The following is a 112,742-nucleotide window of genomic DNA, read 5'->3' as shown; positions in this document are numbered from 1 at the left end:
GAGCACCGGTTGCTGGGCCATGCCGACGAGGCGATGTACCTGTCCAAGAAAAGCGGCGGCAACCAGGTGCGGGTGGCTTCACCCCGGGATGGGCTGGTGCCTTGACGCTGGTTGCCGCACCGCCAGCCTGCTGAGCAGACCCGCCGCGCCCTCTCTCTTTTACTTCCACCCAAACCCTTTATTCCAAACGTTCCACGCCATGCTCTACAACGCGCTCCAGCTCGCCCATGTCCTGTCCATCATCGTGTGGATCGGTGGCATGGTGTTTGCCCATTTCTTTTTGCGCCCCGCAGCGCAGTCGCTGGAGCCTCCGCAGCGTGTGCGGCTCATGCACGATGTGCTGCAGCGCTTTTTCGCCGCCGTGGGGGTGGCCGTGCTGGTGGTGCTGGGCAGCGGGCTGTGGATGATCGGCCGCGTGGCGAAACAAACGGTGCAGGCCGGTGGCAGCTTTGCCATGCCACTGGACTGGACCATCATGGCCACGCTGGGCCTGGCGATGATGGTCATCTTCGGGCACATCCGGTTTGCGCTGTTCCGACGCCTGCAGCGGGCGGTGGCTGCATCGGACTGGCCCGCCGGCGGCAAGGCCCTGGGCAGCATCCGCAGCTGGGTGGGCGTGAATCTGGCCCTGGGCGTGGTGATCGTGGTGGTCACGCTGCTCGTCTAACGGTGGGCGCCCACCAGCGACCTGTTGGCCACCACACGCCCTGCGCTGTACCCCATTGATGAAACGCATTGCCTGGATCTCTTGTGCGGCCCTGGCCGTGTGCCTGCTCACCGCAGGCGCGGCCAGCTGGTGGGCGCAGCACCGCGTTGACAGTGCCCTGGCACAGACGGCACAACTGCAGCGCCAAGTGACCGAACTCAACAATGCGCTGCTGGGCTATACCCGCTACACCAGCTACCTCACCGCAGGCAAACAGACGCTGGCCGAGCAGATGAAGCTGCTCGCCGCCACCGTGGTCCGCGAAGAAGGAGCCACGCAGATCATCGAAAAATCGGTGCTGGGCATCGCATCCACCGGTGTAGTAGCCATCACCTACACCGCCGAATACGCCTTCGGCTTTGACCTGCGCCCCGAAAGCTACGAGCTGCACGCCACCAACGGCGGCATCGAGGTGCACATCCACCGCCCCGCGCTGGTGGCCGCACCAGCCGTTACCAACCTGCAGCACCGCATCCTCTCGGGCGGGCTGCTGACCGACAACAAGGGCGCTGTCATCAAGCTGAGCCAGGAGGCCGCCAAACGCGCTCGCCAGCAGGGCGAGGCCATGGCGTCCGATCCGGCCGTGCTGGCGCTGTGCGAAAAAAGCCTGACCGAGTTTCTGTACGGTTTTCTGACCAAACAGCCCGGCGTGAAGCAGGTGCCGCGCATCCGCGTGGTCTACAAACCGTCGGCGTAGGGGCCTGCTCCTACCCCAATTCCCCACCCATGGGGCTGACCCTCATGGTCCTGAGTGCATTGCGGCCGGGCGCCACAGAGCGTACCACCGCACGTACCATGGTGGACAAGGAGTTCTGACTTTGTTCCGTTTTTTCGAAAGCCGCCTTCCCCCCTATCCCCCCGCCGAACCTCACCTGCCCCCCAAAGACTTCATGGCCTTTGTGTGGGATGGCACCCGTGGCCTGCGTGGCTATGTAGCAGCCATGGCAGGCCTGTCTGCGGCCATCGCCATCTATGAAGCGCTGTTGTTTGCGGTGCTCGGCCATGTGGTGGACTGGATCTCCATCACGGCCCCGGGTGCGCTCTGGGCCGAGCGCAAAGGAGAGTTGATGGGCATCACCGCCCTGCTCCTGGCCTCGGTGCTGCTGGTGGCCGTGCAGACCAGCATCAAGCACCAGGTGCTGGCCATCAACTTCCCACTGCGCTTGCGCTGGAACTTTCACCGCCTGATGCTGGGCCAGAGCATGGCGTTCTACGCGGACGAGTTTGCGGGCCGCATCACCACCAAGATCATGCAGACGGCCCTTGCCGTGCGCGACATGATCTTCACGACCACCGACGTGGTGATCGGCATGGGCATCTACCTTGTCACCATCCTCGTGTTGCTGGCCGGGTTCGACGCGCGGCTGCTGGCGCCTTTTGCCGCGTGGATGGTGGCCTATGGCCTGGCCTGCTGGTACTTTGTGCCGCGCCTGGGCAAGGTGGGCAAGGCGCAGGCTGATGCGCGCTCGGTGATGACCGGGCGCATTACCGACGCGTACACCAACATCGCCACCGTCAAGCTGTTCTCGCACACGCGGCGCGAGTCTGAATTTGCGCGTGCCGCCATGGACGCGTTCAAGCTCACGGGCTATGCCCAGATGCGCCTGGTGAGCCGGTTCGAGATCGTGAACCACATCCTGGTGGTGGCCATGATCCTCAGCGCCTGCGGCACCGCGCTGTGGCTGTGGTCGGCGGGCGAAGTCGGTGCCGGTGCCGTGGCCGCCGTCACCGCCATGACCCTGCGCGTGTCGGGCCACGCCCACTGGGTGATGTGGGAGATGACCACCCTGTTCGAGAGCGTGGGCACCATCCAGGATGGCATCAACACGCTGACCAAACCCCGCACCGTGGTGGACGCGCCCGACGCTAAACCACTCGTTGTGACGCAGGGCGAAGTGCATTTTGAGGACATGACCTTTGCCTACGGTAGCGGCCCCGGGGCCCGCCCGGTCATCGACCGGCTCAACCTGACCATCCGCCCCGGGGAGAAAATCGGCCTGATTGGCCGCTCGGGCGCGGGCAAGTCCACGCTGGTCAACCTGCTGCTGCGCTTTCATGACGTGCAGTCGGGCCGCATCCTGATCGACGGGCAGGACATCGCCCATGTCACGCAGGACAGCCTGCGCCGCAACATCGGCATGGTCACGCAAGACACCTCGCTGCTGCACCGCTCCATGCGCGACAACATCCTGTATGGCCGCCCCGACGCCAGCGAGGCCGACCTGCACCAGGCGGCCGAGCGCGCCGAGGCGGCGGATTTCATCGCCACGCTCACCGACCTGCAGGGGCGCACAGGCTACGAGGCACATGTGGGCGAGCGCGGCGTCAAGCTCTCGGGCGGCCAGCGCCAGCGCGTGGCCATTGCACGCGTGATGCTCAAGGACGCGCCCATCCTGCTGCTGGACGAAGCCACCAGCGCGCTCGACTCCGAGGTGGAAGCCGCCATCCAGCAAAGCCTGGACGGCCTGATGCAGGGCAAGACGGTGATTGCCATTGCGCACCGCCTGTCCACCATTGCCGCCATGGACCGCCTCATCGTGATGGACGCAGGCCGCATCGTCGAAGAAGGCACCCACGCGCAGCTGCTGGGCCAGGGCGGCGTGTATGCGCGGCTGTGGGGGCACCAGAGCGGCGGGTTCCTGGGCGAATCGGAAGAAGACTGAGTCGGCGAGCAAGGTTACGAGCCACATGGGCGACACGCTGTCGCGCACGCGGCTGTGCGGCGGGTGTGTTGTCCCTACGGTGGCGGGTTTCAACCACTGGATGGAATCGCACCAATGATCAAAGTCACCGCCCTGTACCGCTGGCGCGAAGGCGCCACCTTCAATCACGACTACTACCACGGTGAACACATGCGAATTGCCCGCGCGGCACTGCAGCCACTGGGCCTGCTGCGGCTGGAGAGCGACCGCGTGCTCTACCCTGGCGATCCTCGCCCGGGCCAGGCGGTGGCGCTAACCAACGCGTTCTTCAGCGACCTGAAGCAGGCGCAGACGGCTGCCAAGCAGACGGCAGCGGCGCTGATGGCCGATGTGCCCAACTACACCAACATCGAGCCCGAGTCGTACTTGGCGCAACTGAACGAACACAGCTTGACCACGGCGGAGTAGCGCCCCTCCCGCAGCGTGCTGCGGGCTGTAGAATTTCAATCAAATTGGCCTCTAGCGCTCATTCATAAAGCGCCATTAGCTATATAAATAATAGCAATCTACAAATCCGCAGCCCATCCAGCCCGTCCGCCATGATCCCCGAAACGCCTTTGCCACCCACCCCGCTGCACATGCCTGTGCCCACCGGCGATCAGCTCAAGGCCGCCCGCACTGCCTCCGGGCTGAGCCAGGCCCAGGCGGCCGAACTCATGGGCTACCCGCTGCAGACCGGCAGCCGGGGCGGCGTGCAGTCGCGCACCTGGCAGGCGCTGGAGAGCATGAGCGACGAGCGCAACATGCAGGGGCCGGTGTTTGCGATGTTTCTGCTGCTGACGGGGCAGCACCCCGATTTCCACTTGGAACGCAACAAGCGACCAGACAGCGCGCACGGCCCAGAAGCGGCGGACGGCAAGGAAACTGCCTCCTCCAAATAGTCGCCCCGCCGCGCAGGGGGCGTCCCCCTCCCGCGCAGCGAGAGAGGGGGAAGGCGCGAAGCGACTCAGGGGGCGCCCCCCTTCTTCAATCTACCTTGATGTTTGCCGCCTTGATCACCTGGGCCCACTTCTCCACCTCGGCCTTCTGGAAAGCGGCGATCTGCGTGGTGTTGAGGTCGGCGGGCTCCATGCCAAAGCCCTTCAGGCGGGTCTGCATGTCGGGCTGGGCCAGGATCTTGCGGATCTCGTCATGCAGGCGCGTAACCACGGGCGTGGGCGTGCCAGCCGGCACAAAGATGGCCTGCCAGGACTGCACCTGGAAGTCCTTGAGTTCTGCCACGCCGGACTCGGCCACGGTGGGCACGTCGGGCATGGAGGCCAGGCGCTGGGGTGAGGTGACGGCAATGGCGCGCAGCTTGCCGCTCTGGATGTGCGGCGCGGCCACCACCGTGGTGTCAAACATCATGTCCACCTGGCCGCTGATCACATCCTGGATGGCCGGGCCGCTGCCTTTGTAGGGGATGTGGGTGAACTTCACGCCCGACTTGTACGCCAGCAACTCCACGGCCAAATGCTGCGAGCTGCCTGTGCCGGCCGAGGCCGACGACAGGCCGCCTTGCTTGCCCTTCGCCCCCGCCAGCACGTCCTTGAGGGTTTTGTAAGGGCTGTTGGCCGCCACCACCAGCACGACCGGGTTGGTGCCGATCAGCGTGACGGGGCTGAAGGACTTGATGGGGTCGTAGCCCAGCTTGGGGTAGAGGCTCACGTTGATGGCGTGCGAGCTGACGGTGCCGCCCAGCAGGGTGTAGCCATCGGGCGCAGAGCGCGCAGCAGCTTCAGAGCCGATGCTGCCCGCCGCGCCGCCCTTGTTCTCCACCACCACCGTGGTGCCAAGGGCAGTACCCAGTTGCTGGCCAATCAGCCGCGCCAGCGTGTCGGTGGTGCCACCTGCAGCAAACGGCACCATGTAGGTGATGGGCTTGCCGGTGGGCCAGGTGCCCTGGGCTGTGGCGGGCAGACTGACAAGGGTGCTGAAGGCTGCGGCCGCCAGGGCGGCGGTGTGGATGAGGGTTCTGCGTTGCATGGTGATGTCTCCTGGGTGTTTTGTGGATGGTGAACGGAACGGCGATAGAAAAACGGAGCGCAAAAAAGCCGGTGCGGCTGGCGCGTGCAATGCAATGGACGCTCAGGGCAGATCGACGATCTCGACCCAATTGGGGTTCTTGCCCACCGGCACCCGCGTGGGCGTGCCGGGGATGCCGGTGGCGGGGTCGATGGGGTGTAGCGCCAGGTGGTGCGACTCCTGCCCTGCCGCGATCAGAAAGCGGCCTGAAGAATCCACCGCAAAACCGCGCGGTGATTTCTCGGTGGGCACCTGGCCCAGCGGCTGGAGCTGGCCGGTGGCGGCATCCACGCGGAAGCTGCTGAGCGTGCTGGAGGTGCGCTCGGACGCATACAGCGTGCGGCCGTCGGGCGACAGGTGAATGTCGGCGGCCCAGGGCTTGCCTTTAAAACCTGCGGGCAGTGCCGTGGTGCGCTGCACCGGGCGCAGCGTGCCGCGCTCCTTGTCGTAGGCCATCACATGCACGGCGGCATCCAGCTCGTTCAGCACATACATGGTGCGCTGGGCGGTATCCCACACAAAGTGGCGCGGGCCGGATTTTTCGGGAGCAACCTGCGTGAGCGCGGGTTCATGGGCGGTGAGCCGGCCGCTCTCGGCATCAAAACGCCAGGCCGAAAGGTTGTCGCCCCCCAGGCTGGTGGCAAACACATGGCGGTTGGCCGCATCGGCGTGGATGGCGTGCGCCTGGGGCGCCGTGGGGATGAGCTGCTGCACCGCGCCCACCGCCCCATCCTTGCCAATGCTGTTGACCGTGATCTTGTGGCCGGGGTACGAGGCCGCAAACAGCCAGCGGCCCGTGGCATCGGTGGCGATGTTGGCCATGCTGTCGGCCAGCGGGGCCTCGCCCAGCTTGCGCAGCTTGCCGCTGGCCGGGTCGATGGCCAGGCTCACCACCCGGAACGGCTGCGAGCGCAGGGCCACATACAGCACCTTCTTGTCCGGGCTCACGGCCATCGGCATGGCGGTGCCGCCCAGCGGCACGGTGTCTACCGGCTTGAGCGTGGCAGTGTTGCGGTCCAGTTCCAGCACCGAGACATCCTGGCTGTCCGCGTTGGCGACATACACCCAGGTTGCCGCCCAGGCGCCGGGGGTGGACAGCGTGGCAACGGCTGCCAGTGCCAGTTGTGCCACCCGGGTGCGTGTGCGTGGTGTAGAGGTCATTGCCGTCTCCCGAAGGGGTCTGCGCGGTAGCAGGGCCTGGACCGCGGGTTGTGTGGGTGGATGGTCATCTGCCGGGCTGTGTGCTGAGGCACCCAGCTGTTGGCGGAGCGGTTGGGTTTTGTCATACGTTATATGTTGTCGTACAACAATATCAGCATTGTCACCACAAGCCTGTCTTACACACGCAGGGATTACCCGAATTTCGACGAACAATCTGCAAGGATTCCCCACCTGCCTGGCAGAGGAGGAATGCGGTCAGGAAAGAGCTAGTGAAAACCCTCAATCCGCCCTAAGGCCACCCAAAATTCTCACGGCATGTATTGCCATTTTGCAATCTTGGTTGTACGATGACTAACAACATCACTCAGGAGACATTCCATGACCCTGCGCCGTAGAGCCGCCCTTTTCGCCTGCATCGCCACCCTGGCAGCGGCCTCCGCCACCGCACAAAGCGCAGACTGGCCTGCAAAAACCCTGCGCATCGTGGTGCCCTACCCGCCCGGCGGCAGCTCGGACATCATTGCCCGCTCCATCAGCCAGGCGATGTCCGAGGCGCTCAAGCAGTCCGTCATCGTGGAGAACAAACCCGGCGCCAACGGCAACCTGGGCGCCGACTTTGTGGCCAAGGCCGAGCCCGATGGCTACACCATGCTGCTGTGCGACGTGGGCGCGCTGGCCATCAGCCCTTCGGTCTATACCAAGCTGTCGTTTGACCCCTCCAAAGACCTGCGTGGCGTGACCATGCTGGCCTACTCGCCCCACCTGCTGGTGGTGCACCCCTCGGTACCGGTCAGCAACCTCAAGGAACTGGTGGCGTACTCGAAGAAGAACGACCTGAACTTCGCCGTCACCGCTACCGGCAGCGCCCCCCACGTCGCTGGCGTGGCGCTGGAACGCGCCGCCGGTGCGCGCTGGCAATACATCCCCTACAAGGGCGGCGTCACTGCCATCCAGGACACCGTGGCCGGGCAGACGCAGATCCTGATGAACGGCATGCTCGCCACCCTGCCCCACGTGCAAAACGGCAAGCTCAAGGTGCTGGGCGTCTCCAAGGCCACGCGCATGCCGCTGATCGGCGACGTGCCCACCATTGCCGAGCAGGGCGTGCCCGGTTTCGAATCCGGCACCTGGCAAGGCATTCTGGTCCCGCGTGGCACGCCGGAAGCCGTCGTGCAGAAGCTCAACAAGGCGCTGATCACCGCCATTCGTGCGCCCGAGATCCGTTCGCGCCTGGCCGGCCAGGGCGCCGAGGTGGTCACCATGACCCCTGCCGAACAAGACCAGTTCTTCGCCAAGGAGCGCGCCCGCTGGGCCACTGTGGTGAAGGCCGCCAACATCAAGCTCGACTAAGAAGGTGTCAGCGAACCCCTCATGCCCGCTCATCCCGCCAAAACACGCCCACTCGTCGTTGCAAATGCTCGCCATAGCCCGCGTATAGCTGCGCTTTGCGCCTAGACCGGCCGCGTTTTGGCAGCCTGCTCGGACATGCAGTATTCACTCACACCTTCTCCCTCGCCTTCCCATTTCCAACTACCGCCCAGCACTGACATGACTCCCCAAGAACTCAAAACCATCATGGGCTCCGGCCTGCTGTCGTTCCCGATCACGGACTTTGACGAGCAGGGCGAATTCCGCCCCAAGACCTATATCGAGCGCCTGGAATGGCTGGCCCCCTACGGCGCCAGCGCGCTGTTTGCCGCCGGTGGCACGGGCGAGTATTTCTCGCTGTCGGGCCCCGAGTACGGCCAGGTCATCAAGACCGCAGTGGATACCTGCCGTGGCAAGGTGCCCATCATTGCCGGTGCCGGTGGCCCCACCCGCACGGCGATTGCCCATGCGCAAGAGGCCGAGCGCCTGGGCGCCCACGGCATCCTGCTCTTGCCGCACTACCTGACCGAAGCGGGACAGGAAGGCTTGATCGCCCATGTGGAGCAGGTCTGCAAGAGCGTGAAGTTCGGCGTGATCGTCTACAACCGCGACCGCACCAAACTCACGGCCGAGTCCCTGGCCATCCTGGCCGACCGCTGCCCGAACCTGGTGGGCTTCAAGGACGGCGTGGGCAACATCGAGGTGATGTCCTCCATCTACATGAAGATGGGCGATCGCTTTTCGTACCTGGGCGGTCTGCCCACGGCCGAGGTGTATGCGGCGGCCTACAAGGCGCTGGGCACACCGGTGTATTCGTCGGCGGTGTTCAACTTCATCCCCAGGACGGCGATGGAGTTCTACAAGGCCGTGGCCAGCGACGACACGGCCACCCAGCACCGCCTGCTCAAGTCCTTCTTCATGCCCTACCTGGCCATCCGCAACCGCGTGGAAGGCTATGGCGTCTCCATCATCAAGGCGGGTGCCCGCATCGTGGGCCACGACGGCGGGCCGGTGCGCGCGCCGCTGACAGACTTGAAGCCCAGCGAGATGGAAGAGCTCAAGGCGCTGATCGACAGGCTCGGCCCGCAGTAAGTGTGGCCTGACGGATGCCTCCAAGGGCCTGGTTCTCCAGGCCCTTTTTTCAGCGATTCCACACACCACGCGCCTGGCCGTGCACGGGCGTGTGGTGCCAACGCGGCACGCCAACACACAACACCATCAGGAGACAGACAACATGCTCAAGACCCTCATCCTCGCCGCAGCCAGCGCCCTGGCCCTTGTCACACTGAGCGGCTGCGCCAGCCACGCGACCACCGCCGCGGCGCCCCCTGCACCGGCCGCTTCCGAGCAGGCTGTGGCCGCCGCTGCCGAACGCCTGCGCTTGGCCATGATCGATCCCACGCCCGCTGCGCTGACTGCCCTCGTGGCCGACGACCTGAGCTATGGCCACTCGGGCGGCCGCGTGGACACCAAGGACAGCTTCATTGGCGATCTGGTGGCGGGCAAGTCTGACTTCGTGACCATCACCATCACCGACCAGACCATCAAGGTGGTGGGCAACTCTGCCATCGTGCGCCACACCCTCACGGCCGACACCAACGACTCGGGCAAGCCCGGCAAGGTGCAGATCAAGATCCTGGGCGTGTGGCAACAGCAAGGCGGCCAGTGGAAGCTGCTGGCCCGCCAGGCCGTGCGTGTAGCGGCATGATGTAGCCCGCAGGGCCGCCACGCGCGGCCCTTGTTTTTATTCCGGCGCCCCCCGAAACCCTTCACAGCCCCATGACAGCTACCTCCCAGCCCCGCATCCTGCAAATCGGCCGCCTGCCCTTGCCCGCCCTCGAAACCGAACTGGCCACGCGCTACAGCGTGGCCTGCCTAGCCGACCAGGCCGACCCGCAGGGCTTTCTGGCGGCGCACGGCGCGGAGTTTTCGGGCGTGGTCACCACTGCGTCCATCGGGCTCCAGGGCGAGGTGATCGCAGCACTGCCCCATCTGCAGGTCATCAGCAGCTTTGGCGTGGGCTTTGACGCGCTCGACATCGGCGCCGCCACTGCCCGGGGTGTGCAGGTGGGCTACACGCCCGGCGTGCTCAACGACTGTGTGGCCGACATGGCGTTTGCGCTGATGCTGGACGTGTCGCGCGGCACTGCCGCAAGCGACCGGTTTGTGCGCCAGGGCCAATGGCCCAAGGCTCGGTTTGCGCTGGGCACGCGGGTGTCGGGCAAACGCCTGGGCATTGTGGGCATGGGCCGCATCGGCCAAGCCGTGGCCGAGCGCGCGGCGGGCTTCCGCATGGAGGTGGGCTACCACAATCGCCGCCCGGCCGAGGGCTGCGCGCAACACTACTTCGAGTCGCTGACCACCCTCGCGCAATGGGCCGACTACCTGGTGCTGACGGTGGCGGGCGGCGCGGGCACGCGCCACCTGGTCAACCGCGATGTGCTCGACGCCCTGGGCCCGCAGGGCTACCTCATCAACGTGGCGCGTGGCAGCGTGGTGGATGAGGCGGCGCTCATCGACGCCCTGGCCGAGCGCCGCATCGCCGGTGCGGGCCTGGACGTGTTCGACAACGAACCCCATGTGCCCGCCGCCCTGATGGCGCTGGACAACGTGGTGCTCACCCCCCACACCGCCAGTGCCACGCACGAAACCCGCCGTGCGATGGCGGACCTGGTGCTGGAGAACCTGCAGTCGTTCTACGCCACCGGGGCGGTGCGTGTGCCCGTGCCAGGCACGGAGGTCGGCTGATCTTTGTTTTTTGGAGCTTTTTTGGCCCTCTGCGCGCGCCCACCTTGCCCTATTAGCTATTTAATCTATAGCAAATTACTCATTACCCAGGCGCCCCAGCCCCCCTTCTCCAGAGCCTCACACCCGCCCCGCAAACACCTCCGGCCCCAGGCGGGGCTTGCGCGCCTTGCGCTCGAACAGCCACATGCCATACAGCGGCAGTGCCTCGGCCAGTTGCAGCGGCACCACGTGCTCTGCCGCAGCCCCCAGCAGCGCGGGGTGTGGCAGCACAGCCAGCAGGTCAGAGCCCACCACCAGATTCAGCAGGCTGGCAAAGTCCGGGCAGCGCACGGCCATGCGCGGCGCGGGCATGCGCCGCACGCGGTGCGCCTCGGTCAGCACGTCCACCGGGCCGCTCACGCTCGGGCCCACACAGCCCCAGGCGGCGCCTTGCAAATCGGCCAGCGACCGGGCCTGCGCCAGCGGGTGGCGCCGCCGTGCATAAATTTGCGGCTGCAGCTCGTACAAGCGCCACTGCACCACATCCGGGTGGGCAAACTGGCGCGGCCGGGGCGCAATCACGGCGTCGAAGCTGCCATGCAGCAGGCCCGTCAGCAGGCTCCCCTCGTCGGTGGTGGTCATCTCCAGTGAACGCTGGGGCTGCGGCAGGCACCATGCCTCATACAGCAGCGGCCCACAGACCAGCGCGGCGGACGCCGTGAGCCCCACGCGCAACCGATTGCGGTCCACAGCGGCCCGGCGGGCCTGCGGCAAGGCGTCGATGCGCTGGGCCAGCGGCGCGCCTTCGGCCACCACTCGCCGGGCCAGGTCGGTCGGCACATAACGGCGCCCATCCCGCACCAGCAGGGGCGTGTCGAACTGCGCCTGCAGCGCCTTCATGCCCTGGCTGATGGCGGGCTGCGACACCCCACAGGCCTGCGCCGCGCGCGCAAACGAGCCTTGGTCGATGACAGCTTGGAGGTAGTGCAAGTAGCGCGGATACATAAGCAGCTTTTATGTATGAGGCGCCATTGTCTCTTGTCGCAGCCGCCGGGCGGGGCGAAGCTCTGGGCTTCTTTCTTCACCACGCTCCTGCCCATGACCACGCCACTCGACACCGTCCGCACCTACCTCGCCCACCTGCACGCCAGCCACACCGACGGGCTGATCGGCTGCTTTGAAGACGATGGCGTGGTGCACTCGCCGTTTCTGGGCACCATGCGCGCGAGCGACTTTTTCAAGAAGCTGGCCCAGGCTTCCAGCGGCAGCGTGATCACCGTGCTGGATCTGTTCGTGTCCGCCCAGCCAGACAACGGCGGCGCCGTGCGGGTCGCCGCCTACTTCCGCTACGACTGGACCTTGAACGATGGGCGCGAAGTGACGTTCACCTGCGTGGATGTGTTCACGTTCGACGCGGGCAGCACGCGGATCCGCGACATGAACATCGTCTACGACACCCACCCACTGCGCGAGGAAGTAGGCGACAAGTACGCGCCTGATCCGGTCACAACAACTCCACGCCCTTGAGCGTGACAAAACTGGTCTCGCGCGTCACCTGCACAAAGTCCTGCAGATACGGCTTGGCCGACAGGCTGGGCAGGCAGGCGGCGTGCAGCTCGCCGCGCAGGCCTTTGTCGCCAATCGGTCTGGCAGTCACGTATCCCCGGTCCAGATAGCTCTGCACCGCCCACAGCGGCAGCGCCGCCACGCCCCGCCCGCTGGCCACCAGCTGCAGCATGGCTACCGTCAGCTCGGTGGTGCGGCGCGGGGGGCGCACGCCGGCGGGCTCCAGCACCTGGCGGATCAGGTCCAGCATTTCGTCGGGCACGGGGTACGTGATGATGGTCTGGTCGGCAAAGTCCTGCGCCACCAGGTGCGGCTTGGCCACCAGCGGGTGCGTGTTGGCCAGCAGCGCGCGGATTTCGAAGCCAAACAGCGCGTGGTAGTCCACGCCCGCCTCGTCGGTATCGACCTCCGACACGATGGCCACATCGGCCCGGCCCTGGTGCAGCAGGCCCACGGGGTCGGCATGAAAGCCGCTCACGATGTCCAGCTCCACCTCAGGCCAGCGGGTGCGAAACGCATCCATGGCGGGCATCAGCCAGTCAAAACAGGTGTGGCATTCCACCGCAATGCGCATCTGTCCGCCCTGCCCCAGCACCAGGCGGGCAATGTCGCGCTCGGCCCCTTCCACCTGCGGCAGCATCGCATCGGCCAGCGCCAGCAGGCGTTCGCCCACGGCGGTGAACTGCGGCGGCACCGATTTGCGCTCAAACAGCGGCTGGCCGTAGCGGTCTTCCAGCAGCTTGATCTGGTGCGACAGCGCCGACTGCGTGAGGTTGAGCAGCTGCGCGGCCCGCACCAGGCTGCCGCTGTCACGCAAGGCCACCAGCGTGCGCAGGTGGCGCACTTCCAGAATCGACTGGTTCATTATTAATTTTCAAGTTGATCGACTAAAACTTTCGTTTGAATAATAAACGAGCCCGCGCGACCATCGGTGCCTTCATTGCATTGCTCCATTCAGAAGAAGGAAATCACCATGTCGCTCGCCGCTCCAACCACCCGCCGCCCCGTGCTCACGCACACCCTGGGCTTTCCGCGCATGGGGGCGCAGCGCGCGCTGAAATGCGCGCTCGAATCCTTCTGGCGCGGTGACAGCACCGAGGCCGAGCTGCAGGCCACCGCTGCCCAGCTGCGCCAGCAACACTGGCAGGCGCAGGCCGATGCGGGCCTGGGTTGTGTGACCGTGGGCGACTTTGCGCTGTACGACCATGTGGCCAACCACATCCAGTTGCTGGGCTGCGAGCCTGCGCGTTTTGGCTTTGACGCCCACACGCCCGAACTGGCGCGCTACTTTGCTATGGCCCGGGGCGTGTCGGCCCAAGCTGAAAACCACCAAGGCTGCAGCGCCGGTTGCCAGGCAAAGCACCCCACTGCAGGCCAGCCCGCACTGGAAATGACCAAGTGGTTTGACACCAACTACCACTACCTCGTGCCCGAGTTCAGCGCCCACACCCAGTTCCACCTGGCCAGCGAGCGCCTGTTTGCCGAGGTGGCCGAGGCCCAGGCGCTGGGCCACCGCGTCAAGGCCGTGCTGCTGGGGCCACTGAGCTTCTTGTGGCTGGGCAAATCCAAAACGGCGGGCTTTGACCGATTCAGCCTGCTGGAGCAACTGCTGCCCGTGTACGAAGCCGTGCTGGCGCGCCTGAAGGCCCAAGGCGTGGAATGGGTGCAGATCGACGAGCCCATCCTGGGCCTGGACCTGCCCGATGCCTGGCGCCATGCCTTTGAGCCCAGCTACTGGCAACTCGCCCGCAGCGCGCCCAAACTGCTGCTGGCCACCTACTTCTCGCCCCTGGCCGAGAACCTGCGCCTGGCCTGCCAGCTGCCCGTGGCCGGCCTGCATGTGGACGCCGTGCGCGCCCCCGACGAGCTGGTGGGCGTGGCCGATTGGTTGCCTTCGCACAAGGTGCTGTCGGTGGGCATCGTGGATGGCCGCAACATCTGGCGCACCGACCTGGATGCGGCGCTGCAAAAGCTGCTGCCCGTGGCCGACAAGCACCAGGGCGAGTTGTGGCTGGCACCGTCGTGCTCTCTGCTGCATGTGCCGTTCAGCTTAGAGGCCGAAACGCAGCTGGATGCCGAAGTGAAATCCTGGCTGGCGTTTGCGGTGGAAAAACTCGATGAGCTGCGCGTGCTTGCCACCGCCTTGTCGCAAGGCGAAGCGGCGGTAGACGACGAACTGCACGCCGCCCGCACCGCCCTGGCCGCCCGCCGCGCCAGCCCACGCGTGCACCGCGCCACCGTGGCGGCCCGCATTGCCGCGGCCGCGCCAGGGGCCGATCAGCGCGCCAGCGCCTTCCCTGCCCGGCAAAAGGCCCAGCGCGCACGGCTCAAGCTGCCGCTGCTGCCCACCACCACGATTGGCTCATTCCCGCAGACGGCCGAGATCCGCGCCGCACGCGCCGCCTTCAAGCGCGGGACACTGGATGCGGCCCACTACCAACAGAAGATGGAAGCCGAAATTGCCCTGGCCGTGCGCAAGCAGGAAGCGCTGGGCATTGACGTGCTGGTGCACGGCGAGGCCGAGCGCAACGACATGGTCGAATACTTTGGCGAGCAGCTCGACGGCTTTGCCTTCACCGCCAACGGCTGGGTGCAGAGCTATGGCTCGCGCTGCGTGAAGCCGCCCATCATCTACGGCGATGTGGCCCGCCCCACGCCCATGACGGTGGCCTGGACCCAGTACGCGCAGAGTCTCACCGCCAAGCCCATGAAAGGCATGCTCACCGGCCCCATCACCATCCTGCAATGGAGCTTTGTGCGCGACGACCAGCCCCGCGCCACCACGGCCGACCAGATCGCCTGGGCGATCCGCGACGAGGTGTGCGACCTGGAAGCCGCCGGCATCGCCATCATCCAGATCGACGAGCCCGCCATCCGTGAAGGGCTGCCGCTGCGCCGCGCGGGGTGGAAGAGCTACCTGGAGCGCGCCACGCGCGCCTTCCGCATCAGCGCCAGCGGCGTGCGCAACGATACGCAGATCCACACGCACATGTGCTACAGCGAGTTCAACGACATCCTGCCCGCCATCGCGGCCATGGACGCGGATGTGATCACGATTGAGACGAGCCGGTCGGACATGGAGCTGCTGCAGGGCTTTGGCGACTTCAAGTACCCGAACGAGATCGGCCCCGGCGTGTACGACATCCACTCGCCCCGCGTGCCCGGCGTGCAGGAAATGGCCGCGCTGCTAGAGAAAGCCGCCGAGGTCGTGCCCGTGGAGCACCTGTGGGTGAACCCCGACTGCGGCCTCAAGACCCGGGGCTGGCCCGAGACCGAAGCCGCCCTGCGCCACATGGTGCAGGCCGCTCAGGAAGTGCGCGAGCGGCTGCTGGAAGAGGCGGCCCTGGCCTGACGGCCCCCCGGTTCAGCCAGCAGCGCGCTTCATCTCGGCCAGCTTCACCAGCACCTGCAGCGCGTGGTTCAGCGGCGTCGGCACGCCCAAAGCGGCGCCGCGCTTCACCACGTAGCCATTCAGGTGGTCGATCTCGGTGGGTTTGCCACGCGCCAGGTCCTGCGCGGTGGACGAATACTGCCCGGGCATGGTGCTGGCGATGCCGCGCACGGCCGCCTGCACATCGCCCGGAATCGTCACTCCGTCAGCAGCCGCCACCGCCAGGCACTCGGCCACGATGTCGGCAATCACCTGCGTCACGCCGGGCACCTGCACCAGCGGGCCATAGGGCTGCTGCGACAGGGCCGACAGCGCGTTGTAGGCACTGTTGAGCACCAGCTTGGCCCAGAGCGCCCCACGCACGTTGTCTGACACCTGGGTGGGAATGCCCGCCGCCGTGAGCTGGCGAGCCACCTCGTCGCTGCGCGGCGAAGGTGCGATCACCAACTCGCCCCGGCCATGGTGCACCACATGTCCCGGGCCGCCCATGGCAGTAGCCACATAGACCACAGCGGCTGCCACGGGGGTGCTGGCGTGCAGCACGGCGCGCACGCGCTCGTCGTTGTCCACGCCGTTCTGCAAGGTCAGCACCAGCGCGCCGGAGGCCAGGTGGGGGCGAATCTGCTGCGCCGCGTCTTCCGAGTCGGACGACTTCACGCAGAACAGCACCACGTCCGCCCCCTGCACGGCGCTGGCCTCGGTGCTGGCCGCCAGAGGCACCTGCACATCCATCGCCGCCGTCTGCAGCCGCAGCCCGTGATCACGCACGGCCAGCACATGGGCGGGCCGCCCGATAAGCGTGACGGCATGGCCCGCGCGGGCGAGCAAGGCACCGAAGTAGCAGCCTACGGCGCCCGCGCCCATCACAGCAAAACGCAGCGGTGGGATGGCGGAAGGGGCGGATGCGAGCAAGGGAGATTCGGTCATAGGGCAGTCTGCAGGCTGAATCAGCGGGTGAATGAAGGTTTGAGCGCGCATGGTATCGCCCTATACCCTTACACGGAGAGAGTGAGGCCGGCAGAGCACTTTGCTTTCAGGCCCCGATTGGCGCAAAATGCGCCAATCAGGAGATCGCCATGTCCGCCACTGCCTTTTCTTCCGTCAAGCTCCCCGCCCACCTGGTGGAGCAGGCCCGCCAGGCCGCGCAGCCCATGCGCCGCTCGGTGGCCAGCCAGATCGAATACTGGGCCACGCTGGGCCAGATCGTGGAACACACGGGCCTGAGCGTGCAGGAAGCCCGCAGCGCCATCGAGCAGTACGAAGCCGCAGCGGCCCGCACCGCCGCCCTGGCGGCCCCCACGTCGGTGGACGCCCTTACCGCCCGCCTGCTGGCAGCCCAAACGCGCGGCACGCTCGCGCAGCGGGTGCGTGAAGTGGTGCTGGAGAACCAGGCCAAGGCAGCCACCCCTATTGCCTGACCTTGCATGGTGGCCCCCGCCCGGCAGCCCTCCCCGCCGTCCCGCCACAATACGCCACCCCGCTGGTTCCACCTGCTGGCAGGCCCGAACGGGGCGGGCAAATCCACGCTGTACCGCGCCCTGGTGCGCGAAGGCATCCTGGGTCCGCCGCTGGAGTTTGTGAACGCCGACCTGTATGAACAGGCGCACCTGCAGCACATTGCTGACCCCGAAGCCCGGTCCGAAGTCGCCCGCCAATGGGCCGATGACCGCCGCGCCACCTTGCTGCGTGAAAGCGCCGACTTCGCCAGCGAAACCGTGTTTTCGCACCCTTCCAAACTGGAACTCATCGAAGAAGCCCAGCGCTGCGGCTACACCGTGGCCCTGTACATCGTGGCGCTGGACGACCCGGCCCGGCTGCTGGCCCGCGTGGCGAAGCGCGTGCGCGAAGGTGGGCACCCGGTGCCGCCCGAACGCATCCTGGCCCGCTACCCCCGCACCATGGAGAACCTGGCCCAGGCCGTGCGGCAGGCGGATGTGTCCTATCTGTATGACGCTGCCGAGGCCACCGGCACCGGGCCGCAGCTGGTGGCCGTGTGCTCTCCCGCCCAAGTCACCCCCTTGGCCCAGCCGCTGCCCGCCTGGGCGCAGCGCCTGACCGGTCAATAGCCGATACGTCCACGCGCTGCACGGGCCTGCGCGGGCGGCCCACTCTCATCTGCTGTACCGTCGGCTCAATGCCAAATTGGCCCCCTGCGCACGTCTGTATTCATCTTTAGCTATCCCTTTGATAGCAATCATGACCCCGTAAAAACCCTGAGTACATCGCGGGTGTTATCTACTTGCCAAGACAATCATTGTCTAGTCAATTAAATTCACCCTCCATGACTTCCCACACCTCCTCGCCGTCGCAGCCCGGCCCTGGCTTCTACAGCCCCCACCAGCTTCAGCCCGAAAACAGCGTGGGCTACCTGATGCGCAAGGTGATGACGTCCATCCGCACCCAGGCCGATGCGCAGCTGTCCACCCACGACCTGACCTACGCCCAGTGGCTGCCGCTGTTCAAGATCTCGCGTTGCCCCACCACCACCGTGGCCAGCCTGGCGCGGGACCTGGAGACAGACCCGGCCTCCATGACCCGCGCGCTCGACCGCCTGGAGGCCAAGGGCCTGGTGGCGCGCGAGCGCTCCACCACCGACCGCCGCGTGGTGCAACTGGCGCTCACCCCCGAGGGCGACAAGGTAGCCGCCCAGGTGCCCCCGGTGCTGGCCGACGTGCTCAACGGCCACCTGAGCGACTTCACCCATGACGAATGGCAACTGCTGCTGCGCCTGCTGCGCCGCATGCTCGCCAATGGCGAAGCGCTGCGCCAGCAGCGCGGCGCAGACGCCGACTGAACACACAGACAGCCCACACCGTTTTCCTCCACACAACACCCCAAAACCATTCTGGAGAACCCCGTGAACACCCCATCCTCCCTGCCCTCCACCCGCTCGGCCCTGGCGGCCCATTTCGCGGTATCGGCCCTGGCGCTGGCCGCAGCCATCCTGCTGGTTGGATGCGCCAGCCCCGGCACTGCCCACAAGCCGCTGGTGCAGACCACCCCGTCGGCCGTGGGCTTGAACGCCGCCGTTACCGACACCGCCGCCCCCAGCCAGTGGTGGAAAGCGCTGGGTGACGAGCAGCTCAACACCCTGATCGACACCGCCCTGCAAGGCAACCCCAGCCTGGCCGTGAGTCGCGCCCGCCTGGAGCAAGCCGTGGCCCTGAGCCAGGTGCGCGAGGCGGCCAACGGCCCGCAGGCCACGCTGGGCGTGGACGCCACCCGCCAGCGCTACACCGCCAACGGCCTGGTGCCCGCGCCGGTGGCAGGCAACACCTACAACAGCGGCACCGTGCAGGCCTCGCTGAGCTGGTCGCCCGACTTCTTTGGCCAGCACGCCGCCGAGCTGCAGGCCGCCCTGGGCCAGGCGCGCGCCGCCCAGGCCGATGCGGCTGCCGCCGCCAACACCCTGGCTGCCCAGGTGGGCCGCAGCTATGTGGCGCTGGCCCGGCTGGTGGCGCAGCGCGATGTTGCAGTGCGGGCCCTGGCCCAGCGCGAGGAGCAACGCAAGCTCACCCAGGAGCGCACCTCTGCAGGCCTGGACAGCCAGGTCGAGCTGACACAGGCCCAGGCCGCCGTGCCCGATGCCCGCACCCAGATCGAAGCGCTCGAAGAGCAGATCACCCTGGGCCGCCGCCAACTGGCCGTGCTGACCGGCCAGGCGCCCGACGCGCTGCCCACGGTCACGCCGCAACTCGCCGCACTGCAACCCATCGCCGTGCCCGAGGTGCTGGGCGCCGACCTGCTGGGCCGCCGCCCCGACGTGGTGGCCGCGCGCTGGCGCGTGGAAGCTGCGACGCAGGGTGTGAATAGCGCGCGCAGCGAGTTCTATCCCAACATCAACATTGGCGCCTTCTTTGGCCTGAACTCGCTGGGGCTGGACCGCTTGTTCAACGGCAGCTCGCGCCAGATGGGTGTGACGCCCGCGCTGCGCCTGCCGATCTTTGACGGCGGCCGCCTGCGCGCCCAGCTGGGCGGCCGCGCTGCCGAGCTGGACGCCGCCATCGCCCAGTACAACGCCGCTGTGCTCGATGCGGTCAAGGAAGCGGGCGACGCCGTGGCCTCCATCCAGTCGCTTACCCGCCAGCAGGCCCTGCAGGACGAGGCCGTGGCCAGTGCTGAAAAAGCCTACCGCTTTGCGCAGGAGCGCTACCGCGCGGGCCTGGGCAACTACCTGGTGGTGCTCTCCACCGAGAGCCAGGTGCTGGCCCAGCGCCGCCTGGCCGTGGACCTGCGTGCTCGCCAGCTGGACACACGCCTGGTGCTAATGAAGGCCCTGGGCGGCGGCTGGACAGATGACACAGCGGTATGAAACACCCCCTGAGCCGCTTCGCGTCTTCCCCCTCTCTCGCTTCGCGGGAGGGGAACGCACCCAGTGGCCTGGCAAAGCCAGTTCCACGGGTGCACTGGCCTCGGCCGCGCCCGTTGCGTAAGTAGCTGGCAAGGCCCGACCCGATCAAAAACACATAACAACACATTCCTGAAAGACCACCGCCATGACCGCTAACAGCGAACCCCTCACCGCCAACGAAGCCAACACCGCCCGCCGCCGCGGACTCACCCTCATTGCCGCCGCCGTCGCGCTGGTGGCCATCGGCTGGGGCGGCTGGCACTGGGCCAATGGCCGCCATGTGGAGACCACCGACAACGCCTATGTGGCGGGCAACGTGGTGCAGATCACGCCGCAGATCGGCGGCACCGTGGTGTCCATCGGCGCAGACGACACCGACTATGTGAAGGCCGGCCAGTTGCTGGTCAAGCTCGACCCGGCCGACGCCCGCGTGGCGCTGGAGCAGGCTGAGGCCCAGCTGGCCCAGACCGTGCGCGAAGTGCGCACGCTGTATGCCAACAACGCCACCCTGAAGGCGCAGGTCAGCCTGCGCAGCGCCGACCTGGCCCGCGCCCAGGCCGATGCCGCCCGCATGCAGGACGACGTGAACCGCCGCGCACCGCTGATGGCCAGCGGCGCCGTGGGCAAGGAAGAGTTCCAGCACGCCACTGCCCAGCTGGCAGCCGCCAAGAGCACCGTGGCCGCCGCCCAGTCGGCCGTGCTGGCCGCGCAAGAGCAGCTGGCCGCCAGCCAGACGCAGACTGAAGGCACCTCCATCGAGCAGCACCCCAACGTGGCGCGTGCCTCGGCCCGCGTACGCGAGGCCTACCTGGCCGTGCAGCGCGCCCAGCTGGTCGCTCCGCTGGACGGCCACGTGGCCAAGCGCGGCGTGCAGGTGGGCCAGCGCGTGCAGGCAGGCGCCCCGCTGATGACGCTGGTGCCGCTGAACGACCTGTGGGTGGACGCGAACTTCAAGGAAAGCCAGCTCAAGACCCTGCGCATCGGCCAGACCGCCGAGCTGGAAGCCGACGTGTACGGCACCAAGGTCACCTACCACGGCACGGTGACGGGCCTGGGCGCAGGCACCGGCGCCGCGTTTGCGCTGCTGCCCGCGCAGAACGCCACCGGCAACTGGATCAAGGTGGTGCAGCGCGTGCCCGTGCGCATTGCCCTAGACCCCAAGGAAGTGGCCGAGCACCCGCTGCGCGTGGGCCTGTCGATGGAAGTCAAGGTGGACACTGCCGACCAGAGCGGCAAGACGCTGGCCGACACCCAGCGCACCACGCCCGTGGCCGCCACCGCTGTGTTCGACGAGCAGTTCAAGGCCGCCGACGACGAGGTGGCCCACATCATTGCGGCCAACCTGGGCCGCAGCGGCAAGGCTGCTGTGGCTGTGGCATCGCCCAAGGTGGGCAAGGCGCCAGCGCAAAGCCAGCAGCAACACGCCTCGGCCCCGGTGGCCTCGGCAGTGCAGTCGCCTGTGGTGCAGTAAACGGGGTGGATAGCGCATGACCACCGCCAACCCCACTGCAGACGCAGCCGATCAGGCGCCCGCCAAGGCCGCGCCCGCAGCAGCGCAACCACCGGCCCCCGCCGCCTACCCGCCGCTGCAAGGTACGGCCTTGCTGCTGGGCACGCTGTCGCTGTCGCTGGCCACGTTCATGAACGTGCTGGACTCGTCCATCGCCAATGTCTCCATCCCCGCCATTGCCGGTGACCTGGGCGTGAGCCCTGGCCAGGGCACCTGGGTTATCACCAGCTTTGGGGTGGCCAATGCCATCTCGGTGCCACTCACCGGCTGGCTTACGCAGCGCTTTGGCGCGGTGCGCCTGTTCACCATGAGCGTAATGCTGTTTGTGCTGACCTCCTGGCTGTGCGGCTTTGCCTCGTCGCTGGAAATGCTGGTGTTCTTCCGCGTGCTGCAGGGCCTTGTGGCCGGGCCGATGATCCCGCTCAGCCAGACGCTGCTGCTCGCCAGCTACCCCAAGGCCCTGGCGGGCACGGCGCTGGCGCTGTGGGGGGTGACCACGCTGGTCGCACCCGTGGTGGGGCCGCTGCTGGGCGGGTGGATCACGGACAACATCTCGTGGCCGTGGATCTTCTACATCAACGTGCCGGTGGGCCTGCTGGCCGGGCTGCTCACCTGGGGCATCTACCGCCAGCGCGAGACCCCCATCCGCAAGCTGCCCATCGACACGGTGGGCCTCAGCCTGCTGGTGCTGTGGGTGGGCGCGCTGCAGCTCATGCTCGATAAGGGCAAGGAGCTGGACTGGTTTGCCTCGGGCGAGATCATCACCATGGCCGTGGTCGCCGTGGTGGCCTTTGCCGTCTTCCTGGTGTGGGAGCTGACCGAGAAGCACCCGGTGGTGGACTTGAAGCTCTTCAAGGGCCGCAACTTCACCTTTGGTGCGCTGGCGCTGTCGGTGGCCTACGCCCTCTTCTTCGGCAACGTGGTGCTGCTGCCGCTGTGGCTGCAGCAGTGGATGGGCTACACCGCCACTTCGGCCGGCATGGCGCTGGCGCCGGTGGGCATCTTTGCCATTTTGCTCACGCCGCTGGTGGGCAAGAAGGTGGGCCAGTGGGACCCGCGCCGCATGGCCACGGGTGCGTTCATTGTGTTCAGCACGGTGCTGTGGATGCGTTCGCAGTTCACGGTGCAGACGGACTTCATCCACATCCTGATCCCCACCCTGCTGCAGGGCGCGGCCATGGCGTTCTTCTTTATCCCGCTGACCACCCTGACCTTGGCGGGTATCGCGCCAGAGCGTATCCCGGCAGCTGCGGGCCTGAGCAACTTCGTGCGCATCACCGCTGGGGCCATGGGCACGTCGATCGCCACCACGCTGTGGGAGAGCCGCGCCGCCATGCACCACGCGCACCTGACCGAAGGGCTGGTGCAGGGCCAGGGCGTGTTTGCACAGACGCTGGACAACCTCACCGCGTCCGGCCTCACGCAGATGCAGGCGCTGGCGCAGATCAACCGGCTCATCGACCAGCAGGCGTTCACACGCGCGGCCAACGACATCTTCTTGGGCTCCGCCGGGTTGTTCCTGCTGTTGATCGGTCTGATCTGGCTGACCCGCCGCCCCGCCAGAACGGGGGGCGCAGGCGCTGCAGATGCCGCTGGAGCGCACTAATTTGATAAAAATTGGCTGCTAGCGCTTATCCATAAATCGCTAGCAGCTATATTTTCAATAGCACTTTATTGTTTCCCATCAGCACGACCTCAGCCCTCCATCCCACACGGCGTGTCGGAAAACCCTGACCACAGTGCGGGCGTGGCACCTGCGGGTAGCGCGCTGGATGCACCCAACAATGCATTCACCGCAACCCACAACAAGGAACCGCCATGTCACTCTCGCTGATTCTCCTGATCGTCCTGATCCTCATCCTGGTCGGCGCGCTGCCCACCTGGGGCCACAGCCGCTCATGGGGCTACGGACCCAGCGGCGGGATTGGCCTGGTGGTGCTGATCCTGGTGATCTTGCTGCTCATGGGTCGGATATAGACCTCTGACCGCACTGCGCACATGCCGCCAGCCCCTGAAAAGTGGGCAGCGGCCACCGCAAAAAGCACAACGGCCCGTCTCGGGCCGTTGTGCTTTTTTGTGAACGGAACCGCGTATCGCGCCCAGACGAAGCCGCCGCTTACGCCACCCCAGCCCGCTTGGCGCCTGTCGCGGCAAACGCGGTCGAAAACGCAGCAAACTCCTTGTCCGCCACACTGCCATCGGCATTGCCACTGCGATCCATCAACTGCATCACGGCCTGCGAGAAGTCGCTGCCCGCCTGGGCGCCCTTGGTCTTGGCCAGGCCCTTCAAGAATTCATCCTGCGTGATCGAGCCGTCCTTGTTCGCATCAAAGCCCGCCGTCAGTTGCAACTTTTGCGCATCGTCGGCGCCAAAACGGGTCAGCAGTTCCTGAAAATCCTGAGTGGACACCGGGCGGCCCGACAACGCGGCCGACGCTGCATTGGCGGCCGAACCCGCGCTGCCGCATGCCACCGCACCCAGGGCGTTCTCCAACTTGCCCTGCGACACCAGGATGCCCTTGCCTGCAAAGCCCGCCAGGGCCTCCGCCTGCGGGCTCAGGGTGAGTACGGCAGACGGCTCAGGCTCCACATCAGCCCCGCTGCGCCGCGACGCAGACGACTTGCCAGGGCCACCGGCGGTGGCGTTGAAAATCAAGGAGGCGACCGAAGCCAGGCCAGAGATAAGGGGGGACATCGCTGTGAACTCCTGTGTGGCGAAAGCCCCGGTGCCTGTGTCAAAAGGACAGGCCACCGCTTCGCCCAGTGAGCTGAGGGTACGCGACCCCCGTTGCTGCAATGCCCGGATGAAACTGGGTAAACCGCGTTACTTCAGCACGTAGCTGGCCAGCACCGACTGCACCTCATAGATGCTGAGCTTCTTGTTGAACCGCTTTTGAAACGGCGCTGCTGAGCCAGAGATCCAGATCTTGAGCTCTGCATCCAGATCGAACGTGCCACCGGTCTCGATGCTGAAGTGCGTGATGCTCTTGTACGGGAGGGAGTGGTATTCGACCTTGCTGCCCGTCATGCCCTGCTTGTCCACCAGCACCAACCGCTTGTTGGTAAACACAAAATAGTCGCGGATCAGCTGGTAGGCATGCTCCACCACCTCCCCCGGGGCCAGGATGCGGCTGAATTCCTCCTGAATCTTGGCAGCATCAATCTTGGATGCGTTACCCATCACGCCATCAAGCAATCCCATGTTTTGTGCTCCGGTGAAGTCGTTGGATCGCGTGTTGTACCTCAACGGCTATGAATAGCCAGGCCCAAAGGCCACAAACTCCCCCACCAGCTGGCCCGCAGGCTGCCCCTGGTAGTGCAGCGCGGATGCCTGCGCGATCCGCCCTAGCCCCTTGCGCTGCAGCATGCGGGTGAACGGCTGCCAGGTCTCTGGCGCAGGAGCCTGGGCCACGGCGGTGAAGGTGCCGTCGATGGGCGCCAGATAGTCCATGGTGTTGCGCTGGATCACCAAGCGGCTGCCCAGCCCCTCGGCCGACAGCCGCAGGTACAACATCGACCACGCAGCCAGGATGGCCACGGCCGACGCGCTACCGCCAAACACCGTCTCGCGGTGGTTGATGTTGGGAGCCAGCGGCGCGCTCAGCACCACCTGGTGCGGCGATGCCTCGACCACGGTGACTTCCATGGCCTGGGACAAGGGGATGTGCTGGCGCAGATAGGACTGAAGTTCGAGAGGGTTCACGGCTTGGCGTCAGAGGGTCAGAGGGTGACGAGATGGAGACGAAACAGGACGCTCACGGAAACTGCCCGGCCCCCGCGACCACAACTCCGTCAGAGGGCTCTGGCAGCGTGTCGATCAACGTGGCGCCGCCCAGAGCGGTGATGCGAACCTGCAGCGGGCCTGTGGCGATCGCGCTGGGGTGAACGAAGTAGTTGTAGTCGGTCCGCGCCACGGCAATCCAGTCTGCGCTGCCGCTGGGCTTGATCTCCAGCCCGGTGATGGGCAAGCGGTGGTTGCGCACCTGGATGGCCACCCACCAGCGGCTGCTGCCCTCCTTGTAGCGGTAGCTCACCGGGCCCGTGACATCCCCCGGCACCACATGCCAGCGGATGGGAACACGGCCTGCGACGGGGTCGGCAATGCGGGCGAATGCGGACTCGCTCAGGTCCAGGTCGCCCGTCTTGCACTCGGGGCACTGGTCGGTGATGCGCACGGTGATGGCCCCCTTGGGCCCGGTCACCGCCACGAACTGGCCGCAGACGGCACTGCCCGCGTAGTCAGGGCCGTTCATCGCCGCCACCATGAGGTTGCCGGGGCTGGCGTCGAAGGTGCAGTTGCCCTCGCCCGTGGCGCCGTAGAACGTGCCTTCGCCGGTGTAGGTGGGCGACAGCGCACCGGGCATGGACGGTGCAGGGGATGCCCCCGGTGCGGGCGCCGGGGCCGGTGCCGGAGATGGCGCATCTGCACCTGCGGTGGGTCCGTCGGCCGAGCCGCCGCCACCGCAGGCAGCCAGGGAGACCAGCAAAAGCAGTGCGGTGAGCCGGACCCAGCGGGTTGGATGGGCCTGAGAATTTTGGGGAGTCATCGTCGTCATCCTGTGGTGAGGGCAGTGTGTTGATGGGCACCAGCCGTTCCATCCGTTTTTTGCGGGGGAGTATCGCGGTGCACGATGTGCAGAACGCCTGCGGGCTCCTGCTTCAAAAAGTCGCCCAGGAATGCCCGCAGGAAGGCAGGCCGAATATCCAAGCCGGCCAGCTCGGCGGCAGAAAACCAAGCAAACACCAGCCTGCGAGCCCCCTCCACGCCGTCATAGGGGCCATCAGTCGCTGCCAACGGGCTGCCGGGCAGAGGGCTGGCGCGCAGATACAGCCCGATCTCGTGGTATGACACGCCCCCATAGGCAAAAAAATTCTCAGCCACCACGGCCAGGGAGCCCACGGCGATGCACGTGCCCCTGTCCGCACCCAGCTCTTCTTGCAGCTCGCGCGCCAGGGCATCGCACGCGCTCTCGCCAGGCTCGATCGCGCCGCCGGGCAGAGCCCAGAAGCTGTCGCCGTCCAGCTGGTGCAGCAACACCCGTCCGCCGTGGGTGACGAGGGCTGCTGCGCGGTGGCGCACACACCAGGGTGGAGTGGATGGAGGCAGGCTTGGGTCAGGCATGAGAAATCAGCGTGGGGCGAAGGACAGCAGCGAGGCGATCCTATCCACTTGCGCCCGCTGGTCCACTCCCGCCGCCGATCAGCTTGAAAGCAATCGCAACAAGGCATGCCACGGTGCGTGGCGCTTCATGTTGCGCGTGCCCATGGCACCACCACCCGGATGCAGGTGCCGCCGTGCTCGCCCTGGAGCACCTGCAAATCTCCACCCGCCAGCGTTGCCCTGTGCGCCATCCCTGCCATTCCTTTGCCAGTGGCCACAGTGCTTTGCGGCCCCGGCGGCTCCATACCCCGGCCGTTGTCGCGGATTTCCATGCACCAGGCCCCGGTGTCCGGGAGGTTCCTCGCGCGCACCTCGATCTCGGTGCCCTGCGCATGTTGCAGCGCATTGCTCAAGGCCTCCTGAACAATGGCTACGAGATGGGTCGTGCTCTCCGGGAGCGGAAAATCTGCACATGGGGGCGTTTCAACATCCCACAGCATGCGGATGCCGCGCTGCGCCAGCACAGGACAGATGCGGTATCTCAGCTGCGCCAGGCGATCCGCCAGCGGTGCGTCCGCACTGTCCATGGAATCCACGATCAACCGCAGGTCGAGCAGGCACTTCTCCAGCGCCGCATGAAGCGCGGGCTCGCGGAGCTTAGAAGATTCCAGCAAGACCAGGGCGCAGACCAGTTGGGCGCCCAGGTTGTCATGCAGATCCCTGGCGATGCGCCGCCGCTCGGCGAGGACCTCCGTACTAGGCCGCGGGCTGAGCCGGGGGCGCCACTGCAAGGCCCTGGGCAGTTGCACCAGCAGCATTGCACCAAGCCCCATGGTCGCGCCCACCACAGCCATCTCCCACCACCGCTGCATTGACGAACTTACGGACCCGATCCAGTGAAATGCCACGGCAATCAATGCCATCTGTAGTAGCCAGATACCAATGCAGACGACGGCAAACCATGGTGGGCGGGTGCGAAACATAAGGGCATCTGCCTTTCCGGGACCTGCACATCTACAGCGGCTCCCTCCTATGAACGCTCGCTAAAACAGTCCCCGCAGCGAGGCAAAACGCACCGCTTGCGCGCGCGTGCGCACCTGCAGCTTGCGGTAAATGTTGCGCAGATGGGTGTTGACTGTCATGCCGCTGATCAGCAGGCGCGAGCCCACTTCGGCGCTGGTGTAGCCGCTAGCCACCATGCGCAGGATTTCTTTTTCGCGCTCAGACAGGCGCTCTGCCTCGTCGGGTTGTCGTCGCTTGGTCTCGGCGCCGTGGATGCGGTCAAAACGCTGCAGCAGCCTGCGGGCCAGGTTCGGCGTGATGGATGCGCCACCGTTGGCCACCTGCAGCACCGCCATCGAGTAGTTGCGAAACCACGAGTTCTTGGCCACGTAGCCTGCAGCTCCCAGTTCGAATGCGCGCATGACCTGCTCGTCGTTTTCCATGACCGAAATGAGCACGGCTTGCGCAGAAGGCCGCGCCGACTTGAGGAGCCCCAGCAAATCAAAGGCATCGCCATCGCCGAGATTGAGGTCCACCAGCAGCACATCAAAATCATGCTGCTTGATCGCTCTGCGCCCTTCCCGCACGCTGCCGGCCTGCGCAACGAGCAGGGTGCGGGGATCTGCCATCAGCTCCTGGGCGATGACAAGGCGGATATGCGGGTCGTCGTCCACCAGAAGCACCCGCACCGGGCTGGCCTTTTGCCCCGTGAGAAAGGCAGGCCACACAGAAGGCGGGCTGTCAAAAGTGTCGAATTGCCCGGATGACCACTGCGGCGCTGGCATTGCATCTGCAAAGGGTAAGCAGGCCAACGCCGGCACGGGCGGGTTCGGAGAGTTGTCAGGCTGCCAGTTGCTCATCACTAGAAACTCCTGCGGACTTGGTCCATTGCGACTCAATGACGGTTTTCGCTGCTGTATCTCTGTACGAGGCTCCAAAGCCGACGCGGCTTTCAATTCCATTTTTTCCGCGCGCCACCCCAAGGGGCTGCGGCACATCAAGATGCGGCAAAAAAAGATTGAAATCTATAACTAATTGTGAACTTCACAAACTTCACAAATGGTTACTACCTGAAATTCAGCGCTCGTTCCCAGCTTTTTCCTATTCACAGCAGTGCGCACCTTTGACCATGGCAGAGGAAGCAAAGTGAACGCAAGAAGCGGGTCGCTCCATCGATTGAGGTAGCCCGCCCAGCGTATTTGCGGCCGACACATCCAGGAACACACTGAAACCAGACAGCGCCACACGGCCATCGCCCCCTTCCGGGCACTGACCAGACAGCCTGTCCAGCCCTGCATCGCAGATTCGCTGCGGTTGCAGCACGTGTCGAAGTTCATCCTTGAAGGATCTGTCATGAAAACCCTTGCTTTCATTGCACTCAGCGCCGTTGCCTCTGCCGCCCTGGCCACCGGTCCCGTAGCTTCCAGCCCGGAAATCACCATCACCGGGAACTCCACCCAGTCTGTGTCCCTGACTTCGGTGTCGGTGAACAACAACTCGACAGGCGCAAAGAGTGAAGCGTTCCAGAACCTCGCTTCCAACACAGGCAACGTCACCATCAGCGGCAACTCGGTCCAGACCGTGACCGGTTTCGGCGGAAGTCTGACCAACACCGCCAGCGGCAGCGAAGCCTATGCCAGCCAGAACCTCTCCTCCAACGTTGGCGAGGTCACCATCGGCGGCAATTCCAACCAGTTCACCGCCATGATCAATTCGTCGGTCAATAACCTGTCCAGCGGCAGCAACAGCAAGGCCGTGCAGAACATTGCCTCGAACAATGCCTGCTTCACCTGCCAGCCCACCAAGACAGTTGGCTGGCCCCACTGAGAGCGCCGCCACTGCGGCACACAACGGCCGATGGCGGCCTGGGTCCGGGCCGCGCGCAGCTGCCCGGACGTGTTTGCCAAGGAGCGCACTGGCATGGCTGCATTGGCAGCCCGGGTGCGGTCCTTTCCCCTTTCCAGGAGGTGTTCCATGAGCACACGTTTTTTTACACACTGGGCGACATGGGCAGCCGCTTTCGCAGCCGTGCTTTTTGCGGTCCCGGCGGGGGCCCAGGCCCCCGGCGAAGACCCGGTCGTCCTCACCAAAAAGCTCACCATCCAGATGCAGCCCACAGGGGCGGCAGCGGCATCCACAGGCCTGGACAACGCCAGCACCATGCCGTCGTGGCTGCGCGCCCGCATTGCACGCTATGAGGCCAAGGCTTTCTCCGACGACCCGGGCGGCGTTCTGACCAACAACGACGTCGTCACCACCGCCAACGCGCAAGGCATGCAAAAGACCTGCGTTCAGGAGGTGGGCAGCAACACCGTATCGGGCGCCGCAACGGGCACGGGCAAATATGGCCCAAACCAAGCCCCCCAGGTGGTGGTGCTTCGGGGCGATCTCGTCAACATCTGCAAGTAACCCGTTCTGCCCTGCAGTTCCTGCAGCGAGGAGAGACAACATGCCGCCCATCGCACTCGGCCAGGCCCGTGCCGACAAGCACACCCAAGCAGGTCCCCAGCACGCAACGCTGTGGGCGGTGCTGCTGGCGTTGGTGCTTGGCGGCTGCGCCACCCCCCGGGACCCGCGCAAGGACCAGGAGTTTCAAAGCCTGGCCTCCATCACCGACCGGCCCGTGGTGCGCCCTACCCGCTCCATCTCCAGCTTTTCCGATTCGCTGATGTGCATGGACCACCTGCTGCGCGACGCACAGCTGCCGACCACGCTCATCACCAGCAAGCAGATCCCCGACTACTCCACCCGCGTGACCGTGGCCACCAAGGACATGGTGATCACCGCGCTGTCGCAGATGTCGCGCCTGAGCAATGCGTTCCGCTTCGTCGACTACGAGGTGGACATTGCGCGCCAGGACACGGTGCAGAACCTCACGACGATCCTGCTTAACAACAACCAGATGCAGCTGCAGCGGCCCGCGCTGTACCTGTCGGGCTCGATCTCGTACGTGGACCAGAACGTCATCAACAACCGGTTCGATACGGGGCTTTCCGGACCGCGAATCGACCTGGGCTACAGCCAGAGCCGCAACGCCACCATCATCGGGCTGGAGATGCACCTGGGCGACTTTCGCACCCGTACGCTGATCCCCGGGCTCGACTCGGCCAACGAAGTCATCATCGGCAACGGCGGCCAAGGCGTTGATCTGGCCGGGCGCATCGGCACCTATGGAGTCCAGTTCAATGTGGGGCGCGACTACACCCAGGGATCGGGCGGCGCCGTGCGGACTCTGGTGGATCTGGCCACCATCGAGCTCGTCGGCAAATGGGCCCGCGTGCCTTACTGGCAGTGCCTGACGCTGGAGCAAAACCACCCCGATTTCCAGCGGCAGCTGCGTGACTGGTTTGACGAGGGATCGCCTGCAGTGCGCACGCAGTTGGTGGCGCGCTCGCTCGCCAGCCAGGGGTATCTGGCGCCCAGCGCTACACCGCTGCCCGACAACAGCCCTCTATTGCGCAGGGCGCTGGCGCGCTTTCAGGCCGACAACGGCATGGTGGTGACAGGGGTGGTGGACTTCCCCACCTACGAACGCGCGTTGCGCAACTTTGTGGGTCTGTCGGCCCAGGGCACGCTGGCCCGCATTGGCTGGGCCAGCACCCATGCTGAGCCCGTGGCACAGGCCGCCGAAGGGCAGGCAGGGCCAGATGCTTTGGACGATGTGGTGACAAGCACGCAAAGTGCGGTGAAGTATGGCGCCACACCGCCCGAGCGCACCATCAACCTGCAGATCGAGAATGTGCTGCTGGAGCGCACAGCCTTCGAAGTGGGCGAGCAGATCTTCCTGTCCGCCACGGTGTCACGGGCCTCCTATCTGCAGTGCTATCTGGCTGACGCGACCGGAACCGTCATACGCCTGCTGCCCAACCAGGCACACCCTACAGGATGGGTGTCTGCCAACCAAGCAATCCGCATCCCCGACTGGATGAGCCCCAACCCCGGTTTCATCATGGATGCGGCCAGCCCCGGCACCGAAGGTGTCGCCTGCTTTGCCACCGACGAAGACAGCACGCCCCGGCTGCCGGAGGCGCTGCGTGGCCCGCCGCTCAAGCCCCTCAAGAACTACCACGCACTGGAGCGGCTGAACGAAGCCTTTGCGGCGGCCTGGGGCGCTGGGGGATACACGGGCAACGCGGTGTACTGGAACGTGGTGCCCCGCAGGGTGGTACCGCCCGCCCCCGCACAACCCGCAGTGCGCAAGTAAGGACCGGCCCGCAAAGCCAGACCATCCAGCGCCGCGCAAGCCAGCCATGATCGCCCTGCCCCTCGCCCGCCGCCGCTTCAACTGCGGCCATGTGGCCCATGCACTGGCAGCGGTCGGCACAGCCTTTCTGGGCCTGGCCTTGCCGGCGCTGGGGTCCGTGCATGCACTGCCCTCACCTGCCGAAGCCCCCATCGAACGTTCCTCCCTGCATGCAGCATCGCCACGCGCACCGGGGCCTGAGCATCCTGACCGGGAGAAAAAGTTGCAGACACTTCGCCGCACAGCGCAAGGCGATGGGGCGGCCATGCGCAAACAGCGCCCCTCCGCAGTCCGTGTGACCTCGGACATGACCCCTGCCGATGCGGCCTGGTTGCTGGGCTTGCTGGCGCTGCATGGCCTGGCCATGCCCGCAGACCCGCCACAAGCCCAGCATTGGTTCGAGCGCGCGCAAATGCTGGGCCACCCACTGGCACCTGCCGGCCTGGCGTGGTGCCAGCTCAGCGGCTGTGTTGCAGCGCCCAACCCGGTCGCGGCCATGCACTGGATCGCTCTGGTGCGCCGTACAGAGCCTGGCCTGGCCAAGTACCTGCAATGGCATGCCGCCAAGGCACTGGCCCCCATGGACGAGCCCCGTGCCGCAGCACCGACGCGGGACGCAGGGGCGTTGGCCCCGCCCCCATCGAGCCCCACCCTGCTGAAGCTGCTGACCGAGGCCAGCCGCGCGGGCAATGCACAGGCCAGAAACGAACTCGGGTTGGAATACCTGGCGGCAGGCGACTTCGAAAAAGCGCTGGCCCAGTTCCAGTCGGCGTCTACACGGTCTGAAGCCGCGGCAGCGAACGCAAGCCTGCTAACCAGCCGCATCCAAAGCGGACCCGCCGGGGGCGCGCGGTCCGCACGCTACAGCGCAGCAGACTGGTACAACGAAGCCCGGAGGTACCACCAGGGCGATGGCGTTCCCGCCAACTACACCGAAGCCGTGCGCCTGTACCAGATCGCTGCCAGCAGCGGCGATCCCCAGGCGCGCCGGATGCTGGCGCTGATCTTCTCCCGCCCCGCGCCCGACGGCACCGTGGACGTCACCTGGATGCAGCAACTGGCCGCCATCGACATGGGTCCAGGCGGCGGCCTGCCCGCAGGCACTGCCCGGGCCGTGGCGCCCCAGGGCTGGCAGCGGGACCCCAGCCCTTTGTATGAATGGGTTCCAGCAGAGTGGAGAACCTCCGCCACAGCAACCCGGCGCTGATCGGCCCCGGCGCCAGCGGGAAGAACACGGCTTTGTTGGGCAAAAAATGAATAAAAACAGGCCCTGGCGCTTGTAGATAAAGCGCAAAACGCTATTATTTATATAGCGAATTCAAACAACTGGTGGCAACAAGAGCCCCTGCTGCGCTGCCACGGCTTCGCGCAAGAACGCCCATGTGGCCTGCATGCGTGCAACGTGTTTGTTCTCTGCAGGCATCGACATCCAGAACGTTCGCTGAAACCGCGCCAGCCCAGGCAGCACCGGGATCAGCGACGGGTCCTGTGCCGCCACGAACGCAGGCAGCACCGCAAGCCCAGCGCCGGCACGCGCCGCCTCGTACTGCGCCAGGATGCTGGTGCTGCGCAGCACAAAATGCGCCGGGCGGTGCAGCTCGTCCAGGATCTGCAGTTCCTTGCTGAACAGCAGGTCATCCACGTAGCTGATGAAGGTGTGGCCGCGCAAATCATCGGCCGTATGGATGGGCGCATGACCCGCCAAGTAGTTGCGCGCACCGTACAGCTGCAGCACATAGTCAGTGAGCTTGACCACCAGCACCGCCCCGCGCGCCGGGCGCTCCAGCGAGATCACGATGTCCGCCTCGCGCCGCGACAGGTGCACCAGCCGGGGCAGCGCCAGCAGGTCCACCACCAGGCCCGGGTGGCCCAGCGCAAAGCGGGCCAGTTGGGGCGCCAGGATCAAATTGCCAAAACCTTCGGTGGTGCCAATGCGCACCAGGCCGTGCAGGCCCTGGCGCACACCCGGGGCCGCGCTCTCGACCGCAAGAAAGGCCGTCTCCATCGCCTCCACCTTGGGCATCAGCTGCCGCCCGGCCTCGGTCAGCCGGTGGCCGCCTGCTTCACGGGCAAACAGGGCCGAGCCGACCTGCTTTTCCAGCGCCTGCAACCGGCGCGACACGGTGGTGTGCTCCACCCCAAGGCGGCGGGCGGCGCCTGCCAGCGTGCCAGCGCGCGCCAGCTCCAGAAAATAGCGGAAATGGTCCCAATCCATGGCCCGATTGTGGCGCTCCGCGCAGAGATGGCGGAAGAACACCCGGCCCAGCGCCGCCGAAATCAGCCCGGCCGGGCCCACCAAGACCCACTGGATAGGTACGTCATGTCGCCACGTATCGTTTGATACATGTCATTTAACAATTTACACAGTATGCTTTCTATTGCACACTCCGCCCGCGCTGAAACCTGCACACAGAACAGGGCAGCGCACCGCAACCAGAGCCAAACGGGTCTACACACCCGCCATGGCGGCCAGCAACAGTTCAGCGCAAGGGAGAAAAGATGAACGCATTCGCGCAGCCTCCGGGGCTGTCTGCCGGCATGCCCATGCCGTGCAAGGGGTCCCACCGGCTCCCGCGCCTGTCCAGGGCGTTCACCTTCGCGGCCACGGGCCATTTGTCACCCCTCCCATCTTTTCGCACCACGGGGCCTGTGCTGCCCTGCTTTGCCCACCCGCATCCTTAGCCCTCAACCTCTATGAAACGCACCACTTTTCCCTATAAGTCGCTTTGGGCTGGTCCAGCCTGCCTGGCACTGGCCACTGTGTCCGTCCACGCTGCGGATATAAGTTTCACGCCCCCGGCAGGTGGTGGATTCGTGGTCAAGGGGCCGGGCAATACCGAGCGCCTGCGCGTACAAGACTCTGGCGAAGTGCGGGTTCCCAGTCTCTCGGGAACGGCCAATACCAATGCCAATGTGCTGTGTTTTGACGGCCCGACCGGGCGTCTGGGCCAATGTGCTCCCGGGGTCACCACCGGAGCGACGGGCGCCACCGGTGCAACAGGAGCAACAGGCCCGGCGGGCCTGACAGGGGCTACGGGCGCCACAGGCCCGGCGGGAGCGACAGGAGCCACGGGCAGCGCAGGTCCAACGGGTGCCACGGGCTCGGCCGGCGCTACAGGCGCTACCGGACCAGCGGGAACACCCGGCGCCCAAGGAACAGCAGGCCTTACCGGCGCCACGGGTGCCACCGGCTCGGTGGGCCCGGCAGGTGCCACAGGGGCCACCGGCCCCCAGGGTCCTGCAGGCAGCAACGCGATCACTGTCAATATTCGGCCAGCCACTGGCACAGGCACGGCAGACAGCTGCGCTGTGACCTCCTGCTGCAATGCGGGCGAGAAAGTCATCGGCGGCGGGTACGAAGGGGCCAGTGGCGCTGGGGGGATCGAAGCAGACGGTGTATATGTGGCGGCCAACCGCCCCGTCGAAGGCGGTGCTTGTGCGGCCGGGGTGCAGGGCTGGTCAGTCCGCCTGCTCAACTCCTACCGCGTTCCCGCTTTGACGACCGCCTGCAGTGCTTACGCCATCTGCACGCAATGACGTCTGCGGAATCATCGCTTGCTGAACTGCCACCACGGGGCCTGTGGGTGCAGGGCGCGCAGACAGCACGGCTGCCCTGGCGGTTTGACACCCCCGCCGCCCTGGCAGAGGTGAATGCGCTGCCGGCCTCCCTCTGGCGCACCCATTTCAATGAAGGCCGCCATGACGGGGGATGGCAGGCGCTGGCGCTGCGTGCTGCGCCCGAGGCACCTATCGATGTCGTTCCCGTGGATGTGGCTGCATCGCGCTATGCCGACACACCGGCCCTGGACCAATGCCCCACGCTGCGCGCCATGCTGGACACCATGGCATTGCCATGGAAGTCCGTGCGGCTGATGCAATTGCTGCCGGGCTGCGAGATCAAGGAGCACACCGACGCCGACCTCTGTGTGGGGCGCGGTGAGGCTCGCCTGCATGTGCCGCTGCAAACCGGCGAACGGGTGTTCTTCCATGTGGATGGAGAGCGCATTCCGCTGCGCGCGGGCGAATGCTGGTATGTGGATGTGTCGCGCCCGCACCGGGTGCGCAACCGTGGCACCCTGAGCCGAGTCCACCTGGTGGCCGACACCTCGGTGGACATGCGCTTGGTCGATGCCCTGCGCGCGAGCGACTGCGGTGACCCCCTGCCCGACGCGGATGACCCGTGGCGCCAGTTCATCCAGTTCCGCGACCTGGTGGGGACCAACGCTGACTATGCAGAGCGACTCAGCACCATCACCAACCTGGCCGACTTCGTGCGTGAGTCAGTGCACATGGGGCAGGCCGCGGGCTTTCAATTTGACGCATCGGACGTGGAGTCGGCCATGAAGGCCGGGCGCCGCGCATGGACTGAGCAATGGGTACTGTGAACTTCAGCGGCTGGCGACCCATTCGCTTTTACATCGCCCAGGACCAGGTGATGGTGGACTGGGCTCGCCTGCTGGACGCGCCGCTGCGTGAACCGTTTTTCCAGCATGGCATCCAGAATCAGCTGAGGCACCCCTTCCACCTGGCGTTTCGGCGCCAGACGCCGCTTCACGACCTGCTGGCCTGGCATGAGCAATCCCCAGGTCTCGATCCTTCGCTCGTCATCTTCCATGTGTCGCGCTGCGGGTCCACCCTGATCACACAAACGCTGGCAGAAAGCCCCCACCACCTGCAACTGTCTGAGCCGGGCCCCGTGGACTTCCTGGTACGACAGGCGCTGGCCTCTGGCCTGATCGACGAAGCCCAGGTGGTCCGTGCGTTGCGCGCGTGGACCAGCGCCTGGGCGCAGCGCTGCGACAGCGCCAGCCCCCCGCTGCAAACCATGAGCCTCAAGCAGGACGCCTGGAACACAGACAAGGCACCGCTGTTTGCAAAAGCCTGGCCCGATGCGCCTTGGGTCTTCCTTACCCGCGAGCCGCTCGCGGTGCTGGTGTCCCAGATGCGCGAGCGTGCGTTTTTTATGGTCCAAGGCGCGCTGGGCCATAACTTTGGTGGGGTCAACCCTGCCGAAATGCACGCCATGTCTGCCGAGCAGTATTGCGCCCAGATGCTTGGCAGTATTTACGCAGCCATGGCGCAGCAATTCGACCCCACACGCGCGCTGTTGCTCGACTACGCCCAGTTGCCCGATGCCATCGAAACACAGGTGCTCCCCCACATGCGCTGGCAGGTCTCGCACGCGGATCGAGAAAGAATGCGCGAGCGCGCCACACGGCATGGCAAGCAACCCCACGAAGTCTTTGAACCAGATACACACACCAAACACAGCATGGCAAGCGACCTTCTCCAATCCTTGACTGCGCAGTGGATCGCACCTCACTACGAGAGGCTCCACGCCAAGCGGCGCAGCCACCCTGCGGCAGTTACCACCCAGTCTGAGGAAGCACTGCAATGATCGCGGCACTGCATCGACGCCATTTTCTGGCCACTGGCGGGGCCGCAGCGGCCTCCGGTGTTCAGGCTGCCACCCCCCTCCTGAACTCCCTGGGCACAGCAAACCCACGCTGGCGCATCTTGGCCATCGCCCCCAGCTCCGAAAAACTGCCGGAGCTGACCCGTGACTACCAGCAAGGTGTGGAGTTAGGGTTGGCCCAGGCCGGAGCCTCGTCCCAAGTCGCCCTGACCTGGCTGACTGCAGGCTTGCTGCCATCAGCGCCTGCCAAGGCAGTGGGTGCGGCGCTTCAAGCCAGGCCGTTTCACGCGGTGATGGGATGGATGCCTCCCGCGCTGGCAAACAAAGTGTCGCCCTTGACAGAGTCGGCAGGCGTGCCACTGTGGATCAGCGACACGGGCGCAGACATGGTTTCGCAGTCTGATACCCACCCACTGACGGTTCGCCACAGCCTGGAACTGTGTGCCATGGCCACAGCCCTCGCCGACCGGGTGTACGCGCAATGCGGCCCGCGCGCCTTTCTCAGCATGGGGCGGCACGAGTCGGGTTTTGACTTCCTACAGTCTTTCCAGCAGCGCTGGCAGGCGCTGGGTGGGAAGGTGGTGGGCCGCCACATAGCAGACATGCCGGGCAACGCCTCCGAATTTGGGGGCCTGAAGCAGTCCATCATGTCGCACCAGCCCGACGCAGTGGTTGCACTGTATTCGGGCTCCCAGTCGCAGCGCTTTGCCCAATGGTGGCAAAAGCACTCGGCGGCACTGCACACAAGTTTGGCAGGCTTGCCCTGGCTGACTGAACACCACCCAGGCATTCAGGCGCACACCGTTGCCACCTGGCCTTCGAATGAATTCGCCGACACTGCATGGAAGACCCGCTTCGCGCAAGCGGGCCTGGGCTGGACGGCGGCTGCACTGCTGGGGGCTGAGGCTGGCGCCACCCTCGGTGCGGCGCTGGCCGCTGCACCCCAGGGGGCCCGTGCTCGCGAACTGTGGGCCAGTCTGCCCAATAGCCTCCTTGCGGGCCCCCGTGGGGAGCGCCGTTGGGCTAATGCAGCTAGCGACAGTGAAGGCCCTCTGTGGGAAAACCCCGTTTTGGGAGCCAGCGCCCGAGTCCTGCGCCCCACCCACACACCAGGAACAGCCGTTTCACAACGCGGCTGGACTACTGGCTATCTTTTGACTTAAAGAGGAAACCCATGTCCCAACCCTTTATCGGTGAAATACGAATGTTCGGAGGCACCTTTGCCCCCAACGGCTGGGCGTTTTGCAACGGCCAACTTATCTCTATTGCACAAAACTCTGCATTGTTTGCCCTGCTGGGCACCACGTATGGAGGAAACGGGCAAACGACCTTCGGCCTGCCCGATCTGCGAGGGCGAGTTCCCATGGGCCATGGTCAGGGTCCGGGACTTACACTCCGCGTCCTGGGTGAGATTGAGGGTACTGAAAATGTCACCTTGCTCTCCACAAATTTACCGGCACACACGCACACCGTCTCTCTCTCTTCACCCGCAACAACCAGCGTTGGCACGCTCATGGAACCCGGTCCAGGTAACGTACCGGCAGCGTCCAACCAGCGCAATGCGCAGTACGCGCCCAGTGCCAGCGCCAATACGCAACTTCCGGTGAGCAATGGCAACACCGGAAGCGCTGGAAACAACTCGCCCGTTTCCGTGATGCAACCCTCTCTCGCTGTGAGCTTCATCATCGCTTTGCAAGGCATTTTTCCCTCCAGAAATTGAGTGCTCCGCGCTGCGCGCATCTGGAAAAGGGGCAGGCCGCAGGGCCTGCCCTTTTTTTCTGGAGGCGGGCCCTCCCGTCGATGGGGTGAAGCGCAAGCTCCAAAGGCTTCCCCTTCATCTGGAAGCCCGTGAACTGAAGGGCGAAGGTGCAAGGCGAACAATGTGCGTAAAAGCACATCCAAATTGCAATTTGACGCATTGCAATTACATATTTGCACGCATACCATGCACGGGTTGGCCCCATTGCAGGCCCTTCACCACCCCGGAGACAAACCCATGAACGCACCCACCAACGTGGCCGCACTGGCCCCCACCGTCAAGCTGCTGATCGGCGGCCAGTTCGTCGAATCCAAGACCACTGAATGGCGCGACGTGGTCAACCCCGCCACGCAAGAGGTGCTGGCCCGCGTGCCGTTTGCCACCGCTGAAGAAATCGACGCCGCCGTGGCCTCGGCCAAGGAAGCGTTCAAGACCTGGAAGAAGACGCCCATCGGCACCCGCGCCCGCATCTTCCTCAAGTACCAGCAGCTGATCCGCGAGAACATGGCCGAGCTGGCCGCGATCCTGACGGCAGAACAAGGCAAGACCTTGCCGGACGCCGAAGGTGACGTGTTCCGTGGCCTCGAAGTGGTCGAACACGCTGCCAGCATCGGCAACTTGCAGCTGGGCGAGCTGGCCAACAACGTGGCCGGTGGCGTGGATACCTACACCCTGCTGCAGCCGCTGGGCGTGTGCGCAGGCATCACCCCCTTCAACTTCCCGGCCATGATCCCGCTGTGGATGTTCCCCATGGCGATTGCCACGGGCAACACCTTTGTGCTCAAGCCCTCCGAGCAAGACCCCATGGTGACCATGCGCCTGGTGGAGCTGGCGCTCGAAGCCGGCATTCCACCCGGCGTGCTCAACGTGATCCACGGCGGCGAAATGGCCGTGAACGCGATCTGCGACCACAAGGACATCAAGGCCGTGTCGTTCGTGGGCTCCACCAAGGTGGGCACCCATGTGTACAACCGCGCCACCCTGGCCGGCAAGCGCGCGCAATGCATGATGGGCGCCAAGAACCACGCCATCATCCTGCCCGACGCGAACAAGGAGCAAACGCTCAACGCGATTGCCGGTGCCTCGTTTGGCGCCGCTGGCCAGCGCTGCATGGCCCTGCCCGTGGTGGTGCTGGTGGGCGAGGCACAAAAGTGGATTCCCGAGCTGGTGGCCAAGGCCAAGACGCTCAAGGTCAACGGCGGCACCGAAAAGGGCACCGATGTGGGCCCACTGGTGTCTTGCGCCGCCCTCGCCCGCGTGGAAGGCCTGATCGAGCGCGGCATTGCCGACGGCGCCACGCTAGAGCTCGATGGCCGCAAGCCCACGGTGCCCGGCTATGAAAAGGGCAACTTTGTGGGCCCGACGATCTTCTCGAACGTGAAGCCCGGCATGGCCATCTACGACCAGGAAATCTTTGGCCCCGTGCTGGCCCTGGTGCCCGCCGCCGACATCGACGAAGCCATCGAATTCATCAACGCCAACCCCAACGGCAATGGCACTGCCATCTTCACCCAGTCGGGTGCGGCAGCGCGCAAGTTCCAGGAAGAGATCGACGTGGGCCAGGTCGGCATCAACGTGCCAATCCCCGTGCCAGTGCCCCTGTTCTCGTTCACCGGCTCGCGCGCTTCCAAGCTGGGTGACCTGGGCCCCTACGGCAAGCAGGTCGTGATGTTCTACACACAGACCAAGACGGTAACGGCCCGCTGGTTTGATGACAGCACGGTGAGCCAGGGTGTCAACACCACAATTAGCCTGAAATAACCCCCTGAGCGGCTGCGCCGCTTCCCCCTTTCTCTGCATCGCTGCGCCATGCGGAAGGGGGACGCCACCCGTGCCTGAACCGTGAGATGGCGGCCCTTGCACGGTGGCGCTGGCATTGGGCCGCGCTGGTTTCGACTGCATTGGTCGGTGGTAAAAGCAGGACATGCAAATTTTCAAACTGAAGAATTGGGTGTCAACGGTGGCCGTAACTGCAACCGCCGGGGGTGCGTTGTTGCTGAGCCCGGGTGTTTACGCCCAGGCAGGCGCAGCATGCCGCGACGCCGGTAGTCTGGAAGAGACCAACGCGTGCGCGGTCAAGGCCTACCAGGTCGCGGACACGCAGATCGCCATCCTCTACGGTGATGTGATGCGCGCCCTGTCGGCCCATGAACGCCCCCAGCTGCGCCAGGAGCACACCAACTGGCAGCGCGACCGCATCACGCGGTGCAAGCAGGCCACGCGCGCCAGCGAGTCAGAACCCGAGTGGCCGCGCCTGTACCACGACTGCCTCACCGCAGAGACCGAGAACCGCCGCAGAGGCCTGATGCGCTGGCTGACGCTGGACCACCCGTCTGCCAAGCCTTAAGAACTCCACCCCAGAACAACAAGAACCAACGAGACAAGCAGCATGGACTTTGAACTCACCGAAGAACAACGCGCCTTTGCCCAGACGGCCCGCGACTTTGCACAAGCTGAGTTCGCACCCCACGCCGCGCATTGGGACGAAGAAGGCATCTTCCCGAAAGAAGCCATCGCCAAGGCGGGCGAGCTGGGCTTTTGTGGCCTGTACGCGCCCGAAGCCGCTGGTGGCCTCGCCCTGCCCCGGCTGGACGCCACCCTGGTCTTTGAAGAAATGGCGGCTGTGGACCCCAGCACCACCGCCTTCATCACCATCCACAACATGGCCACCTGGATGCTGGGCACCTGGGCCACACCCGCCGTGCGCGACCACTGGGGCCCGCTGCTCACCACGGGTGAAAAGCTCGCCAGCTACTGCCTGACTGAGCCTGGCGCGGGCTCCGACGCCGCCTCGCTCAAGACCCGGGCCGAGCTGGTGGGCAACGAATACGTCATCAATGGCAGCAAGGCCTTCATCAGCGGCGCAGGCAGCACCGACGTACTGGTGCTCATGGCCCGCACCGGTGATGCGCAATCCGGCGCCAGCGGCATCAGCGCCTTTGCCGTGCCCGCCGATGCGCCCGGCATCAGCTACGGCAAGAAGGAGCAGAAGATGGGCTGGAACAGCCAGCCCACGCGCACCATCAGCTTCGACAACGTGCGCATCCCCGCCGACCACCTGCTGGGCCGCGAGGGCGAAGGCTTCAAGATCGCCATGAAGGGCCTGGACGGCGGCCGCATCAACATAGCGACCTGCTCCGTGGGCGCGGCGCAAGGCGCGCTTAACGCTGCCCAGCGATACATGCAAGACCGCAAGCAGTTCGGCAAACCCATCGCCAGCTTCCAGGCCCTGCAGTTCAAGCTGGCCGACATGGCGACCGAACTGGTGGCCGCGCGGCAGATGGTGCGCCTGGCCGCCAGCAAGCTCGACGCTGGTGCGCGCGACGCATCCACCTACTGCGCCATGGCCAAACGTTTTGCCACCGACGCAGGCTTCACCGTCATCAACGACGCCCTGCAACTGCACGGCGGCTACGGCTACATCCGCGAATACCCGCTGGAGCGCCTGCTGCGCGACGCACGCGTGCACCAGATCCTGGAAGGCACCAACGAGATCATGCGCGTCATCATTGCGCGGCGCATGCTGGATGGGGATGCGACGGAGGTGATTCGCTGAGCGCTTACTCCTGTTTTCATAGCTGCTAGCGCTTATCCAACGGGCGGTAGCAGCACATTTGAATCAGAACCCATGCCCGCCCGCCCCCTCTCCGACGAAACCCTGCACCTGATCGACGCCATCCGCACGGCGCTCGCGCACCGCAGCGACGTGGAAGAGCGGACCATGTTTGGCTGCTACTGCTTCTTTGTGGAGGGCAAGCTGTGCATTGGCATCAAAGGTGAAGAGCTGCTGGTGCGCCTGCCACCCGACCGCCATGGCGAACTGCAGGAGATGCAGAACACCCGCGAACTCTCGCCCGGCGGCGGCATGCAGGGCTACTTCTGGGTGGAGCCCAACGGCTACACCACACGCGCGCAGTGGAACTACTGGGTCGAAGAAGCCCTGGCGTACAACCCGCTGGCCAAGGCCTCGCCGCGCAAGAAGAAAACAGCCAACACCCCGGCTGCAGCGAAGAAAGCACCCGCCACCATCGGCACCAAGCCGAAGACAAAAGCCGCCGCGAAGAAGCACAGCATCTTCGAAGCCGACGACTGATCTGCCCCACCCCATCCGGAGCCCACCACCATGCCCCTACGCATCGTCCGCCTTGGCACCCCGCGCGCCGCCGGGGAAGGCACCCGCATCGGCACCGTGCGCCGCCCGCCGCGTGGCGTGCCCAAGGCCGAGTTCGCCACCCGCGACTACTACGACGTGTGGTACCCCCTGCTCTCCCCCAGCGCCGACCTCATGGCCCAGGGCCAGCAGGTGCCCACCGGCCAAGAAGGCGACAAGGACTGGGAGGCCTTCGCCAAACAGTTCCGCAAAGAGCTGGCCCAGCCCGAGGCGAGCCGCACGCTGGATTTGCTGGCCGCGCTGTCGCACCACAGCGCCATGTCGCTGGGCTGCTACTGCGAGGACGAAGCCCGCTGCCACCGCTCGGTGCTGCGCGCCGAGCTGGCCAGCCGTGGGGCCGACATCAGCCCCTAGATTTCAAGTTTTTTAGGCCGCTACCGCTCGATGGATAAGCCTTTCTAGCTATCAAATTCATACTAAATCCGCACCCATTCCCTTTCACCATCACAACGACATCCAGGAGCAACACAGCATGAAAATCGCATTCATCGGCCTCGGCAACATGGGCGGCCCCATGGCACACAACCTGCACAAGGCAGGCCACGAAGTGCGCGCGTTCGACCTCTCCCAACCCGCCCGCGACAAGCTGGCCGCAGACGGCGTGCCCATCGCCGCCGATGCCAAGGCGGCAGTCGCAGGCGCCGAAGTCGTCATCAGCATGCTGCCCGCCAGCCAGCATGTCGAAGGCCTGTTCCTCGGCGCGGGCGAGCTGCTGGCCCAGTTGCCTGCGGGCACGCTGATCATCGACTGCTCCACCATCGCTGCCGCCACCTCCCGCAAGGTGGCCGAAGCCGCCAAGGCCAAGGGCGTGGCGTTTATCGACGCGCCCGTCTCGGGCGGCACCGGCGGCGCCATTGCAGGCACCCTCACCTTCATGGTGGGTGGCGACGCCGCCGACCTGGAACGCGCCCGCCCCGTGCTCGAAAAAATGGGCGCCAACATCTTCCACGCAGGCAGCGTGGGCGCAGGCCAGACGGCCAAGATCTGCAACAACATGCTCCTGGGCATCCTGATGGCAGGCACCAGCGAAGCCATTGCCCTGGGCGTAGCCAACGGCCTGGACCCCAAGGTGCTGAGCGAAATCATGCGCCGCAGCTCGGGCGGCAACTGGGCGCTGGAAAAGTACAACCCCTTCCCCGGCGTGATGGAAACCGCGCCTGCCAGCAAGGGTTACGCGGGTGGGTTTGGGACGGACCTGATGCTCAAGGACCTGGGGCTGGCGCAAGAGAACGCGATGGCGGTGAAGGCTGCGACGCCGCTAGGGGGGATGGCGCGCAATTTGTATGCGGCGCACAGCCTGGCGGGACATGGGGCGCTGGATTTTTCCAGCATTATCAAGATGGTACAGAAGGGGTAATCGCTCTTCCGTTACAGAAAAACGCCAGCGTCTGCTGGCGCTTTTTATTGGACTGACCGGAGTGGAAAAGACTCCTCAAAACCCGGCGAGATTCACTTCCCATCGCGCTTCAGTTCCAGAGTGGAGACGTTGCAACGTTTGGCTAAGGGGCGGGCTTTAGCTCATCCCAGTGAGCGAAGCGAACGGTTTGAACCAGTTGTTATGTATCCTTGTCGCGAATCTCAGCTTTAACACGAAGCTCTTCAAGGTGCTCGCCAATAAACTCCTCAGTTACACCATACCTTTCCCATAAAGGCGCATAGATATCTTCAAGGATTTTGTCAGCGCGTTTGAATTTTGAAATTATTAATTGAAGTTCTTTCTTGATTTCTTGGCGGCCGACTGCGGAAACAAGATTCTCGGCATGCTCCCTGAAATAGTGATGGATCAATATATTTCGAAGCTCTAGTGCTTCACCAAGATATGATTCATCAGCTTCAGATATATTTGAGATACCTTTGGTTGATTTTAGCAATTGACCAAAGGTTTTCTTTGTTAGTGTACTGTATACATTATCAAATATCTCCTGACTCATAAGTGAAGCGCCAGGAAGATTTAGGACGATTGCAAGATTTAATGCTGAGTGCTCCAGCACCTGCGCCCAGTATGCTGCAAGACCAAAAAAAGCATAGGTCTCTTTTTCGCAACAATTATCGATTTCCGGAATTTCTAGGCTCATGTGGGCTTACCTAGTGCATAACGCCCTGAGTTCAGCCGCCGCGTAGCGGTCGGCTGCGACGTATGGTTAGAACTCTTTTTTGAAAGCATCTGATTTCAACCACTTTTCCCGGAGCTTTGGATACTGCTCACGATCATCATTGCTTGTGATGTCAATAAATGGATATGGAGTAAATGAATTATCTTTCTTGTATGCGTAAAGTGATTTTCCGGATAAATTGACTCCACCCTTATCTGCTAGATGCTGATTTACCAATTCGGACATTCTCTCCGCTGACTGCAAATCGTAGAAGTTATTCTTATACTGTACTTTTTCTACTCCATTTGGAAATCTGTAGACCACTCGCTCAATAGACTCTGAAATGTATAAAGTACAGAAACCAGTTCCGCACAGCATTTCCAAGAGATAGCATTTGACAGAGCGATGAACTCTGTATCTCTTGTCCCCTGTTGGGGGTTGCTGTATTTCTTTTGTCATGTGAACTTCTTACGTGATGTATCCCGCAAGCCTTGCGAAATAGACTGGGCCGTACGGGATACTCTGGACATTGATTCACCTTGGATGTGGCTCCGGGCCTATGTTTGCGGCCATAGAGCTGTTCAAAAATCCAGGTATAAAAATTCCATCAAACCCGGCTGCTTTAGCCGGTCAGACTATAGCTCGCGGAAGTGCGGAACCGGCGCGTCGGCGCTTCCTCGCGCCACCACCCGCAGTTGAGTATGATTCGCATCCCCTCATGCTGCGCCGCACCATCTCCACCCTGCCTTTCCACATCGTGCTTCTGCTGGTGGCGTCGTTCAACGCCCTGGCGGGCGCGCCCCTGCATGAGGGGCGGCACATCCAGGAAGTGGTGCGCAGCGCCACAGCCTCGGCAACCGCAGGCGATGTGGATGCGTTGGCAACCAGCTCCGCAGCCAGCGACGATCACAGCGAAGAGACACACTCCCCCTGCGTCTGGTGCCTGACCCACGCGCTGGAGGCGGGGCTGGCGCATGCACCGGCTCGCCAACCGCAAGTCCCCGCAGAACCCAGCGCCGTCGCGCCGCTCAGCGCAGCCCCCTTCACGGCCCAGCAGGTGCGCTGGCCGTTTGCAGCTCGCGATCCTCCGCCAGCCCAGCGGGCCTGACACGCGTCAGACCCCAGCCAGCCTGCGCTCTATAGCGCATCCCCTTCTCTTTTTCGCCCTTGCATTCACCCCCGTGGGGGTGCGGGCACGCGACCTTGTGCACCCGCCGCCACCCAAGCGGGTGTGGGCCGCGTTGCTCCTGGCTTTTGCATTCACCGCTTTTGGACTGGTTTGCCATGCGTTCTTTGTCTTCTCTTTCTTCCTCTCGCCTAGCCACCCCGCCACGCCCCACCTTGACGGCCATGGCGGCTGCCGCGTTTCTGGCATCCATGCACCCCGCCTGGGCCGCAGACGGCGATGTGGTCACGCCACCCACCCTGTCTGCCGTGGACGTGGTGGGCCGCAGTGCCTCGGGCACCTACTACGCCGACGAGGCCGAAGGTGCCAAGACCAGCCTGCCGCTGCGCGAGCTGCCGCAATCCGTTCGCGTGATGTCGCGTCAGACGCTGGACGACCTGGGCGCCACGCGGCTGGATGATGTGCTGGACTATGTGGGCGGGGTCTCGCGCCAGAACAACTTTGGCGGGCTGTGGGACAACATCGCCATCCGTGGCCTGCCGGGCAACGAGAACACGGGCATGGCGACACTGCTCAACGGGTTTTCGTCCAACCGGGGCTTCAATGCGCCGCGCGACCTGGCGGGGGTGGAGCGGGTGGAGTTCCTCAAAGGCCCGGCGGCGGCCCTGTATGGCAGCAGCGAGCCCGGCGGCACGCTCAACATCGTGAGCAAGAAGCCGCTGTGGAAGCCCGCGCATTCGGTGGAGGCCTATGCGGGCAGCTACGGCCTGGGCCGTGCGGCGCTGGACACCACAGGTTCCATCAATGACCGGCTGGCCTACCGCCTGAACGTGGCGGTGGAAGACAAGGGCAGCTTTCGCGATCATGTGCGCGCGCAGCGGCAGGTGGTGGCCCCGGCGTTGACCTGGAAGCTCTCGCCCGACACGGTGCTGGAGTACACGGCTGAATTTCTGCGCCACGCCACGCCGCTGGACCGGGGCGTGGTGGCGGTCAACAACCGCCTGGGCGCGGTGCCTGCCAGCCGCTTTCTGGGCGAGCCTGCCGATGGCGATGTGACGGTGACCAACCAGACGCACCAGCTGGTGCTGTCGCACGAGTGGAACCCCGACTGGCGCAGCCGCGTGGGGCTGTCGTACCGCGAGACGGGGATGGAGGGCTTCTCGACCGAGGCCACGGCGCTGCAGGCCAATGGCCGCACGCTGACGCGCCAGCGGCGGCATCGCGACTTCCAGTCGGACGACGTGGCCGTGCAGGCCGAGCTGCAGGGCAACCTGCGCACGGGCGGGCTGGAGCATGAGCTGCTGGTGGGGGTGGAGAGCTACCGGTTCAGCATGGATTCGGTGATGCTGCGGGTGAACCCCAGCGCTGCCGCGCCGTATGCCATCGACATCTTCAACCCCGTGTACGGCCAGGCGCAGCCTACACCGGGGCGCAACACCGACACGCTGGAGAAGCAGCGCAACGCCGCGCTGTATGTGCAAGACACCCTGAAGCTGGGTGAGCAGTGGCGCGTGATGGCCGGGCTGCGGGCAGACCACTACGACCAGAGCCTGCAAAACCGCATCACCAACCGCACCACGGCGCAAAGCCCATCGGCCGTGTCGCCGCGCCTGGGCGTGAGCTGGCTGCCCACGCCGGGGTGGACGGTGTATGCCAATGCGGGCAGTTCCTTCCGCCCCAACACGGGCAGCAATGTGGCGGGCAACGGCTTTGACCCGGAAAAATCCCGTGCGCTGGAGCTAGGCGCCAAGTGGGAGAGCGCCGACCAGCGCCTGGGCGCCACGGCGGCGCTGTTTGACATCATCAAGCGCAATGTGCTGACCAGCGACCCGCTGAACGCGGGCTTCTCCGCCGCTGCAGGCGAGGTGCGCAGCCGGGGGCTGGAGCTGGACCTGGCGGGCCGCCTGAGCACCCACTGGCGCGTGAATGCGAGCCTGGTGTTCAACGACGTGGACGTGACCCGCGACAACACGCTGGAGGTGGGCGGCCGCCTGCTGAACGTGCCCAAGGTCAACGGCAGCGTGCTGGCGGTGTACGAAAACCAGCTCGCCAACGGCCAGCGCTACGGCGTAGGCGGCGGCGTGACGCACATGGGCAAGCGCCTGGGCCAGGCCCGCACGCAGGCCGAAGCCAATGCAGGCACCGCCGCGTTTGAGCTGCCAAGCTACACCACGGCCAAGCTGATGGCGTACTGGCGCCTGAGCCCCACGCTGAACCTGTCGCTGGACGTGGACAACGTGTTTGACAAGGTGCACTACACCAGCTCGTACAGCCGTGTGTGGGTGGCGCCGGGGGCGGCGCGCACGGTCACCCTTGGCCTTCAGGCCAAGTTCTGAGTGGTGCCGGTGAACTGCATGACAGCACTTTCAGCCATCCCAAAGCCGGTGACCCGGCGACGCGCCTTGCAGGCCCCCGTGGCCGCGCTGGCGGCGGGCGCCCTGCCCGCTGCGTGGTCACAGGGCACACCACACGCCTCCGCCCCCGCACCGCTGCAAATCGTCGGCCCGTGGGAGATCAGTGGCCTGGCGCCCGCCAGCAGCGGCTATGTGTTCACACGCATGCAGGTCACCGAAACCCTGCTGGAAGCTGCAGACGACGGCCAGCCACGGCCCGCGCTGGCGCGGCTCTGGCGCCGGTCGGCAGATGGGCTGGTGTGGCACTTTGAGCTGCGGCCCGGGGCGCGTTTTCATGATGGCACGCCGGTGACGGCCGCCGCCGTGGTGCGCAGCCTGCAGGCCGCACAGGTGGCGCCCGCACTGCTGAGCCAAGCGCCCATCCAGTCCATCACCGCGCCTGACGAAGGCACGGTGCTCATCCGCCTGCAACGCCCCCACACCGCCCTGCCCGCGCTGCTGGCGCATTCCAGCACCATGGTGCTGGCCCCTGCCAGCTATGGCGCCGACGGCAAGGTGCGCAGCATCATTGGCAGCGGCCCCTACCGCATTGCGGTGCTGGTGCCACCGCAGCAGGTAGAGACGGTGGTGTTTGATGCCTACGACGGCCCGCGCCCCGCCATTGCCGCCGTGCGCTATCTGGCCGCCAGCCGTGCCGAAACTCGCGCGCTGATGGCCGAGAGCGGCCAGGCCGACCTGGCCTATGGGCTGGACCCGGCCAGCCTGCGGCGGCTGCAGCGCCATGCCCAAAACCCTGCTCTGGCGCGCCGCACCGCAGTGCGGATTGCCTCGGTCACGCTGCCGCGCACCGTCATCGTCAAGCTCAATGCGGGCCTGCCCGCGTTGCGCGATGTGCGCGTGCGGCAGGCGTTGAGCCTGGCCATCGACCGCGCGGGCATTGCGCTGGCGCTGATGGGCGACGAGGCGCTGGCCGCCACGCAGCTGCTGCCCCCCACGCTGGGCGCGTGGCACAACCCGCACCTGCCCCCGCTGCAGCACGACCCCGAAGCTGCCTCGCGCCTGCTGCGGGCCGCGGGCTGGCAGCGCCACAGCGACGGCCTGCGCGATGCTGAGGGCCAGCCGCTGCACCTGGTGATCCGCACCTTTGTGGACCGGCCCGAGCTGCCGCTGATCGCCACCGCCTTGCAGGAGCAATGGCGGCTGGCGGGCATGGCGGTGAAGGTGAGCATTGGCAACTCGGGCGACGTGCCCCGGGGCCACCGCGACGGCAGCCTGCAACTGGCGCTGGCTGCGCGCAACTACGCCAACGTGCCCGACCCCACAGGCACGCTGGCGGGCGACTTTGCCGCCCAGGGCGGCGACTGGGGCGCCATGGGCTGGCACAGCGACACCGTGGTGCAGGCCCTGCACGAGCTGACGCGCACCCAGACGCCGCCCGAGCGCACGCGCGCGCTGCGGCAAACCATCACGCACACCCTGCAAACGGAGCTACCCGTGATCCCCGTGGCGTGGTACCGCCAGCATGTGGCCGTGGCCCCCCGGCTGGCGGGCGTCACGCTGGACCCGCTGGAGCGTTCTTACCGCCTGACCGGCATGGAGTGGAACAACCCATGAACTCCTTGATTTCAAAACCCTGGGCCGCCCTGCTCGGCCGCAGGCTGGTGCAGGTGCTGGCCGTGTCGCTGCTGATCGGCACGCTGTGCTTTTTGATGGTGCGCGCCCTGCCGGGCGACCTGGCCATGCGCGTGGCGGCGGGCCGCTATGGCTATGACCTGGTGAGCAACGCCGCCGCCGACGCCGTGCGCGCGGAGCTGGGGCTGGACCGCCCCGGCTGGCTGGCGCTGCTGCACTGGTGGCGCGACATGGCCACCTTCAACCTGGGGCAGTCGCTGGTGTCGCAGCGATCGGTGTGGCACGAGGTGACGCACCACCTGGGCGCCACGCTGCGCCTGTCTGCCGCCGCGCTGGCCATTGCCTTTGCCGTGGGCGTGCCACTGGGCGTGTGGGCTGGGCTGCGGCCCCAGGGCTGGGTGGACAAGGCCAGCTGGCTGATGGCCGTGGTGCTGCGCGCGCTGCCGCCGTTTTTGCTGTCGGTGCTGCTCATCCTGCTGGTGGCGGTGCAGTGGGGCTTTTTGCCTGCGGGCGGTGACGAGAGCCAGGCCAGCCTGGTGCTGCCCGCACTGACGCTGGGGCTGGGCCTGGCCGCCGGGCTGGCGCGGGTGACCCGCGCTGCGATGCTGGAGGTGGTGGTGTCGCCCTTTTTTGAATTTGCGCGCACCAAGGGCCTGAGCGACTGGCAGGCGCTGGTGCGCCATGGCCTGCGCAATGCCGCCGTGCCGGTGACAGCCTACCTGGGCGTGCAGGCGTTGTTCTTGGTGGAGGGCGCGCTGGTGGTGGAGACGCTGTTTGCCTGGCCCGGCATTGGCCATGCGCTGGTACACGCCGTGTTTGGGCGCGACATCCCTGTGGTGCAAGGCACGGCCTTGTGCATGGGCGTGCTGTTTGTAGTGTTCAACCTGCTGGTGGATGCGGCGTGCCTGGCGCTGGACCCCCGGCATACCCAGAAGGTGGCTGCATGAGTGCTGTGCCTTCCACTCTTTCCTCGCCAGTTGGCGGCTTGGTGGCCCAGCCTCGCTGGCCGCTGCGCACCATGCTGGGCCTGACCATGCTCGGCCTGCTAGCGCTGTTTGCCCTGCTCGGCCCCTGGCTAGTGGGTGCCAGCCCGGTGGTGCAAGACCTGCGCAACACCCTGGCGCCCCCCAGCGCCCAGCACTGGCTGGGCACGGATGTGCTGGGCCGCTCGGCACTGGCACGGCTGGCGCATGCGGCGCAGCTGTCGCTGGGCATGGCGCTGCTGGCGGCAGTGAGCGCCGCCGTGCCCGGCACCTTGCTGGGCATTGCCGCCGCATGGCGCGGTGGGCGCACCGAGCGGGCGCTGCTCATGCTGTCGGACTCGGTGCTCGCCATCCCCGGCCTGCTGCTGGTGCTGCTGGTGGCAGCCCTGGCGCCCGGTGCACTGTGGGCGCTGTATGCGGGCCTGTCGGCGGCGCTGTGGGTGGAGTACTTCCGCGTGAGCCGTGCGGTGGCCCGGCCCGTGCTGGCGGGCGATGCGGTGCAGGCATCGCGCCTGCTGGGTTTTGGACGCAGCTATGTGCTGCGCCGCCACCTGCTGCCCGCGCTGGCACCCACGCTGGGCACGCTGCTGGCCTTCACCACCTCACAGGCCGTGCTGGCGCTGGCCGCGCTGGGTTTTGTGGGCGTGGGCATGCAGCCGCCCACGCCCGAGCTGGGACTGATGATGACCGAGGCCATGCCCTACTACGAAGAAGCCCCGTGGCTCATTGCCGCCCCCACCGCCCTGCTGGTGTGGCTAGTGGCCGCGATGATGCTGCTCAACCCCGACCGGGAGACCGCATGACCACGCCTTTTAAATCCGACGCCCTGCTGGTCGTGGAGGGCCTGGGCATCCAGGTGGGCGGCAAGCGGCTGCTGCGCGACATCGGCTTCAGCCTGCGGCCGGGCGAGGCGCTCACGCTGGTGGGCGAAAGCGGCGCAGGCAAGTCGCTGCTAGCCCAGGCCATCATGGGCAACCTGCCGCCTGCGCTGCAGGCCACAGGCCAGATCACGCTGGATGGCACCAGCACCCGCGCCCAGGACGCCGCCGCGCGCCGCGCCCTGTGGGGCCGCAAGCTGGCGCTGCTGCCGCAAGAGCCCTCGCTGGCGCTCAACCCCCTTGCCCGCGTGGCACCGCAGCTGGCCGAGGTGTACCGCCTGCTGCACCAGCAGCCCCCCAGCGCCGCCAGCGCGCAGGCCGAACAGGTGCTGAGCGCTGCGGGCCTGGGCGGTGCAGGCAGCCACTACCCCTGGCAACTGTCGGGCGGTATGGCCCAGCGCGCCGTGGCCGCCATCACCCTGGCCGGGGGCGCCCCGGTGCTGATGGTGGACGAGCCCACCAAGGGCCTGGACGCGCATTGGCGCGGCCGCATGGTGGAATTGTTCCAGGGCGTGCTAAAGGCAGGCGGCTGCCTGCTCACCATCACCCACGACATGCAAGTGGCGCAGGCGCTGGGCGGCCAGGTGATCGTGCTGCGCCACGGGCAGGCGGTGGAGCAAGGCGACATCCACACCGTGGCCGCCGCGCCGCAGCACGCCTTTACCCGCCAGTTGCTGCAGGCCGACCCGGCCCGCTGGCTGCCGTTTGCCGAGCCCACGCTGGGTGAGCCCGTCGTACAGGCGCATGGCATCTCCAAAGCCTATGGTGCGCAGAAGCTGTTTGCGCCGCTGGACCTGGAACTGCACAGCGGTGAACGCATCGCCGTGCAAGGCCCGAGCGGCACCGGCAAAAGCACACTGGGCAATGTGCTGCTGGGCCTGGTAGCGCCCGACACCGGCCGTGTGGAGCGCAGCTCCCGGCTGCGCCCGTATGCGTTCCAAAAGCTGTACCAGGACCCGGTCAGTTCGTTTGCTCCGCACATCAGCCTGGCCCAGTCGCTGCGCGATGCCGCCCGCCTGCACCGCTGCGACTGGAAGGCGGTGCAGCAGCGCCTGGCCCAACTGCGTGTGCCCGAAGACCTGCTGGCGCGCAGGCCCGACCAGGTATCGGGCGGCGAGCTGCAGCGCATTGCGCTGGCGCGGGTGCTGGTGGCGCAACCGGCGCTGCTGTTTGCGGATGAGCCCACCTCGCGCCTGGACCCGATCACGCAGCAGGAGGCCATCCAGGTGCTGCTGCACGCGGTGCAAGACACCGGCGCCGCGCTGATGCTGGTGACCCACGACCCGCACCTGGCCGCCGCCGTGGGCACGCGCACGCTGGACTTTGCAAGCAGCGATCAGCCCACCGCCGCTATGCTCGCCGCATGACAGCGACACCCTCCCGCACCCTCTGGATCATCAAGACCGGCGACACCCTGCCCGCCCAACGGGCCCGGCATGGCGACTTTGAAGACTGGATTGCGGGCGGCCTGAACCAAGCCCCCGCCAGCACGCAGCTGGCGCTGCAGACACTGGACGCCCGCACCGCCACCGCATGGCCACAGCCCGGCCAGATAGCGGGCGTGGTGGTGACCGGCTCCCCCGCCATGGTGACCGACCGCGAACCCTGGAGCGAGCGCACCGCCGCATGGCTGGCCAGCGTGGTGGCGGCCCGGGTGCCTGTGCTGGGCATCTGCTACGGCCATCAGCTGCTGGCCCACGCGCTGGGCGGCGAGGTGGCGCGCCACCCCGCCGGGCTGGAGATAGGCACCGTGGCCGTGCAGCGCCTGGCCGGTGCCGAGGGCGATGCCCTGCTTGGCCACCTGCCAGCCCGCTTTGGCGCCCAGGTGGTGCACGAGCAAACGGTGCGGCGCCTGCCCCCGGGTGCCGTGGCGCTGGCCGCAAACGCCCACGAGCCGCACCACGCGTTCCGCGTCGGCCCCTGTGCCTGGGGCGTGCAGTTTCACCCCGAGTTCAGCGATGCGGTGATGCGCGACTACGTAGCGTGTTTTGCGCCTGCTCTGCAACGCGCGGGCATGGATGTGGCAGCGCTGGAGCAAGGTGTGCAGGCCACGCCAGAATCGGCCAGCCTGCTGGCACGTTTTGCGCAGCTGGCGGCAGCGGCCGCCACTTGAAATCTCAATGAAAATTGGCTCTAGCGCTTATCTATCAAGCGCTAAAAGCTATCAACACAATAGCAAATCCTCTGCTGCGATTGCTTTGCATTGGGCGTAGCGCCTCGCCAGTGCATCACCCGCCGCAGCCCCGGCGCACCGCCGATTTCTCGGATTCAGTGGACTAGGAAGCTAGGAAGCGGGCTTCAAACACCTCGGCGGCCACCGGCCTGCTGAGCAGGTAGCCCTGGATTTCGTCACAGCCCAGCAGCGCGAGCCGGCCGCATTGTTCGTCCGTTTCTACGCCTTCGGCAACCACCTTGAGCCCCAGCGAGTGCCCCATGTTGATGATGGCGGAGACCAGCGCCTGCCCTTGCGGTCCGGTGTCCATCCCCATGATGAAAGAGCGGTCGATCTTGAGGGTGTCAGCGGGCAGCGTGGCCAGGTAGCTCAGTGATGAGAACCCGGTGCCGAAGTCATCAATGGCAATCGTGATGCCCATCTCGCGCAAGGCGTGCAGGCTGCTACGGCTGTGCTCCACATCCTCCATGACCATGCTCTCGGTGATCTCCAGCTCCAGCCCGGCCCCTGCGGCCGGGTCAAAGGCCAGCGCCTCGCGCACCTCGGCCACAAAGCTGCGGTGACGCAGCTGCAGAAACGACACGTTGACCGCCACCCGCAGCGGCGCATGGCCGGCCTGCCGCCAGCGCTGGTTGTCTGCCAGTGCCTGCCCAAGCGCCCAGCGCCCCACGTCGTAGATAAGGCCGGTTTCCTCCAGGATGGGGATGAAAAGCCCCGGCGGCACCAAGCCACGCTCAGGGTCGTTCCAGCGGATCAGGGCCTCTGCGCCTGCCAGGGCGCCACTGGACAGGCACCGCTTGGGCTGGTAGTGCAGAACAAACTGCCCGCGCTCCAGGGCATCGCGCAGGCGGCCCTCCATGCCCAGGGCCTCGGCCACGCGGGTATTCATCTCCGACATGTAGAACAGCAGGCTGTCTGCCGACGCCTTGGCCTTGTTGACGGCGGCCTCCGCATTGCGCAGCAGCGTTTCGGCATCAGCGCCATCCATGGGGTACAAGGCCACGCCAGCCTTGGCGGCCATGCGCAGCTCGGTGCCGCCCAGCGCAAAGGGTGTATCAAAACAGGCGCGCAGGAGGTAGTCCACCGCCATGGCCACCGCGCCCGCGTCGCGTGCGTCGGTCACAGCGATGCCGAAACTGTTGATGCCGATGCGTGCCACGTCGTACACATCGCGGCTGGCGTGCTGCAACCGCTGCGCGACCTGCTTGAGGAGTTCGTCGCCCATCTGCCGCCCCAGCGTGTCATTGACAAAGCGAAAGCGGCTGATATCCATCAGCGCAATACCCATCAGAGGCCGTGTGCCCTCACGCGGGCGCAGGTGCTGGCCGGTGCGCTCCAGAAAAAGGGTGCGGTTCGGCAGCCCGGTGATTTCGTCGTAATAGGCCAGGTAGCTCAGCCGGTCTTCCTTGTCGAGGTGGTCCAGTGCAAAACCGATGTCGCCGGACAACTCTGTCAGCAGCTTCATCTCGGCCTCGTCGAAGAAGCCCACCTCGTCTGCCAGCAGGGCCAGTGTGGCGGCGACCTCCTGGCCCACCAGGATGGGCAGTACCGCAATGCTGGCCACACCCCGTTGGCGCAGTTGATCGCGCAGCATCACGCGTGGGTCGCCGCTGATGTCGTCGCACAGCACGGCCTTGCGAGTGCGCACCACTGCGGCGGCGAGGCTTTCACCCGGTGTGGGAACGTCAAACAAACCCAGTCGGTCGCGGATGTTGTGCACAAAATCAGCCTCAACGCCCGACAGTCCCACCGGCACCACCTGCTGCGCCGCGCGGTCCACGCGGCCTATCCAGGCGATGCGGAAATGGCCGTGCTCCACCGCAATGCGGCAGGCCTCGCGGAACAGTTCCTCGCGGTCGCGCACCCGCACGATCAGGGTGTTGATGCCGCTGAGCATCGCGTACACGCGGTTCAGGCGCTTGATCTTGCGCTCGGCCTCACGGCGCTCGGTAATGTCTTCACCGAGCGCGGCCACGCCCGTCACCTGTCCGCCCACAGAGCGCAGCACGGTGTTGTTCCAGTGCACCAGGCGCCGCTCGCCCGAGCGGGTGAGGATCTCGTTGTCGTAGTGCCAGGCCGAAGGCCGGTCCGCCAGCACATCGGCAAACACGCTGCGCACATTGCCCATCTCAGGGGGCACAAACATGTCAAACCAGTTGCGGCCCGCGATCTCTTCACGCTCCCAGCCTGTCAGGCGCAGCAGGTAGTCGTTGCAATAGGTGATGCGCCCTTCGCAGTCGAGCATCAGCGAGATCATCTCGACCTTGTCGAGCATGTCATTGAAACGGCGGTCGCTTTCGTGCAGCTCTTCCTCGGCGCGTTTCTCCCGGGTGACATCCTGGATGGTGTTGAACCAGCGGCCCTGCTCGCCCCGGCCAGCCTCATCCTCCAAGGGCTCCATCACCTGGCGCAAATGCAGCAGTTCGCCATCTGCGCGCAACAGGCGGTAGGTGAAATCCAGGCGGGCGCCTTGCTGTGCGGCCTGCAGCGCATGCTGGCGGAACATGTCGCGGTCTTGCGGGTGTACCAGCGCCAGCCACTCGCGCGCGGACTTGGGCATGGCATCGGCCCCCAGCCCCAGCATATCCGGCAGCGTGTCCAGCCAGCTCTCGAAAGCACCATCAGCACCGCTGATCACATGGGTGATTTTTGCCAGTGCCTGCGCCCTTCGCAGGCTGGCTTTGCTGGCGCGCAGCGCGTCCATGGCCCGCTGGCGTTCGAACACTTCCACCTGCAGTTGCTCGGCATGCTTCTGGATCTCGATATAAAGGCTGCCGTTTTCGTAGATACGACCCACCTGCGCGCCCAGGACGGCCAGGACTTTTTCATCGTCGGCCGTGAACGCATCTTCCCCCTGCTTGTTGGCCAGGCAGATCCAGCCATAGGAGAACGAGAGCGAAGTGATGGGCGCAATCAAGCCAGTGTGCAGCGGCGGGTAGCCTGCAGGCAGGCCGATATCGCTCGGCGCACCGCTTTCATTGACCAGCCGCTCAGAGCGGCGCGCAGCGCGCAACTGACCCAATAGGCCGTGCGATACCACGGGCAGGTCCAGCAGCCCGCTCAGCGCAGGTTCGATGCCGCTGGTGCACACGATGGAGGCATCGCTTTGCTTGCGCACCACACACAGCACCGCATACTGCGCCCCCACCAGTTCGCGCGCGCCACGGCATACATTGGCCAGCAGCACCTGCGGGTCGCGCTCGGAGGCCAGTTGCAGGTTCAGGTCGGTCAGGGCCGCCAGACGCCGGTTCATGGCCTCCAGCTCGGCGACGTTGCCCGTGAGCTTGTCCGTCATGAGCTGCAGGTGCCGGGTCTGAAAACTGTGCTCCATCGGGTGGAAGGGCTGCGGCGGCACCTGCGACAAGGCCTGCTCAATGGCCGAGGTGATGTCCTGTGGCTCGCAGGGCTTCACCAGCACCTGCGTCACCCCACAGGCCAGGGCCAGGTTGCGGGCCTCTTGCTCGCGGTAGTGCGCGCTGTAGAAGATCACCTGGGTTGCGGCGAGCTGGTGGTCTGTGCGCAGCTGGCGCACAAACTCGTACCCGTCCATGGTCGGCATCAGGATGTCGGAGATCACCAGATCGGGACGCTCGGCACGCACCAGGGCGAGGGCCTCGGCACCGTCTGCGGCCTCCAGGGCCTGGTGGCCACTGTGCCCGATGAGCGTGACCACCAGCGCACGGTTGGCCGGCAGGTCATCGACAACAAGGATCTTGGCCATGCTACCCGGGGTCCAACGTCAGGCTGCGCCCGGCGGCGCGTGGAATGAAGAACCCAGAAACGCCTCGACCTGGCTCACGAAGGTTTCGGGCGTGATGGGCTTGGACAGGTGCTCGTCAAAACCCACCTCAAGGGCCTTTTCGCGGTCACCCGGCATCGAAAAAGCGGTCACAGCCACCAGCGGCACCACACGCCACCCATGGTGCGAGCGCAGGCTCTGTGCCACCTCATAGCCATTCATCACCGGCATTTGCAGGTCGCACAGGATCAGGTCGGGCCCCTCGGCCAGCGCCAGCCCCAGGCCCAGGGCGCCGTTTTCGGCGGCCAGCACACGGTGGCCCGCGGCTTCCAGCAGGTAGGTGACGAGTTGCCGGCTGGCATCATCGTCTTCGATGACCAGGATGGTGGCTTTCATGGGCTGGTCTCCTGAAACTCCACAATGAACGTGCTGCCCTGCCCTTCGGCGCTCTCCAGCCCCACACTGCCCCCCAGCGCTTCGGCAAGCTTGCGGCTCAGGTGCAGGCCCAGGCCGGTGCCTTCGTGGTGACGCCGGTCGGCGCTTTCGACCCGGGAGAAGGCCTCGAAAAGCCGCGACTGCTCCTGCAGCGGAATGCCAGGCCCGGTGTCGCGCACCTGAACCTGCACAGTGCGCCCCTGGGCCGACAAGGTCTCCTCAAGCACCACATCCACACGCCCCTGCGGCGTGAACTTGATGGCATTGCCCACCAGATTGATCAGAATCTGGCTGAAGGCCCGGCGGTCGGTGTGCAACTGAACTGCCTGGGCGGGGGCATACACATTAAACACCAGGCCCTTGCGCACGGCCTCGGGCTCCAGCGTGGCGGCGACCTCGGCAACAATGCTGCGGCAATCAAGCAGCTCCTTGTGGAGCGACACCTTGTTGGCGCTGAGCTTGGCCACATCGAGCAGGTCGTTGATGAGCGAAAGCAGATGCCGCGCCCCAGTCTGCACGATGCGCAACTGCTTGTCCTGCTCCGGGTTGAGCGGCCCCGGCAGCTGCATGAGCAAGGTGCCCGTGAAACCGATGATGGCGTTCAGCGGGGTTCGCAGTTCGTGGGACATGCTGGCCAGAAAGCGGTCTTTGACCAAGGCGGCATTTTCAAGCTCCAGGTTCTTGTCGCGCAAGGCCCGCTCGATCCGCTTGCGCTCCGTCACATCGCGGATCGCGCTGGAGACAAACAGTCCTTCTTCCGTCTCCAGCGGGCTCAGGCTGATCTCGACTGGAAACTCGGAACCATCCTTGCGCAAACCATACAGATCAAGGCCAGCCCCCATGGAGCGGGAGCGTGGTTCGGCAAAAAAGCCGCGGCGGTGCTCAGGGTGCCGACCACTGAAGCGTTCTGGCACCAGCAGCTCGATCTTCTGACCCAGAAGTTCGCTGCGGCTCCAGCCAAACAGTTTCACGGCCTGCGAGTTGACGAGCACGATGCGGCCGTCGCGGTCAACGATGACCATCGCGTCCGGCGCGGCTTCGAGCAGGTCCTTGAACTTCTGGTCGGCCCGCTTGCGGTCGGTGATGTCTCGGATCGCGCTCATCACCATCGCGCCTTCTTCGGTGTCGATCGGGCTCAGGCTGATCTCCACTGGAAACTCGCCGCCATCCTTGCGCAAGCCATGCAGCTCCAGCCCCGCCCCCATGGTGCGCGTGCGCGGCGCCCCAAAGAACCCGCTGCGGTGCCCCAGGTGCGCGCCCCGATAGCGGTGTGGTAACAGCACCTCCACGGCCTGCCCTAGCAATTCGGTCCTTTCATAGCCAAACACGCGCTCGGCCTGGGAGTTGACCAGGACGATGCGGCCTGTCACGTTGACCATCACGATCGCGTCGGGTGTGGATTCGAGCAGGTCACGGAACCGCGCCTCCAGAAGCTTGGCCTCGCGCTGGACCTTGAGCTGGGTGACATCCTTCTTGCTCGACAGAAAGTACAGCAGTTGGCCAGCTTCGTCGCGCACGGCCTTGGTGGACACGTTGACATGCACCAGCGATCCATCCTTGCGGCGGCGCACCGACTCGTGCACGGTGCTGCTCAGGCCCCGCAGGGCCTCGGCCCGGATCTCGTCTTCTTCGTGGGCCCGGTTCTCGGGAACGATGAGATCAATGAGGCGCCTGCCCTGAGCCTCTGCCGGTGCATAGCCAAAGATCGCTTCGGCAGCCGGGTTCCAGTTGAGCACCACCCCCTCAGGCGACAGCACCAGCAGCGCATCGGGGTTTTGCTCCCAATATGCGGCAGAAAAATCAGATGCCATGCAGAACTCCCTGTGGGGACCCATCCCTCTGCATCCCGTTGTTGTGTTTGTGTGCGACTGCGGATGCAAGCCCGTGCCATCGCCCGCGCGGGCCCATGGCTGGACCCATCTTAGGCGGGAAGCCTCCCGATTGCCAACTCTGAAATGCCACAGCCAGTTCCGCGCCGCCGACCATCGGGGCAGTTTGGCCCTGGGCGGAGCCCTGCAGCCGCCAGACGACAAAAAGCCCCTGCACCAACAAGGGAACAGGGGCTTGCGAAACGGCGCAAAAGCCGCGCTGGCTTACATGTGGTCGATCATGACCTGGCCAAAACCCGAGCAGCTCACCTGGGTGGCTCCGTCCATCAGGCGGGCAAAGTCGTAAGTCACTTTCTTGGAGGCTATCGACTTCTCCAGCGAACTGATGATCAGGTTTGCGGCCTCGATCCAACCCATGTGGCGCAGCATCATCTCGGCCGACAGGATTTCGGAGCCGGGGTTCACATAGTCCTTGCCTGCATATTTGGGGGCCGTGCCGTGGGTGGCTTCAAAACAGGCCACCGAGTCGGACATGTTGGCGCCAGGCGCAATGCCGATCCCGCCCACCTGGGCTGCGAGCGCATCGGAGATGTAATCGCCATTGAGGTTGAGCGTGGCCACCACCGAATACTCGGCCGGGCGCAGCAGGATCTGCTGCAGGAAGGCATCAGCAATGCTGTCCTTGATGGTGATGTCCTTGCCCGTCTTCGGGTTCTTGAGCTTGCACCACGGGCCGCCGTCGATCAGCTCGGCACCGAACTCCTTTTGCGCCAGGGCGTACGCCCAGTCGCGGAAGCCACCTTCGGTGTACTTCATGATGTTGCCCTTGTGGACGATGGTCACGCTGGGCTTGTCGTTGTCGATGGCGTACTGGATGGCCTTGCGCACCAGGCGTTCGGTGCCCTCGATGGAGACGGGCTTGACGCCGATGCCCGAGGTGTTGGGAAAGCGGATTTTCTTCACGCCCATCTCGTCCTGCAGGAACTTGATGAGCTTCTTGGCCTTGTCCGACTCGGCTTCGAACTCGATACCGGCATAGATGTCCTCCGAGTTCTCGCGGAAGATCACCATGTTGGTCTTTTCGGGCTCTTTCAGCGGCGAAGGCACGCCCTTGAAATACTGCACGGGGCGCAGGCAGACATACAGATCCAGCTCCTGGCGCAGTGCCACGTTCAGCGAACGGATGCCGCCACCCACGGGCGTAGTCAGCGGGCCTTTGATCGACACCACGTACTCGCGCAACACCTGCAGGGTTTCTTCGGGCAGCCACACATCAGGGCCGTAGACCTTGGTGGATTTCTCGCCCGCATACACCTCCATCCAGTGGATCTTCTTCTTGCCGCCATAGGCCTTGGCCACCGCAGCGTCCACCACCTTGATCATCACCGGCGTGATGTCGAGCCCCGTGCCATCGCCTTCAATGAAGGGAATGATGGACTGGTCCGGCACATTCAGCGACATGTCGGCATTGACCGTGATTTTCTGGCCTTCGGCAGGCACCTTGATGTGCTGGTAGCTGGTCATGGAAGGGGTGTCTCCTGTGGAAGCTGAAGCAGATTCAGCAAATGGGGCAAAGCGCTCGGTAGCCAGTCAATTCTAATGACAATTTTTTGGGCAAAGTCCCTGCCAGCCTGCGCGCCGCTGCTATCGTTGCGGGCGAAGCCGTGCAGGTTTGCGCGGCTTCAGATCCTCTCTTTCAACCCCTTCACTGGAAACGGCATATATGAAAAAACTCCTCGCTGTCCTGGTGGCTGGTCTGTTGGGTGCAAGTGCTTTTGCACAGGCGCCTGCAGCCGCTCCGGCCCCCGCCCCTGCAGCCCCAGCGCCCATGGCTGCACCCGCTGCACCTGTAGCTGCTGCCCCGGCACCCGTCGCCAAAACCAAGGCAAAGGCCAAGGCCACCAAAACGGCCAAAAAGAAAACCACCAAGAAGGTCGCCAAGAAAAAGACCACCCACAAGGCAGCCTGACGCTGGCATGCAGCACCCTTCGCGGGGTCATGCACATTGCTTCAAAATCGCCCGCTACTGCGGGCGTTTTCTTTTTCCGTTCTTTTCCCCTTCTTTTGCCCGCCGGTTCGGCGCCCCTTGTGCGGACGCTGCCCCCTTGTCCAGAAAGCCTTGCCCATGACCGCTTTTGCACTTGCCTTGCCTTTTTCCGCTGCCACACGGCGCACCGTGGCCGCCGCGCTGTTGACCGCTGCTGCGGGACTGCCGTTCACCACGGCACAGGCCCAGGACGGTCCCCAGCTGAATTTGCAGCGTGTGGAACTGACCGCAGGCATGCACCGCATTGACGCCCAGGTGGCCGCCACGCCCCAGGAGCGCCAGACCGGCCTGATGCATCGCAAGGAGATGCCCCAGCACGAGGGCATGCTGTTTGTGTTTGAACAACCCGCGCAGCAGTGCTTCTGGATGAAGAACACGCTGCTGCCGCTCACAGCAGCGTTTGTGGATGACGACGGCACCATCGTGAACCTGGCCGACATGAAGCCCCAGACGCTGGATTCGCACTGTTCGGCAAAACCGGTGCGCTACGTGCTGGAGATGAACCAGGGATGGTTTGCCAAGAAAAACATCAAGGCAGGCGCCAAGCTGGGTGGAGCGCTGTTCAGCCGCAAGTGACGCAGGACCACCCAGCGACTTGCGCAGATCGGGATGCCACAGCCGCATAGCCCTTGGCCCTGGGCCCTGCCGCTTGCCCAAGCGCTGTCTTGCCGACATCGCACTCCCATGATCCGGGAGTGCAACTTACTATCATTTATATAGCTACCAGCGCTTATTCAGCAAGCGCTAGATGCCAAAAACGCCTCAAAATCCCCAACAAAAAACGGCCCGAAGGCCGTTTTTTGTTGCCCACAGACCTCAGTCCGTCAGGACAGGTCACTCGCGGGGCGCGGATCGCGCATCAGGCGAAGTTGGCTTCGGCAAACTTCCAGTTCACCAGCTTGTCGAGGAAGGTCTCAACGAACTTGGGACGCATGTTGCGGTAGTCGATGTAGTACGCGTGTTCCCACACGTCCACGGTGAGCAGCGCCTTGTCGGCGGTGGTCAGCGGCGTGCCGGCGGCGCCGGTGTTGACGATGTCCACGCTGCCATCGGCCTTCTTCACCAGCCAGGTCCAGCCCGAACCGAAGTTGCCCACGGCAGACTTCACAAACGCTTCCTTGAAGGCTGCGTAGCTGCCCCACTTGGCGGTGATGGCTGCAGCCAGTGCACCAGAAGGCTCACCGCCGCCCTGGGGAGCCATGCAGTTCCAGAAGAAGGTGTGGTTCCAGATTTGCGCTGCATTGTTGTAGATGCCGCCGCTCGACTTCTTGACGATCTCTTCGAGCGTCATGGCTTCGAACTCGGTGCCCTTTTGCAGGTTGTTCAGGTTCACCACATAGGCGTTGTGGTGCTTGCCATGGTGGTACTCCAGGGTTTCCTGGCTGTAGTGCGGAGCCAGGGCATCGATGGCGTAGGGCAGCGGGGGAAGGGTATGTTCCATGGTGGTGTTTCCTTGTGGTTTGAAATTCCGGGATGCCATCTGCAACGCTTTTCTTTCCTGAGCAATGCAGTCGGACACAGCGCGAAGGGGGCATTGTAGGAACATCAGGTGACCTGTGCAGCGTGAGGCCACCCAGATCCGGTCTGCAGCACCACAAACCGCTGCTGTCCTACAGAGGCGCGCCTTCTACCGCGCCGCGACATCACCCCGTTACAGCAGTCGCGGCTGGGCCACCGTCACGTCCACCACGCCATCGGCCAGTGTGGCGCGCAGGGCATCGCCAGGCTGGGCCTGGCGCACGCTGGTCACGGCCCGGCCCTCGGTATCGGTGAGCAGCGCGTAGCCGCGCTGCAGCACCAGGCGCGGGTCGAGCAGCTCCAGCCGCAAGGCCGCGCGGTCGAGCCGCTCGGCCTGCTGCACCAGGCGCCGTTGCATTTTTTGAGGGAAATCGGCCTCCAGCGCTTTCTGGGATTGCGCAAGCCGCTGCAATTTTAATAGCACTCCATGGCGCATGCGCTGGGCCAGGCGTGCCAGTTGCATCTGCTCACGCGCCACCAGGCCCGACGGGCGGCCCAGCCGCGCCGCCGCCTGGTCCAGCCGCTGGTGCCGGGTGTCGAGCTGGCGCTGCACGCCGTCGCTGATACGCCCAGCCAGCAGCCCGAGCGCCCCCAGCCACACATCGCGCGGCTGGGCCACCAGCTCGGCGGCGGCGGTGGGCGTGGGGGCGCGCAGGTCGGCGCAGAAGTCGGCGATGGTGAAGTCGGTCTCGTGCCCCACCCCGCTGATGAGCGGCACCGGGCTTCGCACGATGGTCCGGGCCAGTTGTTCGTCGTTGAAGGCCCAGAGGTCTTCGATGGAACCGCCCCCGCGCACCAGCAAGATCACGTCAATGGGCGGATTTTTGGTCAAATCAGCCCCTGACGCCTGTCCCGCTTGCACAAGCAGATACAGTTTTGATAGCGCCGCAACCAGCGAAGCAGGTGCTGCGGCGCCCTGCACCTGCGCAGGCACCAGCACCACCGGTATGTGCGGGACGCGACGGCGCAGCGCCGTGACCACGTCGTGAAGGGCCGCAGCCCCGGTGGACGTCACAAGGCCAATGCCACGCGGCTGCAAAGGCAGCGGGCGCTTGCGGGCGCTGTCGAACAAGCCTTCCGTTTCGAGCTGCGCCTTCAGGCGCAGGAACTGCTCGAACAACGCGCCCTGCCCGGCCCGCTGCATGCTTTCCACAATGAACTGCAGATCGCCCCGCGCCTCGTACACCGACAGGCGCCCGCGCACTTCCACCAATTCGCCATCGCGCGGCGAAAAGTCAAGCAGGCTGGCGGCGCGGCGGAACATGGCGCAGCGCAACTGGCCGTTCGCGTCTTTGACCGAGAAGTAGCAATGTCCGCTGGATGCGCGCGAGAAGCCCGTGATCTCGCCGCGCACCGCGACAGGATTGAAGCGCGCCTCCAGAGCATCAGCAATGGCGCGGCATAGCGCGCCAACTTCCCAGACGCGCGGCGCCGCTGCGGGGCTGGGGCGCTCAAACATGAGAAACGGCGGGCGTTTGCGCCGCGCGCACCGCGCAAGTACTCCACAGAATCTGGCCAGCGGCGGTTACCACAGCCACATAACTAAAAACCGCCCGCAAAACACCAGAGCACGTACAAGTTATTGATTTATATAGCTTTTTCATTGCGCAATTTTTCATCAATCTGTTGCAAGCACGGCGTGGCGCCACTTTGCGCGGCCTGGAACAGTGGTTGCCCACAAAGTTATCCACAGATTTTGTGGGTGAGCAGATGGGGCGACGGCGCGCACAGCAACGTAACGGTTTGTGACGAGGTGGGCCCTGCAAGCTGGGCCATAATCGCCGATTGCTTTCATCTGCGCGGAGAGAGATTTGCTGTCCATCATACAAGCCGCAGGCTGGCCGATCTGGCCCCTGATTGCGTGTTCCGTCCTGGGAATGGCGCTGATTTTTGAACGTTTCGTGGCCCTCAAGACGGCCCGTGTCGCCCCCCCGAAATTGCTCGATGAAGCCATCACGGTCTCGTCCAAGGCCGTGCCCACCCCCGACGTGGTGAACCAGTTGGCGCAAAACTCCGCCCTGGGCGAAGTGCTGGCCAGCGGCCTGCGCACCCTCAACAGCAACCCCCAGTGCAGCGAGACCGACCTGCGTGCCGCCATGGAAGGCGCGGGGCGCGCCGTGGCGCACCGGCTGGAAAAATACCTGTCGGCACTGGCCACCATCGCCTCGGCCGCGCCCTTGCTGGGCCTGCTGGGCACTGTGATCGGCATGATCGAGATCTTTGGCTCGCAGGCCGGCAGCGGTGGCGTGGGCCAGGCCATGGGTGGCGGCAACCCGGCCCAGCTGGCGCATGGCATCTCGATCGCGCTCTACAACACGGCTTTTGGCCTCATCGTGGCCATCCCGGCACTGATTTTCTGGCGCTACTTCCGCGCCCGGGTGGATGCCTATCTGCTCACCTTGGAGTTGGCTTCGGAACAATTTGTGCGCCACATCCTGCGTTTGCGGAAGAAGTGAAATGAACTTCCGTCCCCGCGCCAAGGAAGAGCCGGAGATCAACCTGATCCCGTTCATCGACGTGCTGCTGGTGATCCTCATCTTTCTGATGCTGACCACCACCTACAGCAAGTTCACCGAGCTGCAGCTCACGCTGCCCGTGGCCGATGCCGAGCAGCAACGCGACCACCCCAAGGAAGTCATCGTGTCCGTGGCCGCCGACGGGCGCTACGCCGTCAACAAGACGGGCGTGGACGGCAAAAGCGTGGACGCGATCGCGCAGGCCTTGCGCAGTGCCGCCACAGCGGGCCAGGGCAGTGTGGTCATCATCAGCGCCGATGCGATGGCGCCGCACCAGTCCGTGGTTTCGGTGATGGAGGCCGCGCGCCGCGTGGGCCTCACGCAGATCACGTTTGCCACGCAGTCTTCGGCTGCGGCGCGCAGCCCCAGCCGCTGACACGAATGGCTGCCCCCGGGCTGCAGCCGCCCTCGCCCAGCGCCCCCGCATTGCGGGGCGCAGCCCTCCCCCCACCCGCCTCCGGGCTCCAGAAAATCTGGCAGGCACGCGGCCCGCTCGCCTGGGTGCTGTGGCCGGTCTCGCGGGTCTACCGCACGCTGGTCGGTATGCGGCGCGGGCTTTACCGCATCGGCCTGCTGAAGGCGGAGCACCCTGGCCGCCCGGTCATCGTCGTGGGCAACGTGATTGCCGGAGGCGCAGGTAAAACCCCCGTGGTCATTGCCGTTGTCCAGCATCTGCAAGGTCTGGGCCTGCGCCCCGGCGTGGTCTCACGCGGCTACGGCCGCAGCACCACCGACTGCCGCGAGGTGACGCCCGACAGCCCCGCCCATGAGGTGGGCGATGAACCCGCCCTTATCGCGCGCAACTGCCGGGTGCCCGTGTTTGTGGCGCCTCGCCGTATCACCGCCGCCCGCGCCCTGCGGGCTGCTTACCCGGACACCGACGTGATCGTTTGCGACGATGGCCTGCAGCACCTGGCCCTGGCGCGCGATCTGGAGGTCTGCATCTTCAACGAACAGGGCGTGGGCAACGCTTTCCTGCTGCCAGCGGGGCCCCTGCGTGAGCCCTGGCCACGCGCGGTGAATTTTGTGCTGCATGCAGGGACTCTGCCGCCTGGAAGCGACCCCGCCCATGCCTATGGCCTGCAACGCCGACTGGCCCCCTATGCCTTGCGTGCGGACGGCACCCGGGTGCCGCTGTCGGACCTGCAAGGCCAGCCGCTGCATGCCGTGGCGGCCGTGGCACGCCCCGAAGTGTTCTTTGCCATGCTGCAGGCTGAGGCGCTGCAGCTGGCACACACGGAAGCCTTGCCAGATCACTATGATTTTGATAGCTGGACCCACTCATCTGACAAGCGCCACCCGCTAATTTGCACTGAAAAAGACGCTGTCAAGCTCTGGCAACACCACCCGGACGCGCTGGCCGTGCCCCTGCAATTGCACATCGACCCGGCCTTTTTCGCAGCGCTGGATGCGCGCCTGCTGGCCTTGGGCGTCCACAGGCATTAACGATTCACCGCCCAGGCCGCCGCTATCATCCTTGCCTGCCCGAACGAACCTCCTGGAAAGCGCTGTCACCATGGATCCCAAACTGCTTGAACTGCTGGTCTGCCCCGTCACCAAAGGCCCGCTGACCTACGACCGCGATGCCCAGGAACTGGTCTCCCGCAGCGCTCGCCTGGCCTATCCGGTGCGGGACGGCATCCCGGTGCTGCTCGAAAACGAAGCCCGCACGCTCACCGACGAGGAACTGGAGCAGTGAGCGCAGCAACGGATCCCGGCACGCCAGGCGCTCCGACCGCGAGCGGTCGCTTCACGGTGCTGATCCCAGCGCGCATGGCATCCAGCCGCTTGCCCGACAAACCCCTGGCCGATATCGCGGGCCTGCCCATGGTGGTGCGCGTGGCCCAGCGTGCCGCCCAAAGTGCAGCAGCCCGCGTGGTGGTGGCAGCCGATGACCCTCGCATCCTGCAGGCCTGCACCGCCCATGGCGTGCAAGCGATACTGACCCGCGCCGACCACCCCAGCGGCAGCGACCGCCTGGCCGAAGCCTGTACCCAGCTGGGTCTGGACGGGGACGACGTGGTCGTCAACGTGCAAGGCGATGAACCTTTGATAGACCCCGGCCTCATCGACGCTGTGGCAGCCCTCCTGCCCACCCGGCCGGAGGCCAGCATGGGCACCGCAGCCCACGCCATTGCGTCACTGGCCGACTACACCAACCCCAACGTGGTGAAAGTGGTGCTGGACGCGCGGGGCCTGGCCCACTACTTCAGCCGCGCGCCCATCCCTTTTGCGCGGGACCATATGGGATTGGCCTGGTGGCAAGGTGCGGCCGAGGCGGCGGCACCCGGTGTAGCAGCCCTGGCGGGGTTCGCGCCACTGCGGCATGTGGGCATCTACAGCTATCGTGCGGGCTTTCTGCGCCAATTTCCTGCCCTGACACCCGCCCCCACCGAGGCGGTGGAAGCGCTGGAGCAACTGCGCGCCCTGTGGCACGGCCACCGCATTGCGGTTCATCTGGCCAAAGCGGCCCCTGGCCCGGGCGTGGATACGCCCGAAGACCTGGAACGGGTTCGCCGCCTTTTCCGATGAGGAGCGGGCCGGTGGCGCGCGCCGCGCCGGTCCGCCGAATGCCCCGGCTATCCACCCTGCGACACCCCTGCCCAACCCGGTGCAGCATGTAAGTCAGCGCAAGGGAGTCGCATGCTATCCTCGACCGCAACGAGAGCACCGCATCCCGGGCGCACAGAACGGCTTCAGGCGCCCTTCGAACGTCCCCGCCAGCGGCGCCAACCGATTTCTAACCTTCGAGGACTTCCATGAGACTGATTTTGTTGGGCGCGCCTGGCGCCGGAAAGGGCACGCAAGCCACGTTCATCTGCCAGAAGTACGGCATCCCCCAGATCTCCACCGGCGACATGCTGCGCGCAGCCGTCAAGGCCGGCACCCCTCTGGGCCTGCAGGCCAAGGCGGTGATGGATTCGGGCGCCCTGGTCAGTGACGACATCATCATCGGTCTCGTCAAGGAGCGCATCACGCAAGCAGACTGCGCCAACGGTTTCCTGTTCGACGGCTTCCCCCGCACCATTCCCCAGGCCGATGCCATGAAGGCAGCGGGCGTCAAGCTCGACTACGTGCTCGAAATCGATGTGCCTTTTGACGCCATCATCGAACGCATGAGCGGCCGCCGCTCGCACCCCGCCAGCGGCCGCACCTACCATGTCAAGTTCAACCCGCCCAAGGTGGAAGGCAAGGACGACGTGACGGGCGAAGAGCTGATCCAGCGCGAAGACGACAAGGAAGAAACCGTCAAGAAGCGCCTGCAGGTCTACAGCGACCAGACGCGCCCGCTGGTGGACTACTACAGCAACTGGGCCCAGGCCGAACCCGAGCTGGCTCCCAAGTACCGCGCCATCAGCGGCACGGGCAGCGTGGACGAGATCACGGCACGCGCACTGCAGGCACTGGCCAGTTAAGGCTCGGGGCTATCGCCCCTTGCAACCAGCGACGCCATGGCAGCAGGGCGTCGCTTTTTTTATGCGGTGCAGGGAACAGTTTCAGGTCTTTCGCATGGCTATCCCCGGGCCATACCGATGGCTCAGGCTGGGCTGGAGCGTAAGCCGTAGGCTTTGCCATCCACAAACAGGTATTCCGCCCGCAGCAACGCGTCGCCCTTCTCTTCGCGCAGGGTAAAGCCCACCACCGATACCGCAGTGCCGGGTTTGATCTCCTGCACCTGCCAGGCCTGCATGCGGGTCAGGGGCGCCAGCTCCACTTCCCAGCGTCGATCTTTGCGGGTGGGCAAAACCGTCTTGGCCAGCAAGGCCTTGCCATCCACGGGGGACGCCTGCGCAGGCACCACACGCTGGGCCAGATCCGCAGGCAGCTTCAGCTCGGCAGGTGTCTCCAGCTCCAGCTCGGCGTGTGGATTTTGCCAGCGCACTTTGCGCACGGTGCCTTCCAGGTAGATGGGACGGTCGGGGTCAAAACTGCTCCACCCATGGTGGGCACGCGCGCCCCAGGGAATGGCCGTTGCGGCCAGGAGCACGTGGCGGCGTTGCAGGCTCATCGGTTCTCTCCTTGTCATGTCCGATCAGAGGTAAGCAATCCAGCGGCCACACACCACCACAGCCAGCCAGATCACGGTGGAACCCAGCATCTGTACCCGGGCCAGAGCATCCAGGCGAGCCAGGGAACCCCGCCCATGGAACCACGCGGCGTTGCAACCTGCAAGCATTAACAGCAGCATCTTCAAGGTGAATGCGCGGCTGGCGAGCAGTTCGGCAGGCTGTGTGGCAAACATCAAGAGGCCCGACGCCGCCGCCAGGCCAAAACCACACAATGCCAGCGACAGGCTGAGCCGCGCCAAATCCTTGACGGGCAGCGCCGCCCCACGGCCAAACACCCGCAACTCCAGCAAGACCAAATTGCCCAACAGCAAGGCAATGCCCACGATGTGCACCACCTCCAGCGCGGGGTAAGCCCACGCATGGGACTTAAGAGTTGCAAAAAACATCGGGGTGGCCTTGTTGCTCAGTGCAGCAGTTCGAGCATCAGCGAGATCCTGGCCTTCAAGGGGGATAGCCCCTGGGAGTCCGGCAATGCGTCCCCCGGCTTGGGCAGCACCTGCCCCTCGGAGCAGCGTGTGGACCGCACCACGCGCACACCCGCCTCCTGGGCACGCAGCAATGCGGCCTCCAGAGCATGGTGGATGGTGCCATTGCCCGTGCAGGCCACCACCAGCCCCTGGACCCCATCTCGCACCAGTGCGTCCACCATGGTTCCCGATGCGCCAGCGTGGCTGATGACCACTTCCACGCGGGGCCAGGCTGCGGCATTCACTACATTTTCAATAGCATTCAATGCTGGAACACCAGGCGCCAGGGGCCAATCCTGCACAAGACGGACAGCCCCCTCCTCCACCCAACCCAAAGGCCCGGCCTCGCCCGAGTTGAACGCATTCACCCGGTAGGGGTGCACCTTCTGAACCTGCCGTGCCCCATGAATTTCGCCAGCGGCGACCGCCAGCACACCCCGTGCGCCGGGCGTGACCGCCACAGCAACAGCATCCAGAAGATTCTGAGGCCCATCGGGCGTGAGCGCCGTGGCCGGGCGCATGGCACAGGTCAGCACCACGGGTTTCGCGCGGGTGTCCAGCACTTCGTGCAGAAACCACGCCGTCTCTTCCAGCGTGTCGGTTCCGTGGGTAATGACTACACCACGCACCTCGGGATCTTCCAGGTGGTGCGCACAGCGCAGCGCCAGCGCCTGCCACACCTGGCCATCCATGTCCTTGCTGTCGATCTGGGCCACCTGCTCCGCCACCAGCACGCCCCGCGCGGCCTGCTGCAATCCGGGAACAGCTGCAAGCAGCTGCCCGACCCCTACCTGCGCAGCGGTGTAGCCGATGTTGTCGCCAGCCTGCGCGGACGTGCCTGCAATGGTCCCTCCGGTGCCCAAAACCACAATTTTTTGCCCACTCACTTGCGTACTCCGAAAAACTGGTGAAAAATACAGTTACTGGATTAAAAAACAGTTGTCCATCACTGTAGCCGCCTCCACCGGAAACCACCATGCTCGACAACCCGAAACTCACTGCCCGCCAGCAACAGATTCTGGATCTCATCCAGACGGCCATTGCACGCACCGGGGCGCCCCCCACCCGTGCAGAGATCGCTGCCGAACTGGGGTTCAAGTCGGCCAACGCGGCAGAAGAACATCTCCAGGCGCTGGCGCGCAAAGGCGTGATCGAGCTGGTCAGTGGCACATCCCGTGGCATCCGGTTGCGCGGTGACACCGTGCGCTCCATCAATGCAGCACGCGGCAACCAGTTCAGCCTGCCGATTCCCGGACTCTCACAACTGGTGCTACCCCTGGTGGGGCGTGTGGCGGCAGGGTCGCCCATTCTCGCGCAGGAACACGTTGACCAAACCTACAGTGTGGAAAACAGCCTGTTCCATCACAAGCCCGATTACCTGCTCAAAGTGCGCGGTATGTCGATGCGCGATGCCGGAATCATGGATGGCGATCTGCTGGCCGTGCAGTCCACCCGCGAAGCCCGCAACGGCCAGATCATCGTGGCCCGCCTGGGAGACGATGTGACGGTCAAGCGCCTGCGCCGTACTGCGACCGCCATCGAACTGCTGCCCGAGAACCCGGATTACCCGGTCATCGTGGTGCAGCCCGGCGAACCCTTTGAGATTGAAGGGCTCGCCGTCGGCCTCATCCGCAACACCATGCTGATGTAGCCACAGCGCTCCATCGCATTCACTCATGAATTAGTTCGTTAGCTGCCGCGCTGCAGGTGGCGGGCGTTTGGCGCACTGGTAAAACCAGTACGCCAGCCCTGCGGTGCCGGTTTACTTTGCAATCCTGCCTATGTCCAACCCCCGACCTTCGGAGTTTTCACATGGGAATTGCCTTGACCACCTTTTCTGCGCTCTCCAGCACTCTGCGTACCCTGACCCACTGGCTCCACACCTTCAAGGAGCCGTCTGCAGCAGACCTGCCAGCGCCCCGCCCCCATCCCGATGACGCGGACCTGGGCCGCAGGAGCGGATCAGCAGGCACTGACAAACCCCGCCATCCATCCAACATCCCCAGCCAACGTCCACCGCGAGGCAACTGGCCCTTTACGGTCAGCCCCCAGACACCACCCACCGGAGCCACCACGCGGTTTGTGGCCACCAATACCGATGCCCGGGCGTTCATACCGCCGCCTGCCGCTACCCGCGTTGCCTGTGGATCATCCAGATTGGCAGACGGCTCAGGCTGCAGGGCTGCCAAGGTCCTGCGCAGGCTCCCCACATCGGGCGGCTCAGGCCGACTGGTGATCGCCGGCCGCATGGCCGATGTGTGCGCCGAGCTGGACCGCCTGGCTGCATCCGAGGCGGCGCTGCAAGCCTGTTGAGCCCAAGGCATGCACCACCCAGCGATCCATTGACTGCTTTGTATATGGAGGATGCCGCCTGATCGCTGTGGACGGCGCTTGTCGAGGTCGCCAACACTCCGTCACCAAAAGCCCCATCCTTTCCTGTGCCAGGGGGCGGTCCGGTATGAAACGACCGGCGTGGCCAAGGCACAATGTCGGGATGAACATTGTGATCCTCGACGACTACCAGGACGCAGTCCGCAAGCTCCACTGCGCATCCCGGCTTGACGCGTACACCGCCAAGGTCTACACCAACACCGTCAAAGGGCTGGGCCAGCTGTCCGTCCGCCTCAAAGACGCTGACATCATCGTGCTTGTGCGGGAGCGCACCCAGATCACCCGTCAACTGGTGGAGAAACTTCCCCGTCTCAAGCTCATCGCGCAAACCGGCAAGATCGGCAATCACATTGATGTAGCTGCCTGTACGGAACGTGGGATTGCAGTGGCAGAAGGCATAGGCTCACCCGTGGCCCCCGCAGAGCTGACGTGGGCACTTGTCATGGCCGCAATGCGCCGACTGCCGCAGTACATCTCCAACCTCAAGCATGGCGCCTGGCAACAATCAGGGCTGAAGACGGCGTCCATGCCTCCCAATTTTGGCCTTGGCAGCGTGCTGCGGGGCAAAACGCTGGGTATCTGGGGTTATGGCCGCATTGGCCAATTGGTGGCGGGCTACGGGCGTGCTTTTGGAATGAATGTCCGCATTTGGGGGCGTGAGGCATCACGCGCCCAGGCCTTGACGGATGGATACCAGGCTGCCACCACGCGCGAGGAGTTTTTCTCGCAATGCGATGTGATCTCGCTCCACCTTCGGCTCAACGACGAAACGCGCGGCATCGTCTCACTCGAAGATCTGTCTTGCATGAAGCCCACCTCCCTGCTGGTCAACACTTCGCGTGCCGAGCTGATTGAGACCGATGCCCTGATTGCCGCCCTGAACCGGGGCCGCCCCGGCATGGCCGCTGTCGATGTATTCGAGAGCGAACCCATCCTTCAGGGCCATGCCCTGCTGCGGCTGGAGAACTGCATTTGCACGCCCCACATTGGCTATGTAGAGCAAGACAGCTATGAGCTTTATTTTGGTGCAGCGTTCGACAATGTGGTGAATTTCATCAAAGGCACTCCCACCAACATCGTGAATCCAGGCGCACTGCAGGTGCGGCGTTAATTTGGCGCAAAAATCGGGCACATCCATCCTCGCTATTGCGGGAAGCAACAAGACTGGAAGCTCCTGACCTCAGTACGATTGCACCTTCTGCTGCGCCTAGCGCCGGTTTTGGTCATCGCCCGAGTCTTTAACAAACTCCAGCTCCTGGGCATTGAGCAGCCAAGCAGAACAACCTGCTCACCCCACCTAGCTGCATTTGAACAACAAAAAAGGGCTTCCCAAAGGAAGCCCTTTTGTTTGGCGCTCTCCAAAGCCAAAAAGACCTTGAAGAGCCAGACCACTCCGATTACAGAGGGGTCTTCTTGCCGTCCTTGTAGACGTACAGAGTGATGGCGGGGTTCTTCATTTCGCCATTGGGTTCAAAAGCGATGGTGGAGGTCACACCCTTGAAGTTGGACTTGGCCAGTTCGTTCACATACACCTTGGGGTCCACGGAGTTGGCGCGCTTCATAGCGTCCACCAGCAGGAACGTGGCGTCGTAGGTGTAGGGGCTGTAGACCTGGAACTGGTTGGGGTACTTGGCATCGTACTTGGCCTTCCAGGCCGTGCCGCCGGGCATCTTGGCCAGCGAAGAGCCGCCTTCAGCACAGATCACGTTGCCCAGGGTCTTGGCACCCGCTGCGAGCTTGGCGATTTCAGACGTGCAGACGCCGTCACCACCGAAGTACTTGACGTTGCCCATGCCCAGTTGTTCCATCTGGCGCAGCATGGGGCCGGCTTGAGGGTCCATACCGCCGTAGAACACTGCATCAGGGTTCTTGGACTTGATGGCCGTCAGGATGGCCATGAAGTCGGTTGCCTTGTCGGTCGTGAACTGCTCGTCCACCACTTTCATGCCCTTGGCAGTGGCAGTCTTCTTGAACACGTCTGCCACACCTTGGCCGTAAGCGGTACGGTCGTCAATGATGGCAACGGTCTTCAGCTTGAGCGTATCCACAGCGTAGAACGCCAGGCCAGCGCCCAGGGCGTTGTCATTGGCGATGATACGGAATGTGGTCTTGTAGCCAGGCTTGGTCAGGTTGGGGTTGGTCGCAGCGCCCGTCACCATCGGGATGCCGCAGTCGTTGTAGACCTTGGAAGCAGGAATGGTGGTACCGGAGTTGAGGTGGCCGACAACGCCTGCAACTTTGGAGTCGCACAGCTTTTGTGCAGCGGCCGTGCCCTGCTTTGGATCGGCAGCGTCATCTTCAGCTTGAAGTTCGAACTTGATCTTCTTGCCGCCGATGGTGATGCCTTGAGCGTTCAGCTCTTCAATGGCCATGCGGGCGCCATTTTCGTTGTCCTTGCCGTAGTGGGCTTGGGCGCCGGAAACCGGAGCCACATGGCCGATCTTGACCACCTGCTCTTGTGCAGAGGCCACACCAGCAACAGCCGCGATAGCAGCAACCACGGTCAGTTTCAACTTCAATTGCATATCAAATCTCCAGTAAAGATAAACGCTGAGAATCTTCTTGTGTCTCAACGCAGGCGAACATATCGCAATTTACGGGCCAGATCATTAGGGAACACGATTAAACGCGAGAGAAACCACAGGGGAATACCCTGTCATCCCTTTGGCACCGAGGACGCGCCACTGGCCAGCTCGTCCGCCACCGCCTCGTACACGGCATGCCGGACCACGGATTCAATCTCTTCACGCAGTCGCGGCAGCACCGATCGTGTCTGCTCCTGCACCACGGTGGCGATGGCTTCACGCAAACGTTGATCCAGCACAACGTCCACACGCTGCATGACCCTGTGCACCATGTACTCCTCCATGCCTTCCGGCAGTGGCCGGGTGAGCTGCGGTCTGGGCGTCTTTGAAGACCCGAGGGTCGACGCGAGAGATGCAGGCGAAGACGAAGACGCGGGAGCCACTGCCGCCGCAACGGGAGCTCGGTGAACCAATGGAGCGGGCGCACTCTGCATAGGCGCTGGTGCAGCCGGGCGTGGCGCCATCACTGCAGGCGGGCGGGCACTGGGCAGAGGGGGGCTCAGCGGTCGTGTCGCAGGCTGCGCTGCTGTCGGGCTGGGTCTTGCAGCGGGCAACGCGGACGGAGACATGACCGTGGTGCGCAATGGTGCAGAGGACGCCGGCGGCAGAGGCGCGGAGTCCGGCACCTGCACCACTTCGGTGAGGGTGGGAACGAAGCGCGGGGGCGTTTTGGGAGGAGGCAGCGCCATCAGCCAGCTTTCAGCACCAAGTCGTGGCGGGTGATGGCATAGCCGCGCGATGCATAGTGGCGCCAGCGCGCCCGGGCCTCGCCGCGATCCAACTCATCCTGCGCACTCACCACTTCCACCAACCGATCAAACCGGCCAAATCCCTCCGGCACCTCCGCGTGCAGGTTCAGTAGCACTTCATGGTGCGGGGCAGACCGGGCATCGACAGTCAGCAACACGGGAGACGCATGGACTAGGTCTTCATCAGCATCGCCAAGGCAATGGGCCACAAAGTCCTGCGGAGCAAGGACCCAGAGCATGCGGTCCAGCGTCGCCAAGGTGTCGGGCGGCGCCGCAATCACCAGGCGGGCCCCGCTGCGCTGCACCTTGCGCGCAAAGCGGCATGCGTAGGCCAGCTTGTCCGGCGCATTGAAATGAAACGCAACCTCGGTCATGGCACGCTCAGGCCGTCTTGGTGCGCACGGAGCGTTTTGCCGCCGCAGGCTTTGAAACCGGCTTGGCGGCAATGGCCTGGCCCATCAGATAGTGCACCAGAAGTCCCACCGGCCGCCCTGTGGCACCTTTGGCGGCGCCACCCTTCCAGGCCGTGCCAGCGATATCCAGGTGCGCCCATGGCATGTCGCCCACGTACTTTTGCAGGAACTTCGCGGCGGTGATGGAACCCCCCGCACGGCCGGCTACATTGCCCATGTCGGCGAAATTGCTCTTGAGACCATCGGCATAGTCGTCGTCCAGCGGCATGCGCCAGCAAGGGTCCTGGGCAGACTCGCCAGCCTGCTGCAATGCGGATGCCAGGGGATCGTTGTTGGCGAACAGACCACTGCGCACACCACCGAGCGCAATCACGCAGGCGCCGGTCAGGGTGGCGATGTCCACCACGGCGGCAGGCTTGAAGCGGGCGGCGTAGGTGAGCGCATCGCACAGCACCAGACGGCCTTCGGCGTCGGTGTTCAGGATTTCGATGGTCTGACCGCTCATGCTCGTGACCACGTCTCCCGGCTTGACGGCACGGCCATCGGGCATGTTCTCGCAGGCGGGTATCAGCCCCACCACATTGATCGAGGGCTGCAACTCTCCCAGAGCGCGAAAGGTGCCCAGCACGCTGGCAGCGCCGCACATGTCGAACTTCATCTCGTCCATCTCCGGGGCAGGCTTGATGGAGATGCCCCCGGTATCGAACGTAATGCCCTTGCCCACCAGCACGATGGGAGCCTGGTCTTTGGCCGCGCCGTTGTAGCGCAATTCGATGAATCTCAGGGGTTCCTCGGAACCCCTTGCCACAGCGAGGAAGGCGCCCATGCCCAACCGGGCCACTTCGGCCGGGCCGTGGACCTTGCACTGGATGCGGGGCAGCTTGCTCAGGGTCTTGGCGGCATCGGCGAGCAGGGTGGGGGTGGCATGGTTGGCGGGGCGATTGCCCCATTCCCGCGCAAACTCAACCCCAGCCACCAGCGCCACACCGGCGTCGAAGTCCTCGCGCACATCCGGGGCGGTGGGTACACCCACCACGCAGCGGCTCAGGCTGCGTGCCTCCACCTTGGTCTTGGTGGTAGTGTAGACATAGCTCACTTCGGCCACAGCCTGCACAGCGGCGCTGACAGAAGCGGCTTGCACGGCTCCGGCAAAACACAACACCACCCGTTTGGTCTGCGGCGCCTTGACGGCACCCCCCACCGCCTGCAGCGCCTGGCGGGTGGCACGGGCAGATCCGTCACCCTGCCCCACCAACACTACGCGACGGGCGGCAACGGCAGGCACCTGGTACAGCTGCAGGTGCTTGCCCGCCTTCGTGGCCAGATCCCCGTTCTTGAGCGCCAGGGCCGCCAGGGCGGACAGCGCATCCTTGCCGGGCTTGAAGCCCTCAGGGAGCAGCACAACCAGCAGGTCGCATTTCTCTGAAGCTGCCGCAGCAAGGTCAAGGGTCTTGAGATCAAAGTTCATAATCGGTGTTTTCCTTTTGAGCGTGCTATGCACTTTGAAATGCACGCAAAAGTGCATAGCGCGCTCCTAGCCAATGTTATTCGATTCATCCATCCGCAAGGAGCTGGCGCGCAGCTTTGGCGCGACGCTCGTGGTGCTGGTGACCGTGGTCATGACCATGATGCTCATCCGCACCCTGGGACAGGCATCCAAGGGCAGCGTGAGCCCTTCCGATGTGATGCTGGTCATGGGCTTCACGGTGCTGGGGCAGTTGCCCACCATCTTGAGCCTGAGCCTCTTCATCGCTGTGGTCGGCACACTTTCGCGCATGTACCGTGACAGCGAAATGGTCATCTGGTTTGCCAGCGGCCGTGGCCTCATCAGCCTGCTGCGGCCCTTGCTGCGTTTTGCGTGGCCGGTCATGGTGGTCATTGCTGTGCTGTCGCTGCTGGTGTGGCCCTGGGCCAACTCCCAGATTCAGGAACTCAAGACGCGCTACGAACAACGCAGCGACATCGACCGCATCGCGCCCGGCGAATTCCAGGAATCCTCCAACGGCAGCCGGGTGTTCTTCATCGACAAGGACAGCCCCGACACGCAGGCTGGCAACAACATCTTCATCGCAGCCACCGACGGCGCCCGCGAATCCGTGACCTCTGCGCGCAGCGCGCGGCTGGAGACACGGGGCGGCGAGCGCATGGCGGTGCTGAGCGAAGGCCAGCGCCTGGAGACCTCGCGCGACAAGCCCGGCGTCAAGATCAGCGAGTTCTCCGAATACGGCACCCGCATTGGGTCGGCACCTGCAGGCTCGGCGGAAGAACTGTCTGTGAAGACCCGCGCCACGCACGAGCTGCTGATGCAACCCTTGCCCGCCTACCGCGCCGAGCTGGGCTGGCGCCTGGGGCTGGCGCTGGCCGCCATCAACTTCGTCGTGCTGGGCCTGGCCGTGGCCAGCGTCAACCCGCGCGCTGCGCGCAGCACCAGCCTGGTGTTCGCGCTTTTTGCCTTCATCGTGTACTACAACCTCATGACGCTGGGACAAAGCTGGGTGGGTGCGGGCCGGTTGGGCCTGCTGAGCTTCATGGTGCTGCTGCATGGCGGCATGCTGACCATGTCGCTGCTGATCCTGGCTGCGCGCCACAACCACTGGACCGTGCGGCGGCTCTGGCAGCCCCGTCCGACCAGGAGCCCCGCATGAAAACCATTCGCCGCCTGATCCACCGCGAAGCCCTGTTCGCCGTGGCCTTTGTCACCGCCGGATTTCTGGCGCTGTTTTTCTTTTTTGACCTGGTGGACGAACTGCGCTGGGTGGGCCGCACCGGCGCCGAGGGCTACCAGCTCTCGCATGCTTTCCTGTTCGTGGTGCTGAGCATTCCCAGCCACCTGTACGAATTGCTGCCCATTACCGTGCTCATCGGCACCATCTTCGTGATGGCTCGGCTCGCCCAAAGCTCCGAATTCACCATCATGCGCACCAGCGGCATGGGCCCGTGGCGTGCCTTGCGCACCTTGGTGGCGCTGGGGGGCTTCTTTGTACTGTTGACCTTTGCGGTAGGCGACTACATTGCGCCGCTGACCGACCGCGCCGCCCAGCTCGTCAAGGTGCGATACCTGGGGCGCCTGACCACTGGCGCCACGGGCGCCTGGCTCAAAGAGCGCCAGGACGACCACTCCTATGCCGTGAACGTGCGCGCCCTCACACCCAATGGCGGCATGCTGGACGTGCGTATCTTTGAATTCGATGCCAAGGGCCGGCTCGCCTCGCAGACGCGGGCCGCATCCGGCCAGTTTGGGCCTGACGGTGCGTGGAACCTGGAGCAAGTGCAGCGCAGCCGCTTCGAACAGCGCGGCAACGACGAGGCGCGTGTGGAGCACCTGGATGCACCCACCCTGCAGTGGCCCACCCGCATCAGCGCCGACATGGTGGCCGCCTCGCTGCTCAAACCCGACCGCATGGCCACCATCGACCTCTTCCAGTACATCCGCCACCTCGACGCCAACGGCCAGTCTGCCCAGCGGTACGAAATCGAGTTCTGGCGCAAGGTTTTCTACCCGCTCAGTTGCCTGGTGATGGTGGTGCTGGCCCTGCCTTTTGCCTACCTGCATTTCCGCTCGGGCGGCATTGCGGGCTATGTGTTTGGCGGCGTCATGGCGGGCATCAGCTTCTTCTTGCTGAACAACGTGTTCGGCTATGCAGGCAACCTGCAGAACTGGTCGCCCTGGCTCACCGCCGCCGCGCCTGGGCTCATCTATTCCGTGCTGTCGCTAGCCGCCTTCGGCTGGCTGGTGCTTCGCCGGTAAAATTTTTTTAAGCCTTTTGGGCCTCTACCGCTTATGCAGCAAGCGCAAGCCGCTATCATTTTATTCGCACACGGATCGCGGGACCCACTCTGGCGCGTGCCGCTGGAAGCCGTTGCGGCGCATATCGCCGCGCAGCAGCCTGGCAGGCCGGTCCTTTGCGCTTACCTGGAACTGTGCACACCATCGCTGCCAGATGCCGCCCAGCAACTCGCCGCGCAGGGCGCCACGCAGGTCACCGTGGTGCCCATGTTCCTGGGCACCGGCAAGCATGCGCGTGAAGACCTGCCCGTGCTGGTGCAGGACCTGCGTGCCGCCCACCCCGGCGTTCATTTCCACGTGCAGACCGCCATCGGCGAAGACCCGCGCATGACCGCATTGATGGCAGAAATCGCGTGCGAGGCGCCCCAAAGCTGAGGTTCTTCCAATATCTCTTAGATGCTTGCAGCATAATGATGCAACCCTTTAGGCGATATCAGATATGAACCTGCACCAATTCCGCTTCGTTCAAGAGGCAGCACGCCGCAACCTCAACCTGACTGAAGCCGCCAAGGCCCTGCACACCTCCCAGCCCGGCGTCTCCAAGGCCATCATCGAGTTGGAAGAAGAACTGGGCGTGGACATCTTTGCCCGCCACGGCAAACGCCTCAAGCGCATCACCGAGCCCGGCCAGCACGTGCTCAAAAGCATCGAAGTCATCATGCGCGAGGTGGGTAACTTGAAGCGCATTGGCGAGCAGTTCAGCGCACAAGACAGCGGCACCTTGAGCATCGCCACCACCCATACCCAGGCCCGCTACGTGCTGCCCGTGCCCGTGGCGCGGCTGCGTGAGGCCTACCCCAAAGTCAACATCAGCCTGCACCAGGCCACGCCGCACGAGGTGGCGCGCATGGTGATCGATGAAGTGGCAGAAATCGGCATGGCCACCGAATCCCTGGCAGATTACCCCGAACTCGTCACCCTGCCCTGTTACGAATGGCAGCACGTGCTGGTCGTGCCCAACGACCACCCGCTCGCGCAGAAGGAACGCATCGGCCTGGACGACCTGGCGCACGAGGCGTTGATTACCTACCACCCCTCATTCACCGGCCGGGGCAAGATCGACCAGGCCTTTGCCGCCCGCAAGCTTCAGCCTCGCATCGTGCTCGAAGCCATCGACTCGGACGTGATCAAGACCTACGTGCGCCTGGGCCTGGGCATCGGCATCGTGGCTGAGATGGCCATGCGCGACGACCCGGTGGGCGACTTGGCCGTGCGCCCTGTGGGCCACCTTTTCGGGCAGAGCGTGGCACGCGTTGCCTTCAAGCGCAGCGCCTACCTGCGCAACTTTGTCTATAAATTTGCCGAACTGCTCAGCGACCGGCTGAGCCGCGACCTTATCGCACGTGCGATGACGGGGCACGTCAACGACTATGAGCTGTGACTTCGCCGTAGTTCGCCTGTCTTCAAAACACCTTTGATTTTTACGTTGTTGCGCCATGACCCAAGCTAACGCTGCCGCCCGCACCCCAGCCTTCCCCAGCAAGCTGCCCCACGTCGGCACCACCATCTTCACGGTGATGTCGGCCCTGGCCACCGAACACAAGGCCGTCAACCTGGGCCAGGGCTTTCCAGACTTTGAATGCGCCCCTGAGCTGGTGAACGCCGTCACCGCCGCCATGCAGGCCGGGCACAACCAGTACCCGCCCATGCCCGGCATCCCCGCGCTGCGCGAGGCCGTGGCCCGCAAGATCGAGGCGCTGCACGGCCGCGCCTACAACCCCAATACTGAAATCACCGTCACGGCGGGCGCCACGCAGGCCATCATCACCGCCATACTCGCCATCGTGCACCCGGGTGATGAGGTGATCGTGCTCGACCCCTGCTACGACAGCTATGTGCCCAACATCGAGCTGGCCGGTGGCAAAGCCGTGCGCGTGCCGCTCACGCCCGGCACCTTCCGCCCCGACTTCGCCAAGATCAGCGCCGCCATCACGCCGCGCACCCGCGCCATCCTCATCAATAGCCCGCACAACCCCAGCGCCACCATCTGGACGGCCGAGGAAATGCGCCAGCTCGAAGACCTGCTCGCGCCCACCGACATCCTGCTGATCAGCGACGAGGTGTACGAGCATATGGTGTTCGACGGCGCCGACCACCAGAGCGCCGCGCGCTTTGCAGGCCTGGCCGCCCGCGCCTTCATCGTGTCGAGCTTTGGCAAAACCTTCCACGTCACGGGCTGGAAGGTCGGCACCGTGGCCGCCCCCGCAGCGCTGACGGCCGAGTTCCGCAAGGTGCACCAGTTCAACGTGTTCACTGTGAACACGCCCATGCAGCATGGCCTGGCCGCGTACCTGCAGGACCCGGCTCCCTACCTGCAGCTGCCCGCGTTCTACCAGGCCAAGCGCGACCTGTTCCGCGAAGGTTTGGCGGGCTCGCGCTTCAAGCTACTGCCCAGTACCGGGAGCTACTTCCAGTGCGTGGACATCTCGGCGATCAGCGACTTGAACGAGGCCGATTTCTGCCAGTGGCTCACCCGCGAGGTGGGCGTGGCTGCGATTCCGCTGTCGGCGTTCTATGGCGACGGGTTTGACCAGCGCGTGGTGCGGTTCTGCTTTGCCAAGAAGGACGAAACGCTGCGCGCCGCGCTGGAGCGGCTTCGCAAGCTGTGATCTGCAGGGCCTATTGAGGCCCTACCTCGTCTGCCGCGCCAGCCACACCCCCGCCACTGCCAACGCCATCCCCACCAGCGCCCAGCCGCTGAGCGTCTCGCCAAACATGGCCCAGGCAATCAGCGCCGTGGTGGGCGGGGTCAGGTAGAACAGGCTGGCCACGTTCACTGCCCCGCCCCGGCGGATGAGCAGGTTCAGCAGGCTCACGGCCCCCAGCGAGAGCACCAGCACCAGCCAGCCCAGCGCAAACACAAACTCTCCCGTCCACGATATGGCCATGGATTCGGTGGCGTAGGCGACGGCGGCCATGGCCACGGCACAGGGCAGGTACTGAATCACCGATCCCGTGCGCAAGTCGAACGAGGGGCAGAACCGTTTCTGGTACAGCGTGCCGGCCGTAATGCCCAGCAGCGCGACCACAGCGGGCAGCAGCATGCCCATCAGTGCATTGGCTGGCACGGTGGCCACCTTGCCGGCCACCACCAGCGCCACGCCGGTAAAGCCCAGGGCCAGGCCCGCCCACTGGGCCGGCCGCACCTTCTCGCCCAGCAAAGCCCCGGCCACCAGGGCTGTCAGCAGTGGCTGCAACCCCACCACCAGCGCCGTGATGCCTGACGGCAGCCCGTGCCCGATGGCCATGAACACCCCGCCCAGGTACACGCCATGCACCAGCAGGCCCGACACCCCAATGTGCAGCCAGGCCCTTCCGGTTGGCGGCCACGGCGCACGCGCCACGGCGACCACCGCGAGCATGAGCACGATGACGATGGCAAACCGCAGCGCCAGAAAGGTCAGTGGCTCCACATACGGCAGCCCCAGCTTGGCGCCGATAAAGCCGGTGCTCCAGAGCGCCACAAAAAGCAAAGGGACCAGCGAATTGAGCGGACTGGAAGCGCTGGGACGGAGTGGAGTGGCCTGGGTCATGAAGAAAAGAAACGAAAACCGGGGTGGGGATGATCTCACCTTGCGAGCGCCTTGGCTCCGGGCTGGCATCCAAGCACTACTGTGACCCGGCTCCCGTGCTAGAAAGCCTCAGTGTGTGCCCCAGCAAGGCGTGCAGCAGCAGACACACCCAGCGCCTGCACCACCACCAGCCAGCCCGTGCCCCGCGCAAAGGTGAATCAGAGCAAAAACAGCCTCTAGCGCAGGAAGATAAAGCGCCAACAGCTATCAACTGGATAGCACACCACCACACACCTGTTTGATAGTCCGGCCGCGCTCCCGCGCATCTTGATGCGATCTTGATACCCCACCCCGCACTCTTGCGCCCATCTTGATGCGGCCATTCCTAGCATCGGTCCATGTCTCAAGGAGGACGCTATGGACTGGATATTTTTGGCGGCAGCAGGCCTGCTCTGGCTGGCTGTCTATGGGCTGGCCCAGGGTTGCGCGCGGCTGCAACAGCAAGCGCAAGGGGGGCGGTCATGACCAGCGGCTGGATGATTCTGGCGGCCGTGCTGGCTGCTGCCCTGTTGGTGTACCTGGTCGCTGTGCTGCTGCGGCCGGAGGACTTTTCATGAGCACCGGTGCCTGGCTGCAATTGGCAGTGTTTATGGCACTGCTGCTGGCGCTGGCTTGGCCGCTGGCGCGCTGGATTGACGCCGTCATGGCAGGCCGCTTTGCCCTGGGGCGGCGGCTGGAGGGGCCGCTGTTCAAACTGGCTGGCGTGCGGCCCGACGAAGAAACTGGCTGGCTGCGCTACGCGCTGGGCCTGCTGGTGTTCAACGGCCTGGGCGTGCTGGCCGTGTATGCGCTGCAACGCTGGCAGGCGGTGTTGCCCCTCAACCCGCAAGGCATGGCTGCCGTGTCGCCGGACTCGGCCTTCAACACGGCCATCAGCTTTGTCACCAACACCAACTGGCAAGGCTATGGTGGCGAGAGCACCATGAGCTACCTCACGCAGATGCTGGCGCTGACGGTGCAGAACTTTCTGTCTGCCGCCACAGGTCTTGTGGTGGTCATTGCACTGGTGCGTGGTTTTTCAAGGCACTCTGCACAATCCATCGGCAACGTATGGGCCGACCTGACCCGTGCCACGCTTTGGGTGCTGCTCCCTCTGTCGCTGGTGCTGGCCGTAGTGTTTGCAGGCCAGGGCGTGATCCAGAACCTGTCACCCTATACCGAGGCACAGACGCTGGAGCCCGTCCACTACGACGCCCCCAAGCTCGATAGCGCAGGCCATCCCGTGCTCGACGCACAAGGCGCCCCGGTCACCGAGCCCGCCACACAAACCACCCAGACGCTGGCCATGGGCCCCGTGGCCTCACAGCTCGCCATCAAGATGCTGGGCACCAACGGCGGTGGCTTCTTCAACGCCAACTCGGCCCACCCGTTCGAGAACCCATCGGCCGCCAGCAACCTGCTGCAGATGCTGGCGATCTTCCTCATCCCCGCCGCGCTGTGCCTGGTGTTTGGCCGCATGGTGGGCGATGAGCGCCAGGGCTGGACGATTCTGGCAACGATGAGCCTCCTATTCCTGGTCGCAGTGGCGGCAGCCACCACGTTTGAGCAGCAGGGCAACCCGCTTCTGGCCTCGCTGGGCGTGGACCAAGCCGCCAGCGCGCTGCAGCCGGGCGGCAACATGGAAGGCAAGGAAACGCGGTTTGGCATCGCCGCCTCGGCCCTGTTCGCAGTGATCACCACAGCCGCGAGCTGCGGCGCGGTGATTGCGATGCACGACAGCTTCACCCCCCTGGGCGGCATGGTGCCCATGGTGCTCATGCAGATGGGCGAGGTGGTATTTGGCGGCGTGGGCTCGGGCCTGTACGGCATGCTGGTGTTCGCCATCATGGCCGTGTTCATTGCCGGGCTGATGATTGGCCGCACGCCCGAATACCTGGGCAAGAAGATCGAGGCGCACGAGATGAAGCTTGTGTCCATCGCGATCCTCATCACCCCGCTGCTGGTGCTGCTGGGCACTGCCGTGGCGGTGATGAGCGAAGCAGGCCGCGCTGGCCTGGCCAACCCGGGCGCGCATGGGTTCAGCGAGGTGCTGTATGCGCTGTCTTCCGCCGCCAACAACAACGGCAGCGCCTTTGCAGGCCTGTCGGCCAACACCCCGTTCTACAACACGCTGCTGGCCGTGGCCATGTGGCTGGGGCGGTTTGGCGTGATCGTGCCCGTGTTGGCCATGGCCGGTGCCCTGGCCGCCAAGAAGCGCGCCACCGCCACCGACGGCACCCTGCCCACCCACGGCCCGCTGTTTGTGGCGCTGCTGGCTGGTGTGGTGCTGCTGGTGGGTTTGCTGAACTATGTACCCGCCCTGGCGCTGGGACCGGTGGTCGAGCATTTGATGCTCTGGCCACGTTAAGAAGATAGCTGAGAGATTGTGATGACTCGCAAAACATTGACCCTGTTCGACCCCGCCCTGGTGCGCCCCGCGCTGCTGGAGGCTTTCAAGAAGCTGGACCCGCGCGTGCAATGGCGCAACCCCGTGATGTTTGTGGTGTACGTGGGCAGCGCATTCACCACCGCGCTGGCCGCCAGCAAACCTGAGGGCTTCACCGCTGCCGTGGCGCTGTGGCTGTGGTTCACCGTGCTGTTCGCCAACTTTGCCGAGGCCATGGCCGAGGGCCGCAGCAAGGCCCAGGCGGCTTCGCTGCGCGGCCTGAAAAAGCAGACCTGGGCGAAAAAGCTGGACGGCCAGTTTGACCGCAACACCCCACGCACCGCCATGACCTGGCTGCCCTTGGAGGCAGCCAACCTGCGCAAGGGCGATGTGGTGCTGGTGGAGGCGGGTGACACCATCCCTGCCGATGGCGAGGTGATCGATGGTGTGGCCTCGGTGGACGAGAGCGCCATCACCGGCGAATCCGCCCCGGTGATCCGCGAATCGGGCGGAGACTTCTCGGCCGTGACTGGCGGCACCCGCGTGCTGTCCGACTGGATCGTGGTGCGCGTGGCCGTGAACCCCGGCGAGACCTTTGTTGACCGCATGATCGCCATGGTGGAGAACGCCAAGCGCCACAAGACACCCAACGAGATCGCGCTGACCATTCTGCTGGTGGCGCTGACCATCGTGTTCCTGGGTGTGGTGGTCACGCTGCTGCCGTTCTCGCTGTTCAGCGTGCAGGCCAGCGGTGCGGGCGAGCCTGTGAGCCTGGTGGTGCTGGTGGCCCTGCTGGTGTGCCTGATTCCCACCACCATCGCAGGCCTGCTCAGTGCCATTGGCGTGGCAGGCATGAGCCGCATGATGCAGGCCAATGTGATCGCCACCTCAGGCCGCGCGGTGGAGGCTGCAGGCGACGTGGACGTGCTGCTGCTGGACAAGACCGGCACCATTACCCTGGGCAACCGCCAGGCCAGCCAGTTCATCTCGGCCCCGGGTGTCACGGATGCCGCCCTGGCCGACGCCGCCCAATTGGCATCGCTGGCCGACGAAACGCCCGAAGGCCGCAGCATCGTCGTACTGGTCAAGCAGAAGTTCAACCTGCGCGAGCGCGACATCGAGGCCATGGGCGCCCAGTTCGTGCACTTCACCGCCCAGACCCGCATGAGCGGGGTGGACCTGCCCGGCCCGCGCCTGTTGCGCAAAGGTGCAGCAGACGCCATCCGCAAGCATGTGGAGGCACTGGGCGGACGCTTTCCTACCGCCGTGCAGACGGCGGTGGACGACGTATCCCGCCGTGGCAGCACGCCCCTGGTGGTGGCCGATGGTGCCCACGTGCTGGGCGTGGTGGAGCTCAAAGACGTGGTCAAGGGCGGCATCAAGGAGCGCTTTGCCGAGCTGCGCCACATGGGCATCAAGACCGTGATGGTGACCGGCGACAACCGCCTCACTGCCGCCGCGATTGCTGCCGAGGCAGGCGTGGACGACTTCCTGGCCGAGGCCACGCCCGAAGCGAAACTGCAGCTCATCCGCAGCTACCAATCGGCCGGGCAGCTGGTGGCCATGACGGGCGACGGCACCAACGACGCCCCCGCCCTCGCCCAGGCCGACGTGGCTGTGGCCATGAACACGGGCACGCAAGCCGCCAAGGAGGCCGGAAACATGGTGGACCTGGACAGCAACCCCACCAAGCTCATCGAGATTGTGGAGACCGGCAAGCAGATGCTGATGACGCGCGGCTCGCTCACCACCTTCAGCATCGCCAACGACATCGCCAAGTACTTCGCCATCATCCCAGCGGCGTTTGTCACCACCTACCCGCAGCTGTCGGCGCTGAATTTCATGCACCTGGCCAGCCCTTCGTCGGCCATTCTGTCCGCCGTGGTGTTCAACGCGCTGATCATCATCTTCCTCATCCCACTGGCCCTGAAGGGCGTGGCCTACCGCGCCGTGGGTGCCGCCGCGCTGCTGCGCCGCAACCTCGCGATTTATGGGCTGGGGGGCATGGTGGTGCCGTTTATTGGCATCAAGCTGATTGACATGGTGTTGGCCGCCGCAGGTCTGACCTGAGCCGTGCCCCAACCAAAGACACCGCCCCCCAATCACTGACAAGGAAAATCGTATGCCTATCCGTATCCCCCGCGACGACGCGCCCGCCAGCCCAGGCGGCCTGCTTCGCCCTGCACTCACGCTGTTTATCGCGCTTTCCATCGTCACCGGCCTGCTCTACCCGCTGCTCGTCACCAGCGTGGCGCAGACCGCGTTCCCCCACCAGGCCAATGGCAGCCTGATCACCCAGGGTGGCAAGACTGTAGGCTCCGAGCTCATCGGCCAGTCGTACACCGAACCCGGCCACTTCTGGGGCCGCCCTTCAGCCACGGCGCCCATGCCCTACAACGCATCGGCATCGGGCGGCTCCAACCTGGGCCCCACCAACCCGGCGCTGACAGATGCCGTGAAGGCCCGCATCGAGGCCCTGCGTGCTGCGGACCCCGGCAACACCCGCCCCATGCCCGTGGACCTGGTCACCGCATCGGCCAGCGGGCTGGACCCGCAGATCAGCCCCGCCGCTGCCGACTACCAGGCAGCCCGCGTGGCAAAGGCCCGTGGCCTGCCGCTGGCGCAGGTGCAGGCCCTGGTGCAGCAGCACACCGAAAGCCCCTGGCTGGGTGTGCTGGGCGAGCCGCGTGTGAACGTGCTGGCTTTGAACCTCGCACTCGAATCGCTACCAAAATAATAGCTGCTTATGCTTGACGGACAAGCGCCAGAGGCCAATTTGATTCAAAATTGACGAGTACACTGTGCCCATGCAGGATCGCCCCGACCCCGACGCGCTGCTTCAGCGCATCCAGCAAGAGCAGGCCCAGCAGCAGCGCGGGCGGCTCAAGGTGTTCTTCGGCGCCTGCGCGGGCGTGGGCAAGACCTTCGCCATGCTGTCGGCGGCAAGGGCCGCACAAGCGCAGGGCCTGCCCGTCACCATCGGCGTGGTTGAGACGCACGGCCGGGCCGACACCGAGGCGCTGACCACGCACCTGCCGCGCCTGCCACTGCGCGCCCTGCCCTACAAAGACCGCACCCTGCCCGAGTTTGACCTGGACGCCGCCCTGGCTTGGGGCGCAGAGCACCCCGAGGGCCTGGTACTGCTCGATGAGCTGGCCCACAGCAACGTGCAAGGCTCGCGCCACCCCAAGCGCTGGCAAGACGCCGAAGAACTGCTGGCCGCAGGCATCGACGTGTGGTCCACCATGAACGTGCAGCACCTGGAGAGCCTGAACGACATCGTGAGCGGTATCACCGGCATCCGCGTGTGGGAGACGGTGCCCGACCAGTTTTTTGACGCGGCCGACGAAGTGGTGGTGGTAGACCTGCCGCCCGACGAGCTGCTCGAGCGCCTGAAGGCCGGCAAGGTCTACCTGCCCCAGCAGGCCGAGCGCGCCGCCGCCAACTTCTTTCGCAAAGGCAACCTGCTGGCTCTGCGCGAGCTGGCCCTGCGCCGCACCGCCGACCGGGTGGACGATGAAATGCGCGCCTACCGCCGCGCCAGCACCACCACTGCCGAAGCCGTGTGGCCCAACCGCGAGGCCCTGCTGGCCTGCGTGGGCACGGGCGACAACGCCGAAAAGGTGGTGCGCAGCTGCGCCCGCCTGGCCGCGCAGCTCGACCTGCCCTGGCACGCCGTGCATGTCGAGACGCCCGAGCAGCAAGGCCGGTCGGCCACGCTGCATCCGCAGGTGGAACGCACCTTGAAACTTGCGCAACAGCTGGGGGCCGTGGCCTGCACGGTACTGCCTGCCGCCCAGCCTGCGCAGGCCCTGGTGCGCTATGCGCGCGAGCACAACCTGGTGCGCGTGGTCATGGGCCGCAGCGCACGCCGCTGGCCCTGGCAGACCACGCTGGCCGACCAGGTGGGGCATCTGGCCAGCGACCTCGACCTGCTGCAGGTGGGCACGCTGCCCGCCCGCGCAGGCCTGGCGCGCCCCCCCACCTCCAATGCATCGCCTGAAACCACGAACAAGGGCACTGCCTTCTGGCCTGGCTACCTGGCGGCGGCCCTGGCCTGCTGCATTGCCGCCGTGGTGGCCACGCCGCTGGCCGATGTGCTGGAGCTGACCAACATCGTCATGCTGTTTTTGCTGGTGGTGGTGGGCGTGGCCTTGCGGTTTGGACGCGGCCCTGCCGTGATGGCCGCCATTCTGGGTGTGGCGTTTTTCGACCTTTTCTTTGTACCGCCGCGCTTCACGTTTGCGGTCAGTGACGCGCAGTACCTCGTCACCTTCGCCGTGATGCTGGTGGTGGCCCTGGTAGTGGGCCAGCTCACCGCCGGGCTCAAGGTGCAGGCAGAGTCCGCCACCGAGCGCGAACACCGCGTGCGCAGCCTGTACGACATGGCGCGCGACCTGTCTGCCGCGCTGCTGCCCGAGCAAGTGGCCGAAATCGGCGCGCGGTTCATGACCGGCGAGTTCAACGCAGGCAGCACTTTGGTGGTGGCTGACGACGGCAACCGCCTTCAGATACTGCCCGGTGGCAGCGCGCCGGTGGACATGGCCGTGGCGCAATGGGCGTTTGAGCGCGGTGAGCCTGCTGGCCGGGGTACGGACACCTTGCACTCCAGCCCCACGCTGGTGCTGCCGCTCAAGGCGCCCATGCGCATCCGCGGCGTGCTGGTGGTGGCCATGCCCCAGGGCCAGGTGCCAGGGGTGGAACCGCGTCGCCTGCTGCAGACCTGTGCCTCGCTGCTGGCCATCTCGCTGGAGCGCATCCACTACATTGATGTGGCGCAAAAAAGCACGGTGCAGATCGAGTCCGAGCGGCTACGCAACTCGCTGCTCTCTGCCATCTCGCACGACTTGCGCACGCCGCTGGCCTCACTGGTGGGCCTGGCCGAATCACTGGCGATGGTGCAGCCGCCCCTGCCCGCCCACCAGCAGGAGCTGACCGGCGCCATCCAGCAATCGGCCCAGCGCATGAGCGCGCTGGTCAACAACCTGCTGGACATGGCCCGCCTGGAGGCTGGGGCCGTGCAGCTCAACAAGGCCTGGCAGCCGCTGGAAGAAGTGGTGGGCAGTGCGCTGGCTGCCAGCGCCCCCGTCATGGGCGCCCACCGTGTGGACGTGCACCTGCCCGACGACCTGCCACTGCTGCAGATCGACGCCGTGCTGATGGAGCGCGTGCTGGTCAATCTGCTGGAAAACGCCGCCAAGTACACGCCCGCCGGCACGGCCATCCACATCGGGGCGCAGGCCCAGAGCGATGCGGTGGCCCTGACCATCACCGACGAAGGCCCCGGCCTGCCCAAAGGCCGCGAGGAGCTGCTGTTTGAAAAGTTCGAGCGTGGGGCCCGCGAAAGCGCCACGCCCGGTGTGGGCCTGGGGCTGGCCATCTGCCGCGCCATCGTGCAGGCGCATGGCGGCAGCATCAGGGGCGATACCATCCTCAACGCCCAGGGCCAACCTGCGGGCGCACGCTTCACGCTGCTGCTGCCACGCGGCACACCGCCCACCGACCTGGGCACCGATACCGATACCAACAGCGACGTTTGACGGCACGGCCCCGCAACCACCATGACCGACCTGCCCACCCACATCCTCATCGTCGAAGACGAAGCCGACATCCGCCGCTTTGTGCGCCTGACGCTGGAGAGCGAAGGCCACACCGTGCACGAGGCCGCCACCCTGCAGCGCGGCCTGATCGAAGCTGGCACGCGCCGCCCCGACCTGGTGGTGCTGGACCTGGGCCTGCCCGATGGCGACGGCGTGGACCTGATCCGCGACCTGCGCACCTGGTCGGCCATGCCCGTCATCGTGCTCTCGGCCCGCAGCACCGAAGCCAGCAAGATCGCAGCGCTGGATGCGGGGGCCGACGACTACCTGGTCAAACCGTTCGGCTCGGGCGAGCTGATGGCCCGCGTGCGCGCCCAGCTACGCCGCAGCCAGCGGGCATCCAGCGCCGAGGCGCAACCCGTCATCCAGTTCGGCGACATCACCGTAGACCTGGCCCGCCGCACCGTGGCGCGCCGCACGGGAGAGGATGGCAGCGAGGCCCTGCACCTCACGCCCATCGAGTACAAGCTGCTCACGCACCTGGCGTCACAGCCCGACCGCGTCATCACCCACCAGCAGTTGCTCAAGGCCGTGTGGGGGCCGGGCCATGCCGAAGACACGCACTACGTGCGCGTGCACATGGCTAACCTGCGCAAGAAGGTGGAGGGCAACGCCTCGATGCCCCAGCATTTGCGGACCGAGGCGGGCATCGGGTACCGTTTCGTGCCTTGAGCACTCATACCCATTTGCTTTCAAAAATATGAAACCGTAGTTGTCCGTTGCGTTGTGCACCGCCCGCGATGCATGAAACTGGCGCAGCCCAAACCCAGTGCCGCCGCGCTGGGGGCGTACCCCTCACAGATGGCGAAGCAACGTGAGAGAGGGGGAAGGCGCGAAGCGACTCAGGGGGTGTTTCACTTCAGGCGCAGCGCAAGGCCCGCTCCCCCGCCACCCGCAAGCGCTCCTTCAACGAAACGGGTGCAAGCACTTCGAACTCCACATCGAGCGCCATCAGCCAGTACACCAGCGAATCGTTGGCGCCGCATTCCAGCTGGCACCGCTGCCCCTCATCGAGCGCCGACACCACACCTGCCGACTGCGGAATGCGTCTGGCCATCTCTTGATACGGTGCATGCAACACAATGCGCGCCTGTTCGGCATGGGGCGCCACTGCAATCGAACGTGAAACGTATGCCTTCAGATCCCCTCCATCGGGCGACACCCGGGGCGCGAAATGGGCACCCACCGTGGGAGCCCCCACGATGCGGTCGATACGGAAGGTGCGCCAGTCCTCCCGCACCCGGTCCCACGCCACCAAGTACCAGCGGTGGCCGGTATGGGCCAGGCCCTGGGGCTCCACGCTGCGTTCGGCGCTGCGGCCCTTGCTGTCGCCGTAGGTGAACGCCAGGCGCAACTGGTCACGGCAGGCCGACGCCAGCGTGGCCAGCAACGAGGCATCCACCACCGGCCCGACACGGTCCATGGGCAGGATGGTGGAGCGTAGTGCATCCACCTGCTGCCGCAGGCGGGCGGGCATGGCCTGCTCCAGCTTGACCAGGGCCCGAAGTGCGGGCTCTTCAATGCCGCCGACCGCGCCGGCCGTGGCAGTGCGCAGGGCAATCGACACGGCCAGCGCTTCGTCGTCGTCCAGCAGCAAGGGCGGCAGCGCCTGACCGGCCCGGAATGCATAGCCGCCCGCCACGCCGCTGCTGGCATGCACGGGGTAGCCCAGCTGGCGCAGGCGGTCGATGTCGCGCCGCAAGGTGCGCGGGTGCACTTCCAGGCGCTCGGCCAGTTCCGGCCCCATCCAGTGGTTGCGCGTCTGCAGCAAGGAGAGCAGACGCAGCAGGCGGGTTGATGAAGTGAGCATGGCGCGACTTTACTTTTTATTGCGGACTGAAATTGTCCGCAATGGCTTTTACAGTGGCAACACCTTTTCTTCCACAGCCACCCAAGGAGCTTTCCATGTCCATCGTTCTCTACTGGCATCCCATGTCCAGCGCCACCCCCATCGCCTGCGCTCTCACCGAGCTGGCCGTGCCCCACGAACGCGTGAAGATCGACATCCGCACCGGCGAGCAGCGCCGCCCGGAGTACCTGGCCCTGAACCCCAATGGCAAGGTGCCCACCTTGACCGTGGACGGCGCCCCCATGTTCGAGGCCCTGGCCATCCACCTCTGGCTGGGCCATCGCTTTGGCATTGAGCGCGGGCTGTGGCCCGCTGCGGGCACGCCCGAGGCGCTGCAGGCCCTGTCGTGGTGCACCTGGGCGTATGTGACCTATGGTGCGCTCGTGGGACGCCTGCATGTGGCAACCCAAGGCGAAGAGGTTTGGCGCAACGCCGCCCAAGCAGAAGCCCTCCTGCGTCAACTGAGCGAGTTGCTGGCGGTGCTGGACGCGCGGCTGGCTGCGCAGCCCTGGATGCTGGGTGCCGACTATTCGCTGGTGGATTTAGTAGTGGGCTCGGTGCTGGGCTACAGCCTGTACCTGGGCGCCCCCGTCAACTCGCACCCGCATGTGCAGGCCTGGCTGGCGCGGGTGCAGGCACGCCCGGCGATGCAGATCGACGCTTGAAGACGGCGCGCAGAACGATGGGCGCTACAGCAGCACGATGTCGTACTGCTCCTGCCCCATCGCGCTCTCGGATTGCAGCGAGATCGGCTTCTTGATGAAGTCCGAGAGACCGGCCAGGTGCTGGCTTTCCTCGTCCAGGAACAGCTCCACCACGCGGGGTGAGGCCACCACGCGGAACTCGCGCGGGTTGAACTGGCGGGCTTCGCGCAGGATCTCGCGCAGGATGTCGTAGCACACGCTGCGCGCGGTCTTCACGCTGCCCTTGCCCTGGCAGGCTTCGCAGGGCTCGCACAGCATATGGGCGAGGGATTCGCGCGTGCGCTTGCGCGTCATCTCCACCAAGCCCAGCTGCGAGAAGCCACCTGCCATGGTCTTCACGCGGTCGCGGGCGAGTTGCTTTTTGAACTCCGCCAGCACGGCCTGCTGGTGGTCGTCCCGCACCATGTCGATGAAGTCCACGATGATGATGCCGCCCAGGTTGCGCAGGCGCAGCTGGCGGGCAATGGCCTGGGCGGCCTCCAGGTTGGTCTTGAAGATGGTGTCGTCGAAGTTGCGTGCCCCCACGTAGCCCCCGGTGTTCACATCGATGGTGGTGAGCGCCTCGGTCTGGTCCACGATGAGATAGCCGCCAGACTTCAAATCGACGCGGCGCCCCAGGGCTTTGGCCACCTCTTCGTCGATGGAGTACAGGTCAAAAATCGGGCGTTCGCCCTTGTAGTGCTGTAGCTTGCCGGCAGCCGCTGGCATGAACTCCTGCCCAAACGCCCGCAGGCGCTGGAACTGCTCCATCGAGTCGAGCCGGATGGTCTGCGTATGGTCACCCACCAGATCGCGCAGCACGCGCTGCAGCAGGTCCAAATCCTGATGGAGCAGCGACATGGCAGGCAGCTTGAGCGATGCCTCCTTAATGCGTGCCCAGGTCTTGCGCAGGTAGGCGATGTCTTCGGCCAGCTCCGCATCGGTCGAATCCTCGCCGTTGGTGCGCAGGATGAAGCCGCCGCCACCGCCCGTGGATTTATCGCCCACCAGCGCCTGCAGCCGCGCGCGCAGCGCATCGCGCTCGGCGGGCGGAATCTTCTGCGACACGCCCACATGGTCGTCCTGCGGCAGAAACACCAGCAGGCGCCCGGCCACGCTGATCTGCGTGGACAGTCGTGCGCCTTTGGTGCCAATGGGGTCCTTGATGACCTGCACCATCAGCGCCTGCCCCTCGAACACCTGCTTTTCAATCGGCACCTGCGGCTCGTTCTTGCGGGCGAATGCGGGCGGCTCGCCATCGGGCTGGCGTTGCCACACATCGGCCACATGCAAGAAGGCCGCACGCTCCAGGCCGATGTCGATGAAGGCCGACTGCATGCCCGGCAGCACGCGCGACACCTTGCCCAGGTAGACATTGCCCACCAGGCCGCGCTCCAGCGTGCGCTCGATGTGCAGCTCCTGCACGGCGCCGTGCTCCACCACGGCCACGCGGGTTTCCTGGGGCGACCAGTTGATCAGGATGTCTTGTTGCATGGCGTTGTTGTTGTCTGTTGTTGCTGTCGCCTAGATGGCGAAACCTGCCGCGCGCAGCAGCTGTGCCGTCTCGTACATCGGCAGCCCCATGATGCCCGAATAGCTGCCAGCCAGGTGCTCCACATATGCAGCAGCCCGGCCCTGGATACCGTAAGCCCCGGCCTTGCCCAGTGGCTCACCCGTAGCCACGTAGGCCTCAATCTGCGCGGTGGTCATGGCTGCAAAGGTCACTCGGGATATGGACAGCGCGCTCAGGCGCTTGGGGCCCACCTGCAGCGCCACGGCGGTGAGCACGCGGTGCTCGTGGCCCGCCAGCTCGGCCAACATGCGCGCGGCATGGAGCGCGTCGTCGGGCTTGCCGTAGATGGTGCGGCCGAGGGCCACGGTGGTGTCAGAGCACAGGATGGGCGCATCGGGCAAACCACGGCGGGCGCGCCGGGCCACGGCAGCGTCGAGCTTGAGGCCCGTCACGCGCTCCACATAGGCCGTAGGCGCTTCGCCGGGCAGCACCACCTCGATGGCTTCGGCGTCCTCGGACTCGTCACCCTCCACATTGGGCAGCAGCAGTTCGTGGCGTACGCCCAGTTGTTCGAGCAGCTGGCGCCGACGGGGGCTTTGGGAGGCAAGGTAGATGAAGTCAGGCATGAACAGATTTTGATTAAAAATCGGCTCTAGCGCTTACCCATCAAGCGCTAGCAGCTATAAAAAATATAGTATTCCACCCACACCCCGATCCAGGCCTCATTCTCGGTGGTAGGGGTGCCCGGCATTCACCGACCAGGCGCGGTACAGCTGCTCGATGAGCAGCACCCGCACCATGGCATGGGGCAAGGTAAGGTCCGACAGGCGAATGCGTTCATGCGCACCCTGGCGAAACGCCGGGTCGAGCCCGTCGGGGCCGCCGATGACCAAGGCAACGTCGTCACCACCCAGCTGCCAGCCCTTCAGGCGCTCGGCCAGGGCCTTGGTGGTGAGGTTGGTGCCGCGCTCATCCAGCGCCACCACGCGCATGCCACGGGGGATGGCCGCTTCAATGCGCTCGCGCTCGGCCGCATAGAGCGTCTCCAGCGTCTTGGAGCCGCGCGGTTCGGTCTTGACGGCTTTGAGTTCGACCTTGAGCTCCGGCGGAAACCGCTTGGCGTAGTCGTCGTACGCCGTCTGCGCCCAGTCGGGCACGCGCTGGCCCACGGCCACGATCAGCAGCTTCATGGCAACTCAGGCGCGGTGCGCGGGTACAGGCGGTCGTCGATGGGCCGAGGCTGCAATCACTTGCGGCCCGGTGCCCTCTTGGCGGCGGGCTTGGCGGCTGCTCCGCCACGCGCGGGTGCGGGCTTGGCGGCAGCGGTCTTGCTACGGGGGGCCGATGGCTTGACGACCACGGTCTTGATCGGTGCCTTGGTCGCTGCGGGCTTCTTGGCGGCAGTGGTTGGCTTTGCAGTCGTCTTGGCGGGTGCGGCCTTGGCAGTGCTGCTGCTCTTTGCGGGCGCCCTGGTCGGGGCTTTCGCAGATGTTTTGGCAGGTGCTTTTGCGGTTGTCTTGGCGGCAGGTTTGGCAGCTGATTTAGCAGGTGCGGCAGCGGACTTGGCAGCTGTTTTGGCCACAGCCTTGACCGTAGCCTTGCCCGACCGGGCCGGCACGGCTGGTGCGGCTGCCTTTTTGGCGGTCGCCTTGCCTGCAGCCTTGGCGTCGGACTTGGCAGCCTTCTGGGCCGACTTCTTTTCGGCCAAGTCGGTGGCAGCGCTGGAAACAGGCTTGGCGGCGCCCAGCTTCAAGCGCACTGGCGTGTCACCCCACAGCTCTTCCAGACGGTAGTACTGGCGGATGGCGGGCTGCATGATGTGCGCCACGGCAGCGCCGCAGTCCACGATGATCCATTCGCCGTTGTCTTCGCCTTCGATGCGCGGCTTGGTAAAGCCCGCTTCTTTCACCGCGTCGCGCACGCTGGCGGCCAAGGCCTTGGTCTGGCGGTTGGAGGTGCCCGATGCCACGATCACCCGTTCAAACAGCGGCGAGAGATGCTCGGTGTTGAAGACCTGGATGTCTTGCGCCTTGACGTCCTCCAGTCCATCAACGATGGCGCGCTGGAGTTTGGTAACGTCTTTTTTGGCGGCGGTTTCCGATTTGGTGGAGGTGGTCATCAGGCGGTGATTAGAGAGGAAATGGAATCAATATAGCGTGCAACGCAGCGCGCAACCAGTGGGGCTGCGCCTTGGGTGTTGCGCAGCTGTTGCGCGTTGGCGCTGCGTCAGTTTGAGGTGTTTTTGGCCTCTTGCGCTGGTGTGAAAAGCGCGGGCAGCTATTGAAATTATAGCTTTTGCGCTTTTCAAGGCTTTCAAGCCGCTGCAGCAGACTCGCCAGCGAGCCAGTCGCGCCGCAGCAGAAAGCGCTGCGTGAGGTCAGCTTCAGCGGAATCGGCCGCATCCGAACGCTGGTACGACCACGCCACCAGCGGCGGCATGGACAGCAAAATGGACTCGGTGCGCCCACCCGACTGCAGGCCAAAATGCGTGCCCCGGTCCCAGACCAGGTTGAACTCGACATAACGGCCGCGGCGGTAGAGCTGGAAGTCGCGCTCGCGCTCGCCGTAGGGCGTGCCCTGGCGCTTTTCCACGATAGGCAGGTAGGCCTTCAGAAAGGCGTCGCCCACCGACTGCGTCATCGCCAGGCTTTGCTCAAAGCCCAGCTCGGAGAAGTCGTCATAGAACACGCCACCCACGCCTCGCTGCTCGCTGCGGTGCTTGAGGTAGAAGTATTCGTCACACCATTGCTTGAAGCGCGGGTACTTGTCGTCACCAAAAGGCGTCAATGCATCGCGGCAGGTGCGGTGAAAGTGCACCGCATCTTCCTCAAAGCCGTAGTACGGCGTGAGGTCCATGCCACCACCAAACCAGCAGGTCGGCGCTTGCCCAGGGTGACCAGCCGCGATCATGCGCACGTTCATGTGCACCGTCGGCACGTAGGGATTGCGCGGGTGGAACACCAGCGACACGCCCATGGCCTCGAACGGTGCGCCCGCCAGCTCGGGCCGGTGCTGCGTGGCCGAGGGTGGCAGCTGGGGGCCGCGCACATGGCTGAAGCCGCAACCCGCGCGCTCGAACACGCGGCCGCCTTCCATGATCTTGGTGATGCCGTCGCCCTGCAGCAGCTCGCCGGGTGGCTTGCTCCAGGCATCGGCCAGAAAGCGTGCGCCGCCCTCGCCTTCAGCGGCTTCCACGGCTTCCAGCGCGTCGGTGATGCGCGCCTGCAGACCCACCAGATAGCCGCGCACCCTCGCCACCGTGTCGGCGGGGTTCAAGGTCTGAACGTCTGCCATCAGCTCTTGAGTGCTCTGAAGCCGATATCGCGGCGGTACTGCGCACCATCGAACTGGATGCCGCGCGCCACGTCATAGGCACGCTGCTGCGCCTGCTTGACGCTGTCGGCCAGCACCGTCACGCACAACACACGGCCACCGGTCACGCTGACCACGCCATCTTTGAGCTGCGTGCCCGCATGGAACACCACGGCATCGTCCGCCTCGGCTGGCAGGCCGGTGATGGGGTCACCCTTGCGCGGGTTCTCCGGGTAGCCATGGGCGGCCATGACCACGCCCAGTGCGGTGCGGCGGTCCCATTGCAGTTCCATCTGGTCGAGCTTGCCGTCAGCGGCAGCAGCCATCACGTCGCTGAAGTCGCTTTTCAGGCGCATGAGGATGGGTTGCGTCTCGGGGTCGCCCATGCGGCAGTTGAATTCGAGCGTCTTGGGCTGGCCCTTGGCGTCGATCATCAGGCCTGCATACAGAAAACCGGTGTAGGGAATGCCGTCCTTTTCCATGCCCCGAATCGTGGGCAGGATGATCTCGCGCATGGCGCGGGCATGTACATCGGCCGTGACCACTGGCGCGGGCGAATACGCACCCATGCCGCCGGTGTTGGGACCTTCGTCGCCGTCTTTGAGGCGCTTGTGGTCCTGGCTGGTGGCGAGGGCCAGCACGTTCTTGCCATCGCACAGCACGATGAAGGAAGCTTCCTCGCCTTCAAGGAATTCCTCGATCACCACACGCGCGCCACCTTCGTTGTGGGTCACGCCGTATTTGTTGTCCACCAGCATAAAGTCCACAGCATCATGGGCCTCCTGCAGCGTCATGGCCACGACCACGCCCTTGCCCGCCGCCAGGCCGTCGGCCTTGATGACGATGGGCGCGCCCAGCCGGTCCACAAACGCATGGGCCGCAGCGGGGTCGGTGAAGGTGTCGTAGTCGGCCGTGGGGATGCCATGGCGGCGCATGAAGGCCTTGGAAAAGGCCTTGGAGCTTTCGAGCTGGGCAGCAGCCTTGGTGGGGCCGAAGATGCGCAGGCCATTGGCACGGAACTCATCGACCACACCCGCCGCCAGTGGCGCCTCGGGGCCCACCACCGTCAGTGCGATCTTTTCGGCCTGCGCCCACACACGCAGTTCGCGCACGTCGGTGATGGCCACGTTCTCGAGCTTGGAATTCAGCGCAGTGCCGCCATTGCCAGGTGCCACATACACCTTGGTCACCTTGGGGGACTCGCTCAGTTTCCACGCCATCGCGTGTTCACGGCCGCCGCCACCAATCACAAGTACTTTCATAGGAACCTTTGGTGAACCTCTGCTTGGCACTACGCCACAGCTCAGGGGCTCGTAAAAAAACTCTATCGCGACTGATCGCGCTGCTCGCTACATACAAAACCGTTGAAACTGGCACGACCCAAGCCCGTGCCCCCGCGCAAGGGCCGCCCCGCCGCGCTGGGGGCGTCCCCCTCCCGCAAGCGCAGCGCAGCGAGAGAGGGGGAAGCGGCGCAGCCGCTCAGGGGGAGCTTCACAATGCAGCGTTGTGGTAGACCTCCTGGGTATCGTCCAGGTCCTCCAGCACATCCAGCAGCCGCTGCATGCGCGCCGCGTCGTCGCCCGTCAGTTCGATGGTGTTTTCAGGCCGCATGGTCACGCCCGCCACTTCAGGCGTCAGGCCTGCGGCTTCCAGGGCATTCTTCACGGCTTCAAAGTCGGCGGGGGCGGTCAGCACCTCTACTGCGCCGTCGTCGTCGGTCACCACGTCTTCGGCCCCCGCCTCCAGCGCCACTTCCATCACCTTGTCTTCGCTGGTGCCGGGGGCAAAAATCAGTTGGCCGCAGTGCTTGAACTGAAAAACCACCGAGCCCTCGGTGCCCATGTTGCCACCGTGTTTGCTGAACGCGTGTCGTACTTCGGCCACGGTGCGCACCCGGTTGTCGGTCATCGTGTCGATCATGATCGCTGCGCCACCAATGCCATAGCCCTCGTAGCGGATTTCCTCGTAGGTCAATCCCTCGGCGTTGCCCGTGGCCTTGTCGATGTTGTACTTGATGCGGTCGGCGGGCATGTTGGCCGCCTTGGCCTTGTCCACCGCCAGGCGCAGGCGGGGGTTGGCAGACAGGTCGCCGCCGCCCGAGCGGGCAGCCACAGTGATTTCACGAATGATGCGGGTCCAGATCTTGCCGCGTTTTTCATCCTGCCGCCCTTTGCGGTGCTGGATATTCGCCCATTTGCTGTGTCCTGCCACGAGAAGTCCTTTTGTATTGATTTAATCTACTGACCGCGATTTTACTTTTGACTCCACCCGGAACCTCCGCCATGGCCGAACCCCTCCTGATTGCCAAGCACGACACCATCGAATGCCACCTGCTGCCCGGCCTGGCCAACCGCCACGGGCTCATCACCGGAGCCACCGGCACGGGCAAGACCGTCACCTTGCAGACGCTGGCGGAAAACTTCTCGCGCATCGGTGTGCCGGTGTTTATGGCCGATGTGAAGGGCGACCTCACGGGCGCGAGCCAGCCGGGCAAGATTGGCGACAAGCTGGCCGCCGTGCTCAAGGAGCGGGGCCTTCCCCTGCCCGCCCCCCTGGCCTGCCCCACCACGCTGTGGGACGTATTTGGCGAACAGGGCCACCCTGTGCGCGCCACGGTGTCGGACATGGGCCCGCTGCTGCTGGGCCGCATGCTCAACCTGAATGAAACCCAGCTGGGCGTGCTCAACCTGGTGTTCAAGATCGCCGACGACAACGGCATGCTGCTGCTGGATCTCAAAGACCTGCGCGCCATGCTGCAGTACGTGGGTGACAACGCCAAGGAGTTCACGACCGAATACGGCAACGTCAGCGCAGCCAGCGTGGGCGCCATCCAGCGCGGGCTGCTGCAGATTGAGCAGCAGGGCGGCACGCAGTTCTTTGGCGAGCCCATGCTCAACATCCAGGACTTCATGCAGACGGTGGACGGCCACGGCGTGGTCAACATCCTGGCGGCCGACAAGCTCATGAACTCGCCGCGTCTGTACGCCACCTTCCTGCTCTGGATGCTGTCTGAGCTGTTCGAGCAACTGCCCGAGATCGGCGACCCCGAGCAGCCCAAACTGGTGTTCTTCTTCGACGAGGCCCACCTGCTGTTCAACGAGGCGCCGAAAGTGCTCATCGAGCGCATCGAGCTGGTGGTGCGCCTGGTGCGCTCCAAGGGCGTGGGCGTGTACTTCGTCACCCAGAATCCGCTCGACATCCCCGACAGCGTGCTGGCCCAGCTGGGCAACCGCGTGCAGCACGCGCTGCGCGCCTTCACTCCGCGTGACCAGAAGGCCGTGAAGGCCACGGCCACCACCATGCGGCAAAAGCCGGGCCTCGATATCGAGACCGCCATCACGGAACTGGCCGTGGGCGAGGCGCTGGTGAGCTTTCTGGACGCCAAGGGCCGCCCGAGCGTGACCGAGCGCGTGTTTGTGCTGCCACCCGGCAGCCAGCTCGGACCCATCACAGCGCAGCAGCGCCAGGTGCTGGTGGCCAACTCACTGGTGGCGGGCGTGTACGAAAAGGTGGTGGACCGCGAGTCCGCCTACGAAAAACTCAAGGGCCGCGCCGCCGAAGCCAGTGCGCAGGCACCTGCCAATGGCAAAGGTGCACCCGCCAACACGGAAGACAGCGGCGGCGGCCTGATGGGCGGGCTCAACGACGTGCTGTTTGGCAGCACCGGCCCGCGCGGCGGCAAACGCGACGGCCTGGCCCAGACCATGGCCAAGTCGGCGGTGCGCACCATGGGCACCACCATTGGCAAGGAAATCCTGCGCGGGGTGCTGGGTAGCATCTTCGGCGGCAGCAAGCGGCGTTGAACGCAAGGGGGGCACAGATTCCGCCCCCCCTGCTCAGCGCCTCCAAGCGCGGCCCCATCACGGCAGCTCCGGCCTGCGATGGTGCTGGGGGTAGCCCCCGCGTGACCATCTGGCGACACCACCCAAAGTGTCATCAATCAGTCACCAAACAGCCGTGAAATCGCCACACAACAACAAAAAAGGAGGGACGATGAAGCGCATCGAAAACGTTCTGCTGTGGTGGGGAAGCAAGGTCGTGCTGCTGACGATTGCCGTGTGGGTGGCCGCCATCGTCGGGATCTTCGCGGGCACCTGGCGCCTGCGGTGGCCCTGGATTCTGTATTATTTGGCCACAGTCATCATCACCGCCCTGGTGATCCAGTGGACCAACGCGGTCCGCCAGCGCTATATCCGCGAGGCCCCCCTGCCCCGCTTTCTGCAGCGCAAGCTGCGCGAAACCTACCCCCACCTGAGCACCCGCGACTGCGAGCTGGTCGAACGCGGCCTGCGCCAGTTCTTCATGGCCTGCCTGCGCGGCAACAAACAGTTTGTGGCCATGCCCTCCAAGGCGGTCGACGCGCTGTGGCATGAGTTCATCCTGCACACCCAGGCCTACAAAGCCTGGTGCCACAACGCCCTGGGCTTCTTTTTGCACCACACACCCGCCGAGGCGCTGGGTAAAAAGGCGCGCCACAACGATGGCCTGCGCCGCTGTTGGTACTGGGTATGCAAGGAGGAGTCCATCGACCCCAAGGCCCCCAGCCGCCTGCCCCTGCTGTTCGCGCTGGATGCCAAGTTCGCCATTGCCGGCGGCTTCACCTACGTGCCCGACTGCTCCGACATCGCCCGCAAGAGCGACGCGGGTGGCAGCGGGGGAGACAGCTACTGCGGCACCAGCTTCTCGGACGGCAGCTACAGCGGCAGCTCGGGCGACTTTGGCGGCGCCGAAAGCTCGGATGGAGGTGGAAGCGACGGCGGAGGGGATGGCGGCGGCTGTGGTGGCGGGGGCGGCGATTGACAGACTGTGCCTGCAGAGTCCGCCGCCCGTTCTGCCGCACGCGCGCAAAAGCACTCATGTTTTCATAGCTGCCAGCGCTTACCAGATAAGCGCTGGCAGCCAAAATAGCTCAAAGTCACCCAGGCGACGACCCGACCTGCATTCACCGGTCTACAGTGGCTCCCCATGAACACCCTCACCTGCTTTTCCCTCAGCATCACCAAACACGTGGCCCATCTGGTGCTGAACCGCCCCGAGGCCATGAACACCATGCACCCCACCTTCTGGCGTGAGCTGGACGAGGTGCTGGCCCAGCTCAACAAGGCGGGCGAAGCGCGGGCGCTGGTCATCAGCAGCACCGGCAAGCATTTCAGCGCAGGCATGGCGCTCGAAACCTTTGGCGGCGCCATCACCATGGACGACCAGAGCCCCGAGGGCCGCGCCGCCATCTTTGACCTGCTGACCGACATGCAGGCCACCTTCACCCGCATCGAAAGCCTGCGCATCCCCGTCATCATGGCCATCCACGGCGGCTGCATCGGGGGCGCGGTGGACATGGTGACGGCCGCCTGCATCCGCTACGCCACGGCAGACACGTTCTTCTGTATCCAGGAGATCAACATCGGCATGGTGGCCGACGTGGGCACGCTGCAGCGCCTGCCCAAGCTGATCCCGCTGGGTGTGGTGAAAGAGCTGGCCTACACCGGCCGCCGCCTGAGCGCAGCCAAGGCCCTGGGCTACGGCCTCGTCAACGAAGTGTTCGAGACCCAAGAAGCAATGCTTGCCGCCGCGCTGCAGTGCGCGCAAGAGATCGCCAGCAAGCCGCCCGTGGCCATCTGGGGCACCAAACAGGCCGTGAACTACGCCCGCGACCATTCAGTGGAAGACAGCCTGCGCCAGATGGGCTGGCTGCAAGGCGCCATCTGGAGCAACCAGCATGTGCGCGAGTCGGTCACGGCGATGAAGCAAAAGCGCGCGGGCGACTTCCCGGCACTGACGCCGCTGCAACGGTTCAGCGAGCTGGGCTGACCCGCCATCAACCATCAAAATCTATAGCTACTCGCGCTTGCCACACAAGCGCGTAAGGCCATTTTGGATTGAAACCACGCGGCAACCCGCTATCATCCGAGGGCTGAAGGGGCAAGCGTTTGCCCCGCCACCAGGGATGCCGCCATGACCTTGCCCAGCCTCACCCCGCCCACCTACGACGACGTGGCCGCCGCCGCGCACCGGCTCAAGGGCATGGCGCACCACACGCCGGTGCTGCGCTCCACCACCGCCGATGACCTGCTGGGTGCGCAACTGTTCTTCAAATGCGAGAACCTGCAGCGCACCGGCGCCTTCAAGTTCCGGGGCGCCTTCAACACCCTAGCCCAGTTTACCGATGAGCAGCGCGAGCGCGGCGTGCTGGCCTTTTCGGCCGGCAACCACGCGCAGGCCATCGCGCTGTCGGCCCGCATGCTGGACATGCCCGCCGTCATCGTCATGCCCGCAGACGCGCCCGCCTCCAAGATGGCGGCCACACGGGCCTACGGCGCCCAGGTCGTCACCTACGACCGCTACACCGAAGACCGCGAAGCCATCAGCCGCCACCTGGCGCTGGAGCGCGGCATGACGCTGGTCCCGCCGTTTGACCACCCGCACGTCATTGCGGGCCAGGGCACCGCCGCCAAAGAACTGTTTGAAGAAGTGCCCGACCTGGACTACCTTTTTGTCTGCGTGGGCGGTGGCGGCTTGCTGGCAGGCAGCCTGCTGGCCGCGCAGGCCCTGGCACCCCAGTGCCGCGTGGTGGGTGTCGAGCCCGAAACGGGCAACGACGCCCAGCAGTCGCTGCGCGCCGGGCACATCGTGCGCATCCCCACGCCCCACACCATCGCCGACGGCGCGCAAACCCAGGCGCTGGGCGAGCTCACCTTCCCCATCATCCGCGACCATGCCGAAGACATCATCAGCGTGAGCGACGAACAGCTTATGCAATCCCTGCGCTTCTTTGCCGAGCGCATGAAGATCGTGGTGGAGCCCACCGGCGCCCTGGCCTATGCGGGTGCACAGGCCTTCTCTGGCGCTGACAACGGAGGCAAGCTGCTGCACGGTGAGCGCGTGGGCGTTCTCATCAGCGGCGGCAACGTTGACTTGGCGCGCTATGCGCGGTTTCTGGCGGACTAGCCCGCGCCCCCCTGAGTCGCCTGCGGCGCCTTCCCCTCAAGGGGACGCCGCCAGTGGCCTGGCGAAGCCAGTTCCACGGCGTCCACTGTCCTGGGCCGCGCCAGTTTTTACGGGCGCTGGCGCAAGTACCGTCAAAATACCGCCACCCCTTTCATTTCTACCTGTAGACCATAGGCCTCGCCATGAGCACTGCCAGCACCAACAACAACGTCACCGTCATCACCCACCCCCTCGTCCAGCACAAGCTCACGCTCATGCGCCGAAAGGACGCCAGCACCAACAGCTTTCGTCGCTTGCTGGGGGAGCTAAGCACGCTGATGGCGTATGAAGTCACGCGCGACATGCCGCTGCAGGACATCGAAATTGAAACCCCGCTGGAGACCATGACCGGCAAGGTCATCGACGGCAAGAAGCTGGTGCTGGTTTCCATCCTGCGCGCGGGCAACGGGTTCCTGGATGGCATGCTCAACGTGGTGCCCGGCGCCCGCGTGGGCCACATCGGCCTGTACCGCGACCCGGCCACGCTGCAGCCCGTGGAGTACTACTTCAAGATGCCGTCCGAAATGGACGAGCGCGACATCATCGTGGTGGACCCCATGCTGGCGACCGGCAACTCGGCCTCCGCCTGCGTAGACCGCCTGAAAAAGCTCAACCCCCGCTCCATCAAGTTCGTCTGCCTGCTGGCCGCCCCCGAAGGCATCGCCACCATGCAAAAGGCACACCCCAACGTACCGATTTTCACCGCAGCGATTGACCGCGAACTGAGCGACCACGGCTACATCCTGCCGGGCCTGGGCGATGCGGGCGACCGGATTTTTGGCACCAAATAGGAGGGCGACCGAGCACTACTCGCTTCGAATCACCTCACGTGAGTTCTCAGCGAGAAGGTCATGCAATGCGTACTGAGCTCGGTAGCTGGGGGAAGTCGCTGATTGCTACTGCCAGTTGGCCGCCAAGACCGGTGAGAGTGCCGACTGATAGTTGGAAGGCAAAGTGGTCTGCCCTGCAGCTGGTGGCGAAAAAGCCGCCATTGCATCAACGAGGCTCTGGACCTTCGTATCCAGCAACACTTTGCCATTGGCCCATATCTGCTCCACATGGCGGCTATCGCCGAGGTACCAATCTTTGACGATCGCTTTGTCGGTTTTGCCGATAACACTGATTTCCAGGTTGTTGCCCGCCTTGCGCAGCCACAGCTGATCATGCTGAATACCAGAACCCCATTGCAGAAGATCAACGATGCCTAAAGTGGTGTCGTTCTCAACGATGGTGTCCTGCCCGGCTCCCGCTTCAAGGAAATAGGTATCACCGCCCTTGCCTCCCGTCAGCGTGTCATTACCCGCAGCTCCGTTGATGACGTTGGCACCATCATTGCCTGTGAGCTTGTTGGCTTTGCTGTTGCCCTTGAATACGTACGGCGCATTACCGGAAAGGCTGTAGTCCGAGTATTGGTTGGCCAGCACGTAGGCGTATGTGTAGGTGGACGGTGGCGGGTTGCCGGGCCCTGTGGAAGTACCTCCACCGCCGTTATTGCCGCCTCCACCCGCGAGGACCGTGGCGATCTTGGCTTGATCCCATATGTCACCGTTGTCGAAGACGATCTGGTCAATCTTCGCATCCGCTGGTGCGCCGTCTTGGACGGTTTCGGCCTGGAAGTAGTTGTAGAAACCAATCTGATCCGTGCTCCCCATGCGTGCGAACAGGTGGTCGCCGGAGCGGAGCAATTGAACCTGCGAAGGCAACCAGCCATGGATCAACAGCTTGTCCGTGGCGGTCTTCACGTCAACAGCATCCAGTGTGTCCTGCCCATCACCTTTGGTGTACTCAAAAGTATCGTTACCCGCGCCGCCTGATTGGTAGTCATTGTTCAAGCCGCCGATCAGTATGTCTGCACCGGTTTGCCCAAACAACGAGTCATCTCCCGCGCCGCCCTCCAGGCGATCATTGCCACCGTCGCCCTGCAGTTGGTCCTTACCATCAAGGCCCCTGAGGATGTCGGCACCTCCGCCACCCAGCAGGGTGTCGGCATTGGCAGTGCCCTCTAAAACCTTGTTATCCACCCGCACAGCCAACACGAAGACGGCTGACGCAGACAGGCCCTCTTTGTCGACTGCCGTGATCTTGATCCGGAAGGTCTGGTCATTGCCAGCATGGACCGATCCACTGATCGTGCCGCTGCTTGGATCGAAGCTCGCCCAGCCGGGCAACGGAGTCCCATCTTCCAGCGCAACGGTATAGGTGAGCGCTCCTCCATCATCCGTGAAGGCACTTGAGGGAATTGACCAAGAGAACCATTCCCCATCGCTTACCTCGCGAGGATCCATGGGCTCATTCACTACTGGGGCGGCATTGCTTTTTACCAGCGCGCTGATGGCCGAATAGTCGAGATTGGATCCATCATCCAACGCAAGCACCTGAACAGGGTTGAATTCACCCGGAGTTCCTGCATTCCCAAAGAACTTCTCGATGCGCGCGGATTGGGAGTCGGACGACCGAATGATGAGATCTCCATCCTGACGCTGCATACTCAGTTTGTCCCGTGTCACGCCCTTCAATCTGAGCGCATTGGTCTCGGCGGGCACGGCCACCACATTGGCACGGATAACGTCATCGCCACCATCACTGGAGATCTCGTAGACATCGTTGCCCGTGCCCCCGATAAACACATCGCCCGAGAAGCCACCGCCAATCAACAGGTCATCACCACCGCCGCCATCTAACTCCACACCGCGCCGCGTAGCCGTCAGTGTGTCGTTACCGCCCATGCCACGCACTACCGCAGTTTGCGCGCCATTGGAGTCCCCCTGGATCAAAACAATGGAGTTGCCGCTGTCATTGCCGGTGACCGTAACGCTTGGCATCCTCCCCATGCTGACATTTGCGTGCTCGACATTGTCGGGCATGGTGTAGTCGGCTATTGCGCTGACATAGACGGTGTCGCTCCCTCCTCCAGCAACCTCAACGATGACATCGCCCACATGATCAGCGTAGTACGTGTCGTTGCCGCCACCGCCCGCCAATCTGTCTGCGCCTGCACCGCCGTCGAGGACGTTGGCACCTCCGTTGCCTGTCAGGACGTCGTTGAACGCACTGCCGACCAGTCCCTCAATGGATTTCAATGTATCCCAACCTGCTGACCCCGTATTTTGGGCACCAGCAATGGACAGAGAGACGGTGACACCGGCCGCAGCAGTTCTGTAGCTGGCCCGGTCCTCGTCGTCATTCGATCCAATCAGTGTGTCGTTGCCCTGCTGCCCGTCAAGCTCAATCGGAAGAATGCTGGTTTGCACCGCACTGGCATCGAGCACGTTGTCCAAGGAGTTGCCAAGATACTTGGCGACAACTGGATTCTGCGAGGACGAATGAATGGTATGCACCTGTGATGGTACTATTTTTAGGTTATCTAAATTATCTGCCAATTTGGCATAAAAGGCATTGGTTGACAATGTGTCTATGCCTGCATTTTGCGACTCAATGATATTGACCTTAAGTTCGCGAGATTCCTCAAGATTGGGCCAATGATATTCGTATGAAAGTGGCGCAAGAACCGTGTAGGTGTCGTTGCCAGCGCCACCTTGCAGCGTATCCAGCCCGCCGCCGCCCCAGTCCAGGGTGTTGTCTGAATCGTTGCCCACCAGAATATTTTTGAGCTTGTTCCCCGTCAAATCTCCTGAAAGTGCGCCGGTTAGGGTGAGATTTTCTACATTGTCGGGAAGCGCGTAGGAAACACTGGACTCTACCGAATCAGTGCCACCGTTTACAGCCTCGACAATGCTGTCATCACGGTTGTCCACCACATATCGATCATCGCCAGACGTGCCTACAAAATTACTAACGCTTCCGCCGCTGGTCTGCAGGTTGGCGAGAATATATTGGCGATCCCATTGCGTGCCATCGGCAAACTCAACCAGTTCGACACCTTGGTCAGGGAGAAAGAAATTTTGATCTCGTACCTCAGTGTTGCCTGTGGTCACCCGCAAAACCAATATGCCGCCCGGATAGCCATCAAAGCTCTTGATAAGCACCACGTCTGAAGGTTTAATGCCTTGGTCAAAAACGATCTTGTCGCTGCCTTCATTGGCGACTTCAACAATGGTGTCCTTGCCGTCATTCTTCCCAAATTGGTAAATGTCATTACCAAGTTGGCCCTTCAACATGTCGTTACCGCCATTGCCCCTGAGCACGTCATCGGAAAAGTATCCCCAAATGTCGTCGGTAGATGCCTCTCCCTCGAGTGAGAGACGGGCAATGGCCGCAGCGTCCCACACAACGTTCGGATAGTCCTCAAACGTCACGACATCAACCCCCTCTCCCCCAAGGCCCCTCAGCGCATGAAAATTGGGGATCCGAATACTCTCCCCCGTGTCCTTGATGGTGAACCTGATGTCGGACGGCACAAAGCGGTCACCTGCCCAGATCGACAGGTTTTCTCGGCTCACCCTGATGTCCTCCGGCTTGATGCCTGCCTTGAACTTCAGCGTATCCAGACTGTCCGCTCCACCTCTGCCGTTGGAGATCAGGTCCCGGCCGTCACCCCGCCCAAACAGGTAGGTATCCCGACCCGTACCGGACACCTGGTTGCTGTTCGCAACTCTGTTTCCACCAATCAGCTCATCGTCGCCCGGACCGCCATCGAGCGAGTCGTCTCCCAATCCACCCACCAGAGCATCGCGGCCCGCAGTGCCGACCAGAACGTCATCGCCAGAGGTCCCCACTACGACATTGGTGCCCTGATCCACCATCGATGATTTAACAAGCAGGCTCACCAATTGCTCTGCCGTAGCCCCTTGCTGATCAGTCGCAGTGATCGACAGGTTCAAACGCGTCGCCAACCCTCGCGTTGTACTCAAACGTCCGGTGGCTGGGTCGATTTGGAGCCAATCCGGTAGCGGCTTGCCATCGGCGAGCTGGGCCGAATAGGTCAGCACGTCTCCGGCATCTATATCTGTGAAGGTATCTGCGGGCAAATCGTAGGTCCAGCGCTCTCCCTCCATGAACACCTGTTCCTCCAGCGCCGCCCCCGCTATGGGGGCATCGTTGACGTTCTTCACTACCAGCGCAAACGTGTAGGCGGCTGTGGCCTGCTGATCCTTGGTGGCCAGCACTTGCACATTGAGGCTGCCCACATCGCCGTTGGCGGGCGTACCACTGAACTTGCGCGTAGCGGCGTCGAAATGCAGCCAGTCCGGCAGCGGTTGCCCATTGGCAAGCTTTGCTGAGACCGCAAATCCTTCCCCCAATGATCCGAAAACATTTGCCGGAACCTGAAAGTCGAACGCAGCGTCCTCATCCGCAACGCGGGGCGCAAAGTCGATGTTCACCAAGCTGCCGTCGGCAAGGCGCATCTCCCCTACCGGCGGGTTGTCCACCACGGATGCGGGCACCATGTCGCCATAGGTCATCTCCAGCACGTCATCCGGTTCCGGCGAGTACCGGATCTTCAGGACGTTGTTCACCCCGTCATATTCAAAAGAGATGTCGGATGCACTGATGCCCTCGCCAAACTCCAGGTTCACCTTGTCGGCAACGGGTGCCCGCCCCGCCCCATATCAGGTCGTCGCCATCACCTCCATCCAAATAGTCGTCGAACTGCTCGCCCGACATGAAATCGTTGCCTCCCAGGCCCCACAAGCTCACGGCCCCCATTTCTCCGTAGGTGGCCAGTTGCAGACCTTCGCCGTCAACATGCGCCCCCGTGATGCGCTGGTACCGCCCGCTGGGCTCGTTCTCTCCGCCCACCATCAGGTCATTGGAATCCTGGATCGGAGCCATGCCGGGTACGCTGCCGTCGCTTTGGAACTGCCAGGTGCCCCCTGGCAATTGAGGGCCTCCGGGCACGAAGTAGCCCCCCTGCAACGCATACCTCCCGGCCTCCGGCGTTGGCGGCTGCGGGCCACCAAACTCCGGCAGATCAAGACCCAACGGATTGCCAGTCCCCGC

The 112,742-nt window shown here is 64.8% G+C and carries 108 protein-coding genes (2 of these 108 running past the window's edge); 69 read left to right on the top strand and 39 right to left on the bottom strand.

Annotation, left to right across the window (positions count from 1 at the left end; genetic code table 11):
- From ACQ4MJ_RS07645 to ACQ4MJ_RS07620, 6 genes are all read left to right on the top strand, one after another.
- A protein-coding gene (locus tag ACQ4MJ_RS07645; protein ID WP_431149341.1) for a diguanylate cyclase domain-containing protein crosses the window boundary here: on the top strand, positions 1-105 show its end. The gene continues 1,278 nt to the left of window position 1, outside the view; only the last 105 of its 1,383 coding nucleotides appear in the window; the start codon falls outside the window, past its left edge; it ends in the stop codon at positions 103-105.
- A gap of 94 nt (positions 106-199) precedes the next feature.
- Positions 200-667: a CopD family protein gene (locus ACQ4MJ_RS07640; protein ID WP_055397820.1), complete on the top strand. Its 468-nt coding sequence runs from the start codon at positions 200-202 to the stop codon at positions 665-667.
- Between the two features lie 58 nt (positions 668-725).
- Positions 726-1,403 (top strand): hypothetical protein, encoded by a 678-nt coding sequence (locus tag ACQ4MJ_RS07635; RefSeq protein ID WP_176886055.1) that lies wholly within the window; start codon positions 726-728, stop codon positions 1,401-1,403.
- Positions 1,404-1,524: 121 nt separating this feature from the next.
- Complete coding sequence (locus ACQ4MJ_RS07630; protein WP_431149342.1) at positions 1,525-3,369, top strand: ABC transporter ATP-binding protein; 1,845 nt, start codon at positions 1,525-1,527, stop codon at positions 3,367-3,369.
- A 114-nt stretch (positions 3,370-3,483) separates the two neighbouring features.
- Positions 3,484-3,816: an EthD family reductase gene (locus ACQ4MJ_RS07625; protein WP_431149343.1), complete on the top strand. Its 333-nt coding sequence runs from the start codon at positions 3,484-3,486 to the stop codon at positions 3,814-3,816.
- Between the two features lie 131 nt (positions 3,817-3,947).
- Positions 3,948-4,289 carry a helix-turn-helix domain-containing protein gene (locus ACQ4MJ_RS07620; protein ID WP_431149344.1) on the top strand — a complete coding sequence of 114 codons (342 nt, stop codon included), beginning with the start codon at positions 3,948-3,950 and terminating at the stop codon, positions 4,287-4,289.
- A gap of 85 nt (positions 4,290-4,374) precedes the next feature.
- Here the strand turns inward: ACQ4MJ_RS07620 and ACQ4MJ_RS07615 are convergent, their stop codons facing one another.
- The gene (locus ACQ4MJ_RS07615; RefSeq protein ID WP_431149345.1) at positions 4,375-5,373 is read right to left on the bottom strand and encodes a Bug family tripartite tricarboxylate transporter substrate binding protein; all 999 of its coding nucleotides are present in this window, start codon (positions 5,371-5,373) and stop codon (positions 4,375-4,377) included.
- Between the two features lie 102 nt (positions 5,374-5,475).
- Positions 5,476-6,573, bottom strand: coding sequence for a lactonase family protein (locus tag ACQ4MJ_RS07610; protein ID WP_431149347.1), 1,098 nt, complete (start codon positions 6,571-6,573; stop codon positions 5,476-5,478).
- Between the two features lie 378 nt (positions 6,574-6,951).
- On the opposite strand from ACQ4MJ_RS07610, the gene ACQ4MJ_RS07605 reads away from it, so the two are divergent.
- The 4 genes from ACQ4MJ_RS07605 (at position 6,952) to ACQ4MJ_RS07590 (ending at position 10,689) form a co-directional block, all read left to right on the top strand.
- Complete coding sequence (locus ACQ4MJ_RS07605) at positions 6,952-7,923, top strand: Bug family tripartite tricarboxylate transporter substrate binding protein (protein ID WP_121420250.1); 972 nt, start codon at positions 6,952-6,954, stop codon at positions 7,921-7,923.
- A 198-nt stretch (positions 7,924-8,121) separates the two neighbouring features.
- On the top strand, positions 8,122-9,033 hold the full coding sequence (kdgD, locus tag ACQ4MJ_RS07600) for a 5-dehydro-4-deoxyglucarate dehydratase (protein WP_431149348.1): 912 nt from the start codon (positions 8,122-8,124) through the stop codon (positions 9,031-9,033).
- Positions 9,034-9,175: 142 nt separating this feature from the next.
- Positions 9,176-9,649, top strand: coding sequence for a nuclear transport factor 2 family protein (locus ACQ4MJ_RS07595; protein WP_431149349.1), 474 nt, complete (start codon positions 9,176-9,178; stop codon positions 9,647-9,649).
- Positions 9,650-9,720: 71 nt separating this feature from the next.
- The gene (locus ACQ4MJ_RS07590) at positions 9,721-10,689 is read left to right on the top strand and encodes a 2-hydroxyacid dehydrogenase (RefSeq protein ID WP_431149350.1); all 969 of its coding nucleotides are present in this window, start codon (positions 9,721-9,723) and stop codon (positions 10,687-10,689) included.
- A gap of 117 nt (positions 10,690-10,806) precedes the next feature.
- Here the strand turns inward: ACQ4MJ_RS07590 and ACQ4MJ_RS07585 are convergent, their stop codons facing one another.
- Positions 10,807-11,673, bottom strand: a complete 867-nt coding sequence (locus tag ACQ4MJ_RS07585) for a LysR family transcriptional regulator (RefSeq protein WP_431149351.1) — start codon at positions 11,671-11,673, stop codon at positions 10,807-10,809.
- Positions 11,674-11,766: 93 nt separating this feature from the next.
- Here ACQ4MJ_RS07585 and ACQ4MJ_RS07580 point away from each other — a divergent pair, with 93 nt between their 5' ends.
- On the top strand, positions 11,767-12,195 hold the full coding sequence (locus ACQ4MJ_RS07580; RefSeq protein ID WP_142145900.1) for a nuclear transport factor 2 family protein: 429 nt from the start codon (positions 11,767-11,769) through the stop codon (positions 12,193-12,195).
- Here the strand turns inward: ACQ4MJ_RS07580 and ACQ4MJ_RS07575 are convergent.
- Positions 12,173-13,099, bottom strand: coding sequence for a LysR substrate-binding domain-containing protein (locus ACQ4MJ_RS07575; protein ID WP_431149352.1), 927 nt, complete (start codon positions 13,097-13,099; stop codon positions 12,173-12,175). The two genes, ACQ4MJ_RS07580 and ACQ4MJ_RS07575, sit on opposite strands and share 23 nt — an antisense overlap.
- Positions 13,100-13,207: 108 nt before the next feature.
- On the opposite strand from ACQ4MJ_RS07575, the gene metE reads away from it, so the two are divergent.
- Positions 13,208-15,586 carry a 5-methyltetrahydropteroyltriglutamate--homocysteine S-methyltransferase gene (gene metE, locus ACQ4MJ_RS07570; RefSeq protein ID WP_431149353.1) on the top strand — a complete coding sequence of 793 codons (2,379 nt, stop codon included), beginning with the start codon at positions 13,208-13,210 and terminating at the stop codon, positions 15,584-15,586.
- 12 nt (positions 15,587-15,598) lie between these two features.
- Here metE and ACQ4MJ_RS07565 read toward each other — a convergent pair whose 3' ends face one another.
- Positions 15,599-16,552, bottom strand: coding sequence for a ketopantoate reductase family protein (locus tag ACQ4MJ_RS07565; protein WP_431149354.1), 954 nt, complete (start codon positions 16,550-16,552; stop codon positions 15,599-15,601).
- Positions 16,553-16,701: 149 nt separating this feature from the next.
- Here ACQ4MJ_RS07565 and ACQ4MJ_RS07560 point away from each other — a divergent pair, with 149 nt between their 5' ends.
- The 7 genes from ACQ4MJ_RS07560 to ACQ4MJ_RS07530 all read left to right on the top strand — a co-directional run bounded on the left by ACQ4MJ_RS07560 (position 16,702) and on the right by ACQ4MJ_RS07530 (position 23,463).
- Positions 16,702-17,043: a TA system antitoxin ParD family protein gene (locus ACQ4MJ_RS07560; protein WP_142145892.1), complete on the top strand. Its 342-nt coding sequence runs from the start codon at positions 16,702-16,704 to the stop codon at positions 17,041-17,043.
- Positions 17,044-17,049: 6 nt separating this feature from the next.
- On the top strand, positions 17,050-17,691 hold the full coding sequence (locus ACQ4MJ_RS07555) for a zeta toxin family protein (RefSeq protein WP_431149355.1): 642 nt from the start codon (positions 17,050-17,052) through the stop codon (positions 17,689-17,691).
- A gap of 215 nt (positions 17,692-17,906) precedes the next feature.
- A complete protein-coding gene (locus ACQ4MJ_RS07550) occupies positions 17,907-18,419 on the top strand; it encodes a MarR family winged helix-turn-helix transcriptional regulator (protein WP_121420256.1) in 513 nt (170 codons plus the stop codon).
- Positions 18,420-18,482: 63 nt separating this feature from the next.
- Positions 18,483-19,937, top strand: a complete 1,455-nt coding sequence (locus ACQ4MJ_RS07545) for an efflux transporter outer membrane subunit (RefSeq protein ID WP_431149356.1) — start codon at positions 18,483-18,485, stop codon at positions 19,935-19,937.
- A 184-nt stretch (positions 19,938-20,121) separates the two neighbouring features.
- Entirely contained in the window at positions 20,122-21,447 is a 1,326-nt protein-coding gene (locus tag ACQ4MJ_RS07540) for an HlyD family efflux transporter periplasmic adaptor subunit (protein ID WP_431149357.1), read from the top strand.
- 16 nt (positions 21,448-21,463) lie between these two features.
- Positions 21,464-23,092, top strand: coding sequence for a DHA2 family efflux MFS transporter permease subunit (locus ACQ4MJ_RS07535; RefSeq protein ID WP_431149359.1), 1,629 nt, complete (start codon positions 21,464-21,466; stop codon positions 23,090-23,092).
- A gap of 212 nt (positions 23,093-23,304) precedes the next feature.
- Complete coding sequence (locus ACQ4MJ_RS07530) at positions 23,305-23,463, top strand: DUF3309 family protein (RefSeq protein ID WP_007856361.1); 159 nt, start codon at positions 23,305-23,307, stop codon at positions 23,461-23,463.
- 139 nt (positions 23,464-23,602) lie between these two features.
- Here the strand turns inward: ACQ4MJ_RS07530 and ACQ4MJ_RS07525 are convergent, their stop codons facing one another.
- The 7 genes from ACQ4MJ_RS07525 to ACQ4MJ_RS07495 form a co-directional block, all read right to left on the bottom strand.
- Positions 23,603-24,181 (bottom strand): hypothetical protein, encoded by a 579-nt coding sequence (locus ACQ4MJ_RS07525; protein ID WP_431149360.1) that lies wholly within the window; start codon positions 24,179-24,181, stop codon positions 23,603-23,605.
- A 129-nt stretch (positions 24,182-24,310) separates the two neighbouring features.
- Positions 24,311-24,688: a PH domain-containing protein gene (locus ACQ4MJ_RS07520; RefSeq protein WP_121420259.1), complete on the bottom strand. Its 378-nt coding sequence runs from the start codon at positions 24,686-24,688 to the stop codon at positions 24,311-24,313.
- Between the two features lie 48 nt (positions 24,689-24,736).
- A complete protein-coding gene (locus tag ACQ4MJ_RS07515; protein ID WP_431149361.1) occupies positions 24,737-25,189 on the bottom strand; it encodes a YiiD C-terminal domain-containing protein in 453 nt (150 codons plus the stop codon).
- Between the two features lie 52 nt (positions 25,190-25,241).
- Complete coding sequence (locus tag ACQ4MJ_RS07510; protein ID WP_431149362.1) at positions 25,242-26,033, bottom strand: expansin EXLX1 family cellulose-binding protein; 792 nt, start codon at positions 26,031-26,033, stop codon at positions 25,242-25,244.
- A gap of 5 nt (positions 26,034-26,038) precedes the next feature.
- Positions 26,039-26,608, bottom strand: coding sequence for an NUDIX hydrolase (locus ACQ4MJ_RS07505; RefSeq protein WP_121506264.1), 570 nt, complete (start codon positions 26,606-26,608; stop codon positions 26,039-26,041).
- A gap of 125 nt (positions 26,609-26,733) precedes the next feature.
- The gene (locus tag ACQ4MJ_RS07500; RefSeq protein WP_431149363.1) at positions 26,734-27,570 is read right to left on the bottom strand and encodes a sensor histidine kinase; all 837 of its coding nucleotides are present in this window, start codon (positions 27,568-27,570) and stop codon (positions 26,734-26,736) included.
- Positions 27,571-27,630: 60 nt separating this feature from the next.
- Entirely contained in the window at positions 27,631-28,374 is a 744-nt protein-coding gene (locus tag ACQ4MJ_RS07495; protein ID WP_431153101.1) for a LuxR C-terminal-related transcriptional regulator, read from the bottom strand.
- 568 nt (positions 28,375-28,942) lie between these two features.
- Here ACQ4MJ_RS07495 and ACQ4MJ_RS07490 point away from each other — a divergent pair.
- From ACQ4MJ_RS07490 to ACQ4MJ_RS07475, 4 genes are all read left to right on the top strand, one after another.
- The gene (locus tag ACQ4MJ_RS07490) at positions 28,943-29,416 is read left to right on the top strand and encodes a hypothetical protein (RefSeq protein ID WP_431149364.1); all 474 of its coding nucleotides are present in this window, start codon (positions 28,943-28,945) and stop codon (positions 29,414-29,416) included.
- Between the two features lie 147 nt (positions 29,417-29,563).
- Complete coding sequence (locus ACQ4MJ_RS07485) at positions 29,564-29,998, top strand: hypothetical protein (protein WP_431149365.1); 435 nt, start codon at positions 29,564-29,566, stop codon at positions 29,996-29,998.
- Between the two features lie 40 nt (positions 29,999-30,038).
- On the top strand, positions 30,039-31,793 hold the full coding sequence (locus ACQ4MJ_RS07480; protein ID WP_431149366.1) for a DUF4384 domain-containing protein: 1,755 nt from the start codon (positions 30,039-30,041) through the stop codon (positions 31,791-31,793).
- 46 nt (positions 31,794-31,839) lie between these two features.
- Positions 31,840-33,039 (top strand): hypothetical protein, encoded by a 1,200-nt coding sequence (locus ACQ4MJ_RS07475; protein WP_431149367.1) that lies wholly within the window; start codon positions 31,840-31,842, stop codon positions 33,037-33,039.
- A 111-nt stretch (positions 33,040-33,150) separates the two neighbouring features.
- Here the strand turns inward: ACQ4MJ_RS07475 and ACQ4MJ_RS07470 are convergent, their stop codons facing one another.
- Positions 33,151-34,047: a LysR family transcriptional regulator gene (locus tag ACQ4MJ_RS07470; RefSeq protein ID WP_431149368.1), complete on the bottom strand. Its 897-nt coding sequence runs from the start codon at positions 34,045-34,047 to the stop codon at positions 33,151-33,153.
- A 479-nt stretch (positions 34,048-34,526) separates the two neighbouring features.
- On the opposite strand from ACQ4MJ_RS07470, the gene ACQ4MJ_RS07465 reads away from it, so the two are divergent.
- From ACQ4MJ_RS07465 to mmsB, 11 genes are all read left to right on the top strand, one after another.
- Positions 34,527-35,369, top strand: a complete 843-nt coding sequence (locus ACQ4MJ_RS07465) for a collagen-like protein (protein WP_199726989.1) — start codon at positions 34,527-34,529, stop codon at positions 35,367-35,369.
- Complete coding sequence (locus ACQ4MJ_RS07460) at positions 35,366-36,217, top strand: aspartyl/asparaginyl beta-hydroxylase domain-containing protein (protein WP_431149369.1); 852 nt, start codon at positions 35,366-35,368, stop codon at positions 36,215-36,217. The genes ACQ4MJ_RS07465 and ACQ4MJ_RS07460 overlap by 4 nt, the downstream gene beginning before the upstream one ends.
- Positions 36,205-37,230: a sulfotransferase gene (locus tag ACQ4MJ_RS07455; RefSeq protein ID WP_431149371.1), complete on the top strand. Its 1,026-nt coding sequence runs from the start codon at positions 36,205-36,207 to the stop codon at positions 37,228-37,230. The genes ACQ4MJ_RS07460 and ACQ4MJ_RS07455 overlap by 13 nt, the downstream gene beginning before the upstream one ends.
- Positions 37,227-38,411: an ABC transporter substrate-binding protein gene (locus ACQ4MJ_RS07450; RefSeq protein WP_431149372.1), complete on the top strand. Its 1,185-nt coding sequence runs from the start codon at positions 37,227-37,229 to the stop codon at positions 38,409-38,411. The genes ACQ4MJ_RS07455 and ACQ4MJ_RS07450 overlap by 4 nt, the downstream gene beginning before the upstream one ends.
- 11 nt (positions 38,412-38,422) lie before the next feature.
- Complete coding sequence (locus ACQ4MJ_RS07445) at positions 38,423-38,968, top strand: phage tail protein (RefSeq protein WP_431149373.1); 546 nt, start codon at positions 38,423-38,425, stop codon at positions 38,966-38,968.
- 276 nt (positions 38,969-39,244) lie between these two features.
- The gene (locus ACQ4MJ_RS07440; RefSeq protein WP_121506254.1) at positions 39,245-40,768 is read left to right on the top strand and encodes a CoA-acylating methylmalonate-semialdehyde dehydrogenase; all 1,524 of its coding nucleotides are present in this window, start codon (positions 39,245-39,247) and stop codon (positions 40,766-40,768) included.
- Between the two features lie 163 nt (positions 40,769-40,931).
- Entirely contained in the window at positions 40,932-41,354 is a 423-nt protein-coding gene (locus ACQ4MJ_RS07435) for a lysozyme inhibitor LprI family protein (protein WP_431149374.1), read from the top strand.
- Positions 41,355-41,396: 42 nt separating this feature from the next.
- On the top strand, positions 41,397-42,563 hold the full coding sequence (locus ACQ4MJ_RS07430) for an acyl-CoA dehydrogenase family protein (protein WP_431149375.1): 1,167 nt from the start codon (positions 41,397-41,399) through the stop codon (positions 42,561-42,563).
- Between the two features lie 72 nt (positions 42,564-42,635).
- A complete protein-coding gene (locus tag ACQ4MJ_RS07425) occupies positions 42,636-43,100 on the top strand; it encodes a TfoX/Sxy family protein (RefSeq protein WP_431149376.1) in 465 nt (154 codons plus the stop codon).
- Between the two features lie 30 nt (positions 43,101-43,130).
- Entirely contained in the window at positions 43,131-43,532 is a 402-nt protein-coding gene (locus tag ACQ4MJ_RS07420; protein WP_431149377.1) for a DUF488 domain-containing protein, read from the top strand.
- A 76-nt stretch (positions 43,533-43,608) separates the two neighbouring features.
- Complete coding sequence (gene mmsB / locus ACQ4MJ_RS07415) at positions 43,609-44,535, top strand: 3-hydroxyisobutyrate dehydrogenase (protein ID WP_431173706.1); 927 nt, start codon at positions 43,609-43,611, stop codon at positions 44,533-44,535.
- Between the two features lie 199 nt (positions 44,536-44,734).
- Here the strand turns inward: mmsB and ACQ4MJ_RS07410 are convergent, their stop codons facing one another.
- Both ACQ4MJ_RS07410 and ACQ4MJ_RS07405 read right to left on the bottom strand, forming a co-directional pair.
- A complete protein-coding gene (locus ACQ4MJ_RS07410; protein ID WP_431149379.1) occupies positions 44,735-45,253 on the bottom strand; it encodes a hypothetical protein in 519 nt (172 codons plus the stop codon).
- A gap of 66 nt (positions 45,254-45,319) precedes the next feature.
- Complete coding sequence (locus ACQ4MJ_RS07405) at positions 45,320-45,730, bottom strand: hypothetical protein (RefSeq protein WP_431149380.1); 411 nt, start codon at positions 45,728-45,730, stop codon at positions 45,320-45,322.
- A gap of 259 nt (positions 45,731-45,989) precedes the next feature.
- Here ACQ4MJ_RS07405 and ACQ4MJ_RS07400 point away from each other — a divergent pair, with 259 nt between their 5' ends.
- The 7 genes from ACQ4MJ_RS07400 (at position 45,990) to ACQ4MJ_RS07370 (ending at position 54,357) form a co-directional block, all read left to right on the top strand.
- Positions 45,990-46,379: a hypothetical protein gene (locus tag ACQ4MJ_RS07400; RefSeq protein ID WP_431149381.1), complete on the top strand. Its 390-nt coding sequence runs from the start codon at positions 45,990-45,992 to the stop codon at positions 46,377-46,379.
- 269 nt (positions 46,380-46,648) lie between these two features.
- The gene (locus ACQ4MJ_RS07395; RefSeq protein WP_431173705.1) at positions 46,649-48,733 is read left to right on the top strand and encodes a TonB-dependent siderophore receptor; all 2,085 of its coding nucleotides are present in this window, start codon (positions 46,649-46,651) and stop codon (positions 48,731-48,733) included.
- Positions 48,734-48,751: 18 nt separating this feature from the next.
- Entirely contained in the window at positions 48,752-50,365 is a 1,614-nt protein-coding gene (locus tag ACQ4MJ_RS07390; RefSeq protein WP_431149384.1) for an ABC transporter substrate-binding protein, read from the top strand.
- A complete protein-coding gene (locus ACQ4MJ_RS07385) occupies positions 50,362-51,330 on the top strand; it encodes an ABC transporter permease (protein WP_431149385.1) in 969 nt (322 codons plus the stop codon). The genes ACQ4MJ_RS07390 and ACQ4MJ_RS07385 overlap by 4 nt, the downstream gene beginning before the upstream one ends.
- Entirely contained in the window at positions 51,327-52,169 is an 843-nt protein-coding gene (locus ACQ4MJ_RS07380) for an ABC transporter permease (protein WP_431149386.1), read from the top strand. Before ACQ4MJ_RS07385 ends, ACQ4MJ_RS07380 begins: the two co-directional genes overlap by 4 nt.
- Complete coding sequence (locus ACQ4MJ_RS07375) at positions 52,166-53,611, top strand: ABC transporter ATP-binding protein (RefSeq protein ID WP_431149388.1); 1,446 nt, start codon at positions 52,166-52,168, stop codon at positions 53,609-53,611. Before ACQ4MJ_RS07380 ends, ACQ4MJ_RS07375 begins: the two co-directional genes overlap by 4 nt.
- A complete protein-coding gene (locus ACQ4MJ_RS07370; RefSeq protein WP_431149389.1) occupies positions 53,608-54,357 on the top strand; it encodes a glutamine amidotransferase in 750 nt (249 codons plus the stop codon). Before ACQ4MJ_RS07375 ends, ACQ4MJ_RS07370 begins: the two co-directional genes overlap by 4 nt.
- Positions 54,358-54,520: 163 nt before the next feature.
- Here the strand turns inward: ACQ4MJ_RS07370 and ACQ4MJ_RS07365 are convergent, their stop codons facing one another.
- The 4 genes from ACQ4MJ_RS07365 to icd all read right to left on the bottom strand — a co-directional run bounded on the left by ACQ4MJ_RS07365 (position 54,521) and on the right by icd (position 61,944).
- Complete coding sequence (locus ACQ4MJ_RS07365) at positions 54,521-58,138, bottom strand: EAL domain-containing protein (RefSeq protein ID WP_431149390.1); 3,618 nt, start codon at positions 58,136-58,138, stop codon at positions 54,521-54,523.
- 18 nt (positions 58,139-58,156) lie between these two features.
- On the bottom strand, positions 58,157-58,552 hold the full coding sequence (locus ACQ4MJ_RS07360; RefSeq protein ID WP_055396057.1) for a response regulator: 396 nt from the start codon (positions 58,550-58,552) through the stop codon (positions 58,157-58,159).
- The gene (locus tag ACQ4MJ_RS07355; protein ID WP_431149391.1) at positions 58,549-60,402 is read right to left on the bottom strand and encodes a PAS domain S-box protein; all 1,854 of its coding nucleotides are present in this window, start codon (positions 60,400-60,402) and stop codon (positions 58,549-58,551) included. Before ACQ4MJ_RS07355 ends, ACQ4MJ_RS07360 begins: the two co-directional genes overlap by 4 nt.
- A 282-nt stretch (positions 60,403-60,684) precedes the next feature.
- Positions 60,685-61,944, bottom strand: coding sequence for an NADP-dependent isocitrate dehydrogenase (gene icd, locus ACQ4MJ_RS07350; protein ID WP_431149393.1), 1,260 nt, complete (start codon positions 61,942-61,944; stop codon positions 60,685-60,687).
- 199 nt (positions 61,945-62,143) lie between these two features.
- Here icd and ACQ4MJ_RS07345 point away from each other — a divergent pair, with 199 nt between their 5' ends.
- Positions 62,144-62,389, top strand: coding sequence for a hypothetical protein (locus ACQ4MJ_RS07345; RefSeq protein WP_055396052.1), 246 nt, complete (start codon positions 62,144-62,146; stop codon positions 62,387-62,389).
- A gap of 156 nt (positions 62,390-62,545) precedes the next feature.
- Complete coding sequence (locus ACQ4MJ_RS07340) at positions 62,546-63,043, top strand: DUF192 domain-containing protein (protein ID WP_055396050.1); 498 nt, start codon at positions 62,546-62,548, stop codon at positions 63,041-63,043.
- A 283-nt stretch (positions 63,044-63,326) separates the two neighbouring features.
- Here the strand turns inward: ACQ4MJ_RS07340 and ACQ4MJ_RS07335 are convergent, their stop codons facing one another.
- A complete protein-coding gene (locus ACQ4MJ_RS07335; RefSeq protein WP_121506237.1) occupies positions 63,327-63,908 on the bottom strand; it encodes a superoxide dismutase in 582 nt (193 codons plus the stop codon).
- Positions 63,909-64,118: 210 nt separating this feature from the next.
- A complete protein-coding gene (gene xseA, locus ACQ4MJ_RS07330; RefSeq protein WP_431149394.1) occupies positions 64,119-65,444 on the bottom strand; it encodes an exodeoxyribonuclease VII large subunit in 1,326 nt (441 codons plus the stop codon).
- Positions 65,445-65,796: 352 nt separating this feature from the next.
- On the opposite strand from xseA, the gene ACQ4MJ_RS07325 reads away from it, so the two are divergent.
- From ACQ4MJ_RS07325 to adk, 6 genes are all read left to right on the top strand, one after another.
- Complete coding sequence (locus tag ACQ4MJ_RS07325; RefSeq protein WP_055396044.1) at positions 65,797-66,441, top strand: MotA/TolQ/ExbB proton channel family protein; 645 nt, start codon at positions 65,797-65,799, stop codon at positions 66,439-66,441.
- Position 66,442: 1 nt separating this feature from the next.
- Positions 66,443-66,877 carry an ExbD/TolR family protein gene (locus tag ACQ4MJ_RS07320; RefSeq protein WP_176886095.1) on the top strand — a complete coding sequence of 145 codons (435 nt, stop codon included), beginning with the start codon at positions 66,443-66,445 and terminating at the stop codon, positions 66,875-66,877.
- Between the two features lie 5 nt (positions 66,878-66,882).
- Positions 66,883-67,947: a tetraacyldisaccharide 4'-kinase gene (gene lpxK / locus ACQ4MJ_RS07315; protein ID WP_431149395.1), complete on the top strand. Its 1,065-nt coding sequence runs from the start codon at positions 66,883-66,885 to the stop codon at positions 67,945-67,947.
- 70 nt (positions 67,948-68,017) lie between these two features.
- Complete coding sequence (locus ACQ4MJ_RS07310; protein WP_010458810.1) at positions 68,018-68,200, top strand: Trm112 family protein; 183 nt, start codon at positions 68,018-68,020, stop codon at positions 68,198-68,200.
- Positions 68,197-69,033 carry a 3-deoxy-manno-octulosonate cytidylyltransferase gene (gene kdsB, locus ACQ4MJ_RS07305; RefSeq protein WP_431173697.1) on the top strand — a complete coding sequence of 279 codons (837 nt, stop codon included), beginning with the start codon at positions 68,197-68,199 and terminating at the stop codon, positions 69,031-69,033. Before ACQ4MJ_RS07310 ends, kdsB begins: the two co-directional genes overlap by 4 nt.
- Before the next feature lie 227 nt (positions 69,034-69,260).
- Positions 69,261-69,917: an adenylate kinase gene (adk, locus tag ACQ4MJ_RS07300; protein WP_121420288.1), complete on the top strand. Its 657-nt coding sequence runs from the start codon at positions 69,261-69,263 to the stop codon at positions 69,915-69,917.
- Positions 69,918-70,039: 122 nt separating this feature from the next.
- Here adk and ACQ4MJ_RS07295 read toward each other — a convergent pair whose 3' ends face one another.
- Genes ACQ4MJ_RS07295 through ACQ4MJ_RS07285 form a run of 3 tightly spaced genes read right to left on the bottom strand, consistent with a single transcriptional unit; the run spans position 70,040 to position 71,925 of the window.
- Positions 70,040-70,510: a DUF6152 family protein gene (locus ACQ4MJ_RS07295; protein ID WP_431149396.1), complete on the bottom strand. Its 471-nt coding sequence runs from the start codon at positions 70,508-70,510 to the stop codon at positions 70,040-70,042.
- A 24-nt stretch (positions 70,511-70,534) separates the two neighbouring features.
- On the bottom strand, positions 70,535-70,957 hold the full coding sequence (locus tag ACQ4MJ_RS07290) for a hypothetical protein (RefSeq protein ID WP_121420290.1): 423 nt from the start codon (positions 70,955-70,957) through the stop codon (positions 70,535-70,537).
- A 17-nt stretch (positions 70,958-70,974) separates the two neighbouring features.
- Entirely contained in the window at positions 70,975-71,925 is a 951-nt protein-coding gene (locus ACQ4MJ_RS07285; protein ID WP_431149397.1) for an asparaginase, read from the bottom strand.
- Between the two features lie 89 nt (positions 71,926-72,014).
- On the opposite strand from ACQ4MJ_RS07285, the gene lexA reads away from it, so the two are divergent.
- The 3 genes from lexA to ACQ4MJ_RS07270 all read left to right on the top strand — a co-directional run bounded on the left by lexA (position 72,015) and on the right by ACQ4MJ_RS07270 (position 74,540).
- Positions 72,015-72,689, top strand: a complete 675-nt coding sequence (gene lexA, locus ACQ4MJ_RS07280; RefSeq protein ID WP_176886099.1) for a transcriptional repressor LexA — start codon at positions 72,015-72,017, stop codon at positions 72,687-72,689.
- 173 nt (positions 72,690-72,862) lie between these two features.
- Positions 72,863-73,351: a hypothetical protein gene (locus ACQ4MJ_RS07275; RefSeq protein WP_431149399.1), complete on the top strand. Its 489-nt coding sequence runs from the start codon at positions 72,863-72,865 to the stop codon at positions 73,349-73,351.
- Between the two features lie 181 nt (positions 73,352-73,532).
- On the top strand, positions 73,533-74,540 hold the full coding sequence (locus tag ACQ4MJ_RS07270; protein WP_055396027.1) for a D-2-hydroxyacid dehydrogenase family protein: 1,008 nt from the start codon (positions 73,533-73,535) through the stop codon (positions 74,538-74,540).
- Between the two features lie 286 nt (positions 74,541-74,826).
- Here ACQ4MJ_RS07270 and ACQ4MJ_RS07265 read toward each other — a convergent pair whose 3' ends face one another.
- From ACQ4MJ_RS07265 to ACQ4MJ_RS07250, 4 genes are all read right to left on the bottom strand, one after another.
- A complete protein-coding gene (locus tag ACQ4MJ_RS07265) occupies positions 74,827-75,954 on the bottom strand; it encodes a branched-chain amino acid ABC transporter substrate-binding protein (protein WP_121420293.1) in 1,128 nt (375 codons plus the stop codon).
- A 131-nt stretch (positions 75,955-76,085) separates the two neighbouring features.
- Positions 76,086-76,286, bottom strand: a complete 201-nt coding sequence (locus ACQ4MJ_RS07260; protein ID WP_431149400.1) for a hypothetical protein — start codon at positions 76,284-76,286, stop codon at positions 76,086-76,088.
- A 416-nt stretch (positions 76,287-76,702) separates the two neighbouring features.
- Complete coding sequence (locus tag ACQ4MJ_RS07255; protein WP_431149401.1) at positions 76,703-77,137, bottom strand: DNA polymerase III subunit chi; 435 nt, start codon at positions 77,135-77,137, stop codon at positions 76,703-76,705.
- Between the two features lie 7 nt (positions 77,138-77,144).
- Positions 77,145-78,644: a leucyl aminopeptidase gene (locus ACQ4MJ_RS07250; RefSeq protein WP_431149402.1), complete on the bottom strand. Its 1,500-nt coding sequence runs from the start codon at positions 78,642-78,644 to the stop codon at positions 77,145-77,147.
- Between the two features lie 73 nt (positions 78,645-78,717).
- On the opposite strand from ACQ4MJ_RS07250, the gene lptF reads away from it, so the two are divergent.
- The 5 genes from lptF (at position 78,718) to ACQ4MJ_RS07225 (ending at position 83,572) form a co-directional block, all read left to right on the top strand.
- Positions 78,718-79,821 (top strand): LPS export ABC transporter permease LptF, encoded by a 1,104-nt coding sequence (lptF, locus tag ACQ4MJ_RS07245; RefSeq protein WP_055396020.1) that lies wholly within the window; start codon positions 78,718-78,720, stop codon positions 79,819-79,821.
- Positions 79,818-80,924 carry an LPS export ABC transporter permease LptG gene (gene lptG, locus ACQ4MJ_RS07240; RefSeq protein WP_055396018.1) on the top strand — a complete coding sequence of 369 codons (1,107 nt, stop codon included), beginning with the start codon at positions 79,818-79,820 and terminating at the stop codon, positions 80,922-80,924. The genes lptF and lptG overlap by 4 nt, the downstream gene beginning before the upstream one ends.
- A gap of 33 nt (positions 80,925-80,957) precedes the next feature.
- Positions 80,958-81,338, top strand: coding sequence for a sirohydrochlorin chelatase (locus ACQ4MJ_RS07235; protein WP_055396016.1), 381 nt, complete (start codon positions 80,958-80,960; stop codon positions 81,336-81,338).
- 64 nt (positions 81,339-81,402) lie between these two features.
- Entirely contained in the window at positions 81,403-82,344 is a 942-nt protein-coding gene (locus tag ACQ4MJ_RS07230; RefSeq protein WP_010458783.1) for a CysB family HTH-type transcriptional regulator, read from the top strand.
- Between the two features lie 55 nt (positions 82,345-82,399).
- The gene (locus tag ACQ4MJ_RS07225) at positions 82,400-83,572 is read left to right on the top strand and encodes a pyridoxal phosphate-dependent aminotransferase (RefSeq protein ID WP_431149404.1); all 1,173 of its coding nucleotides are present in this window, start codon (positions 82,400-82,402) and stop codon (positions 83,570-83,572) included.
- A 21-nt stretch (positions 83,573-83,593) separates the two neighbouring features.
- On the opposite strand, the gene ACQ4MJ_RS07220 is transcribed toward ACQ4MJ_RS07225, so the two are convergent.
- Positions 83,594-84,496, bottom strand: a complete 903-nt coding sequence (locus ACQ4MJ_RS07220) for a DMT family transporter (protein WP_121420300.1) — start codon at positions 84,494-84,496, stop codon at positions 83,594-83,596.
- A gap of 500 nt (positions 84,497-84,996) precedes the next feature.
- On the opposite strand from ACQ4MJ_RS07220, the gene kdpF reads away from it, so the two are divergent.
- The 6 genes from kdpF (at position 84,997) to ACQ4MJ_RS07190 (ending at position 93,172) form a co-directional block, all read left to right on the top strand.
- On the top strand, positions 84,997-85,092 hold the full coding sequence (gene kdpF, locus ACQ4MJ_RS07215; protein ID WP_010458774.1) for a K(+)-transporting ATPase subunit F: 96 nt from the start codon (positions 84,997-84,999) through the stop codon (positions 85,090-85,092).
- Positions 85,089-86,882 (top strand): potassium-transporting ATPase subunit KdpA, encoded by a 1,794-nt coding sequence (gene kdpA / locus ACQ4MJ_RS07210; protein ID WP_431149405.1) that lies wholly within the window; start codon positions 85,089-85,091, stop codon positions 86,880-86,882. Before kdpF ends, kdpA begins: the two co-directional genes overlap by 4 nt.
- Positions 86,883-86,903: 21 nt before the next feature.
- On the top strand, positions 86,904-88,970 hold the full coding sequence (kdpB, locus tag ACQ4MJ_RS07205; RefSeq protein WP_431149406.1) for a potassium-transporting ATPase subunit KdpB: 2,067 nt from the start codon (positions 86,904-86,906) through the stop codon (positions 88,968-88,970).
- Positions 88,971-89,022: 52 nt separating this feature from the next.
- Positions 89,023-89,637 (top strand): potassium-transporting ATPase subunit KdpC, encoded by a 615-nt coding sequence (gene kdpC, locus ACQ4MJ_RS07200; RefSeq protein ID WP_431149407.1) that lies wholly within the window; start codon positions 89,023-89,025, stop codon positions 89,635-89,637.
- A gap of 70 nt (positions 89,638-89,707) precedes the next feature.
- Positions 89,708-92,440: a DUF4118 domain-containing protein gene (locus ACQ4MJ_RS07195; protein ID WP_431149408.1), complete on the top strand. Its 2,733-nt coding sequence runs from the start codon at positions 89,708-89,710 to the stop codon at positions 92,438-92,440.
- Positions 92,441-92,461: 21 nt separating this feature from the next.
- Positions 92,462-93,172, top strand: coding sequence for a response regulator (locus ACQ4MJ_RS07190; protein WP_431149410.1), 711 nt, complete (start codon positions 92,462-92,464; stop codon positions 93,170-93,172).
- Between the two features lie 187 nt (positions 93,173-93,359).
- Here the strand turns inward: ACQ4MJ_RS07190 and ACQ4MJ_RS07185 are convergent, their stop codons facing one another.
- Positions 93,360-94,310: a helix-turn-helix transcriptional regulator gene (locus ACQ4MJ_RS07185; protein WP_121506217.1), complete on the bottom strand. Its 951-nt coding sequence runs from the start codon at positions 94,308-94,310 to the stop codon at positions 93,360-93,362.
- A 95-nt stretch (positions 94,311-94,405) separates the two neighbouring features.
- On the opposite strand from ACQ4MJ_RS07185, the gene ACQ4MJ_RS07180 reads away from it, so the two are divergent.
- Entirely contained in the window at positions 94,406-95,014 is a 609-nt protein-coding gene (locus tag ACQ4MJ_RS07180; RefSeq protein ID WP_431149412.1) for a glutathione S-transferase family protein, read from the top strand.
- 24 nt (positions 95,015-95,038) lie between these two features.
- Here the strand turns inward: ACQ4MJ_RS07180 and rng are convergent, their stop codons facing one another.
- From rng to ACQ4MJ_RS07145, 7 genes are all read right to left on the bottom strand, one after another.
- Positions 95,039-96,526 carry a ribonuclease G gene (rng, locus tag ACQ4MJ_RS07175; RefSeq protein ID WP_121420308.1) on the bottom strand — a complete coding sequence of 496 codons (1,488 nt, stop codon included), beginning with the start codon at positions 96,524-96,526 and terminating at the stop codon, positions 95,039-95,041.
- A 30-nt stretch (positions 96,527-96,556) separates the two neighbouring features.
- Positions 96,557-97,171 carry a Maf family protein gene (locus tag ACQ4MJ_RS07170; protein ID WP_431149413.1) on the bottom strand — a complete coding sequence of 205 codons (615 nt, stop codon included), beginning with the start codon at positions 97,169-97,171 and terminating at the stop codon, positions 96,557-96,559.
- A 96-nt stretch (positions 97,172-97,267) separates the two neighbouring features.
- Entirely contained in the window at positions 97,268-97,735 is a 468-nt protein-coding gene (gene rlmH / locus ACQ4MJ_RS07165) for a 23S rRNA (pseudouridine(1915)-N(3))-methyltransferase RlmH (protein ID WP_431149414.1), read from the bottom strand.
- 56 nt (positions 97,736-97,791) lie between these two features.
- A complete protein-coding gene (gene rsfS / locus ACQ4MJ_RS07160; protein ID WP_431149415.1) occupies positions 97,792-98,664 on the bottom strand; it encodes a ribosome silencing factor in 873 nt (290 codons plus the stop codon).
- 194 nt (positions 98,665-98,858) lie between these two features.
- Positions 98,859-99,839 (bottom strand): oxygen-dependent coproporphyrinogen oxidase, encoded by a 981-nt coding sequence (gene hemF, locus ACQ4MJ_RS07155; RefSeq protein ID WP_431149416.1) that lies wholly within the window; start codon positions 99,837-99,839, stop codon positions 98,859-98,861.
- On the bottom strand, positions 99,839-101,119 hold the full coding sequence (purD, locus tag ACQ4MJ_RS07150; RefSeq protein WP_218299826.1) for a phosphoribosylamine--glycine ligase: 1,281 nt from the start codon (positions 101,117-101,119) through the stop codon (positions 99,839-99,841). Before purD ends, hemF begins: the two co-directional genes overlap by 1 nt.
- Before the next feature lie 229 nt (positions 101,120-101,348).
- Entirely contained in the window at positions 101,349-102,068 is a 720-nt protein-coding gene (locus ACQ4MJ_RS07145; protein WP_010458745.1) for a YebC/PmpR family DNA-binding transcriptional regulator, read from the bottom strand.
- 71 nt (positions 102,069-102,139) lie between these two features.
- On the opposite strand from ACQ4MJ_RS07145, the gene ACQ4MJ_RS07140 reads away from it, so the two are divergent.
- The 5 genes from ACQ4MJ_RS07140 (at position 102,140) to upp (ending at position 107,632) form a co-directional block, all read left to right on the top strand.
- Positions 102,140-103,660 (top strand): helicase HerA-like C-terminal domain-containing protein, encoded by a 1,521-nt coding sequence (locus ACQ4MJ_RS07140; protein ID WP_218299828.1) that lies wholly within the window; start codon positions 102,140-102,142, stop codon positions 103,658-103,660.
- Between the two features lie 190 nt (positions 103,661-103,850).
- Positions 103,851-104,657, top strand: a complete 807-nt coding sequence (locus tag ACQ4MJ_RS07135; protein WP_431149417.1) for a glycine-rich domain-containing protein — start codon at positions 103,851-103,853, stop codon at positions 104,655-104,657.
- 165 nt (positions 104,658-104,822) lie between these two features.
- Positions 104,823-105,665: an enoyl-CoA hydratase-related protein gene (locus tag ACQ4MJ_RS07130; RefSeq protein ID WP_431149418.1), complete on the top strand. Its 843-nt coding sequence runs from the start codon at positions 104,823-104,825 to the stop codon at positions 105,663-105,665.
- A gap of 144 nt (positions 105,666-105,809) precedes the next feature.
- Positions 105,810-106,802, top strand: coding sequence for a threo-3-hydroxy-L-aspartate ammonia-lyase (locus ACQ4MJ_RS07125; RefSeq protein ID WP_055401172.1), 993 nt, complete (start codon positions 105,810-105,812; stop codon positions 106,800-106,802).
- A 182-nt stretch (positions 106,803-106,984) separates the two neighbouring features.
- Positions 106,985-107,632 carry a uracil phosphoribosyltransferase gene (upp, locus tag ACQ4MJ_RS07120; protein WP_431149419.1) on the top strand — a complete coding sequence of 216 codons (648 nt, stop codon included), beginning with the start codon at positions 106,985-106,987 and terminating at the stop codon, positions 107,630-107,632.
- A 105-nt stretch (positions 107,633-107,737) separates the two neighbouring features.
- Here the strand turns inward: upp and ACQ4MJ_RS07115 are convergent, their stop codons facing one another.
- Together ACQ4MJ_RS07115 and ACQ4MJ_RS07110 are read right to left on the bottom strand one after the other, a co-directional pair.
- The gene (locus ACQ4MJ_RS07115) at positions 107,738-112,318 is read right to left on the bottom strand and encodes a putative Ig domain-containing protein (protein WP_431149420.1); all 4,581 of its coding nucleotides are present in this window, start codon (positions 112,316-112,318) and stop codon (positions 107,738-107,740) included.
- On the bottom strand, positions 112,269-112,742 hold the end of the coding sequence (locus ACQ4MJ_RS07110) for a hypothetical protein (protein WP_431149421.1). 2,502 nt of this gene lie beyond the right edge of the window; the window shows 474 of its 2,976 coding nt (coding positions 2,503-2,976); the start codon falls outside the window, past its right edge — the gene reads right to left on this strand; its stop codon occupies positions 112,269-112,271. Before ACQ4MJ_RS07110 ends, ACQ4MJ_RS07115 begins: the two co-directional genes overlap by 50 nt.

This window comes from Acidovorax facilis, from assembly GCF_050626955.1.
Lineage (GTDB): Bacteria > Pseudomonadota > Gammaproteobacteria > Burkholderiales > Burkholderiaceae_C > Acidovorax > Acidovorax facilis.
The sequence above is the reverse complement of the archived record's forward strand: the minus strand, read 5'-3'. Positions and strand labels throughout refer to the sequence as shown.

Coding starts and splice junctions, on each gene's coding strand:
- ACQ4MJ_RS07400 (WP_431149381.1), top strand. CDS start 45,990: ATGCTGCGCCGCACCATCTCCACCCTGCCTTTCCACATCGTGCTTCTG.
- ACQ4MJ_RS07180 (WP_431149412.1), top strand. CDS start 94,406: ATGTCCATCGTTCTCTACTGGCATCCCATGTCCAGCGCCACCCCCATC.
- ACQ4MJ_RS07440 (WP_121506254.1), top strand. CDS start 39,245: ATGAACGCACCCACCAACGTGGCCGCACTGGCCCCCACCGTCAAGCTG.
- ACQ4MJ_RS07520 (WP_121420259.1), bottom strand. CDS start 24,688: ATGGGATTGCTTGATGGCGTGATGGGTAACGCATCCAAGATTGATGCT.
- ACQ4MJ_RS07235 (WP_055396016.1), top strand. CDS start 80,958: ATGCAGCAAGCGCAAGCCGCTATCATTTTATTCGCACACGGATCGCGG.
- ACQ4MJ_RS07125 (WP_055401172.1), top strand. CDS start 105,810: ATGACCTTGCCCAGCCTCACCCCGCCCACCTACGACGACGTGGCCGCC.
- ACQ4MJ_RS07370 (WP_431149389.1), top strand. CDS start 53,608: ATGACAGCGACACCCTCCCGCACCCTCTGGATCATCAAGACCGGCGAC.
- rng (WP_121420308.1), bottom strand. CDS start 96,526: ATGCAACAAGACATCCTGATCAACTGGTCGCCCCAGGAAACCCGCGTG.
- rlmH (WP_431149414.1), bottom strand. CDS start 97,735: ATGAAGCTGCTGATCGTGGCCGTGGGCCAGCGCGTGCCCGACTGGGCG.
- ACQ4MJ_RS07410 (WP_431149379.1), bottom strand. CDS start 45,253: ATGAGCCTAGAAATTCCGGAAATCGATAATTGTTGCGAAAAAGAGACC.
- ACQ4MJ_RS07540 (WP_431149357.1), top strand. CDS start 20,122: ATGACCGCTAACAGCGAACCCCTCACCGCCAACGAAGCCAACACCGCC.
- ACQ4MJ_RS07255 (WP_431149401.1), bottom strand. CDS start 77,137: ATGACCGAGGTTGCGTTTCATTTCAATGCGCCGGACAAGCTGGCCTAC.
- ACQ4MJ_RS07265 (WP_121420293.1), bottom strand. CDS start 75,954: ATGCAATTGAAGTTGAAACTGACCGTGGTTGCTGCTATCGCGGCTGTT.
- ACQ4MJ_RS07465 (WP_199726989.1), top strand. CDS start 34,527: ATGAAACGCACCACTTTTCCCTATAAGTCGCTTTGGGCTGGTCCAGCC.
- ACQ4MJ_RS07380 (WP_431149386.1), top strand. CDS start 51,327: ATGAGTGCTGTGCCTTCCACTCTTTCCTCGCCAGTTGGCGGCTTGGTG.
- ACQ4MJ_RS07290 (WP_121420290.1), bottom strand. CDS start 70,957: ATGTTTTTTGCAACTCTTAAGTCCCATGCGTGGGCTTACCCCGCGCTG.
- hemF (WP_431149416.1), bottom strand. CDS start 99,839: ATGGCAGACGTTCAGACCTTGAACCCCGCCGACACGGTGGCGAGGGTG.
- ACQ4MJ_RS07460 (WP_431149369.1), top strand. CDS start 35,366: ATGACGTCTGCGGAATCATCGCTTGCTGAACTGCCACCACGGGGCCTG.
- lexA (WP_176886099.1), top strand. CDS start 72,015: ATGCTCGACAACCCGAAACTCACTGCCCGCCAGCAACAGATTCTGGAT.
- ACQ4MJ_RS07550 (WP_121420256.1), top strand. CDS start 17,907: ATGACTTCCCACACCTCCTCGCCGTCGCAGCCCGGCCCTGGCTTCTAC.
- ACQ4MJ_RS07345 (WP_055396052.1), top strand. CDS start 62,144: ATGAAAAAACTCCTCGCTGTCCTGGTGGCTGGTCTGTTGGGTGCAAGT.
- ACQ4MJ_RS07620 (WP_431149344.1), top strand. CDS start 3,948: ATGATCCCCGAAACGCCTTTGCCACCCACCCCGCTGCACATGCCTGTG.
- metE (WP_431149353.1), top strand. CDS start 13,208: ATGTCGCTCGCCGCTCCAACCACCCGCCGCCCCGTGCTCACGCACACC.
- ACQ4MJ_RS07375 (WP_431149388.1), top strand. CDS start 52,166: ATGACCACGCCTTTTAAATCCGACGCCCTGCTGGTCGTGGAGGGCCTG.
- ACQ4MJ_RS07185 (WP_121506217.1), bottom strand. CDS start 94,310: ATGCTCACTTCATCAACCCGCCTGCTGCGTCTGCTCTCCTTGCTGCAG.
- kdpA (WP_431149405.1), top strand. CDS start 85,089: ATGAGCACCGGTGCCTGGCTGCAATTGGCAGTGTTTATGGCACTGCTG.
- ACQ4MJ_RS07310 (WP_010458810.1), top strand. CDS start 68,018: ATGGATCCCAAACTGCTTGAACTGCTGGTCTGCCCCGTCACCAAAGGC.
- ACQ4MJ_RS07555 (WP_431149355.1), top strand. CDS start 17,050: ATGGTGGCCCCCGCCCGGCAGCCCTCCCCGCCGTCCCGCCACAATACG.
- ACQ4MJ_RS07605 (WP_121420250.1), top strand. CDS start 6,952: ATGACCCTGCGCCGTAGAGCCGCCCTTTTCGCCTGCATCGCCACCCTG.
- ACQ4MJ_RS07565 (WP_431149354.1), bottom strand. CDS start 16,552: ATGACCGAATCTCCCTTGCTCGCATCCGCCCCTTCCGCCATCCCACCG.
- ACQ4MJ_RS07130 (WP_431149418.1), top strand. CDS start 104,823: ATGAACACCCTCACCTGCTTTTCCCTCAGCATCACCAAACACGTGGCC.
- ACQ4MJ_RS07530 (WP_007856361.1), top strand. CDS start 23,305: ATGTCACTCTCGCTGATTCTCCTGATCGTCCTGATCCTCATCCTGGTC.
- xseA (WP_431149394.1), bottom strand. CDS start 65,444: ATGTTTGAGCGCCCCAGCCCCGCAGCGGCGCCGCGCGTCTGGGAAGTT.
- ACQ4MJ_RS07635 (WP_176886055.1), top strand. CDS start 726: ATGAAACGCATTGCCTGGATCTCTTGTGCGGCCCTGGCCGTGTGCCTG.
- ACQ4MJ_RS07320 (WP_176886095.1), top strand. CDS start 66,443: ATGAACTTCCGTCCCCGCGCCAAGGAAGAGCCGGAGATCAACCTGATC.
- icd (WP_431149393.1), bottom strand. CDS start 61,944: ATGACCAGCTACCAGCACATCAAGGTGCCTGCCGAAGGCCAGAAAATC.
- ACQ4MJ_RS07135 (WP_431149417.1), top strand. CDS start 103,851: ATGAAGCGCATCGAAAACGTTCTGCTGTGGTGGGGAAGCAAGGTCGTG.
- ACQ4MJ_RS07420 (WP_431149377.1), top strand. CDS start 43,131: ATGCCCCTACGCATCGTCCGCCTTGGCACCCCGCGCGCCGCCGGGGAA.
- ACQ4MJ_RS07470 (WP_431149368.1), bottom strand. CDS start 34,047: ATGGATTGGGACCATTTCCGCTATTTTCTGGAGCTGGCGCGCGCTGGC.
- ACQ4MJ_RS07615 (WP_431149345.1), bottom strand. CDS start 5,373: ATGCAACGCAGAACCCTCATCCACACCGCCGCCCTGGCGGCCGCAGCC.
- ACQ4MJ_RS07625 (WP_431149343.1), top strand. CDS start 3,484: ATGATCAAAGTCACCGCCCTGTACCGCTGGCGCGAAGGCGCCACCTTC.
- ACQ4MJ_RS07575 (WP_431149352.1), bottom strand. CDS start 13,099: ATGAACCAGTCGATTCTGGAAGTGCGCCACCTGCGCACGCTGGTGGCC.
- ACQ4MJ_RS07505 (WP_121506264.1), bottom strand. CDS start 26,608: ATGCCTGACCCAAGCCTGCCTCCATCCACTCCACCCTGGTGTGTGCGC.
- kdpC (WP_431149407.1), top strand. CDS start 89,023: ATGCCTATCCGTATCCCCCGCGACGACGCGCCCGCCAGCCCAGGCGGC.
- ACQ4MJ_RS07430 (WP_431149375.1), top strand. CDS start 41,397: ATGGACTTTGAACTCACCGAAGAACAACGCGCCTTTGCCCAGACGGCC.
- ACQ4MJ_RS07475 (WP_431149367.1), top strand. CDS start 31,840: ATGATCGCCCTGCCCCTCGCCCGCCGCCGCTTCAACTGCGGCCATGTG.
- ACQ4MJ_RS07385 (WP_431149385.1), top strand. CDS start 50,362: ATGAACTCCTTGATTTCAAAACCCTGGGCCGCCCTGCTCGGCCGCAGG.
- ACQ4MJ_RS07640 (WP_055397820.1), top strand. CDS start 200: ATGCTCTACAACGCGCTCCAGCTCGCCCATGTCCTGTCCATCATCGTG.
- ACQ4MJ_RS07225 (WP_431149404.1), top strand. CDS start 82,400: ATGACCCAAGCTAACGCTGCCGCCCGCACCCCAGCCTTCCCCAGCAAG.
- ACQ4MJ_RS07535 (WP_431149359.1), top strand. CDS start 21,464: ATGACCACCGCCAACCCCACTGCAGACGCAGCCGATCAGGCGCCCGCC.
- ACQ4MJ_RS07480 (WP_431149366.1), top strand. CDS start 30,039: ATGCCGCCCATCGCACTCGGCCAGGCCCGTGCCGACAAGCACACCCAA.
- ACQ4MJ_RS07390 (WP_431149384.1), top strand. CDS start 48,752: ATGACAGCACTTTCAGCCATCCCAAAGCCGGTGACCCGGCGACGCGCC.
- ACQ4MJ_RS07580 (WP_142145900.1), top strand. CDS start 11,767: ATGACCACGCCACTCGACACCGTCCGCACCTACCTCGCCCACCTGCAC.
- ACQ4MJ_RS07585 (WP_431149351.1), bottom strand. CDS start 11,673: ATGTATCCGCGCTACTTGCACTACCTCCAAGCTGTCATCGACCAAGGC.
- ACQ4MJ_RS07495 (WP_431153101.1), bottom strand. CDS start 28,374: ATGCCAGCGCCGCAGTGGTCATCCGGGCAATTCGACACTTTTGACAGC.
- ACQ4MJ_RS07560 (WP_142145892.1), top strand. CDS start 16,702: ATGTCCGCCACTGCCTTTTCTTCCGTCAAGCTCCCCGCCCACCTGGTG.
- purD (WP_218299826.1), bottom strand. CDS start 101,119: ATGAAAGTACTTGTGATTGGTGGCGGCGGCCGTGAACACGCGATGGCG.
- ACQ4MJ_RS07260 (WP_431149400.1), bottom strand. CDS start 76,286: ATGGTGCACAGGGTCATGCAGCGTGTGGACGTTGTGCTGGATCAACGT.
- lptG (WP_055396018.1), top strand. CDS start 79,818: ATGAAAACCATTCGCCGCCTGATCCACCGCGAAGCCCTGTTCGCCGTG.
- ACQ4MJ_RS07360 (WP_055396057.1), bottom strand. CDS start 58,552: ATGAAAGCCACCATCCTGGTCATCGAAGACGATGATGCCAGCCGGCAA.
- ACQ4MJ_RS07435 (WP_431149374.1), top strand. CDS start 40,932: ATGCAAATTTTCAAACTGAAGAATTGGGTGTCAACGGTGGCCGTAACT.
- ACQ4MJ_RS07365 (WP_431149390.1), bottom strand. CDS start 58,138: ATGGCCAAGATCCTTGTTGTCGATGACCTGCCGGCCAACCGTGCGCTG.
- ACQ4MJ_RS07355 (WP_431149391.1), bottom strand. CDS start 60,402: ATGGCATCTGATTTTTCTGCCGCATATTGGGAGCAAAACCCCGATGCG.
- ACQ4MJ_RS07195 (WP_431149408.1), top strand. CDS start 89,708: ATGCAGGATCGCCCCGACCCCGACGCGCTGCTTCAGCGCATCCAGCAA.
- ACQ4MJ_RS07610 (WP_431149347.1), bottom strand. CDS start 6,573: ATGACCTCTACACCACGCACACGCACCCGGGTGGCACAACTGGCACTG.
- lptF (WP_055396020.1), top strand. CDS start 78,718: ATGTTATTCGATTCATCCATCCGCAAGGAGCTGGCGCGCAGCTTTGGC.
- ACQ4MJ_RS07230 (WP_010458783.1), top strand. CDS start 81,403: ATGAACCTGCACCAATTCCGCTTCGTTCAAGAGGCAGCACGCCGCAAC.
- ACQ4MJ_RS07340 (WP_055396050.1), top strand. CDS start 62,546: ATGACCGCTTTTGCACTTGCCTTGCCTTTTTCCGCTGCCACACGGCGC.
- rsfS (WP_431149415.1), bottom strand. CDS start 98,664: ATGACCACCTCCACCAAATCGGAAACCGCCGCCAAAAAAGACGTTACC.
- kdpB (WP_431149406.1), top strand. CDS start 86,904: ATGACTCGCAAAACATTGACCCTGTTCGACCCCGCCCTGGTGCGCCCC.
- ACQ4MJ_RS07485 (WP_431149365.1), top strand. CDS start 29,564: ATGAGCACACGTTTTTTTACACACTGGGCGACATGGGCAGCCGCTTTC.
- ACQ4MJ_RS07140 (WP_218299828.1), top strand. CDS start 102,140: ATGGCCGAACCCCTCCTGATTGCCAAGCACGACACCATCGAATGCCAC.
- ACQ4MJ_RS07525 (WP_431149360.1), bottom strand. CDS start 24,181: ATGTCCCCCCTTATCTCTGGCCTGGCTTCGGTCGCCTCCTTGATTTTC.
- ACQ4MJ_RS07510 (WP_431149362.1), bottom strand. CDS start 26,033: ATGACTCCCCAAAATTCTCAGGCCCATCCAACCCGCTGGGTCCGGCTC.
- ACQ4MJ_RS07220 (WP_121420300.1), bottom strand. CDS start 84,496: ATGACCCAGGCCACTCCACTCCGTCCCAGCGCTTCCAGTCCGCTCAAT.
- ACQ4MJ_RS07395 (WP_431173705.1), top strand. CDS start 46,649: ATGCACCCCGCCTGGGCCGCAGACGGCGATGTGGTCACGCCACCCACC.
- ACQ4MJ_RS07490 (WP_431149364.1), top strand. CDS start 28,943: ATGAAAACCCTTGCTTTCATTGCACTCAGCGCCGTTGCCTCTGCCGCC.
- ACQ4MJ_RS07270 (WP_055396027.1), top strand. CDS start 73,533: ATGAACATTGTGATCCTCGACGACTACCAGGACGCAGTCCGCAAGCTC.
- ACQ4MJ_RS07170 (WP_431149413.1), bottom strand. CDS start 97,171: ATGCCTGACTTCATCTACCTTGCCTCCCAAAGCCCCCGTCGGCGCCAG.
- ACQ4MJ_RS07250 (WP_431149402.1), bottom strand. CDS start 78,644: ATGAACTTTGATCTCAAGACCCTTGACCTTGCTGCGGCAGCTTCAGAG.
- ACQ4MJ_RS07425 (WP_431149376.1), top strand. CDS start 42,636: ATGCCCGCCCGCCCCCTCTCCGACGAAACCCTGCACCTGATCGACGCC.
- lpxK (WP_431149395.1), top strand. CDS start 66,883: ATGGCTGCCCCCGGGCTGCAGCCGCCCTCGCCCAGCGCCCCCGCATTG.
- kdgD (WP_431149348.1), top strand. CDS start 8,122: ATGACTCCCCAAGAACTCAAAACCATCATGGGCTCCGGCCTGCTGTCG.
- ACQ4MJ_RS07335 (WP_121506237.1), bottom strand. CDS start 63,908: ATGGAACATACCCTTCCCCCGCTGCCCTACGCCATCGATGCCCTGGCT.
- upp (WP_431149419.1), top strand. CDS start 106,985: ATGAGCACTGCCAGCACCAACAACAACGTCACCGTCATCACCCACCCC.
- ACQ4MJ_RS07595 (WP_431149349.1), top strand. CDS start 9,176: ATGCTCAAGACCCTCATCCTCGCCGCAGCCAGCGCCCTGGCCCTTGTC.
- ACQ4MJ_RS07295 (WP_431149396.1), bottom strand. CDS start 70,510: ATGAGCCTGCAACGCCGCCACGTGCTCCTGGCCGCAACGGCCATTCCC.
- ACQ4MJ_RS07450 (WP_431149372.1), top strand. CDS start 37,227: ATGATCGCGGCACTGCATCGACGCCATTTTCTGGCCACTGGCGGGGCC.
- kdpF (WP_010458774.1), top strand. CDS start 84,997: ATGACCAGCGGCTGGATGATTCTGGCGGCCGTGCTGGCTGCTGCCCTG.
- ACQ4MJ_RS07500 (WP_431149363.1), bottom strand. CDS start 27,570: ATGTTTCGCACCCGCCCACCATGGTTTGCCGTCGTCTGCATTGGTATC.
- adk (WP_121420288.1), top strand. CDS start 69,261: ATGAGACTGATTTTGTTGGGCGCGCCTGGCGCCGGAAAGGGCACGCAA.
- ACQ4MJ_RS07590 (WP_431149350.1), top strand. CDS start 9,721: ATGACAGCTACCTCCCAGCCCCGCATCCTGCAAATCGGCCGCCTGCCC.
- ACQ4MJ_RS07455 (WP_431149371.1), top strand. CDS start 36,205: ATGGGTACTGTGAACTTCAGCGGCTGGCGACCCATTCGCTTTTACATC.
- ACQ4MJ_RS07405 (WP_431149380.1), bottom strand. CDS start 45,730: ATGACAAAAGAAATACAGCAACCCCCAACAGGGGACAAGAGATACAGA.
- ACQ4MJ_RS07445 (WP_431149373.1), top strand. CDS start 38,423: ATGTCCCAACCCTTTATCGGTGAAATACGAATGTTCGGAGGCACCTTT.
- ACQ4MJ_RS07190 (WP_431149410.1), top strand. CDS start 92,462: ATGACCGACCTGCCCACCCACATCCTCATCGTCGAAGACGAAGCCGAC.